General features: G+C 72.7%; 100 protein-coding genes, 1 tRNA gene and 1 pseudogene (1 of these 102 running past the window's edge). 65 read left to right on the forward strand and 37 right to left on the reverse strand.

Annotated features, from left to right (window positions below):
• The first annotated feature begins 10 nt into the window (after nt 1–10).
• From IF61_RS0118600 to IF61_RS0118640, 9 genes are all read left to right on the forward strand, one after another.
• Nucleotides 11–892 carry an ABC transporter ATP-binding protein gene (locus IF61_RS0118600; RefSeq protein ID WP_052392814.1) on the forward strand — a complete coding sequence of 294 codons (882 nt, stop codon included), beginning with the start codon at nt 11–13 and terminating at the stop codon, nt 890–892.
• Nucleotides 893–950: 58 nt separating this feature from the next.
• Nucleotides 951–1,952 (forward strand): ABC transporter substrate-binding protein, encoded by a 1,002-nt coding sequence (locus tag IF61_RS0118605; RefSeq protein WP_030367556.1) that lies wholly within the window; start codon nt 951–953, stop codon nt 1,950–1,952.
• Nucleotides 1,953–2,121: 169 nt separating this feature from the next.
• Nucleotides 2,122–3,375 carry an ATP-grasp domain-containing protein gene (locus IF61_RS0118610; RefSeq protein WP_030367557.1) on the forward strand — a complete coding sequence of 418 codons (1,254 nt, stop codon included), beginning with the start codon at nt 2,122–2,124 and terminating at the stop codon, nt 3,373–3,375.
• Nucleotides 3,372–5,120: an IucA/IucC family protein gene (locus IF61_RS0118615; RefSeq protein WP_030367558.1), complete on the forward strand. Its 1,749-nt coding sequence runs from the start codon at nt 3,372–3,374 to the stop codon at nt 5,118–5,120. The genes IF61_RS0118610 and IF61_RS0118615 overlap by 4 nt, the downstream gene beginning before the upstream one ends.
• Nucleotides 5,117–6,316, forward strand: coding sequence for an MFS transporter (locus IF61_RS0118620; RefSeq protein WP_030367559.1), 1,200 nt, complete (start codon nt 5,117–5,119; stop codon nt 6,314–6,316). Before IF61_RS0118615 ends, IF61_RS0118620 begins: the two co-directional genes overlap by 4 nt.
• The gene (locus IF61_RS0118625; RefSeq protein ID WP_052392801.1) at nt 6,317–8,032 is read left to right on the forward strand and encodes an IucA/IucC family protein; all 1,716 of its coding nucleotides are present in this window, start codon (nt 6,317–6,319) and stop codon (nt 8,030–8,032) included.
• Nucleotides 8,029–9,216: a type III PLP-dependent enzyme gene (locus tag IF61_RS0118630; protein WP_030367561.1), complete on the forward strand. Its 1,188-nt coding sequence runs from the start codon at nt 8,029–8,031 to the stop codon at nt 9,214–9,216. The genes IF61_RS0118625 and IF61_RS0118630 overlap by 4 nt, the downstream gene beginning before the upstream one ends.
• Before the next feature lie 268 nt (nt 9,217–9,484).
• A complete protein-coding gene (gene asnB / locus IF61_RS0118635; RefSeq protein WP_030367562.1) occupies nt 9,485–11,350 on the forward strand; it encodes an asparagine synthase (glutamine-hydrolyzing) in 1,866 nt (621 codons plus the stop codon).
• Between the two features lie 18 nt (nt 11,351–11,368).
• Entirely contained in the window at nt 11,369–11,740 is a 372-nt protein-coding gene (locus tag IF61_RS0118640; protein ID WP_030367563.1) for a GntR family transcriptional regulator, read from the forward strand.
• A gap of 275 nt (nt 11,741–12,015) precedes the next feature.
• Here the strand turns inward: IF61_RS0118640 and IF61_RS0118645 are convergent, their stop codons facing one another.
• Entirely contained in the window at nt 12,016–13,164 is a 1,149-nt protein-coding gene (locus tag IF61_RS0118645) for a DUF5925 domain-containing protein (protein ID WP_078660322.1), read from the reverse strand.
• A 166-nt stretch (nt 13,165–13,330) separates the two neighbouring features.
• On the opposite strand from IF61_RS0118645, the gene IF61_RS0118650 reads away from it, so the two are divergent.
• On the forward strand, nt 13,331–14,710 hold the full coding sequence (locus IF61_RS0118650) for a hypothetical protein (protein ID WP_030367565.1): 1,380 nt from the start codon (nt 13,331–13,333) through the stop codon (nt 14,708–14,710).
• A 30-nt stretch (nt 14,711–14,740) separates the two neighbouring features.
• Here IF61_RS0118650 and IF61_RS0118655 read toward each other — a convergent pair whose 3' ends face one another.
• The 6 genes from IF61_RS0118655 to IF61_RS35335 all read right to left on the reverse strand — a co-directional run bounded on the left by IF61_RS0118655 (nt 14,741) and on the right by IF61_RS35335 (nt 23,028).
• Nucleotides 14,741–18,493, reverse strand: coding sequence for a lipopolysaccharide biosynthesis protein (locus IF61_RS0118655; RefSeq protein WP_030367566.1), 3,753 nt, complete (start codon nt 18,491–18,493; stop codon nt 14,741–14,743).
• Nucleotides 18,486–19,286: a polysaccharide deacetylase family protein gene (locus IF61_RS0118660; RefSeq protein ID WP_030367567.1), complete on the reverse strand. Its 801-nt coding sequence runs from the start codon at nt 19,284–19,286 to the stop codon at nt 18,486–18,488. The genes IF61_RS0118655 and IF61_RS0118660 overlap by 8 nt, the downstream gene beginning before the upstream one ends.
• Nucleotides 19,283–20,287, reverse strand: a complete 1,005-nt coding sequence (locus tag IF61_RS0118665; protein WP_052392815.1) for a glycosyltransferase family 2 protein — start codon at nt 20,285–20,287, stop codon at nt 19,283–19,285. The genes IF61_RS0118660 and IF61_RS0118665 overlap by 4 nt, the downstream gene beginning before the upstream one ends.
• Nucleotides 20,288–20,364: 77 nt before the next feature.
• Nucleotides 20,365–21,177: a glycosyltransferase family 2 protein gene (locus IF61_RS0118670; protein WP_030367569.1), complete on the reverse strand. Its 813-nt coding sequence runs from the start codon at nt 21,175–21,177 to the stop codon at nt 20,365–20,367.
• A gap of 410 nt (nt 21,178–21,587) precedes the next feature.
• Nucleotides 21,588–22,682: a GNAT family N-acetyltransferase gene (locus tag IF61_RS0118675; protein ID WP_030367570.1), complete on the reverse strand. Its 1,095-nt coding sequence runs from the start codon at nt 22,680–22,682 to the stop codon at nt 21,588–21,590.
• 1 nt (nt 22,683) lies between these two features.
• Nucleotides 22,684–23,028 (reverse strand): hypothetical protein, encoded by a 345-nt coding sequence (locus IF61_RS35335; protein ID WP_043189728.1) that lies wholly within the window; start codon nt 23,026–23,028, stop codon nt 22,684–22,686.
• A gap of 504 nt (nt 23,029–23,532) precedes the next feature.
• Between IF61_RS35335 and IF61_RS0118685 the strand changes: the two genes are divergently transcribed.
• Nucleotides 23,533–24,336, forward strand: a complete 804-nt coding sequence (locus IF61_RS0118685; protein ID WP_030367572.1) for an SGNH/GDSL hydrolase family protein — start codon at nt 23,533–23,535, stop codon at nt 24,334–24,336.
• On the opposite strand, the gene IF61_RS0118690 is transcribed toward IF61_RS0118685, so the two are convergent.
• Nucleotides 24,325–25,995, reverse strand: a complete 1,671-nt coding sequence (locus tag IF61_RS0118690; protein ID WP_245684554.1) for a serine/threonine-protein kinase — start codon at nt 25,993–25,995, stop codon at nt 24,325–24,327. The two genes, IF61_RS0118685 and IF61_RS0118690, sit on opposite strands and share 12 nt — an antisense overlap.
• Before the next feature lie 240 nt (nt 25,996–26,235).
• Between IF61_RS0118690 and IF61_RS0118695 the strand changes: the two genes are divergently transcribed.
• The gene (locus IF61_RS0118695) at nt 26,236–26,499 is read left to right on the forward strand and encodes a hypothetical protein (RefSeq protein WP_043189731.1); all 264 of its coding nucleotides are present in this window, start codon (nt 26,236–26,238) and stop codon (nt 26,497–26,499) included.
• A 117-nt stretch (nt 26,500–26,616) separates the two neighbouring features.
• On the opposite strand, the gene IF61_RS0118700 is transcribed toward IF61_RS0118695, so the two are convergent.
• Together IF61_RS0118700 and IF61_RS0118705 are read right to left on the reverse strand one after the other, a co-directional pair.
• The gene (locus IF61_RS0118700) at nt 26,617–27,405 is read right to left on the reverse strand and encodes an ABC transporter permease (RefSeq protein WP_030367575.1); all 789 of its coding nucleotides are present in this window, start codon (nt 27,403–27,405) and stop codon (nt 26,617–26,619) included.
• A complete protein-coding gene (locus IF61_RS0118705) occupies nt 27,402–28,370 on the reverse strand; it encodes a daunorubicin resistance protein DrrA family ABC transporter ATP-binding protein (RefSeq protein WP_030367576.1) in 969 nt (322 codons plus the stop codon). Before IF61_RS0118705 ends, IF61_RS0118700 begins: the two co-directional genes overlap by 4 nt.
• A gap of 64 nt (nt 28,371–28,434) precedes the next feature.
• Between IF61_RS0118705 and IF61_RS0118710 the strand changes: the two genes are divergently transcribed.
• Nucleotides 28,435–29,199, forward strand: a complete 765-nt coding sequence (locus tag IF61_RS0118710) for a TetR/AcrR family transcriptional regulator C-terminal domain-containing protein (protein WP_052392803.1) — start codon at nt 28,435–28,437, stop codon at nt 29,197–29,199.
• Here IF61_RS0118710 and IF61_RS0118715 read toward each other — a convergent pair.
• From IF61_RS0118715 to IF61_RS0118735, 5 genes are all read right to left on the reverse strand, one after another.
• Nucleotides 29,156–29,929: a GntR family transcriptional regulator gene (locus IF61_RS0118715; protein WP_030367578.1), complete on the reverse strand. Its 774-nt coding sequence runs from the start codon at nt 29,927–29,929 to the stop codon at nt 29,156–29,158. The genes IF61_RS0118710 and IF61_RS0118715 overlap by 44 nt on opposite strands.
• 17 nt (nt 29,930–29,946) lie before the next feature.
• Entirely contained in the window at nt 29,947–31,290 is a 1,344-nt protein-coding gene (hmgA, locus tag IF61_RS0118720; RefSeq protein WP_030367579.1) for a homogentisate 1,2-dioxygenase, read from the reverse strand.
• 89 nt (nt 31,291–31,379) lie between these two features.
• On the reverse strand, nt 31,380–31,997 hold the full coding sequence (locus tag IF61_RS0118725; protein WP_030367580.1) for a TetR/AcrR family transcriptional regulator: 618 nt from the start codon (nt 31,995–31,997) through the stop codon (nt 31,380–31,382).
• Between the two features lie 144 nt (nt 31,998–32,141).
• A complete protein-coding gene (locus tag IF61_RS0118730; protein ID WP_030367581.1) occupies nt 32,142–32,750 on the reverse strand; it encodes a TetR/AcrR family transcriptional regulator in 609 nt (202 codons plus the stop codon).
• Nucleotides 32,751–32,938: 188 nt separating this feature from the next.
• Nucleotides 32,939–33,700: an SDR family NAD(P)-dependent oxidoreductase gene (locus IF61_RS0118735; RefSeq protein ID WP_030367582.1), complete on the reverse strand. Its 762-nt coding sequence runs from the start codon at nt 33,698–33,700 to the stop codon at nt 32,939–32,941.
• A 139-nt stretch (nt 33,701–33,839) separates the two neighbouring features.
• Between IF61_RS0118735 and IF61_RS0118740 the strand changes: the two genes are divergently transcribed.
• From IF61_RS0118740 to IF61_RS0118760, 5 genes are all read left to right on the forward strand, one after another.
• Nucleotides 33,840–35,126: an exo-beta-N-acetylmuramidase NamZ family protein gene (locus IF61_RS0118740; RefSeq protein ID WP_052392816.1), complete on the forward strand. Its 1,287-nt coding sequence runs from the start codon at nt 33,840–33,842 to the stop codon at nt 35,124–35,126.
• A gap of 126 nt (nt 35,127–35,252) precedes the next feature.
• Nucleotides 35,253–36,614: an erythromycin esterase family protein gene (locus IF61_RS0118745; protein WP_052392804.1), complete on the forward strand. Its 1,362-nt coding sequence runs from the start codon at nt 35,253–35,255 to the stop codon at nt 36,612–36,614.
• 136 nt (nt 36,615–36,750) lie between these two features.
• Nucleotides 36,751–38,040: a serine-threonine protein kinase gene (locus IF61_RS0118750; protein ID WP_245684555.1), complete on the forward strand. Its 1,290-nt coding sequence runs from the start codon at nt 36,751–36,753 to the stop codon at nt 38,038–38,040.
• A 205-nt stretch (nt 38,041–38,245) separates the two neighbouring features.
• Nucleotides 38,246–38,857: a hypothetical protein gene (locus IF61_RS0118755; RefSeq protein WP_030367586.1), complete on the forward strand. Its 612-nt coding sequence runs from the start codon at nt 38,246–38,248 to the stop codon at nt 38,855–38,857.
• Between the two features lie 116 nt (nt 38,858–38,973).
• Entirely contained in the window at nt 38,974–40,416 is a 1,443-nt protein-coding gene (locus IF61_RS0118760; protein WP_030367587.1) for an amidase, read from the forward strand.
• A gap of 51 nt (nt 40,417–40,467) precedes the next feature.
• Here the strand turns inward: IF61_RS0118760 and soxR are convergent, their stop codons facing one another.
• Nucleotides 40,468–40,923, reverse strand: a complete 456-nt coding sequence (gene soxR / locus IF61_RS0118765) for a redox-sensitive transcriptional activator SoxR (protein ID WP_030367588.1) — start codon at nt 40,921–40,923, stop codon at nt 40,468–40,470.
• 205 nt (nt 40,924–41,128) lie between these two features.
• Here soxR and IF61_RS0118770 point away from each other — a divergent pair, with 205 nt between their 5' ends.
• Together IF61_RS0118770 and IF61_RS0118775 are read left to right on the forward strand one after the other, a co-directional pair.
• Complete coding sequence (locus tag IF61_RS0118770) at nt 41,129–42,547, forward strand: aldehyde dehydrogenase family protein (protein ID WP_107043067.1); 1,419 nt, start codon at nt 41,129–41,131, stop codon at nt 42,545–42,547.
• A gap of 45 nt (nt 42,548–42,592) precedes the next feature.
• On the forward strand, nt 42,593–43,684 hold the full coding sequence (locus tag IF61_RS0118775) for a zinc-binding dehydrogenase (protein WP_030367590.1): 1,092 nt from the start codon (nt 42,593–42,595) through the stop codon (nt 43,682–43,684).
• A 23-nt stretch (nt 43,685–43,707) separates the two neighbouring features.
• Here the strand turns inward: IF61_RS0118775 and IF61_RS0118780 are convergent, their stop codons facing one another.
• The 6 genes from IF61_RS0118780 to IF61_RS0118805 form a co-directional block, all read right to left on the reverse strand.
• On the reverse strand, nt 43,708–44,262 hold the full coding sequence (locus tag IF61_RS0118780) for a DUF2165 domain-containing protein (protein WP_052392805.1): 555 nt from the start codon (nt 44,260–44,262) through the stop codon (nt 43,708–43,710).
• A gap of 115 nt (nt 44,263–44,377) precedes the next feature.
• Entirely contained in the window at nt 44,378–45,610 is a 1,233-nt protein-coding gene (locus IF61_RS0118785) for an acyl-CoA dehydrogenase family protein (RefSeq protein ID WP_030367592.1), read from the reverse strand.
• A gap of 6 nt (nt 45,611–45,616) precedes the next feature.
• Nucleotides 45,617–46,639, reverse strand: a complete 1,023-nt coding sequence (locus IF61_RS0118790) for a phosphotransferase family protein (RefSeq protein ID WP_030367593.1) — start codon at nt 46,637–46,639, stop codon at nt 45,617–45,619.
• Nucleotides 46,640–46,684: 45 nt separating this feature from the next.
• Nucleotides 46,685–47,854: a Shedu anti-phage system protein SduA domain-containing protein gene (locus IF61_RS0118795; RefSeq protein ID WP_245684556.1), complete on the reverse strand. Its 1,170-nt coding sequence runs from the start codon at nt 47,852–47,854 to the stop codon at nt 46,685–46,687.
• Nucleotides 47,855–47,970: 116 nt separating this feature from the next.
• On the reverse strand, nt 47,971–48,912 hold the full coding sequence (locus IF61_RS0118800; protein WP_030367595.1) for an MBL fold metallo-hydrolase: 942 nt from the start codon (nt 48,910–48,912) through the stop codon (nt 47,971–47,973).
• An 86-nt stretch (nt 48,913–48,998) separates the two neighbouring features.
• Entirely contained in the window at nt 48,999–49,439 is a 441-nt protein-coding gene (locus tag IF61_RS0118805; RefSeq protein ID WP_030367596.1) for a MarR family winged helix-turn-helix transcriptional regulator, read from the reverse strand.
• Nucleotides 49,440–49,571: 132 nt separating this feature from the next.
• Between IF61_RS0118805 and IF61_RS0118810 the strand changes: the two genes are divergently transcribed.
• Together IF61_RS0118810 and IF61_RS0118815 are read left to right on the forward strand one after the other, a co-directional pair.
• Nucleotides 49,572–51,053: an MFS transporter gene (locus tag IF61_RS0118810; RefSeq protein WP_030367597.1), complete on the forward strand. Its 1,482-nt coding sequence runs from the start codon at nt 49,572–49,574 to the stop codon at nt 51,051–51,053.
• Nucleotides 51,054–51,085: 32 nt separating this feature from the next.
• Entirely contained in the window at nt 51,086–52,012 is a 927-nt protein-coding gene (locus IF61_RS0118815) for an NADP-dependent oxidoreductase (RefSeq protein ID WP_030367598.1), read from the forward strand.
• Nucleotides 52,013–52,398: 386 nt separating this feature from the next.
• On the opposite strand, the gene IF61_RS0118820 is transcribed toward IF61_RS0118815, so the two are convergent.
• A complete protein-coding gene (locus IF61_RS0118820) occupies nt 52,399–52,914 on the reverse strand; it encodes an NUDIX hydrolase (protein WP_030367599.1) in 516 nt (171 codons plus the stop codon).
• Between the two features lie 74 nt (nt 52,915–52,988).
• Nucleotides 52,989–53,873 (reverse strand): DMT family transporter, encoded by an 885-nt coding sequence (locus IF61_RS0118825; protein ID WP_030367600.1) that lies wholly within the window; start codon nt 53,871–53,873, stop codon nt 52,989–52,991.
• A 384-nt stretch (nt 53,874–54,257) separates the two neighbouring features.
• Here IF61_RS0118825 and IF61_RS0118830 point away from each other — a divergent pair, with 384 nt between their 5' ends.
• Nucleotides 54,258–55,259 carry a hypothetical protein gene (locus IF61_RS0118830; protein WP_030367601.1) on the forward strand — a complete coding sequence of 334 codons (1,002 nt, stop codon included), beginning with the start codon at nt 54,258–54,260 and terminating at the stop codon, nt 55,257–55,259.
• A gap of 72 nt (nt 55,260–55,331) precedes the next feature.
• Nucleotides 55,332–56,858: an APC family permease gene (locus tag IF61_RS0118835; RefSeq protein ID WP_030367602.1), complete on the forward strand. Its 1,527-nt coding sequence runs from the start codon at nt 55,332–55,334 to the stop codon at nt 56,856–56,858.
• Between the two features lie 46 nt (nt 56,859–56,904).
• On the opposite strand, the gene IF61_RS0118840 is transcribed toward IF61_RS0118835, so the two are convergent.
• Together IF61_RS0118840 and IF61_RS0118845 are read right to left on the reverse strand one after the other, a co-directional pair.
• On the reverse strand, nt 56,905–57,315 hold the full coding sequence (locus tag IF61_RS0118840; RefSeq protein ID WP_030367603.1) for a hypothetical protein: 411 nt from the start codon (nt 57,313–57,315) through the stop codon (nt 56,905–56,907).
• 140 nt (nt 57,316–57,455) lie between these two features.
• Nucleotides 57,456–57,540, reverse strand: a tRNA-Leu gene (locus IF61_RS0118845).
• A gap of 231 nt (nt 57,541–57,771) precedes the next feature.
• On the opposite strand from IF61_RS0118845, the gene IF61_RS0118850 reads away from it, so the two are divergent.
• From IF61_RS0118850 to IF61_RS0118860, 3 genes are all read left to right on the forward strand, one after another.
• Nucleotides 57,772–59,109, forward strand: coding sequence for a M20/M25/M40 family metallo-hydrolase (locus tag IF61_RS0118850; protein ID WP_030367604.1), 1,338 nt, complete (start codon nt 57,772–57,774; stop codon nt 59,107–59,109).
• A gap of 141 nt (nt 59,110–59,250) precedes the next feature.
• A complete protein-coding gene (locus tag IF61_RS0118855; RefSeq protein ID WP_030367605.1) occupies nt 59,251–59,484 on the forward strand; it encodes a chaplin in 234 nt (77 codons plus the stop codon).
• Between the two features lie 155 nt (nt 59,485–59,639).
• A complete protein-coding gene (locus tag IF61_RS0118860) occupies nt 59,640–60,539 on the forward strand; it encodes a chaplin (RefSeq protein WP_030367606.1) in 900 nt (299 codons plus the stop codon).
• 72 nt (nt 60,540–60,611) lie between these two features.
• Here IF61_RS0118860 and IF61_RS34325 read toward each other — a convergent pair whose 3' ends face one another.
• Nucleotides 60,612–60,800, reverse strand: a complete 189-nt coding sequence (locus IF61_RS34325) for a DUF5703 family protein (RefSeq protein WP_058045136.1) — start codon at nt 60,798–60,800, stop codon at nt 60,612–60,614.
• Nucleotides 60,801–60,847: 47 nt separating this feature from the next.
• On the opposite strand from IF61_RS34325, the gene IF61_RS0118865 reads away from it, so the two are divergent.
• Nucleotides 60,848–61,618, forward strand: coding sequence for a hypothetical protein (locus IF61_RS0118865; RefSeq protein WP_052392807.1), 771 nt, complete (start codon nt 60,848–60,850; stop codon nt 61,616–61,618).
• A gap of 40 nt (nt 61,619–61,658) precedes the next feature.
• Here the strand turns inward: IF61_RS0118865 and IF61_RS0118870 are convergent, their stop codons facing one another.
• On the reverse strand, nt 61,659–63,950 hold the full coding sequence (locus tag IF61_RS0118870; protein WP_052392808.1) for a helix-hairpin-helix domain-containing protein: 2,292 nt from the start codon (nt 63,948–63,950) through the stop codon (nt 61,659–61,661).
• A complete protein-coding gene (locus tag IF61_RS0118875; protein WP_043189738.1) occupies nt 63,947–64,930 on the reverse strand; it encodes an aldo/keto reductase in 984 nt (327 codons plus the stop codon). The genes IF61_RS0118870 and IF61_RS0118875 overlap by 4 nt, the downstream gene beginning before the upstream one ends.
• Nucleotides 64,931–65,079: 149 nt before the next feature.
• Between IF61_RS0118875 and IF61_RS0118880 the strand changes: the two genes are divergently transcribed.
• Together IF61_RS0118880 and IF61_RS0118885 are read left to right on the forward strand one after the other, a co-directional pair.
• Complete coding sequence (locus tag IF61_RS0118880; RefSeq protein ID WP_030367610.1) at nt 65,080–66,129, forward strand: LLM class F420-dependent oxidoreductase; 1,050 nt, start codon at nt 65,080–65,082, stop codon at nt 66,127–66,129.
• Between the two features lie 256 nt (nt 66,130–66,385).
• Nucleotides 66,386–67,174: a ferritin-like domain-containing protein gene (locus IF61_RS0118885; protein ID WP_030367611.1), complete on the forward strand. Its 789-nt coding sequence runs from the start codon at nt 66,386–66,388 to the stop codon at nt 67,172–67,174.
• A gap of 39 nt (nt 67,175–67,213) precedes the next feature.
• On the opposite strand, the gene IF61_RS0118890 is transcribed toward IF61_RS0118885, so the two are convergent.
• Nucleotides 67,214–68,206: a magnesium and cobalt transport protein CorA gene (locus IF61_RS0118890; RefSeq protein WP_030367612.1), complete on the reverse strand. Its 993-nt coding sequence runs from the start codon at nt 68,204–68,206 to the stop codon at nt 67,214–67,216.
• Between the two features lie 97 nt (nt 68,207–68,303).
• On the opposite strand from IF61_RS0118890, the gene IF61_RS0118895 reads away from it, so the two are divergent.
• The 4 genes from IF61_RS0118895 to mshC all read left to right on the forward strand — a co-directional run bounded on the left by IF61_RS0118895 (nt 68,304) and on the right by mshC (nt 71,901).
• Nucleotides 68,304–69,008: a histidine phosphatase family protein gene (locus IF61_RS0118895; RefSeq protein WP_030367613.1), complete on the forward strand. Its 705-nt coding sequence runs from the start codon at nt 68,304–68,306 to the stop codon at nt 69,006–69,008.
• A gap of 128 nt (nt 69,009–69,136) precedes the next feature.
• Nucleotides 69,137–69,727 carry a DUF3090 domain-containing protein gene (locus tag IF61_RS0118900; RefSeq protein ID WP_030367614.1) on the forward strand — a complete coding sequence of 197 codons (591 nt, stop codon included), beginning with the start codon at nt 69,137–69,139 and terminating at the stop codon, nt 69,725–69,727.
• A complete protein-coding gene (locus tag IF61_RS0118905; protein ID WP_030367615.1) occupies nt 69,691–70,512 on the forward strand; it encodes an SCO1664 family protein in 822 nt (273 codons plus the stop codon). Before IF61_RS0118900 ends, IF61_RS0118905 begins: the two co-directional genes overlap by 37 nt.
• Before the next feature lie 159 nt (nt 70,513–70,671).
• Nucleotides 70,672–71,901, forward strand: a complete 1,230-nt coding sequence (gene mshC, locus IF61_RS0118910; RefSeq protein ID WP_030367616.1) for a cysteine--1-D-myo-inosityl 2-amino-2-deoxy-alpha-D-glucopyranoside ligase — start codon at nt 70,672–70,674, stop codon at nt 71,899–71,901.
• Nucleotides 71,902–72,041: 140 nt separating this feature from the next.
• Here the strand turns inward: mshC and metH are convergent, their stop codons facing one another.
• Entirely contained in the window at nt 72,042–75,551 is a 3,510-nt protein-coding gene (metH, locus tag IF61_RS0118915; protein WP_030367617.1) for a methionine synthase, read from the reverse strand.
• A gap of 263 nt (nt 75,552–75,814) precedes the next feature.
• On the opposite strand from metH, the gene IF61_RS0118920 reads away from it, so the two are divergent.
• The 9 genes from IF61_RS0118920 (at nt 75,815) to IF61_RS0118960 (ending at nt 87,778) form a co-directional block, all read left to right on the forward strand.
• Entirely contained in the window at nt 75,815–76,579 is a 765-nt protein-coding gene (locus IF61_RS0118920; protein ID WP_030367618.1) for an IclR family transcriptional regulator, read from the forward strand.
• Nucleotides 76,580–76,880: 301 nt separating this feature from the next.
• Nucleotides 76,881–77,663 carry an MIP/aquaporin family protein gene (locus IF61_RS0118925; RefSeq protein ID WP_030367619.1) on the forward strand — a complete coding sequence of 261 codons (783 nt, stop codon included), beginning with the start codon at nt 76,881–76,883 and terminating at the stop codon, nt 77,661–77,663.
• Nucleotides 77,664–77,704: 41 nt separating this feature from the next.
• Nucleotides 77,705–79,231: a glycerol kinase GlpK gene (gene glpK / locus IF61_RS0118930; protein ID WP_030367620.1), complete on the forward strand. Its 1,527-nt coding sequence runs from the start codon at nt 77,705–77,707 to the stop codon at nt 79,229–79,231.
• A gap of 2 nt (nt 79,232–79,233) precedes the next feature.
• Nucleotides 79,234–80,841: a glycerol-3-phosphate dehydrogenase/oxidase gene (locus IF61_RS0118935; RefSeq protein ID WP_030367621.1), complete on the forward strand. Its 1,608-nt coding sequence runs from the start codon at nt 79,234–79,236 to the stop codon at nt 80,839–80,841.
• Between the two features lie 130 nt (nt 80,842–80,971).
• Entirely contained in the window at nt 80,972–82,036 is a 1,065-nt protein-coding gene (locus IF61_RS0118940) for a glycoside hydrolase family 18 protein (RefSeq protein WP_030367622.1), read from the forward strand.
• 138 nt (nt 82,037–82,174) lie between these two features.
• Complete coding sequence (locus tag IF61_RS0118945; protein ID WP_030367623.1) at nt 82,175–83,146, forward strand: PAC2 family protein; 972 nt, start codon at nt 82,175–82,177, stop codon at nt 83,144–83,146.
• 231 nt (nt 83,147–83,377) lie between these two features.
• Nucleotides 83,378–84,091 (forward strand): HAD family hydrolase, encoded by a 714-nt coding sequence (locus tag IF61_RS0118950; protein WP_030367624.1) that lies wholly within the window; start codon nt 83,378–83,380, stop codon nt 84,089–84,091.
• 413 nt (nt 84,092–84,504) lie between these two features.
• Complete coding sequence (locus tag IF61_RS0118955; protein WP_030367625.1) at nt 84,505–86,103, forward strand: ABC transporter substrate-binding protein; 1,599 nt, start codon at nt 84,505–84,507, stop codon at nt 86,101–86,103.
• A gap of 85 nt (nt 86,104–86,188) precedes the next feature.
• The gene (locus IF61_RS0118960) at nt 86,189–87,778 is read left to right on the forward strand and encodes an ABC transporter substrate-binding protein (protein WP_030367626.1); all 1,590 of its coding nucleotides are present in this window, start codon (nt 86,189–86,191) and stop codon (nt 87,776–87,778) included.
• 73 nt (nt 87,779–87,851) lie between these two features.
• Here IF61_RS0118960 and IF61_RS0118965 read toward each other — a convergent pair whose 3' ends face one another.
• A complete protein-coding gene (locus IF61_RS0118965; RefSeq protein ID WP_030367627.1) occupies nt 87,852–88,523 on the reverse strand; it encodes a response regulator in 672 nt (223 codons plus the stop codon).
• 13 nt (nt 88,524–88,536) lie between these two features.
• Nucleotides 88,537–89,484 (reverse strand): RecB family exonuclease, encoded by a 948-nt coding sequence (locus IF61_RS0118970; protein ID WP_078660325.1) that lies wholly within the window; start codon nt 89,482–89,484, stop codon nt 88,537–88,539.
• Between IF61_RS0118970 and IF61_RS0118975 the strand changes: the two genes are divergently transcribed.
• The 3 genes from IF61_RS0118975 (at nt 89,366) to IF61_RS0118985 (ending at nt 92,779) form a co-directional block, all read left to right on the forward strand.
• Nucleotides 89,366–90,856 (forward strand): site-2 protease family protein, encoded by a 1,491-nt coding sequence (locus IF61_RS0118975; RefSeq protein ID WP_425428227.1) that lies wholly within the window; start codon nt 89,366–89,368, stop codon nt 90,854–90,856. The genes IF61_RS0118970 and IF61_RS0118975 overlap by 119 nt on opposite strands.
• A gap of 173 nt (nt 90,857–91,029) precedes the next feature.
• Nucleotides 91,030–91,917, forward strand: coding sequence for a tRNA (adenine-N1)-methyltransferase (locus IF61_RS0118980; RefSeq protein ID WP_030367630.1), 888 nt, complete (start codon nt 91,030–91,032; stop codon nt 91,915–91,917).
• 247 nt (nt 91,918–92,164) lie between these two features.
• The gene (locus IF61_RS0118985) at nt 92,165–92,779 is read left to right on the forward strand and encodes a hypothetical protein (protein WP_245684557.1); all 615 of its coding nucleotides are present in this window, start codon (nt 92,165–92,167) and stop codon (nt 92,777–92,779) included.
• A gap of 4 nt (nt 92,780–92,783) precedes the next feature.
• On the opposite strand, the gene IF61_RS0118990 is transcribed toward IF61_RS0118985, so the two are convergent.
• Nucleotides 92,784–93,122, reverse strand: coding sequence for a ferredoxin (locus tag IF61_RS0118990; protein ID WP_030367632.1), 339 nt, complete (start codon nt 93,120–93,122; stop codon nt 92,784–92,786).
• Nucleotides 93,123–93,365: 243 nt separating this feature from the next.
• Between IF61_RS0118990 and arc the strand changes: the two genes are divergently transcribed.
• The 6 genes and pseudogenes from arc (at nt 93,366) to prcA (ending at nt 99,209) form a co-directional block, all read left to right on the forward strand.
• Nucleotides 93,366–95,132, forward strand: coding sequence for a proteasome ATPase (arc, locus tag IF61_RS0118995; RefSeq protein WP_030367633.1), 1,767 nt, complete (start codon nt 93,366–93,368; stop codon nt 95,130–95,132).
• A 354-nt stretch (nt 95,133–95,486) separates the two neighbouring features.
• Nucleotides 95,487–96,998, forward strand: coding sequence for a depupylase/deamidase Dop (dop, locus tag IF61_RS0119000; protein ID WP_211264905.1), 1,512 nt, complete (start codon nt 95,487–95,489; stop codon nt 96,996–96,998).
• A gap of 174 nt (nt 96,999–97,172) precedes the next feature.
• The gene (locus IF61_RS0119005) at nt 97,173–97,391 is read left to right on the forward strand and encodes a ubiquitin-like protein Pup (protein WP_030367635.1); all 219 of its coding nucleotides are present in this window, start codon (nt 97,173–97,175) and stop codon (nt 97,389–97,391) included.
• A gap of 19 nt (nt 97,392–97,410) precedes the next feature.
• Nucleotides 97,411–97,585, forward strand: a pseudogene (locus tag IF61_RS34330) (endonuclease domain-containing protein); the annotation flags it as partial.
• A complete protein-coding gene (gene prcB, locus IF61_RS0119010; RefSeq protein WP_030367636.1) occupies nt 97,537–98,382 on the forward strand; it encodes a proteasome subunit beta in 846 nt (281 codons plus the stop codon). The pseudogene IF61_RS34330 and the gene prcB, both read left to right, overlap by 49 nt.
• Before the next feature lie 47 nt (nt 98,383–98,429).
• Nucleotides 98,430–99,209, forward strand: a complete 780-nt coding sequence (gene prcA, locus IF61_RS0119015; RefSeq protein WP_030367637.1) for a proteasome subunit alpha — start codon at nt 98,430–98,432, stop codon at nt 99,207–99,209.
• A gap of 98 nt (nt 99,210–99,307) precedes the next feature.
• On the opposite strand, the gene IF61_RS0119020 is transcribed toward prcA, so the two are convergent.
• Nucleotides 99,308–100,378: a LacI family DNA-binding transcriptional regulator gene (locus IF61_RS0119020; protein WP_043189750.1), complete on the reverse strand. Its 1,071-nt coding sequence runs from the start codon at nt 100,376–100,378 to the stop codon at nt 99,308–99,310.
• Nucleotides 100,379–100,500: 122 nt separating this feature from the next.
• Here IF61_RS0119020 and IF61_RS0119025 point away from each other — a divergent pair, with 122 nt between their 5' ends.
• The 12 genes from IF61_RS0119025 (at nt 100,501) to IF61_RS0119080 (ending at nt 112,855) form a co-directional block, all read left to right on the forward strand.
• Complete coding sequence (locus tag IF61_RS0119025) at nt 100,501–101,787, forward strand: MFS transporter (RefSeq protein WP_030367639.1); 1,287 nt, start codon at nt 100,501–100,503, stop codon at nt 101,785–101,787.
• A 9-nt stretch (nt 101,788–101,796) separates the two neighbouring features.
• Complete coding sequence (gene pafA, locus IF61_RS0119030; RefSeq protein WP_030367640.1) at nt 101,797–103,158, forward strand: Pup--protein ligase; 1,362 nt, start codon at nt 101,797–101,799, stop codon at nt 103,156–103,158.
• Between the two features lie 138 nt (nt 103,159–103,296).
• Complete coding sequence (locus IF61_RS0119035; protein ID WP_030367641.1) at nt 103,297–104,280, forward strand: FKBP-type peptidyl-prolyl cis-trans isomerase; 984 nt, start codon at nt 103,297–103,299, stop codon at nt 104,278–104,280.
• Nucleotides 104,281–104,344: 64 nt separating this feature from the next.
• Complete coding sequence (locus IF61_RS0119040) at nt 104,345–104,719, forward strand: FKBP-type peptidyl-prolyl cis-trans isomerase (protein WP_030367642.1); 375 nt, start codon at nt 104,345–104,347, stop codon at nt 104,717–104,719.
• A 119-nt stretch (nt 104,720–104,838) separates the two neighbouring features.
• Nucleotides 104,839–105,852 carry a helix-turn-helix transcriptional regulator gene (locus tag IF61_RS0119045; protein WP_030367643.1) on the forward strand — a complete coding sequence of 338 codons (1,014 nt, stop codon included), beginning with the start codon at nt 104,839–104,841 and terminating at the stop codon, nt 105,850–105,852.
• A gap of 77 nt (nt 105,853–105,929) precedes the next feature.
• Nucleotides 105,930–106,892, forward strand: a complete 963-nt coding sequence (locus IF61_RS0119050; protein ID WP_030367644.1) for a helix-turn-helix transcriptional regulator — start codon at nt 105,930–105,932, stop codon at nt 106,890–106,892.
• An 11-nt stretch (nt 106,893–106,903) separates the two neighbouring features.
• On the forward strand, nt 106,904–107,140 hold the full coding sequence (locus IF61_RS0119055; protein WP_030367645.1) for a CpXC domain-containing protein: 237 nt from the start codon (nt 106,904–106,906) through the stop codon (nt 107,138–107,140).
• 78 nt (nt 107,141–107,218) lie between these two features.
• Nucleotides 107,219–107,434: a hypothetical protein gene (locus tag IF61_RS0119060; RefSeq protein WP_030367646.1), complete on the forward strand. Its 216-nt coding sequence runs from the start codon at nt 107,219–107,221 to the stop codon at nt 107,432–107,434.
• Nucleotides 107,435–107,662: 228 nt separating this feature from the next.
• Complete coding sequence (tatA, locus tag IF61_RS0119065) at nt 107,663–107,944, forward strand: Sec-independent protein translocase subunit TatA (protein WP_030367647.1); 282 nt, start codon at nt 107,663–107,665, stop codon at nt 107,942–107,944.
• Nucleotides 107,945–108,102: 158 nt separating this feature from the next.
• The gene (tatC, locus tag IF61_RS0119070) at nt 108,103–108,993 is read left to right on the forward strand and encodes a twin-arginine translocase subunit TatC (RefSeq protein ID WP_052392809.1); all 891 of its coding nucleotides are present in this window, start codon (nt 108,103–108,105) and stop codon (nt 108,991–108,993) included.
• Nucleotides 108,994–109,011: 18 nt separating this feature from the next.
• Nucleotides 109,012–109,923 carry a diacylglycerol kinase gene (locus IF61_RS0119075; RefSeq protein ID WP_030367649.1) on the forward strand — a complete coding sequence of 304 codons (912 nt, stop codon included), beginning with the start codon at nt 109,012–109,014 and terminating at the stop codon, nt 109,921–109,923.
• 103 nt (nt 109,924–110,026) lie between these two features.
• On the forward strand, nt 110,027–112,855 hold the full coding sequence (locus IF61_RS0119080) for a DEAD/DEAH box helicase (RefSeq protein WP_030367650.1): 2,829 nt from the start codon (nt 110,027–110,029) through the stop codon (nt 112,853–112,855).
• A 220-nt stretch (nt 112,856–113,075) separates the two neighbouring features.
• On the opposite strand, the gene IF61_RS0119085 is transcribed toward IF61_RS0119080, so the two are convergent.
• The gene (locus IF61_RS0119085; protein WP_030367651.1) at nt 113,076–113,924 is read right to left on the reverse strand and encodes a siderophore-interacting protein; all 849 of its coding nucleotides are present in this window, start codon (nt 113,922–113,924) and stop codon (nt 113,076–113,078) included.
• A gap of 80 nt (nt 113,925–114,004) precedes the next feature.
• Nucleotides 114,005–114,910, reverse strand: a complete 906-nt coding sequence (locus tag IF61_RS0119090) for a 5'-3' exonuclease (protein WP_030367652.1) — start codon at nt 114,908–114,910, stop codon at nt 114,005–114,007.
• Between the two features lie 248 nt (nt 114,911–115,158).
• On the opposite strand from IF61_RS0119090, the gene IF61_RS0119095 reads away from it, so the two are divergent.
• Nucleotides 115,159–115,343, forward strand: the 5' end (the start) of a protein-coding gene (locus IF61_RS0119095; protein WP_211264906.1) for a quaternary amine ABC transporter ATP-binding protein. 970 nt of this gene lie beyond the right edge of the window; only the first 185 of its 1,155 coding nucleotides appear in the window; the start codon lies at nt 115,159–115,161; its stop codon lies beyond the right edge, outside the window.

Below are 115,343 nucleotides of genomic sequence, written 5' to 3' on the forward strand. Positions count from 1 at the left end.
GTCCACCCTCCTGCGCGGGGTCGCCCCCCCCCTCGCCCCCCCCGCCCGCGCCCCCACCCTCCACCGCGCCCGCACCCCCCCCAACACCCTCGCCGCCCACCGCCTCAGCCTCGGCTACGCCGGCCGTACCGTCGTCGACGGTGTCGACCTCGCCGTCCCCGCCGGTGCCGTCACCGCCGTCGTCGGCCCCAACGCCTGCGGCAAGTCCACCCTCCTGCGCGGGCTCGCCCGCCTGCTCGCGCCCAGCGCCGGCACCGTCACCCTCGACGGCGCCGACATCCACCGCATGCCCGCCCGCGCCCTCGCCCGGCGGCTCGGGCTGCTGCCGCAGCAGGCCGTCGCGCCCGAAGGCGTCACCGTCGAAGGGCTCGTGCGCCTCGGCCGCTACCCGCACCAGCGCATGCTCGCCCCCTGGTCCAAGGCCGACCAGGCCGCCGTCGAAGAGGCCCTCGCCCGCACCGGCACCGACGCCCTGCGCGACCGCCCCGTCGACCAGCTCTCCGGCGGGCAGCGGCAGCGCGCCTGGATCGCGCTCGCCCTCGCCCAGGACACGCCCCTGCTGCTCCTGGACGAGCCCACCACCTTCCTCGACCTGCGCCACCAGCTCGACGTGCTCGACCTGGTCGACGAGCTCAACGCCGAGGCCGGCCGCACCGTCGTGATGGTCCTGCACGACCTGGGCCAGGCCGCGCGCTACGCCGATCACCTCGTCGTCATGTGCGACGGCAGGCCGGCCGCCGCCGGCCCCCCGGCCGACGTCCTCACGGCCGAACTCGTCGAGAAGGTCTTCCAGGTGGAGTGCCGGGTCGTGCCCGATCCGGAGACCGGCACGCCCCTGGTCGTCCCGCGCGCCCGCCCCGGCGGCCGCCGCGCCGGCCGGCGACCCCACTGACCCCACCCCCCGCACCCGCCACCCCCCGCTCCCCACACCGCTCAGACAGGAGTCCGCCGTGACCCACCTCCGACCACCCCTGTACCGGCTGCGCAGAGTGCCGGCGACACTCCTCGCCGTGATCATCGGCACCGCCGTGCTCGCCGCGTGCGGCGGCGGCGACAAGACGAAGGACGAGGACAAGGCCGGCGCCGGCACCGGCTTCCCGCGCACGGTCACCCACGCCATGGGCACCGCCGAGATCAAGCACAAGCCGCAGCGCGTCGTCGTCCTCGACACCGGCGAACTCGACGACGTCACCATGCTCGGCATCGAACCCGTCGGCGCGGTCTCCCCCCACATGAAGACCGAGGGCGGCTTCCCGCAGTACCTCTCGGCGAAGACGAAGGACACCAAGGACGTCGGCCCCATGACCGAGCCGAACATCGAGCGGATCATCTCCCTCAAGCCCGACCTGATCCTGTCCTCCAAGGTCCGCCACGCCAAGGTCTACGACCGGCTCAAGGGCATCGCCCCCACCGTCTTCACCGAGACCACCGGCGCGCCCTGGAAGGAGAACCTCAAGGTGCACGCCCAGGCCCTCGGCCTGGAGAAGGAGGCGCAGGCGGCCATGGCCGCGTACGAGAAGCGCGCCAAGGCCGTCGGAGAGGAGATCAGGAAGAAGAACGGCGGCACGATGCCCACCGCGTCCGTCGTCCGCTTCGTCGCCGGCCCCACCCGGCTCTACCAGAAGGCCTCGTTCAGCGGCATCGTCCTCTCCGACGCCGGCCTGCGCCGCCCCGCTTCGCAGGACGTCGACGCCGCGATGACCGACGTCTCGCCGGAGCAGATCGACAAGGCCGACGCCGACCTCGTCTTCGTCACCGTCGCCGACGACCCGAAGAAGACCCAGCAGGGCGCCGTCCAGGCCAACCCGCTGTGGAAGGGCCTCGGCGCCGTCAAGAACGACAAGGTCGTGCAGGTGCCGGACGAGACGTGGATGTCCGGCATCGGCATCCAGGCCGCGAACCACGTCGTGGACGACATCGCCAAGGCCGCGGGCGTCGACGCCCCCAAGTAGGCCGTCACCGCCCGACGTTCCAGTAGATCCCGTTCCCCGGACCCGCCGCCGGGCCGACACCCCTCCTCCTCACCGGCCCGGCGGCGCCCCCCACAAGCACCCCCGCGCACCCCGCGCACCTCCCCCCACGGCACCACCGTCCCCCCGCAGCCTGCCGAAAGGCGCTCCCGTGCGGCTCCATCTCCTCGCCCTGAACCCGACCGACTCCGTCACCCTCGGCTTCCTGCCCGCGGCCGCCCGCCTCGGACTCGACGTCACCCTCCTCACCGACCAGCCCGTGGCCCACCGCCGCGCGTACGAACAGAGCGTCGCCGACGGCGGCAAACTGCCCGGACTCTCCGTCCTGGGCTGCGACGTCACCGACTTCCGCGAGGTCATCGCGCGCATCTCCGCGCTCGGCCCGGAGGCCCGTCCCGACGCCGTCCTCACCAACAGCGACCACCTCCAGCCCCAGGCCGCCCTGGCCGCCGCCTACTTCGGCCTGCCCGGCAAGGACTGGCGCGCCGCCCTCGACAGCAAGAACAAGGCCCTGCTGCGCCGCCGCCTCGCCGAGGCCGGAGCGGAGGCCGGCGCCGACCCCGTACGCTCCGCCGAACTCGGCCCCGCCGACGAGCCGGAGGGCCTCCCGGCGCTGCTCAAGGAAGCGGACCTGCCCTACCCCTGCGTCGTCAAGCCGCGCGAGGGCGTGGCCAGCGAGGACGTCACCCTCGCCGAGGACGCGGCCGCCCTCGTCCGGCACTGCCACGACATCCGCGCCCGCAGGCCCGGCGCCTCCCTCGTCGTCGAGGAGTACCTGGACGGCGAGCTGCACACCCTGGAGACCCTCGGCGACGGCAGCACCCTGCACGTCCTCGGCTCCTTCCGCACCCGGCTGTCCCCGCTGCCGCACTTCATCGAGGAGCGCCTCGACCTGCTGCCGGAACCGCCGCGGCCGCACACGGAACAGGTGCTCGCCCAGCTGCGCGCCCTCGGCGTCGGCTTCGGCGCCTGCCACACCGAGTACGTGGCCCAGGGCGACCGCGCCCGCCTCATCGAGGTCAACTACCGCGCCATAGGCGACCAGTGCGACATCGCCCTCGCCGACGTCCTCGGCGTCCCCCTCTTCGAGCACATCCTCCGCACTCACCTGGGAGAGCCGCTGCCCGCGGACCTCGGCGCCCGACCTGACGGCAGGCTGCGCGTGGAGTATGTCTGCGCGGACCGCGGGGGTACGCTCGAAAAAGCCCCCCCGGCGAGCGACACCGAGCGTGACGGCGTACGGCTGGTTTACCGGCCGCTGCGCGGCACCGGCGAAACGCACCCGCTCCACGGCACCAACCGCGACTACCTCGGCGTCATCAGGGCGACCGGCACCGACCAGGGCCGGATCGACCAGGCCGTCGAGGCCTTCCTGGCCGCACAGCGCTGGGAGATCATGTCATGAGCCTGACCAGTACGGACGTGGCGGAGGACGACCTCCTGCAGCGCGTCCTGAGCACCCTGCTCCGCGAGGACGCCTACGGCCTGCGCGGCCGCGCCCTCACCGAGCACCGCCCCGACGGGGACTGGCTCCACCTGCGCACCGCCGGCGGGACCGTCCTGCTGCCCGTGGCCCCCGAGGGCTTCCAGTGCGAGATCCAGGCGCGCGAACCCCTCGTCGAGACGGCCGCCGGCACCCTCACCGGCCTGCGCCCCGTCCTCACCCGGCTGCGCACCGCCGTGCCCGCCGAGGACCGGCCCGGCTACGACGCCTTCCTCGCCGAGTGCGAGGAGGCACTGGCCGCCGCGCGCCTGCACGACCGCGTCCGCGACGACGTCACCGCGCACCTCACGGACACCTACGGCCGGCACACCGGCGGCTGGACGGGCCTCGGCGGCTCCCTCGCCTACGACACCCTCGCCGCCTACCGCGACCACCCCGTCTACCCGACCGGCCGCTCCCGCGCCGGCCTCAGCGAGGACGAAATACGCGCGTACGCACCCGAGTTCCACCCGTCCTTCGCCCTGCACTGGCTCGCCCTCCCGCACGGCGCCGTGCGCGGCGACCGCACCCGCCTGCCCGCCTGGTGGCCCACCCCGGCCGCCCTCGGCCTGCGCGGCCTCGACGCCACCCACGTCGCCCTGCCCGTCCACCCGCTCACCGCGGCCGGCCCCCTCGCCGCGGCCCTGCGCGCGGCCGGCCTCGGCGGCACCGCCCGCTACGCCGAGAAGCCCTGGCTGGAGGTGCTGCCCACCCTCTCCACCCGCACCGTCGCCGTCGCCGCCGACCCCGCCACCCACCTCAAACTGCCCCTCGCCACCGCCACCCTGGGCCTGCGCAACAGGCGCACCATCAAGCCCGGCACCCTCCTCGACGGCGAGGTGGGCCAGCGCCTCCTCGACGAGGTGATCGCCCACGAGCCGCGCTTCGCCGGCCGCGTCCTCCTCGCCGACGAACGCACCCACCTGCAGTCCGACCACGAACTCCTCGCCGTCCTCGCCCGCCGCTACCCCGCCGGCCTCCACGACGCCCACGTCCTGCCCGTCGCCGCGCTCCTCGCCCGCACCCCCGGCGGCGCCCTCGTCGCCGACGAACTCGCCGACCGCTACTACGGCGGCTCGCTCGCCGCCCTCCTCGACGCCTACCTCACCCTCCTCCTCGACTGGCACACCACCCTCTTCTCGTACGGCATCGCCCTCGAATCCCACCAGCAGAACACCTCCCTCGTCCTGGACGCCCCCGGCGGGAAGCCCCGGATGCGGCTGCTGCTGAAGGACAACGACGGGCCGCGCGTGTACGCCGTGCGCCTGGCCGCCCGGCTCGGCGGGTCGGCCGCCGACCTCCTCGGCTTCGACGACCGGCGCATCCTCGTCGCCGGCGACGGCCCCGTGGCCGACGTCTTCGCCACCATCACCGTCCACCTGTGCGCCGCCGCCCCCGTCTTCGAGCTCGCCCGGCTCGGCCGCGGCGACCTCGGCGGGCTCCTCGCCCGCCTCCGCGACCGGCTCGCCGAGGCCGTCGAGCGCGTCGCCGGCACCTCGCCCGGCGCCGCCGCCGTCCTGCGCGCCCGCGTCCTCGACGCCGACCGGCTGCCCGTCAAGGCCATGGTCACCGCCGGCACCCTGCTCTCCAAGGAGCGCTCCGGCGCCGCCGACATCAACAAGCACTACGTCCAGGGCCCCAACTACCTGCGGGAAGCCCGGCGATGACGGCCCTCCTCCACGACGGCCGCACCCGCGAGGAACGGCCCGTGCTGCGCAACCGGCAGGTCCACGCCGTCGCCGCCTGCTACTTCGTCGCCTCGTTCGCCGCCCTCGGCCTGCCCCCCTACCTCACCGAGATACTGCCCTCCCTCGGCGACCGCGGCGCCCGCTGGGCCGGGCTGCTCTACATCGTCCCCACCGTCTTCGGCGCCCTCGGCGCACCCCTGTGGGGCCGGCTCGCCGACCGCTTCGGCCGCAAGCGCCTCCTGCTGCGCGCCCAGCTCGGCCTCGCCCTGTCCTTCCTGCTCGCCGGCCTCGCCGACAGCCTGCCCGCCTTCACCGCCGCCCTCGTCCTCCAGGGCATCCTCGGCGGCACCTTCGCCGCCTCCAACGGCTACCTCGCCGCGGCCCTCGACGGCCGCCGGCTCTCCTGGGCGCTCACCCTGATGCAGGGCAGCGCCCGCCTCGCGCTCGTCGCCGCGCCCGTCCTCGTCGGCGGCCTCACGCCCTGGCTCTCCCCGCACCGCCAGTACGCGCTCCTCGCCGTCCTGCCCCTGGCCGCCGCCCTGATGCTGGCCGCCCTCCCCGAACCGCCGCGCACGGCAGAGCCCGCGGCCGCCGCCGCGCCCGCCGAGGCGCCGCCGCCCGGCCCCCTGCGCACGCTCTACGCCCTCGAGTTCGCGTTCGTCCTCGCCACCGTCATCTCCTACCCCTACCTGCTCACCCTGGTCGGCGAACGGCTGCCCGGCCTCGGCCCGTCCGCCGGCGGCGCCCTCTTCGCCCTCCCGCACGCCTGCTACCTGCTGCTCGCCAAGCCCGTCCACGCCGCCGTCGCCCACCGCCCGCACCTCGGCGCCGTCACCGGCTTCGCCTGCGTGGCCGCCGCCCTCGCCGGGCACTGGGGAGCCTCCACCGTCGCCTCGTTCGTGGCGCTGCGGCTGCTCCTCGGCGCCGGCATGACGCTGGGCCTGGTCAGCCTCTCCGCCCTCGCCGCCGAGGCCAGCCGGGGCCGCGGGCCCGGCCGCCTCTTCGGCTCCCTGGAGTTCATATCCAAGGCCGGAGCCGTCGTCGCCGGAGCGGCGGCCGCCGCCGCAACCGGCCTCTGGGGCCCGGCCGCACCCGTCGTCGCAGGATCCGCCGTCGCAGCCCTGACGGCCGTCGTCAGCACCACCACACTCCTCCGCACCCGCTGGAGCCGCTGAATGTCCTCCGCACCCGCCGCCGCCCTCCCCGGCGTGGCCACCGCCGACCACGTGGTCGCCCACACCCTGCTCAACTGCCTGCTCCGCGAGGTCTCCGGGCCCGAGCACCAGACCGCCGTCGCCGACGGCCACCTGCTGCTGCGCCTGCCCCGCTGCGGCGTCCTGCTGCGCGTCGGGCTGCGGCGCGCCTCCCTCATCGGCGCGCACCGCTTCACCGGCCCCGTCCGCGGCCGGCGCGACGGCGAGTGGACCGAGCTGACCTGGCAGGACCTCGCCGAGCACATCCACCGCGAACTGGAGCTGCGCACCGGCGTCCGCAACGAGGAGTTCCTCGGCCAGGTGGCCGCCAGCCACGCCGGCGTCACGGCGGCCCTCGACGCCCCGCGCGGCACGGCCGGCCCCGACCCGTACATGGACTCCGAGCAGTCCCTCCTCTTCGGCCACCGCTTCCACCCCACCCCCAAGGCCCGCACCGGCGCCGCCGCGGACTGGACCCGCTACGCCCCCGAGGCGCGCGCCCGCTTCCCGTTGCACCACCTGGCCGTGCGGCGCGAGCGCGTACGGCAGGAGACCGCGGCCGCCGGGGCCCTCGCCGCCCTCGACCGGCAGCGGCCCGTCCCCGAGGGCTACGTGCTGTTGCCCGCCCACCCCTGGCAGTACGCGATGCTGCGCGACCACCCGGTGCTGCGCGCCGCCGTCGCCCGCCGCGACGTCCTCGACCTCGGCCCCGGCGGCGCCCCCTTCGAGCCGACCGCGTCCGTGCGGACCCTCTACGACGGCCGCGACTTCCTCAAGTTCAGCCTCAACATCCGCATCACCAACTGCCTGCGCAAGAACGCCGAGTACGAGCTGGCCGGCGCCGTCGCCCTCACCCGCCTCCTCGAAGGGGCCGCCACCGACCTGGAGACCCGCTTCCCCGGCACCGGCCTGCTGCGCGAACCCGCCTACCGCACCCTGGACCTGGGCAGCCGCGACCTCGCCGAGGGCTTCGGCGTCATCGTCCGCGAGGGCCTCGGCGCCCGCCTCGCCCCCGGCGTCACCGGCCTGCTGGCCGCCGCCGTCGCCGACGAGTACCCCACCGGCGGTGCCCACCTCGGCAGCCTCCTGCGCGGCACCGGCCCCGCCGAGGCCCTCGCCTGGTGGCACGCCTACCTCGGACTGCTCGTCCCGCCCGTGCTCGCCGCCTACTTCGACCACGGCGTCGTCCTCGAACCCCACCTGCAGAACGTCGTCATCGGCGTCGGCGCCGACGGCACGCCCCGGCAGGTCCTCTTCCGCGACCTCGAAGGCACCAAGCTGCTGCCCGGCCACCACGCCGCCGCCCTCGCCGCCCTTCCCGCGGACGTGGCCCGGCCCCTGACGTACGACCGCGAACGCGGCTGGGACCGCGTCGTCTACTGCCTCGTCGTCAACCACGTCGCCGAGGTCCTCGCGGCCCTCGCCGACCGTCACCCCCACCTCGAACCCGAGCTCTGGTACGCCGTCCGCCGCACCTTCGCCGACCGCGCCGGCGCCCACGGCAACCCCCCGCTGCTGCGCGCCCTCATCGCCGGCGTGCCGCTGCCCGCCAAGGCCAACCTGCTCACCCGCTGGGAGCGCAAGGCCGACCGCGACGCCGGCTACGTACGCATCGCCTCGCCGCTGGTGCCCGACCTGCTGTCCACCGCCGGCCTCACCACGGCCCCCCGCACCGAGACCTGGAGTCCCGCACCGTGATCCCTCCCCGCGTCGCCGGCCACGCCACGGCCCTGCCCTCCGGCGACCTCCCCGCCTACGTCCACGACCTCACGGCCCTGGCCGGTGACGCCGCGGAGATCCGCGCGGCCCTGCCGCCCGAGACCGAGCTGTACTACGCGGCCAAGGCCAACCCCGCCCCCGAACTCCTCCAGGCCCTCGCCCCGTACGTCAGCGGCTACGAGGTCTCCTCCGGCGGCGAACTCGCCCACGTCCGCAAGGCCGTCCCCGGCCTGCCGCTCGCCTTCGGCGGCCCCGGCAAGACCGAACCCGAACTGCGGCTCGCCCTCGACCTCGGCGCCGAGCGCATCCACGTCGAGAGCGAGAGCGAACTGCGCCTGCTCGCCGCCCTCGCCGCGGAACGCCCCCAAGAAGCGCCCGTCGACATCCTGCTGCGCGTCAACCTGCCGGCCGGCGACGGGGAACTCGGCGGCGCCGCCCTCGCGATGGGCGGCCGCCCCAGCCCCTTCGGCCTCGACCCGCGGCGCGCCGAGGCGTGCCTGCCCCTGCTGCGCGGCACCCGGCTGCGGCTGCGCGGCATCCACGCCCACCTCGCCAGCGGGCTCGACGCCCCCGCCCTGCTCGCCGTCGCCGCCCGCATCACCGCCTGGGCGCGCGCCCTCGACGAACGGCACGGCCTCGGCCTGGACGAGGTCAACGTGGGCGGCGGCATGGCCGTCGACTACGCGCGCCCGCACGCCCGCTTCGACTGGGCCGCCTACGGGGCCGGCCTCGCCCGCCTCGCCGCCGCGCGCCCCGGCTACCGGCTGCGCATCGAACCCGGCCGCGCCCTGACCGCCCACTCCGGCTGGTACGTCACCGAGGTCCTCGACGTCAAGCACAGCCACGGCGAGGCGTTCGCCGTCGTGCGCGGCGGCACCCACCACCTGCGCACCCCCGCCGCCAAGGGCCACGACCAGCCCTTCACCGTGCTGTCCGCCGACACCTGGGAGCGCCCCTGGCCCCGCCCGGCCGCGCTGGACGAGCCGGTGACCCTCAGCGGGCAGCTGTGCACGCCGAAGGACGTCCTCGCGCGGGCGGTCCCGGTGGCCGAGCTGCGGGCGGGGGACCGGATCGCCTTCGCGATGGCGGGCGCGTACGCCTGGAACATCTCGCACCACGACTTCCTGATGCACCCGGCGCCCACGTTCCACTTCCTGTCCTGAGCACGTCCTGAGCACGTCCTGAGCACGTCCTGAGCACGTCCTGAGCACGTCCTGGGCGTGTCCCGAGCGCCTCCTGAGCACGGGAGTTGGCCGGTTCCCGACTGCTTTACCGGCGTTTCACCCCCACATGGATGGCCCATGCATCTAAATGGGCGTACGGTGATCCGTGCGGTCCCTGCCGCCCCCGAGGCGGGGACCGCACCCCACGGGGGATCAGCCACACCCGGAAACACCCGGGACCGGCCTACCGAAAGGGGAGACCGCAACGATGTGCGGGATCACCGGATGGATCTCCTACGACCAGGACCTCACCACCCCCGCGGCCGCGCGCGGAACGCTCGACGCGATGACGCGGACCATGGCCTGCCGCGGACCCGACGCCGGCGGCACCTGGTCCGGCCCCCACGCCGCCCTCGGCCACCGGCGCCTCGCCGTCATCGACATCGAAGGCGGCGCCCAGCCCATGAGCGTCGAACGCGACGGCCGCACCCTGCTCGTCACCACCTACAGCGGCGAGGTCTACAACTACCGCGAGCTGCGCGCCGAACTCGAAAGCCACGGCCACGCGTTCCGCACCCGGAGCGACACCGAGGTCGTCCTCCACGCCTACCTCCAGTGGGGCGAGGACTTCACCGAGCGCCTCAATGGCATGTACGCCTTCGCCCTGTGGGACCCGCGCACCGAGGAACTCCTCCTCGTCCGCGACCGCATGGGCATCAAGCCGCTCTACTACTTCCCCCTCCCCGACGGCGTCCTCTTCGGCTCCGAGCCGAAGGCGATCCTCGCCCACCCGGCCGTCCGCCCCGCCGTCGACGCCGAAGGCCTCGCCGAACTCGTCGCCTTCACCAAGACCCCCGGCCACGCCGCCTACAAGGGCATGTACGAACTGCCCCCCGGCCACACCGCCCGCATACGCCGCGGAGGCCTCACCCTCCGCCGCTACTGGGCCCTCGAAGCCCGCGAGCACACCGACGACCTCGACACCACCGTCCGCCACGTCCGCGACCTGCTCGACGACATCGTCGGCCGCCAGCTCATCGCCGACGTCCCCCTGTGCACCCTGCTCTCCGGCGGCCTCGACTCCTCCGCTATCACCGCCCTCGCCGCCAAGGGCCTCGGCGCCGCAGGCAGGGGACCGGTCCGCTCGTTCTCGGTCGACTTCACCGGCCACACCGAGAACTTCCGCCCCGACCCCATGCGGCCCACCCCCGACGGCCCCTACGCCCACGCCCTCGCCGCCCACGTCGCCTCCCACCACTCCGACATCGTCCTCGACGCCGCCGACCTGATGGCCAAGGCCAACCGCGACGCCGTCCTCGCCGCCCGCGACATGCCCGTCAGCGGCTTCGGCGACGGCGACGTCTCCCTCTACCTGCTCTTCAAGGCCATCCGCGAACAGTCCACCGTCGCCCTGTCCGGCGAGTCCGCCGACGAGGTCTTCGGCGGCTACCGGTGGTTCCACGACCCCGAGCACGTGCACGCCGACACCTTCCCCTGGGCCGCCGCCGGAGCCGCCGACCGCTTCGCCGGCGAACACAGCGGAGGCCGCTCCGCCCTCCTCGACCGCGGCCTCCTCGCCAAGCTCGACCTCGCCGGGCACCAGGACGCCCGCTACCGCGACGCGCTCGCCGAAGTGCCCCGCCTGCCCGGCGAGACCGGCCTCGAACGGCGCATGCGCGAGATCAGCTACCTGCACCTCACCCGCTTCGTCCAGCTCCTCCTCGACCGCAAGGACCGCGCCAGCATGGCCGTCGGCCTGGAGGTCCGCGTCCCCTTCTGCGACCACCGCCTCGTCGACTACGTCTTCAACACCCCCTGGGCCATGAAGACCTTCGACGGCCGCGAGAAATCCCTCCTGCGCGCCGCCACCCGCGACGTGCTGCCCGCGAAGGTCGCCGACCGCGTCAAGAGCCCCTACCCCAGCATCCAGGACCCCGGCTACGCCGCCGCGCTGCGCGCCGAGCTCGGCCGCGTCCTCGCCGACAAGGACGCGCCCGTACGCCCCCTGCTCGACACCGAGGCCGTCGCCGGCTGCCTCGCCGAGGACGCCGGCGAATCCTTCCGCTCCGCCACCGAACTCGTCCTCAACCTCGACACCTGGCTGCGCATGCACGACACCGCGCTGGAGCTGTAGACGCTGTAGAGTCCGAGCGTGGCCCTGAAGATCACCGTCGACCCGGACGCGGCCGAGCCGCCCTTCGAGCAGATCCGCGCCCGGATCGCCGGGCTCGCCCGCTCCGGCGAGCTCCCCGTCGGCTACAAGCTCCCCACCGTCCGCGGCTTCGCCGAAGAACTCGGCCTCGCCGCGAACACCGTCGCCAAGGCGTACCGGGCCCTGGAGGCCGACGGGGCCATCGAGACCCGGGGCCGCCACGGCTCGTTCATCGCCGCCCCGGGCGACACGGCGGCACGGGAAGCCGCGGCCGCGGCCGCGGTCTTCGCTGCGCGGGCGCACCGCTTGGGCCTGGACCACGACGCGGCCCGCGCGGCGGCGGAGGACGCCCTGCGGGCGGTGTACGGCTAGTACCGCCTGCGGCCTGCACGGCACCGCCGGTCTCGCGCGTCGTGGTTGCGCGCCGCGGCGGCGGGCATTTTCTTCCGCCGCAACGGTGGCGAGCCACGACACGGCGGTCCGGCGGTGCCGAACCGGCCCGGACCGCAGGGCGACGTCGCGGTCACGCATCGCCGTGGCGAGCACGTTCCTTCCGCCGCGGCGGTGCTCAGCCGTCACGTGGCGGTCCGGCGGTGCCGAACCGGCCCGGGCCGCAGCGCCGGAGCAGTGCCGTCAGGCCGGGCGCGTCACAGATACAACCCCGCGTCCGCCCCCTCCCGCGACGCCGGCACCGACGCCGGCCCCCCGCCGCGCCGCAAGGCGAACAGCTCCGCGAGCGTCGCGCCCTCGCGGCCCACGCCCTCCTCCGAGCCCAGCCAGCCCACCGCCTCCCCGCGGGTCAGCGGACCGACCTCGATCCGGGCCAGGCAGCGGCCCGGCCGCACGACAGCAGGGTGCAGCCGCTCCAGGTCCTCGTTGGTGGTGACGCCGACGAGGACGTTGCGGCCCTGCCCGAGCAGCCCGTCCGTGAGGTTCAGCAGCCGGGACAGGGCCTGCCCCGCCGTGTGCTTGGCCTCGCCGCGGATCAGCTCGTCGCAGTCCTCCAGGAGCAGCAGCCGCCAGCGGCCCTTGGAGCTGCCGTCGTCCTCGCCGATGGCGATGTCCATCAGATAGCCGACGTCGTTGAACAGCCGCTCGGGGTCCAGCACGCAGTCCACCTGGCACCAGTCCCGCCACGACCGCGCGAGCGTGCGCAGGGCGGACGTCTTGCCGGTGCCGGGCGGGCCGTGCAGGAGCAGCAGCCGCCCGGCGATGTCGTCCGGGGTGACCTTCATCAGCCGGTCCATGGCGTCGGCGACCCGCGCCGTGTAGTTGGGCCGGACCTCCTCCCACGTGCCGGCGGAGATCTGCCGCGTCGTCCGGTGCGGGCCGCGCCGCGGCGAGACGTACCAGAAGCCCATGGTCACGTGCTCCGGCTGCGGCTCCGGCTCGTCCTCCGCGCCCTCGACGGCCTGGCCGAGCACCTTCCTGGCCAGCTCGTCGGTGGTGGCCGTCACGGACACGTCGGCCCCCCGGTTCCAGCGGGAGACGAGCAGCGTCCAGCCGTCGCCCTCGGCGAGGGTCGCGCTGCGGTCGTCGTCCCGCGCGGAGCGCACCACGCGGCCCCCCGGCGGGAGCAGGGTGGCCCCGGACTTGACGCGGTCCACGGAGTGGCTGTGCGCGTACGGCTGCTCGCCGGTGGTGAACCGGGCCAGGAAGAGGGCGTCGATGACGTCGGACGGCGAGTCGCTGTCGTCCACGTTCAGCCGGATCGGCAGCGATTTCTCGGTCGGCGTGAAGTCCGGGTCGGTGGGCAGGGCCTGCCTCCTGGCGCTGGGTCGGCGGTCGGCACACATGCGCCCATGATCCGGCACCGGGGCCCCTTGCGCACACAGGTTTTCGCTTGATTCCCGGAGGAATCCGGGCCTCTTCACTCCGGGTCCGCGACCGGAACCACGACACCTGCCCCCGTTCGTCCGGAACGCACCCACGGAGAATCGGCCGCGGATACGCTTGCCCGTGATGGGACGACGCGGCGCAGTTCGGACGTTTCGGCGGGCAGGGCGGTGGCGGTTCGCCGTGCTGGCCGCGGCCGGCGCGCTCGTGCTGGCCGCGCTGCTCGTCCTGTGGGCGACGAGCCGGGAGACGGGCGGTGACCTCTCCGACGGTTCCGGCGGCGACCGGTCGGCGGCCGTGGAGCTCGGCTGGGGCTTCACCCACACCCAGTACAGCGCCGACCGCGGCGACGACACCGCCCGCCGGACCACGGCCGGGCTCCTCTCCGCCGCCCCCATGCCGCAGAACCAGCACATCATGGGCTGGGGCGCCGACAACCCCGAGCCCCGGCCCGGCACGTACAACTTCGGCGACCTCGACCGGCGCGTCGCCTTCATGCGCAAGACCAACGCGACGCCCGTGCTCACCCTGTGCTGCGCGCCCGACTGGATGAAGGGCGGCGGAGAGCGCACCGACTGGTCGCAGAAGTCGCTGGAGAAGGCGCCCGACCGCGCCCACTACCAGGACTTCGCCAAGCTCGCCGGCGTCATCGCCAAGCGCTATCCGGACATCCGGCACTTCATCGTCTGGAACGAGTTCAAGGGCTTCTACGACGAGCGCAAGGGCCGCTGGAACTACGAGGGCTACACGGAGCTGTACAACCTCGTCTACGCGGAGCTGAAGAAGCAGAACAGCGCCAACGTCGTCGGCGGCCCGTACATCAGCATGGACAGCAATCCGCCCGGCTCCTCCTCCAACGCCTCGTCCTTGCGCGGGCCCTGGGGCTCGGTCGACCAGCGGGCGATCGACGCCCTCACGTACTGGAACGCCCACAAGAAGGGCGCCGACTTCCTCGTGGTCGACGGCGCCGGCTACACCCGCGAGGGCAGCAAGCTCATCCCCGACGAGTTCGCCGCGACCGCCAAGTTCGCCGACGTGACCACCTGGCTGCGCAGGACCACCGGCCTGCCCGTCTGGTGGTCCGAGTGGTACGTGGAGCCCGCCGACGCCAACGACGACCGCAAGCTCTGGACCGAGCCGCACCGCCTCGCCGTGCACGCCACGGCCATGATGCAGCTCGCCAGATCGGGCGTCTCCGCCGCCTTCTACTGGAACCCCGAGGAGACCGGCGCCGACTGCCCCGGCTGCCTGTGGCGCAGCACCGAACTGAAGGGCGGCGGGGGCGGCCTGCCGATGCTGGACCTGCTGACCCGCTTCGGCAAGGCCTTCCCGCCCGGCGCGGAGCTGCGCACCCCGGACGTCACCGGCGAGAACCGCGACGCCGTCAGCGCGCTCGCCGCGGGCAGCACCGTCCTCGTCGTCAACATGCAGGACCGCCGGCTGACCGTCGAGGTCGACGGCAAGCCGGTGGACCTGGCGCCCAACGAGATCCGCTGGGCCGACTGAACCGGCCCGGCCCGGCGGCTACGGCAGCGGCTACGACATCGTCGCGAAGCGGTACACCAGCGACGCCAGCAGGACCAGCAGCAGCGGCAGCGCGAACCAGTACGAGCCCTGCAGCCGGCGCAGCTGCCGCACCCCCGGCCGGGCCATCACCCGCACCATCTCCCGCGCCGTCAGCAGCACCAGCAGCGCCACCGCCGCCAGCGCGCCGACCACCGACACCGGCGTCCACGTCACCCGCGGGCCCGCAGGGCCCGGCCTGGGCTGCGGCGCCTCCCCGGCGGGCTTCTGCTTCAGCTCGTACAGCACCGCGTCCTCGTTCCAGAACACCCGGCGCAGCTCCGCCCGGCCGTCGAGCGCCTGCCGCACCCGGCCGTCCCAGCCGGCCGCATAGCCCGCGTCGAGCTGGAGGTACACCGACTGGCCGCGGTTGACGATCAGATACGCGTTCGGGCCCGCCTTCCGGAGCGCGGTGACCAGCTCGTCCACGCGGGCCGGGTCGCGCGGGGCGAGCATCGCGTCGTACTGCACCCGCTCCATGTCCTTGGCGCCCCACGGCATGGCCGGAGTGACGTTCTTCGACGGATCGCTGCTCATCCACAGCAGCCGTACGGTCGGCTTGTCGTGCGCGTACACGAAGTCCATCGCGGCGACCTCGCCGGGCCGCACCCGCTCGAACGGCTCGTTCCCCCAGCGGGCCACCAGGAAGCCGAAGACCAGGACCAGGCCCGCCAGCAGCGCCGCCAGCGGTGCGACGAGCGGGCGGCCGGGGCCCTCGGCGGCGCGCGGGAACAGCGCGAGCGCCGCCAGGACGCACGCGCCCGGCAGCGCGAACAGGAACACCCGCAGGGCCACCTCGCCGCCGTACGACTGCATGCCGAAGGCCAGGAACGGCACGGCGGTCAGCACCAGCAGCGCCACGTCGCCGATGCCGGCGCGGCGCCGGCGCCACCAGCCGACCGCGGCGAAGGCCAGCACCCCGCCCGCGAGCAGCACCCGGGTGTAGAGCACCAGCTTGTGGACCGGGCTGCCGCCCTCGATCCGGCCCGAGACCGACGAGGAGACATTGCCGCCCAGGGACCCCAGGCCGCCGAAGAGCTCGTCGAAGTGGCCCGACCAGTACGGCTCCGCCAGGAAGCCCACCCACACCACCAGCATCACGCCACACAGCAGCGGCAGGCCGCGCAGCGTCGAGCGGCGGGTGACGACCAGGGCGGTCAGCACGCCCAGCATCACGAACGGCGTCAGCTGGTGGCTGACCACCGACGCCGCGAACAGCGCGACCACCACCGCCAGCAGCGCGCCCTGCGCCCGCCGGCCGGCCGGCAGCGGCTCCGTCTCGCCCGGGACCAGCGCGCCGCGCAGCTGCCGCGGCCAGCGGAACCACACCAGCAGCACCGCCGCGAACAGCAGGTAGAAGAAATAGTTGAGCGCCTGCGGGGAGAAATAGTCCTGCCCGACCCAGCCGCACAGCACGAACAGCCAGGCCGCCGTCCACTTCGCCCGCCACCCCGCGCGCACGGCGCGCAGCAGCAGCGCGAGAGGCGCCAGGCACAGCAGCTGGATCGCCGTCGGCCACCAGCGCAGCACCTCCGTCAGGTCGCTCACGCCGGCCACCTTCGCGGCGAACGCCATCAGGGCGAAGAACCCGGGCCAGCTCCAGCGGGCGTCCAGATCCGGCGCCGCCACGCCCGTACGGTCGATGAAGTCCAGGAAGCCCAGGTGCTGCCAGGCCGTCGCGAAGCGCGGTTGCGCCTCCAGCACCGCCGGCAGGGCGTGCAGGCACACCACCGTGAGCACCAGGACGGCCGTGAGCAGCCGGCGCCGCTGGCCGTCCAGGCACAGAGCCGCCACGAACGCGCCGATCAGCAGGGCCGCCCCGGCCAGCGTGGCCACGGGCAGCACGGAGATCAGGCCGAGCCCGCCCATCCGGTCCAGCGTCGCCTCGCCGACGCCCGCCAGCGGCGCCCAGTACAGCGCGAGGGCCGCCGCCAGCAGCAGCCAGACCGCCGCCTCCGGGCGGCGCCACCACGGCGGCGGCCCCGGGGGAGCGGTGGCCTTCTCCCGGCCGGCCTTCTCCTGGACGGCGGCCTTCTCCCGCGCGGCCGGCGTCACGGACCGGCCGGACGCGGCCGGGGAGACGGAGTGGGACACGACGACTGCCTCCGGGGTGTGCCGGAGATCAGGGCGCCTCTCCAAGTGGTCGAAGTCCAGCCGCACGCCCAGCGGCATCGTGTCCGCGTCGAGCGCGGCGCGCAGCGCCCAGCGGGTGCCGTAGCTGCCGCTGTCTCTCTCCCCGGGCCCCTCTTCGCCCTCACCCCCTAAGCCACGGGTGAGGCCGTGCCGCATCCCGCGGCGGACGCCGAGCGGCTCGGTGCGCGGGGCGTCCCGCCGGTCGCCGCGCGCCGCCAGGTCGGCCAGATCGCCGTCCGGGGCGACATCGGGAGCGTACGCGGCGGGCGCGGGCCGGGCGCCGCGCAGGATCCGGCGGAGCTTGACCGCCGAGATGGACACGATGACCGCCAGACTGCTGATCTCGGCCACCCCCGCGCCCGTGAGGCCCATGCGCGGCAGGAGCAGCAGCGTCAGCCCCAGCACCAGCACGCACAGCAGCCCCTGGAGGTAGGCCAGCCCGGCCGTCCGGCTCTGGGCCCGCAGCACCGCGAAATAGACCTCCATCACCACGCGCAGCGCCGCCCCCACCGCGAACCAGCGCAGCAGCGGCGTGGCCGCGTGGGCGTAGCCGGGGCCGAAGACGCCCAGGATGTACGGCGCGAGGAAGAACAGCAGCAGACAGACCGGCACCATGATCGTGGCCATCCGGCGCAGCGCCGCCCGGCAGTTCTCCGCGAGCCGCGCCGGGTCGTGCGAGCCCTCCACGGTCAGCGACGCGCCCATGTTGATCGCGAGCAGGTTGACCGTGCCGCCGATGGTGGTGGTGATGTAGAAGTACGCGTTGTCCTCGGAGCTGACCTGCGAGGCGATGATCACCGGCACGAGGTAGACCACGGCCAGGGAGAACAGCGAGCCCGTGTAGTCCCCGGCGAGGAAGCGGCCCATCTCGCGGTACGGGGCGGGCCGAGCCGTCGCCTCCGTCGCCGCGACGTGCGCGGGCACGAGCCGGCGGAAGACCAGCCAGCCCAGCGGCAGCACCGACACGGCGATCGAGACCACCCACGACACGAACACGCCGGAGGTGGGCAGCGTCGCCGCCAGCCCCACCAGCAGGGCCAGCTTCACCGCCGAGAAGACGGTGTTGCCCACGGGCACCCACAGCGCCCGGCGCAGACCCGTGAGCACCCCGTCCTGCAGGGTGAGCAGCGACCAGGCGACCACGGCGGCGACGAAGCCCAGGCCGTTGAGGGGGCCGTGCAGGAAGCGGTACGACGGCCCCCACGAGCCCAGGGTGAGCAGGAAGACGCCCGCCGCGAGCGCGACGACCAGTGAACTGCCCGCGTACGTACGGAAGACGAGCTTGCCCGTCGTCCGTCCGGCGACCGGGATGAACCGCGCCAGCCCCCCGGTCAGGGTCACCGCGGTGAGCCCCGCGAGGAGCTTCATCGCGGCGATGGCCGCCGAGCCCTGACCGACCGCCCCCTCCGTGTAGTACCGGGCGGCGATCAGCCAGTACCCGAGACCGAGGACGGCGCTGATGCCCGTGTTGAGCATCAGCGCGAAGGCGTTGCGGAACAGCGGGCTTCCGCCGCCCCGCCCCGGCAGCCGCAGCCTGCGGCCGGCCGGCCCCTCCGTCTCCCGCTCCTCGGTTCGGGTGGACGTGTCAGACACGGGTTTCGCTTGCCTTCCTGACGACCTGTCGGGTTCTGCGGTAGAGGGCGTACCCTTTGGTGAGCGTCCGGTCCCGGGCAAAGATCCGCCCCACCCCGCGGCCCTCGACGAGCCGCTCGAACTCGGCCATCCCCGTCGAGCGCCGCACCGTCACCCGCTCCAGGGCGTACGGCCCCTGGGGGCGGGCGGCCAGGCCGTTGCCGACGGCCAGGGAGATGCCGAAGCCCGCCGCCCGCACGATGCGCCGCACCCGCCGGCTGGAATAGCCGTAGGGATAGGCGAACGAGACCGGCGCCCGCCCCAGCTCCGTGGCCAGTATCTCGCGGCACCGCAGCACCTCGAACCACAGCTGGTCGTCCGGGAGTTGGTCGAGCTGCGGGTGGGTGTGGCTGTGCCCGCCGATCTCCACCCCCGCGGCCGCGAGCTCCCGCACCTGCCCCCAGCTCAGCATCAGGTCGAGCGCGCCCCCGGTCTCGTGCGCACCGCGGAGCCAGCCCGTGGAGGCGAACAGCGTGGCGCTGAAACGGTGCTCCACCAGCGTGGGCAGGGCGTGCCGGTGCACGCCCTCGTAGCCGTCGTCGAAGGTGATCAGGACCGGCTTCCGGGGCAGCCCGGAGCCGGCCCGCCACGCCTTCGCGAGCTCCTCGGTCGTCAGCGGGTGGAACCCGCGGTCGGCCAGGAGCCGCATCTGCCGCGCGAACGCGTGCGGCGAGACCGACAGTCCGTAGGTGGCGCGCGCGGGAGCGTGCGCCACCGCGTGATACATCAGTATCGGGACCCGGCTCGCACTCATGTGCCCGCCTCCTCTGCCGGTCTGAGTCCGGCCGGCTCCGCAGCCGCCGCCACCGCATAGCGCCCGCCGCGCCGCCGGGCCCGGAGCGTGCCCACCGCATAGCCCCCGGCCGCGGCCGTCACCCCGGCCACGATCGCCCCGGCGCGCGCCGCACCGCCGGGCCTGCCCAGCAGGGCGTCGCGCAGCCCCCGCGCGACCCCGGCGGGCAGCACCCGCGTGGTGTAGCGGCGCTCCGACGCCAGCCCCTCCTGCGCCCCCACGCTCCGCGCCACCAGGGCCTTGGACAGGCCCTCGGCGTACGAGCGGGTCCACAGATAGCCGAAGCGCTCGCGGGCCGCGGGCACCCGGTGGTGGATGACCGAACGGTCGTCGATCAGCAGGACCGCCCCGGGCACGGCCCGGGTCAGCCGGATGCACAGCTCCGTCTCCTCGCAGCCGAGCGGCAGCCGGTCGCCGTCGCGGCCGATGCCGGTGGCGAACCCGCCGGCCAGCTCGAAGGCCGACCGGCGGAAGGAGGCGTTGCCCCCGAGGACGTTGCGGACGCGGACCCTGCCGGGCGGCAGGCCCCGGTACGTGCAGCCGACGGCCCAGTCGAACTCCTCGGGGAACCAGGCGGGCCGCCGCCGGGACTCCCACACCGGCTGGGTGCGGCCGCCCACGGCCATCACCCGGGGGTCGGCGTAGGCCTCGGCGAAGTGCCGCAGCCAGTCCCGCTCGGCGACGGCGTCGTCGTCGAGGAAGGCGATGACCTCGCCGGACGAGGCCGCGATGCCGGTGTTGCGGCCCGCGGACAGGCCGCGGGGGCCCGCGTTGGCGAGCACCCGCACCCCGTCCCCGGCGCAGCCGTCGTCCCCGTACTGCTTGGCGAGCCGCCGCAGCAGGGCCGGATTGTGGTCCACGACCACCAGGGTCTCCAGAGCCGGCCGGGACTGTGCGTGGACCGAGGCCACCGAGGCGACGATGTCGTCCCAGCGGTCCTCGGTGTAGACACAGATGACCACCGAGACTTCAGGACCGCCGGCCGGGCCGGCGCCGTCCGCCGCGCCGGCCGGGGAGCCGTGGGGGGAAGCGGTGGAGGTCAAGACACTTCCCCACGGTTGGCTGCGGGCGCGATGGCCGGCCGCAGCGGGCGGCGGCGCCGGGTGCCGCGCTCCTGCAGGATCACTTTCAGCACGCGCAGCCCGTCCCGCACGGCCCGCAGATTGCTGGCGCCGTGGATGCGGACGAACTCGTGGCTGGGAATCTCCTGGACGCGAAGGCCCGCCTTGACGACTCTGATGTTCATCAGGGTCTCGACCTCGAAGCCCGCGCAGTCGAGGGCGATGTCGTCCAGGCAGTGCTTCCAGAAGGCGTTGTAGCCGTAGCACAGGTCGGTGTAGCGGGCGCCGAACTTGTGGTTGACGATCGAGCACAGCACGCGGTTGCCGAGCTTGCGGATCGGCGTCATATCGTCCGTGCCGCCGCCGTTGGCGAACCGTGAGCCCTTGGCGAAGTCCGCACCGCCGACGAGGGCGGACACATAGCTCACGATCTCGCTGCCGTCGGCGGAGCCGTCCGCGTCGACCATCACGATGATGTCGCCCGTGCAGGCGGCGAAGCCCGTGATCAGGGCGTCGCCCTTGCCCTTGCCGAGCTGCTGGACCACCTTCACGCCGGGCCACAGCTCCCGGGCGACCGCGATGGTGTCGTCCGTGGAGTTGCCGTCGACCAGGACGACCTCGTGGATCCACTCCGGAAGGGTCTTGAAGACGTACGGGAGGTTCTCCGCCTCGTTCATGGCGGGGATCACGACGCTCACCGGTGGAGCTATGGCGAAGTGCGTCGTCACCGGGCGGTAATGGGCGGCGACCAGGCCCTCCTGATCAGCCGCCGGGCGCAGGAAAGAACTCATGACTCGGATGTCCCTCTCGTCCGGTGGACCGCCCGCCCCGAGCGGTCCGGTGGCGTATCCGGTTCGAAAAGGGGGTACTCACCCCGCCCTGACGGCACTCAACGCCGCATGGGCCGGGTGAGCTGGCAACGGTTGCTGGCCACGCGGTTAACGCGACTCGGCGACTCTGATCAGCCGGACGCGGCACCCCCCACCGCGCCCCGCCCCGGGCACCATCGCGACGCTTGCCCTCCCCTTGAGCCGCTTTGCATGATGGGCCGATGCGGGTGGATGTACGACGGTATTGATGGTTGAGACTGTATGGCAAGAGCTGGTGCGGTGACTCCTCCTTTGGGTGTTTTTTGCGCCCAACTCCTGTGCTGTGTTGACGCTTTGTGCCGTTGGCGGCGCACGCGCGCCGCAGTGCGCCGTCAGTCCCCCTGGCGCAACCTGCCCACGCGCTTGAGCAGCCGGTCGGCCGGCTCGAAGAGCTCGGGCCGGGACAGCACGGTGTTGCGCAGGGCCCGCACCGGCGCACGCCGGGCCCGGTGCCCCAGGGCCACCGGGTGCCGGCGCGTGACCCACCCCTCGGACACGCAGAGCTCGCGCGTCTTGAGCGAGTTCTTGTACTCCTTCTCGCCCCGCCCGAGGTCGAGGTAGGCCAGCCCCGCGGCGGCCGCCCCCTCCGCCATCCGCAGGTGCAGCACGAGGCCCGGCGAGTACTTGGCGAACGCCGGGTCGTACGACGGGAACCAGCAGGCGAGCACCTGCCGCGAACGCAGCCCGAAGTGGGCCGCGACCGGCCGCTCCCCGGCGTACAGCACCGACAGCAGGCCCGCGAAGGACTCCGTCCTGGTGTGGAAGAGCTGCTCGACCAGGCGCGCTATCCAGGGGCGCGCGAACCGGTCGCTGCGCCCCGTTCTTCGGTACTGCGCGGACTTCCAGGAGATCAGCGTCCGCAGCGCCTCCGGGTCGCGCTCGTCGTGCACGTACCGCACCTCGCCGATGTCGCGGCCGAGCCGGCGCTCCTTGGCGAGCGTGGTGCGGGTGAACTTCGGCGACTGCTTGCGCAGGACCGCCAGATACGGCTCGAAACCCTGCTCGACATCGACCACGGGCGACCGGTAGGACCCCGAGGCACCGGCCTCGAACGGCTTCTGACCCTCCACCAGGTGGTCGAACTCCCACACCGACAGCCCGCAGGCGTGCAGCAGCTCGCGGGCGTCCCACTGGAAGCCGGGCCGGTGGATGAGCCCCTGGGCGTCCGAGACGCCGAGGCCGATCGCCCGGCCCACCCCGAGGGCGGAGCGCTGGTACGGGAAGAAGCCGGCGGGCTCGCCGTCCTCGCGCACCACCGCGATCCGTGCCCCGGCCCGGCACCGGCCGACCGCGAGGGCGAACTCGGGTGCGAGGAAAGGATTCGCAAGCTGCGGAGAGCCGTCCTCCACGGCCCTGGACTGCAGGGCAGACCAGGCCGCCCGGTCGGCTGCGGTGAGCTCGCCGGGCCGGTACACGCTGATGTTCACGTCAGGAAGCCCGACTTTTCGCCGTGCGGCCCCGGTGCCGCCGCACGTGTGCCAGCAGGAACAGGAGGAGGCTGACGGCCGCGATCACGGCGACGCCACCCCGCACCGTCCAGGCGTGGAGCGCGAGCATGGCCTGTGCGACCAGCATGTCGACGGCGACGGCCCCGCCGGCCGCCACCACGGACCTGCTGAGCGGATCGAGGCCGCGCAGCGCCGCCCCCACGGCGCAGGCCGGCGCGACGAGCAGGAAGAAGAGGGTGAACGGCGCGCGCAGTGGCGAGCCGATGTCGGCGAGGGCCAGCACGGCGCCGACCCCCGCGATCGCCGTGGCGGCCCCCGCCACCACGGGAAGGGAGTCCCCGGCCGGTGACGCGCCCGCGGCTGCCGGCCGGTCGGGTGCGGCCGCGGGCCCGGTGTGCCGGGCGGTGGTGGCCGGGCCGGGCGGGCCGGAAGAACCAGAAGAAACAGCGCTTCCGGGCGGGCCGGACGGGCTGGAAGGAATGGATGTGCCGGGTGTGCCGGACGGGCCGGTGAGACCGGTGGGATCTGTGAAGCTCTGCATTGGCGACTTTGCCCCCCGAAGCGCCGGATGCCGAGGCTTCAATGTCGCGCAATCGGCGGAGCGACGTCAAGATGTGAAGGCCGTGCAAACAGCCTCCGGTTACCGCATCGGAGCGAAACCGGAGGCTTTCGGTCAGGTGAATACTGCACGAATATGTTGACCCGTCAGATTGTCCCCCGCTGTAGGTGACCGGGCGTTCATTGGCTCACATCTTTGTCATGGACACTTCCTTGAATCGCGGACTGCTGCTACCACGGGTACGGCAGAAACCCTGGTAAAGGAGGTTCCATGAAGCTGTCCCGCCTCGCGGGTTCCCTCTCCGCGTTCGCCCTCGCCGCCGTGTTCGCCCTCACCGGAGCCGGCGCCGCCCAAGCCGCGTCCCAGGCCGCAACTCCCGGCTATGTGGCGCTCGGTGACTCCTACTCGGCCGGCCTGGGGGCCGGGAGCTACTACACGAACAGCGGGGACTGCAAGCGCAGCTCCAAGTCCTACCCCGCGCTCTGGGCGGCCGCGCACGCCCCCTCGAGCTTCGCCTTCACCGCCTGCTCGGGCGCCCGAACGGGTGATGTTCTGAGCAAGCAGCTCGGCCCGCTGAACAGCTCGACCGGCCTCGTCTCCCTCAGCATCGGAGGGAATGACGCCGGTTTCGCCGACACCATGAGCACCTGCGTGCTCAGCAGCGACAGTGCGTGTCTGGAGCGGATCAATCAGGCCCGTACGTATGTCCAGAACACGCTTCCCGGGGAACTCGACAAGGTCTATACCGCCATCAAGGGCAGAGCCCCCACCGCCCGCGTCGTCGTCCTCGGATATCCGCGCTTCTACAAACTCGGCACCATCTGCACCGGCCTCAGCGAGACCAAGAGGACGGCCATCAACAGCGCTGCTGACCTGCTCAATTCCGTGATCGCCAAACGGGTCGCCGACCACGGCTTCTCCTACGGGGACGCCGCCGCCGGCTTCACCGGTCACGAGCTCTGCTCGGGCAGCCCCTGGCTGAACAGCGTGACCTTCCCGATCGACAGCTCCTACCACCCGAACGCGGCGGGCCAGGCCGGAGGCTATCTGCCGGTCTTCTCCTCAGCCGCCTGACCCGTAGCCGTAGGTCGGGCCCGTCGAAGCGGAGGGCGACGGGCCCGGTGGCCGCGACGGCGACGCCGGGCCCGGCGATGACGGCTTGTCCGGCGGCCTGCCGGACGCGGAGTCCCGGCAGGTGACCCTGAACGACACATGGTTGGAGGTGACCTTCTGCGGATCAGTGACCTCGACGCCGATCCAGTCCTTGCCCGAGTCGCGAGGGGCCTCGAAGTGCCGCAGCATGACGGTCCTGCCGTTCGTCACGTCGACGGACTGGTCGGCGCCCACCTGCCCGCTGCCGGTGATCCAGTGATAGACGAGACGGACGGGGGAGCGGTCGACGGTGAACGTCACCCGGAACGCGGGGCCCGAGCTCACGGGCTGCGGCGGGCAGGGGCCCGTGTACGCGTCGCGCTCCGCCTCGACGGAGGCCCGCACCCCGGACGACGAGCCGCCGGCGGAACCGCCGGCGTCCGGGGACTTCCCGGAGGAGCTGCCCGCCTGCCCCGCCCCCGCGTTCTTGTCCGGGGCGGCGGGCGCCTCGCTGCCGCTGTCGCCGCTGCTCCGGGTGAAGGCCCACACCAGGCCGCCGGCCAGCAGCGCGAGCACGACGGCGGCGACCGCGAGGACCACGGCGGGGCGGCGCCGCCGCGCACCGTCACCGGCCGGCCCGGCGGGGGTGTCCCCCTCCGGCGGGCCGAAGCCGCCGCCGCGCCCCCCGGCGGGCCCTCCCGGGCTGCCGGCCGGATCGTGCGGCGGGGCGTGCGCGGCAAGCGTCGTGGCTTCGGATCCGGACGGCGTACCCGCGCCGGGCACCGTGCCGCCCCGCGACACGGCCCGCAGCATGTCCTCCGCCTCCTCGGCGCCGAGCCGCAGGGCGGGGTCCTTGCGCAGCAGCCCTGCCAGGACGGGCGCGAGCGCCCCCGCCCGGACCGGGGCCGGGAGCTGCTGGTCCACCACGGCCCGCATGGTGGAGAGAGGGGTGTCCTGGCGGAAGGGGGAGACGCCCTCCACCGCCGCGTACAGCGTCACGCCCAGCGACCAGAGGTCGGAGGCGGGGCCGGGCGGATGCCCGAGCGCCCGCTCGGGGGCGAGGAACTCGGGGGAGCCCACCAGCTCCCCGGTCCGGGTCAGCGCCGAGCTCCCCTCGACCGTTGCGATGCCGAAGTCGGTGAGCACGACACGCCCGTCGTTGGCGAGGAGGACGTTGCCCGGTTTCACGTCGCGGTGCAGCACGCCCGCCGCGTGCGCTCCCCGGAGCGCGGAGAGCACCCCGGCGCCGATGTGCGCCGCGTGCGCCGGGGGCAGCGGGCCCTCGGTCTCCAGGGCGTCGGCCAGGGAGAGGCCGCGCACCAGCTCCATCACGATCCAGGGCCGGCCCTCGTCGGAGGCCACGTCGAAGACGGTGACGACATGCGGGTGCGCGATCCGCGCGGCGGCCCTGGCCTCGCGTTCCAGCCGTACGTACAGCTGCCGGACCTCGTGGTCGAGCAGGCCCGCCGGGGCCCGCACCTCCTTGACGGCCACGTCGCGGTCGAGCACCTCGTCCCGCGCGCGCCACACCACTCCCATGCCGCCGCGGCCCAGTTGTTCCAGCAGCCGGTACCGGCCCGCCACCACCCGGCCCGGCGGCACCGCTGCCCCCTCCGGACCGCCCCCGGACATCCCGCTCATCGACGGGCCCCCTCCAGCAAGAGAGCGATTCGGGGTGAATCTACCGCAACGGAGCGTGATTGCCCCCTCTTCTGCATATCCTTGACCCGCTAACTCGCCCACAGTGACGGCAGGTTCACGCCAGCCCTGTCAACGCCCTTGACGGAGTGGTGAATCCGCCCCGCCGATGCGCGGGTGACGGAAGAGGGCGGTAGGGTTACCCTGCCTGAGCCGGGTGCCTCGTTCGGGTGGGGAGTCTCAATGGATCAGATAGCAATGCGCGGCAGGCCACGGGTGCCTGCCATCAGCTGCAACAGCGGCGCGTCCAGCGCGCGCCTCGACCGCCATCTCGCGGTGCTGGGCGGGCCTGCCGTGCCCCAGCGCGAAGTCGAGGGGGCGACCCTGCTGATGCGCGAGCTGACCACACGTGATCACGCGCGCGCCAAGCAGAGCCGGACCGCCAAGGTCTCCCTCCTCGCGCCGCTGAGACGGCTGCGTCGCTCCCTGTTCGGCAACCACGACTGAGCCCCGGCCCCGAGCGCAAGCGCCCCACCGTCGACGCCGTCGGCCCTCCACCCTCTCCCCAGGGCGCGGCCGCACGGCGCCGTGGCATGTCCGGCTCCCTTCTCCGGCACGCCGTGGTCAGGCCGTGCCGCGTGCGTACCGCCTGACCGTGAGCGGCACGAAGACCGCAAGCAGCAGCACCGCCCAGCCGGTCGCCGCGAGCAAGGGGTGGGCGACCGGCCATGACGCGTCGGCGGCGGGCCGGCCGTTGCCGAAGAGCTCCCGGCAGGCGGTGGTGAGCGCGCTGATCGGGTTCCACTCGGCCACCGTGCGCAGCCAGCCCGGCATGCCCTCGGTCGGCACGTAGGCGTTCGACAGCAGCGGCAGCATGAAGGTCGCTCCGGCCAGCTGGCCCGCGCTCTCCTCGTTGCCGATCACCAGGCCCAGGTAGTGGCCGATCCAGGCCGTGACCAGCCGGAAGAGCAGCAGCAGGGCGAAGGCGCCCGCGGCGCCGGCCGCACCGCCCTCGATCCGCCAGCCGACGGCCAGTCCGCAGAGCACGAGCGGTACGAGCCCCAGCGCCGCGAGCACCACGTCGGCCGCCGTCTGCCCGGCGGGAAGGGCGAAGCGGTTCATGGGCAGGGTGCGGAAGCGGTCCATGACGCCGCGCTGGAGATCCTGTGATGACGCCAGCATCGCCGTCATCACGCCGTTGACGGCCGTCACCGCGAACAGCCCCGGCACGAGGTACGCCCGGTAGTTCGCGCCCCCCTCCAGCGCCACTGCGCTGCCGAAGACGTAGCCGAAGAAGAGCAGCATCGTGACCGGCATGGTCAGGGTGATGACGAGCAGTCCGGGCACGCGGCGCATCCGCTGCAGGTGGCGGCCGAGCACGGCCCGGGTGTCGGACAGGGCGAGCGTGTTCATGCGGCGGCCTCCCCGGCCTCGGTGCGGGCGCCGTCGCCGGCGGTCAGGTGCAGGAAGACCTCGTCCAGCGTGGGCTGCCGCAGGGCGGCGTCGACGACGGGGACGCCCGCCGCGTCGAGCTCGCGCACGAGGTGAGGCAGCGTCAGGCCCGGGTCCGTGGTGACCGCGTTGGCCGAACGCCGCGCGGGGTCGAGGGCCGGCCGGCCGCCCGTGAGCCGGGCCAGGACGGCCGCCGCGCCCGCGAGCGCGGCCCCCTCCGCGACGACCACCTCGGCGTGGGCGCCGAGGCGGGCCTTGAGCTGCGCGGGCGTGCCCCGTACGGCCGCGCGCCCGTCGTCGACGAGCACGACCTCGTCGGCCAACTGATCGGCCTCCTCGAGGTATTGCGTGGTGAGCAGGACGGTGGTGCCGTGCTCGGTCAGTTCGCGGACCGCGTCCCAGATGGCGCCGCGGCTGGCCGGGTCGAGGCCGGTCGTCGGCTCGTCCAGGAAGAGCACGCGGGGCTTGGTCAGCACGCTCGCGGCGAGGTCGAGGCGGCGGCGCATGCCGCCGGAGTAGGTGCGGGCCGGGCGGTCCGCGGCGTCCCCGAGGCCGAAGTGGTCCAGCAGGACGTCGGCGCGGGCGCGGGCCGTGGCGCGGTCGAGCCGGTGCAGGCGGGCGAAGAGCCGCAGGTTCTCGCGGCCCGTCAGGTCGGCGTCCACGGAGGTCGACTGGCCGGTGACGCCGATGGAGCGGCGCACGTCCCGGGGTGCGCGGAGGACGTCGTGCCCGGCGACCCGCGCCGTTCCCGCGTCGGGAGCGATGAGGGTGGTCAGGAGGCGGACGGCGGTGGTCTTGCCCGCGCCGTTGCGCCCGAGGAGCCCGCAGACGGTGCCCTCGGGCACGGCGAGGTCGAGCCCGCGCAGCGCATGCACGGTGCCGAAGCGCTTCTCCAGCCCCTCACTAAGTACAGCGTACGTAGTCATGGCCGTGACCCTACCCCACTACGTACGGCGTACGTAACTAGGATGGTGGGCGAGGTGATGATCCATGGCAGCCAGCGGCCGTACGGCCCGCCCCGAGGTGATCTGGGCCCGCCCCGAGCGTGCGGCCCGCGGCCCGCGCCCCGCGCACACCCGCGCGGAGATCGCGGCGGCGGCGGTGCGCGTCGCGGACGCGGAGGGGGCCGACGGCGTCTCGATGCGCCGCGTGGCGGCCGAGATCGGCTGCGGCACGATGTCGCTCTACAACTACGTCCCGCGCAAGGAGGACCTGTACGAGCTGATGGTCGACGCCGTCAGCGCCGAGTACGACCTCTCCGCGGAGCCCTCGGGCGACTGGCGGGCGGACACCCTCGCCCTCGCCGCGCAGACCCGCGCCCTGATGCACCGCCACCCCTGGCTGCCGCGGCTGATGTCGCCCGCCCACGGGTTCAGCCCCAACGCGCTGCGGTACCTGGAGCACTTCCTGCGGGTGCTGGAGCCCCTCGACGCCGGCGGGGGCACCAAGATGGAGCTCATCTCGATGGTCAACGGCGTCGTCTCCACCTACGTGGTCAACGAGCTCTCCGAGGCGGAGCGGGCCCGCACCTCGCCCTTCCCGCCCGGCCAGGAGCACGCCGCGCGCATGGCCCACCTGGCGCGCGAGCTGTCCCGCGGCGAGCATCCCCGCCTGGCCGCCGTCATCGGCGCGGGCTTCGCCGCCGTGGACCTCGACGCGCAGTTCGCGCGCGCGCTCGGCCGGTTGCTCGACGGCTTCGACCCGGCGCGCGTCAGTCCGCCGCCGGGTCCGTCCGCTCCTCGGTCTCCAGCGTGACGGTGAAGGAGAACCGGTCGCCGCGGTAGCGGATCCGGGCCACGTCCACCGCCCGGCCCGACTCGTCGTACGTCACGCCCGTGTAGTGCAGGATCGGGCTCAGCAGCGGCACCCGCAGCAGCCGCGCCGTCTCCGGGTCGGCGAGCCGGGCCTCGACCGTGTCCGTGATCCGGCTGATCCGGACGCCCACGGCGTCCCGCAGCACCTTCGTCATCGGCCAGCGGGCCAGGTCCGCCACGTCGATGCGCCCGGCGATCTCCGGGCGGACCAGGTTCTCCGCCCAGTTCGTCGGCTCGCCCGACTCCCCGTCGCAGCGCAGCCGCCGGAAGACCACCGCCTCCGCCAGGCCGGGGAAGTGGCCGGCCAGCTCCGCCGGGACCGGGGCGGGCCCGTGGCCCAGCACGGTCGTCCGCTCGCCGGACTGCTGCGCCACGATCGCGTCGACCGAGCCGAGCAGCCGCACGGGGGAGCCGCGCCGGGCGCTCGGCTCGATGAAGGTGCCGCGCCGCCGGTGCCGGCTGATCAGCCCCTCCTCCTCCAGCTCCTTCAGCGCCTGCCGCATGGTCAGGACGCTCACGCCGTAGTGCTCGGCGAGGGCGTCCTCGGTGGGCAGGCGCAGCGGGTCGTCCGGGCAGCGTCCGAGTATCGAGGCCCGCAGCGACTGCGACACCTGGTACCAGAGCGGCAGCTTGCGATTGAGCGCGAGGGAGTCGGGAGCGAAGGTGGTCACGGGAAGCTCCGTGGGCGTCAGCGACGGAAGTGGCGCTGCAGACCCTGCCACACGCCGTCGTAGCCCGTCTGCAGGTGGTCGGCGGCGGTCGCCTGCGCGGTGAGCGTCACCGGCCAGCGCGTCTCGAACATGAAGGCCAGCCCGTCGTCCACCTTCTGCGGCTTCAGCTCGGCCGCGCTCGCCGCCTCGAAGGTGTCCCGGTCGGGCCCGTGCGCCGACATCATGTTGTGCAGCGACCCGCCGCCCGGCACGAAGCCCCCCTCGCCGGCGGTCTTCGCGTCGTACGCGCCCTCGATCAGGCCCATGTACTCGCTCATCACGTTCCGGTGGAAGTACGGCGGCCGGAAGGTGTCCTCGCCCACGAGCCAGCGCGGCGCGAAGACGACGAAGTCGACGCCCGCCAGCCCCGGGGTGTCCGACGGCGACGTGAGCACCGTGAAGATCGACGGGTCCGGGTGGTCGTAGCTGATCGAGCCGATGACGTTGAAGCGGCGCAGGTCGTAGACGTACGGGACGAGGTTGCCGTGCCAGGCGACCACGTCCAGCGGCGAGTGGTCGTACGTCGCCGTCCAGAGGTTGCCGCAGAACTTGCTGACCACCTCGACGGGGCCCGCTGCGTCGCCGGAGTCTTCGTACGCCGCGACCGGCGCGAGGAAGTCCCGCGCGTTCGCCAGCCCGTTCGCGCCGATCGGCCCCAGCTCCGGGAGGACGAAGGGCTGCCCGTAGTTCTCGCAGACGTAGCCGCGGGCGGTGGCGTCGAGGAGCTCGACGCGGAAGCGCACCCCGCGCGGGATCAGCGCCACGTGCCCCGGCTCGGCGCGCAGCAGCCCGAACTCCGTCCGCAGCAGCAGCCCGCCGCGCTCGGGCACGATGAGCAGCTCGCCGTCGGCGTCGCTGAACACCCGGTCGGTCATGGAGGCGTTCGCGGCGTAGAGGTGGACGGCCATGCCGGTGCGCTGCGTGACGTCGCCGTTGCCGCCGAGCGTCCACAGGCCGGCGAGGAAGTCCGTGCCCGCGGGCGGCTCGGGCAGCGGGTTCCAGCGCAGCCGGTTGGGGTCGGGCACGGCGTCGGTGAACGGCGCGCTCGCCAGGTGACCGTTGCCGGTGCGGGTGAACTGCGGGTGCGCGGCGGAGGGCCGGATGCGGTAGAGCCACGACCTGCGGTTGCTGTGCCGGGGCTCGGTGAAGGCCGTGCCGCTCAGCTGCTCCGCGTACAGCCCGAGCGGGGCCCGCTGCGGGGAGTTGCGCCCGTCGGGCAGCGCCCCCGGAACGGCCTCGCTGCTGTGCTCGTTGCCGAAACCGGCCGAGTAGGCGAGCCCCTCGGCGGTCTTCCGCGCCTGCTCGTTGCCCGTACCGCTCATCGCGTGCTCCCAGAGCCGATGGATTCCTATGGGAGACCGTAGGATTCCCGGCGGGGCGCGTCAATGGATCAGCCCGCGAAACGAGCGCCCTACTTCTTCGCGTACCCCACCATGCGCAGCGCCAGGTCCGCGTACAGCTCGCCGACCTCGTCCGGCGTGCGCTTGCCCTCCGCGTTGAACCAGCGGGCGACGTCGATGCACAGGGACAGCACGGCCAGCGTCGTCCCCGGGACGTCCGGGGTGTCGAACTCGCCCGCCGCCACGCCGTCCTCCACGATCGCGCGGACGGCGGCGTCGGTGTTCCGGCGCAGGGCGACGATCTCCGCGTAGTGCTCCTCGGCGAGCGCCCCCAGCTCGTACTGCACGACGCGCGCCGTCGTGTGGTGCTCGGCGTGCCAGCGGACGAAGGCGCGCACGGCCTCGGAGAGCCGGTCGGCGGGGCCGCCCGCGGAGTCCCGCGCCCGGCGCAGGATGTCGAGGGCGAGCCGGTGACCGACGATGCTGATGCGGTAGAGCAGCTCTTCCTTCGTCTTGTAGTGGATGTAGAGCGCGGCGGGGCTCATGCCGGCGCGGCCCGCGATGTCACGGGTGGTGGTGGCGTGGTAGCCGCGCTCGGCGAAGGCCTCGACGGCGGCGGTCACCAGCCGCCGCGCGGCATCGGGCGTGACGTCGGCCCACTGCCCGCTCTGCTGCCCCTCCGCACCCATCCCACGCCCCGCTCTCCCGGTCCGCCCCGGGCCCTGCGCCCGCGGAACGAACACCATACCCCGGGGTGAGCGGGCGCTTAGGAAGCCGTGGAAGGGCCCCGGCCACCGGTTCCGGCCACGGTTCCGGGCGCCGGTCCCGCGCCGCTACGGCCGCAGCGCCCGCATCAGCAGATCGGCCAGGTGACCGGCCACCTGCTGCGCGCTCAGCCTGCCCTCCGCGCGGTACCAGGCGCCCAGGTGGTGGACCGAGCCGAAGTGGTAGTCGACCACCAGGTCCGCCGGGGTGGCCGCGGTGAACACGCCGCTGCGCTGGCCCTCCTCGACCAGGGCCCGGAAGCGCTCGTGGTAGCGGCGCCGCTCCGCCCGGACCTGCGCGAGCTTCTCGGGGCCCAGGTGGTGCATGGAGCGGAAGAAGATCGTCGTGTCGTCGAGGTTCTCGATGGTGGTGACCACGACGTCGGCCGCGGCCTCGCGCAACCGCTTCTCGACGGGCGCCGGCGAGTCCGCGAAGGCGTCCAGCCGCTCCTGCTGCAGCCGCAGCACCCGCCCGTAGACCTCGTGCAGCAGGTCGTCCTTCGAGCCGAAGTAGTGGTAGAGGGCGCCCTTCGTGACGCCCGCGGCCTCCACGATCTCCTGGACGGACGTGCGGTCGTAGCCCCGGTCGGCGAAGAGCCGGGTGGCGGCGGCGAGCAGCCGCTGCGGTACGGGTTCGCCCTCCGGCGCGGTACACCGTGTTCCTTCGCCCTCCCCCAGTGCCCGAACGGCCGGGGAGGCGCCCCCGTCTCCGCCCGCGCGGCGCGGAGGTGCGGGTGTCGTGTCCGGCTGCGGCCCGGCGGCCGCGCGTGCGTCGCGCTGTGTTTTCCGGTTCGCTTCTCCGCCCGCGCGGCGCGGAGGTGCGGGTGTCGTGTCCGGCTGCGGTCCGGCGGCCGCGCGTGCGTCGCTCACAGGCCCCCTTCCAGCTTGCGCTGGAGGTGGTTCATGCCGCGCAGCCAGCGGTCGGGGTCGGTCGCGCGGGCCGCGTAGTAGTCCGCGACCTCCGGGTGCGGCAGGATCAGGAAGCGGCCCGCGGCCATCCCGTCGAAGAGTGCGTCCGCCACCTGCGCGGGCTCGATCGCCGTCGGCACGAGGATCAGGTCCCCGGCCGGGCCCGTCCCGCGCAGCATGTCCGTCCGCACGCCCTGCGGGCAGATCGCGTGGACGTCGATGCCGCAGTGGCGGTAGGTGAGCGAGAGCCACTCGGCGAAGGCCAGGGCCGCGTGCTTGGAGACGCTGTACGGGGCCGAGCCGAGCATCGTGAGCAGCCCGGCCGCGGAGACCGTGGAAACGAACCGGCCGCTGCCGCGGTCGAGCCACTCGGGCAGCAGCTTGCGCGCCGCGCGCACGTGGGCCATCACGTTGACGTCCCAGGCGGTCTCCCAGAGGTCCTCCTCGGCCTCGGGACCGCCGGCGGGGGCGACCCCGGCGTTGGCGCAGTAGACGTCGACGCGGCCGCCGAGCGCCTCGCGGGCGGCCGGCACGATGCCGGAGGCGTCGCCGGGCACGGCCGTCGCGCCGATCTCCGCCGCGACCGCCTCGGCCTTGGCGGCGTCGAGGTCGTTGACCACGACCCGCGCCCCCTCGGCGGCGAACCGGCGGGCGAGCGCGGCCCCGATGCCGCCTCCCGCTCCGGTGACGACGACTCCCGCGTCCCGCACGATGCCCACGCTCGGTCTCCCTCGGCTCGGCTGCACCGCGCAGACTAACCAGTCGGTATGTGCCGGGGGAAGAGGCCGGGAACGCACCCGGAGGCACGCCCTCCGGCATTCTCCCCGCCGGGCCGCCGGAGCGTTAGCGTGCATGACCATGCGGCACTCTTCCGGGGGACGCCCCCCGAACGCACGGCATGTGACGCGACGCCAGGTGCTGGGCACGGCGGCCGCGGGCGCCCTCGCCGGCCCGGCCGCGGCGCCGGCGCGGGCCGCGGCCGCTCCGCGCGTCCGCACCGGCTTCGACCGGCTGGCGGAGAGCGGTTACGCCCTGCTCGCCGGGGACCGCGTCGGCCTCGTCACCAACCCCACGGGCGTCACCGCCGGCCTCCGGCACGTCGTGGACGTCCTGCACGAGGACCGGCGCGTGGACCTCCGCGCGGTCTTCGGTCCCGAGCACGGCTTCCGCGGCACGGCACAGGCCGGCGGCTCGGAGCCCACGAGCACGGACCCGGCGACCGGCCTCCCGGTCCACGACATCCACGGCAAGCGCGGCCGTGAGCTCGCGGACCTGTTCGGCCGCGCCGGCGTGGACACCGTCGTGTTCGACATCCAGGACGCCGGCGCACGCTTCTACACGTACGTGTGGACGCTGTACGACTGCCTGATCGCCACAGCGCTCGCGGGCCTGCGGACCGTGGTCCTGGACCGGCCCGACCCCCTCACGGGCCGCGGCGCTCACGGCCCGGTCCTGGAGCGCTCCCTGGCCTCCGGCGTGGGCCGCGAGCCGATCGCGCAGGCGCACGGCATGACCGTGGCCGAGCTGGCCCTGCTGTTCAACGCGGCGTACGTGCCGGCCGTGGCCGGGCGGTCCGCGCGGCTGGACACCGTGCCCATGAGCGGCTGGCGGCGCGGCGACCTCTTCGGCGACACCGGGCTGCCGTGGGTCCCGCCCAGCCCCAACATGCCCACGCCCGGCACCGCCCTCGTGTACCCGGGCACCTGCCTGCTGGAAGGCACGAACCTCTCCGAGGGCCGCGGCACCACCCTCCCGTTCGAACTCGTGGGCGCCGAGGGCATCGACCACCGCTGGGCGGACGCCCTGAACGCCCTGGACCTGCCCGGCGTGCGCTTCCGGGAGGCGTACGCGGTGCCCGCCTTCTCCAAGTTCCAGGGGCGCACCATCGGAGGCGTACAGCTGCACGTGCACGACCCCCGGGCCTTCCAGCCCGTACGGACGGGCATCGCGCTGCTCGTGACGGCCGGACAGGTGTGGCCGGGCTTCGCGTGGCGCCCGGACCGGTGGATCGACCGGCTCGCGGGGACCGCGGCCGTCCGCACCATGACCGACGCGGGCGCGTCCGTGGACGACATCGTGGCGGCCTGGCAGCCCGGGCTGGAGGACTTCCGGGCCCTGCGCGAGGAGCACCTGCTCTACGGCTGACCGCCGCGGCCGCCGGGGGCTGTCCCCACCCCGCCCCGGGGGCCCGTCGGATGGTGCCGGAACGGCGCGCCGGGAATCGTGGACCGGGCCACCGTCGAACGGTCCAGAGCCCGAGGAGCGACCCGAATGACATCCCAGCGCCGCCGCCGGCGCACCGGCCTGCCCGCCGCCCTGCTGCTCACCCTGATCCTGTGCGCCCTCTCCTGGACGCCCGCCCTCGTGCAGCAGGCGCGGGCCCGCACCGCCGGCCCCGTCGCGGCCCTCGCCGCCGCTGCCCACCCCCTGCGCACCACCGAGCCGGGCGGCAGCGTCGCGGACCTGCGCCCGCTCGGCGCCATGGTCGGCGACGCCACGGTGGTCGGCGTCGGGGAGGCCACGCACAGCTCGCACGAGTTCTTCACCAACAAGCACCGCATCTTCCGCTACCTCGTGGAAGAGAAGGGCTTCACCGCCTTCGCCCTGGAGGCGAACTGGAGCGCGGGCCTGCGGATCAACGACTACGTGCTGCACGGCAAGGGCGACGTGCGGCAGATCATGAAGGAGGAGTTCCAGGACGCGTACCGCCTGTGGAACACCCGTGAGTACCTCGACCTGTTCACGTGGATGCGCGACTACAACGCCCACCACGCGCGCAAGGTGCAGTTCGTGGGCAACGACGCCGCCTACGCCGGACCGGAGCTGTTCGACCGGGTGACCGGCTACGCCCGCGCGCACCACCCCGCGCTCCTGCCCCGCCTCGCCGAGCTCTACCGCGGGCAGCGCCCCGAGCCCGGCACCAGTGTCAGGGACACCATGCAGGCGGTGCTGAAGAAGCCGCTCGCCGAGCGCCGCGCCAACGCCGACCGCGCCGAGCAGGCCCTCGGCCTGCTGGCCGGGCAGCACCCCGGCGGCGACCGCCGCGCCTTCGACCGCGCGGTGCAGGACGCGCGCGCCGTCGCCCAGGTCGCCGGGATGTACACCTTCGACCTCGACGACCCCAAGTCCGTCGCCGACTGCATGCGCTACCGCGACAAGGTCATGGCCGACAACACCGTCTGGTGGCAGCGGCACACCGGGCAGAAGATCCTCCTGTCCGCGCACAACGCCCACGTCTCCTACGTGAGCGACAATCCGGCGCAGTACCCGAAGATGCAGGGAGCGTTCCTGCGCGACCGGCTCGGCGCCGCGTACGTCAACGTCCGGCTCACCTTCTCCGAGGGCTCCTTCAACACCCTCGACGACGAGGGGCGCACCAAGCCCGTCACGCTCGGCCCCGCCGCGCCCGGCAGCAACGAGCACACCCTCGACCAGGTCTCCCACGGCCCGGCCTGGCTGCTGGACATGCGCAACGCGCCCCGCGCCGCGAAGGACTGGCTGTCCGCCGCCCGGCCGACCCGCAACATCGGCACCGCCTACCCGGAGCCCGAGTACATGACCGCGCTCGGCCGCTCGTACGACCTCCTCATCCACGTCCACCGCATCCGGGCAGCCGGACTCCTGGCCCCCTGACGATGCCCTGATCCGCGGTACGCACGGTTCCCTGACCCGGAAGCGTGAACAGCGTGACGCGAGTCTGGACAGTCCCCCTCGGCAGCGGGACGATGCGCCGGCATCGGGCTGCTCGAGGGGGAATGCCATGTCCGGCATGAGTGCGGAACCTTACTGGGAGCTCATGTTCGACGCCGACGGGGACGCCGACGCGGGCGAGCGCGACGCCCTGGTACGCGGTGCCGTGAGCGAGGGCCTCACCGACCTCGTGGTGTTCGCGCACGGGTGGAACAACGACAGGCCGATGGCCACGGCCCTCTGCTCCCGCTTCTACGCACCCTTCCCCGGCCTGGTCGCCCGCGCGCCCGGCGTCCGCATGGGCTACGCGGGCGTGATCTGGCCGTCGATGCGTTTCCCGGGCGAGGCCGTCCCCGACTTCCCGTCGGCCGCCCCCGAGGGGCCGCCCGCCCCGCCCGTCCTCGACGCCGCCACCCGCGAGGCCCTGGTCAGGACCCTGCCGTGCGAGCGGGCCGTGATGGACCGGCTCGCGGAGCTGGCCGCGGAGCAGTCCGAGGACCCCGCGCGCCTGGAGGAGTTCGTCTCCCTCGTCCGCGGCCTCGCCCCCGCGCCGCCGCAGGGGCCCGTGGCCGCGGACGCCGGCGAGGACGACGCCTCGTACCTGCTGACGGGCGATGCCCGGCAGGTGTGCGAGAGCTTCGCCGCCGCCCTGGACCGCATGGGCGCACTGCCGCCCGCCTTCCTCGGCGGAGCACTGAAGCGGCTGTGGGGCGGCGCCCTCGAAGTGCTCCGGCAGATGTCGTACTACACGATGAAGCGGCGTGCGGGCGTCGTCGGCGAGAAGGGCCTCGGGCCCGCGCTCGCCCTGCTCGCCGAGTCTGCCACCGGGCTGCGCGTCCACCTGGCCGGGCACAGCTTCGGTGCCCGCCTCGTGTCCTTCGCGCTGCGCGGGCTGCCCGACGACGGCACCGCCCTGGGCAGCGTGACCCTCCTCCAGGGCGCCTTCTCGCACTACGCCTTCTCGTCCCGCCTGCCGTTCGACAGCGGCCGCGGCGGGGCGCTCGACGGGCTGTACCGGCGGATCCGCGGGCCGCTGGTGGCCTGCCACTCGCGCCACGACTCGGCGCTGGGCACCCTCTATCCCCTCGCGTCCATGATGTCCCGCGAGGACGACGGCATTCTCGGCCTCGACGACGGCCGCTGGGGCGCCGTCGGCCACGACGGCATCCGGGACGTGGACCCCTGCGCCCGGATCGCCCTGGACGAGGCGCTGCGCGGCGCCCTGCCCACCGAGGGGTGCGTGAGCGTGGACGCCTCGTCGGTCATCGCCCGCGGCGGCCCCCCGTCGGGCGCCCACAGCGACATCTGCCACGAGGAACTGGCCCGCGTCGTCCTCCACGCCGGCCGGGTCCTGCCGGCCGGGCCGTGAGCCGTGCCCCCGGACCGGGCCGAATGAGCCGGGGGCGATGAACCGGGCCGATCGAACCGGCCGAATGAACCGGGTTCCACATCCCGGCGCGACTTCGGGGTAGCAGAGCGGAGTCGGCCGCGCACCGCGGCCGAGGGATCCGAATGGCGATGAGTTACGTCCCTTCCATGTCGATCCGAGTCCGCGCTGTCGGAGGTGGGATGCAGTGGCAGGTTTCAGAGCACTCGCACGAGAGGTGCGCAATCCACGGAACACCATCGCCTTGCGGCGGACCTCCCTGCGCAAGTGCCTCGAGCGCTTCGCCCCGTACGGGCACCGGGCGACCTGGCACCACCTGTGCGACCTGGCCGGGATCGCCCCGGCCGACCGGGCCCCCGACCCGGCCCGGCTGGCCGTCGCACTGACCGAGCTGGAGGAGGCCCGCGCGGTCTGGCTCGCCTACGAGGCGTCCTTCGCCGACCGCCGCAAGCGTGAGAAGCACGACGGCATCCGGCAGCCCGCCGCCGTCGACGCGTGGCACCGCAACACCTGGGGCGGCTGCGACATAGTGCCCTGCGTGAGCCCCGGCATCTACCCGGCCGCCCGGCTCTCCGACGTGCTGCGCCTGGTGATCGCCGCCATGGAGGCCGAGCCCGGGGACGTCTGCCCCGTCTGCTCGCAGGACCACCTGGAGTGGCGCCCCGACCTGGACCGCTGCCCCGCGCAGGGCCCCGTCTGCGCGGACTGCGGCATCGTGGTGCCCGCGCCCGTACTCACCCCGGGGGCGCTGGCCGCGGCCCGCCGCCGGGTGCTGGAGGACCGTTACGCGGCGGTGTGAGCGTCGCCGCGGCCGCAGGGAGGGGACAGGCAGGAGACCGGAAGGGGGTGTCCGCCGTCCGCCGGTGGTGCGAGGATGCAGCACGGCCCACCGGTGTGCGAGAAGAGGCGGACGGCATGGCGCAGTTGCACGATCTGACCGCGTTGGAGCAGGGGGCGGCGGTGCGGGCGGGGGAGGTCTCGCCCGTCGAGCTGACCGAGCACTACCTGGAGCGCATCGGACGGCTGGACGCCACCGTCGGGGCGTTCGTCACCGTCACCCCCGAGACGGCGCGCAAGCAGGCGGCCGACGCCGAGAGCGCGGCCTCGGCCGCCCGGCGCGAGGGCCGCGCGCTGCCGCCGCTGCACGGCGTTCCCGTGCCGGTCAAGGACCTCAGCCAGGTCGCCGGCGTGCGCTGCACGATGGGCTCGGCCGCGTACGCGGGCAACGTCGCCACGATGGACGACCACGTCGTGGTGCGGCTGCGGGAGGCGGGCACGATCCTGCTGGGCAAGACCAGCACGCCCGAGTTCGGCCTGTCCTCGCACACCGAGAACGCCCTCGTGCCGCCCGCCCGCACCCCCTGGGACCTCGGCCGGTCGGCCGGCGGGTCGAGCGGCGGGGCGGCGGCCGCGGTCGCCGCGGGGCTCGCGCCGCTCGCGCACGGCAGCGACGGGGGCGGCTCCATCCGCATCCCGGCGTCCGCGTGCGGCCTGTTCGGCATCAAGCCCAGCCGCGGCCGGGTGAGCCCCGGCCCGGTCCTGCACGACGTGACCGGCCTGGTGACGCACGGGCCCCTGGCCCGTACGGTCGCGGACGCCGCCGCGCTCCTCGACGTCCTCGCGGGGCCGATGCCCGGCGACCCCTACGCCGCGCCCTCGCTCCCGCCCGGCGGGACCTTCGCGGAGCACGCGCGGCGCGCCCCGGGCCGGCTGCGCGTCGCCCACATCACGGAGGCGCCCATCCCGGGGGTGGAGGTGCACCCCGAGTGCCGGCGCGCCGCGCAGGAGGCGGCGGACCTGCTGCGGGAACTCGGCCACGACGTGGAGGAACTGACGCTCCCGGGCGACGAGTCCCTGCCCCGCGCCTTCGTCACCGTCTGGGAGGTGCTGTCGACGGTCATGCCCGTGCCGCCGGGCGGGCAGGACCTGCTGCTGCCGCTGACCCGTCACCTGCGCGAGCGCGGCGCCCGCACCACCGGCACGGAGTTCGCCGCGGCCCTCCAGCGGATGCGCGGGATCGCCCAGCTCGTCGACGACGTCCTGCAGGCGCCCGGCACCGGCTACGACGTGCTCCTGTCGCCCACCCTCGCCCGGCCCCCGCTGCCCGTCGGCGGGCTGCGCAACGACGACGACCCGGAGCAGGAGTTCGCGGACGTGGCCGCCTTCACGCCGTACTGCCCGCTCTACAACGCGACCGGCCGGCCCGCCGTGAGCGTGCCGCTGCACTGGACGCCCGAGGGCCTGCCCGTCGGGATCATGCTCGGCGGCCGCTACGGCGACGAGGCCGGCCTCATCTCGCTCTCCGCCCAGCTGGAGGAGGCCCGGCCGTGGGCCGGGCGGCGGCCCGCCCTGTGGTGAGGCCGCGGACCCGGGGCGCGCCGTCCGCCACTGCGCGGCGCGCGCCGTCGGTCAGCGCTCGACCAGCAGGCGCGAGCCCGCACCCCGCAGGCCGTTGCGGTCGTCGGGGTTGGACAGGGCGCAGGTCTCCAGCGACAGGCAGCCGCAGCCGATGCAGTCGTCCAGGTGGTCCCGCAGCCGGGTCAGCTGCTTGATGCGCTGCTCCAGCTCCCCGCGCCACGTCTCGGACAGCCGGGCCCAGTCCTCGTGGTTCGGGGTGCGCTCGTCGGGCAGCTCCGAGAGCGCCTCCCGGATCGTGGCCAGCGGGATGCCGACCCGCTGTGCGGCCCGGATGAAGGCGACGCGGCGCAGGGCGTCACGGTCGTAGCGGCGCTGGTTGCCGGAGGTGCGGCGGCTGCTGATCAGGCCCTTGGTCTCGTAGAAGTGCAGCGCCGAGACGGCCGCGCCGCTGCGCGCGGACAGCTGGCCTACGGTCAGTTCCTGGATCGTGTACGAAATCTGCGGCACGGTTCAGACCTTACGTGACCGGCGGCTCCCGGCATTGAGACGACGGCCACACCGCCGCGGGGGGCGCACTCTGGTACGGGCGGTGCGCCCGGCGCTAGCGTGGGTGAGGAGGCCCGCAGCCAGGGCCTTCGCGCAGCTTTCCGAAGCTCGCCGAGCTGTCTGAAACGCTTTGTGATCCCGTTCCGCTTTCGCGAGGAGACGACCCGTGAACCCGCACGACGGCATGTACATCGACGGAGCCTGGCGACCCGCCGCGGGAGCGGGGACGATCGAGGTCGTGAACCCGGCCGACGAGCAGGTCATCGGCACCGTCCCGGCCGGTGACGCCCGGGACGTCGACGCGGCCGTCCGGGCGGCCCGCGCGGCCCTGCCCGGCTGGGCTGCCACGCCGCCCGCGCGGCGCGGGGAGCACATCGCCGCCCTGCGCGACGCGCTGGCCGCCCGTCAGGAAGAGATCGCCGCCACGGTCACGGCCGAGCTCGGCTCGCCCAAGGGCTTCGCACAGCGGGTCCACACCGGGCTGCCGATCGCCGTGGCCGGTTCGTACGCCGAGCTCGCGGCGAGCCACCCCTTCGAGGAGCGGATCGGCAATTCGACCGTCCTCCACGAACCGGTCGGTGTCGTCGCCGCGATCACACCCTGGAACTACCCGCTCCACCAGGTCGTGTCCAAGGTCGCCCCGGCGCTGGCCGCGGGCTGCACGATCGTCCTCAAGCCCGCCGAGGACACCCCGCTGACCGCGCAGCTCTTCGCCGAGTGCGTGGACGCGGCCGGGCTCCCCGCGGGCGTCTTCAACCTCGTCACCGGGCTCGGGCCGGTGGCCGGCCAGGCCCTCGCCGAGCACCCCGGGGTCGACCTCGTCTCCTTCACCGGCTCCACGGCCGTGGGCAAGCGGATCGGCGCGGCGGCCGGTGCGGCCGTCAAGCGCGTCGCCCTGGAGCTGGGCGGCAAGTCCGCCAACGTCATCCTGCCCGGCGCCGACCTCGCCAAGGCCGTCGCCGCGAACGTCGCCGACGTGTGCCGCAACACCGGCCAGTCCTGCAACGCCCTCACCCGTACGCTCGTCCACGCCGACGTGTACGAGGAGGCGGTCTCCCTCGCCGCCGCCGCGGTCGCGGACTTCGCGCCCGGCGATCCCGCGCAGGACGGGGTCCGGGTCGGCCCGCTCGTCAACGCCAAGCAGCACGCGCGCGTGCGCGGCTACATCGGCAAGGGCGTCGAGGAGGGCGCGCGCCTCGTCGCCGGCGGCGCGGCGGCCCCCGAGGGCCACGACAAGGGCTACTTCGTCACCCCGACCGTCTTCGCCGACGTCACGCCGGAGATGACCATCGCCCAGGAGGAGATCTTCGGCCCCGTCCTCTCCTTCATCAAGTACGAGGACGAGGACGAGGCCGCCCGGATCGCCAACGGCACGGCCTACGGCCTCGCCGCCGCGGTCTGGGCCGCCGACAAGGAGCAGGCCGCCGCCTTCGCACGGCGCCTGGACGTCGGCCAGGTGGAGATCAACGGCGGCGGGTTCAACATCCTGGCGCCCTTCGGCGGCTACAAGGAGTCGGGCGTCGGGCGCGAGCTGGGCGTCCACGGGCTGGGGGAGTACCTACAGACCAAGTCCCTCCAGTTCTGACGCCGGGTTCCTGCTTCCCCCGCCACCACCGTCGAGAGGAATGGCATGGTCCGCGCCGCCGTACTGCCCGCCGTGGGCGCTCCGCTGCAGATGGCCGAGATCGACCTGCCCGCGCCCGGCCCCGGGCAGGTGCGGATCCGCCTCGCCGCCGCCGGGGTGTGCCACTCCGACCTCTCCCTGTCCAACGGGACGCTCCGCCAGCCCGTGCCCGCCGTCCTCGGGCACGAGGGCGCGGGCCGGGTCACCGCGGTCGGTGAGGGAGTGACGCACGTGGTGCCGGGCGACCTGGTCGTCCTCAACTGGGCGCCCTCCTGCGGCGGCTGCCACTTCTGCGGGCTCGGCGAACCCTGGCTGTGCGCGGGCGCGGCCGCTGCCGCCGCCGTTCCGTACGCGCGCCTCGCCGCCGACGGCAGCGCGCTCTACCCGGGCCTCGGCACGGCCGTGTTCGCCGAGGAGACCGTCGTCCGGGCGGATGCGGCCATTCCGCTCCCCGGGGGGATACCGCCGGTCGAGGCGGCCCTGCTGGGCTGCGCCGTGCTCACCGGCTACGGAGCGGTCCACCACTCCGCGAAGGTGCGCGCGGGCGAGTCCGTCGCGGTCTACGGCGTCGGCGGCGTCGGGCTCGCCACCCTGCAGTCCGCGCGGATCGCCGGCGCGGGCACGATCGTGGCCGTGGACGTCTCCCCGGAGAAGGAGGAGCTGGCCCGGGCCGCCGGCGCCACCGAGTTCGTCGTCGCGGGCCCCGACACGGCCAAGGCCGTCCGCAAGCTCACCGGCGGCTGGGGCGCGGACGTCGCCATCGAGTGCGCGGGGCGGGCGGACGCGATCCGCACGGCCTGGTCGTCGACGCGCAAGGGCGGCAGGACGACCGTCGTCGGCATCGGCGGCCTGGACCAGCAAGTCACCTTCTCCGCGCTGGAGCTCTTCCACTTCGGGCGCACGCTCTCGGGCTGCGTCTACGGCAACAGCGACCCGGCGAAGGACCTGCCCGTGATCGCCGGGCACGTGCGCGCGGGCCGCTTCGACCTGTCCGCCCTGGTGACGGCGCGGATCGGCCTCGACGGCATCGCGGGCGCCTTCGAGGCGATGCTCGCGGGGCGGGGCGGGCGGTCGCTCGTGGTGTTCTCCGACGCGTAGGGGGGCGCGGCCGGGCGGGCCGCTCAGCCCTCGGGGGAGTGCCACTGCGGAGAGGGCAGCTGGATCAGCACGAGCACGAACCCGGCCAGCAGGAAGTTCCGCCCGGCGGCCTGCAGGCCGTTCCACTTCTGGGACTGCCACATCGCGAACCACTCGCCGCCGATCGCGATGAACCCCGCGCCGAACAGCAGCATGACCATCACCAGCCCCAGCGTGCTGAGCCGCCGCGCCCGCCGGAAGCCCGCGCCGCGGCTCGTGAGCCCGCGCACCCACAGGACCGTCGCGGCCACGAGCACGACCGCGGCCAGCGTCTCCCAGACGATGATCGCGAGGTAGGCGATGTCCTGCAGCGTGCGGTCCGTGACGGCCCGCCACATCAGGTCGTCGTCCTGGAACGTCGTGTCCATCGCCAGGACGTGCCGGACGAACTCCTGGTTCGTCCCGAAGTCGGTGATGTTGCCGAAGGCGACGAGCGCGATGTAGAGCGCGACGGTGCCGGTGAGCGCCGCCGCCGCGAACGGCAGCCCTCCGAGCCGCGCGGCTTCGCGCGGCCCCCGCACCTTCCAGTTAGCGGCCATGCGACCTCCCCCTCCGGCCTTGCCCGTAGTAGATATTCCTGCCCGCCGGGCGAGGCCGGTACGCGACGGAGCGGCCCGCACGGCTACCGGCATGCGTAGGTACCGGCATGCCCGGTTACCGGTACTGCCGCAACTCCCGCCGGGCCAGCGACCGCTGGTGCACCTCGTCAGGCCCGTCGGCCAGGCGCAGCGTCCGCGCCGCGGCCCATAGCTCCGCCAGCGGGAAGTCCTGGCTCACGCCGCCCGCCCCGTGCAGCTGCACGGCCTTGTCGAGGATGTCCACGACCGTTCGCGGAGTGGCGATCTTGATGGCCTGGATCTCGGTGTGCGCGCCGCGGTTGCCCACGGTGTCCATCAGCCACGCCGTCTTGAGCACCAGCAGCCGGAGCTGCTCCACCGCCACCCGCGAGTCGGCGATCCACTGCTGCACGACGCCCTGCCCGGCCAGCGGTTTGCCGAAGGCCGTACGGTCCAGGGCGCGCCTGCACATGAGCTCGATCGCCCGCTCGGCCATTCCGATCAGCCGCATGCAGTGGTGGATGCGGCCCGGGCCGAGGCGCGCCTGGGCGATCGCGAAGCCACCGCCCTCCTCGCCCACGAGGTTGCCCACCGGCACCCGTACGCGGTCGAAGACGATCTCGGCGTGGCCGCCGTGGTAGTGGTCCTCGTAGCCGTAGACCCGCATCGCGCGCCGCACCTGCAGACCGGGCGCGTCCCGCGGGACCAGCACCATCGACTGCTGGCGCCGCGGGTCGTCCCCGTCCGGATCGGTCTTCCCCATCACGACGAAGACCTCGCAAGCGGGGTTCATGGCACCGGAGATGTACCACTTGCGGCCGGTGATGACGTACGCGTCGCCGTCGCGCTCGATGCGGGTCCCGATGTTCGTCGCGTCGGAGGAGGCGACGCCGGGCTCGGTCATCGCGAACGCCGACCGGATCCGGCCGTCGAGCAGCGGCTCCAGCCAGCGCTTGCGCTGCTCCTCGCTGCCGAACTGGGCGAGCAGCTCCATGTTCCCGGTGTCGGGGGCGGCGCAGTTGAGGGCGGTGGGGGCCAGCTGCGGGCTGCGGCCGGTGATCTCGGCGAGCGGGGCGTACTGGAGGTTGGTGAGCCCGGCGCCGTACTCCGCATCCAGGAGGCTGTGCTCGTTGGTGAAAAAGAGGTTCCACAACCCCTGCCGCCGCGCCTCCGCCTGAAGCTCGGCGACGACTGGCGGCGCGGTCCACGGGTCGGCGAGCGACGCCCGCTGCTCCTCGGCCACGGCTTCTGCCGGGTACACGTGCTCGTCCATGAACGCGAGCAGTCGCCCGCGCAGTTCCTCGGTGCGGGTGTCGAATGCGAAGTCCATGGCCGGTCAGCCCTTCCGGAGGGTGGTGAGTCCGTTGCCGATGAAGAGCGGGACGAGCTGCCCGATGCAGTCGAAGCCCGCGCCGACGGTCTGCCCGAGGGTGTAGCGGTAGTGGATGCCCTCCAGGATCACGGCGAGCTTGAAGTAGGCGAACGCCGTGTACCAGGGGAGCGCGGAGACGTCGCGGCCGGACGCGGCGGCGTAGCGCTCCACGATCTCGGCGGGGGCTGGGTGCCCCGGGGCCTCGCGCGTCGTGCTGATGGGCGAGCCCGGGACGGGCTCCTGCTCGCTGTACATCACCAGCAGGCCGAGGTCGGTGAGCGGGTCGCCGAGCGTGGACATCTCCCAGTCCAGGACGGCGGCGACCGTGTCGTCCGCGCCGATCAGGACGTTGTCGAGCCGGTAGTCGCCGTGCACGACCGTGGCGGCGGGGGAGGCGGGCAGCGCCGCGGCGAGGCCGGAGTGCAGCGCGTCGATGCCCGGCAGCTCCCGGTTGCGGGACGCCTCCAGCTGCTTGCCCCAGCGCCGCAACTGCCGCTCCAGGAAGCCCTCCGGCCGCCCGAAGTCCGCGAGCCCGGCCGCTTCCGGATCGACGGCGTGCAGCCGCACGAGCGTGTCGGCGAGCCCCAGGACAACCTGCCGGGTGCGGTCCGGCCCGATCGCGGCGAGCTGCCCGGCCGTCCGGTACGGCGTGCCGTCCACGAACTCCATCACGTAGAACGGCGCCCCGAGCACGCTCTCGTCCTCGCACAGCAGCAGCGCCCCGGGCACCGGCACCGCCGTCCGGTGCAGCGCACTGATCACCCGGTGCTCGCGCCGCATGTCGTGCGCGGTGGCGAGCACGTGCCCGAGCGGCGGCCGGCGCACCACCCACCGGCCCGTGCCGTCGCTGACGGCGTACGTGAGGTTGGACCGTCCCCCCTCGATCAGCCGGGCCGTCAGAGGCCCCCGCACGAGCCCCGGAAGCTCCCGCTCCAGATGGGCCCGCAGCCGTTCCGGATCGAGTCCGGGAGGGTTGCCCTTGCTCATTGCACGCTCCTCGTCAGGGGAGTTGGCCGGTATGTCCGCGGGCCATCATGCCGACCGGTCGGTATGCCGTCCAGTGGGTGCCGCGGCCTCATGCCCCAGGGACCGCTCGGCGTTGTCGATGAGCTCCTTGTACGTCAGCACTTCGACCCGGTTCCGGTGGGTGTTGTGCACGCGAAGCGTTTCGTTCAGTACGTCTTCCGGTATCTCCGGATGAGCGCCGGGGTGTCCGATGAGGACGACACCGGTGGCGCGGCGGGTCTCGTATCCGAACTCCTCCCGGATCCGCTCACGGTGCTCGTCCAGACCGACTAGATAGTGGACGACCTGTCCCACCGCGTCGTTGACCTCGGAGGAGGGGACCCAGCCGTTGCGGTGCCGTTTGACGAGCCCGGCCTTGAGCCGGGAGGCCTGCTTCAGCTCGACGACGTGCAAGGCACCGTCACCGCGGATGAGGGGGATGTCGACCTCGTTGCCGGGTACGAGGCGACGGTGTACGGCCTCGCCGATGAAACGGCCGCCGAAGATCCAGTGCTGCCCCTGCAGCGCTCGCTGGAGGTCGTGCTCGGTGGCGGTGGGGTCCTCGGCGACCTTCCGCAGGCGGGCGAGAGCCTCGGAGCGGCGTTGCAATTCGGCGGCCCGGAGAACGATCCGCCCGCCCTCATCGTTGGCCAGGACGGCCAGCGCCCGAGGTGAGGAGGCGATGCGGCGGGCCGCTTCCTTTGCGTCGACCTCCACCCGGCGCTGCAAGACACGCTCCATCCAGAGCGCCAGCTCAGCGCGTCCGCGGGGGATGCGATATTGCGCAGGCTCTTCGGCGGGCGCCTCCAGGAACGGCACGTCCAAGCTTTGTGCCTGGACGTGCGCAAGAAGCTCTGCAGCCGATGCCTCCGGATGGTCGTCCACGAAGGTACGACCCACTTCCATCCAGAACGTGCAACTGGCCTGGAGGGTCTTCGAAAGCCAGTTCCGGGCATGGTCGTTGCGCGGTCCCTGCTGGAAGAGGCGGTACTTCTCCTCGTAGTCGGGTCGGAGCAACCGCCCCTGGGCGTAGTACAGGCAGTCCTGAAGCACCCGTACCGTCTCCCATTCCTCGGCCGCGGCCGAGGTCCGGCGTGCCTCGGCGAGGAGATCCAGCAGCCGCTGCCCTCCCCGGTATTTTCTTCCCGGGCCCCCGTTCATGTGGCCGCGCACGGCATCGATGCCGTCGGCCACCACGCCGGGCGGAGCGTCACCGTACGCTTTGCCGAGAGCCTGCTCCAGCGCCCAATCCGATCTCACGTCCATGCGTCGCATTGTGCGCCCGGGGTCTGACAACGCCCGCCCGCCAAGGGTTACGCGTGGCAGCTCATCGGCCGGCCGCCGTTCATCGTCATCATGTCGCCGACGACGGCCGGCAGGTCGAGCGGCTCCCCCAGGGGCCGGCCCTCCAGTTCGGCGTAGGCGCGGTGCAGGTTGGCGACCACGCGTTCGCTCTCGTGCAGGGCCGCGAACTCGCCGAGGTCGGCGGCGCGGGCGGCCTCCAGGGGGGTGCGGCCGGCGGCGTGTTCGGTGCGGGCCAGGTCCTGGAGCCAGTGGAAGTAGCGTTCGAGGACGTCGTACGCGCCGGGGTCGGTGACCGGGCCGTGGCCGGGCACGACCGTCTCGGCGTCCAGTTCGCGCAGGACCTTCAGGGAGTGGAGCGAGCCCGCGAGGGAGCCCATCAGGAGGAAGGGGGTGCCGCCGTTGAAGACGAGGTCGCCGGTGAAGACGACGCGCTGCTCCGGCAGCCAGGCGATGGTGTCGCCCGTGGTGTGCGCCGGGCCCGGGTGGATCAGCCGGATCTCGGTGTCGCCCACGTGCAGGGCGAGGGTGTCGGTGTAGGTGACCTCGGCGGGCGTGATCCGGACGTCGCCGTACTCGACCCAGGGCCAGATGCCGTGCAGTTGCAGGCCCGCGTCGAGGGTCTGGCGGCGGCACTCCTCGTGACCGACGACGGTCGCCTTGGGGAAGACGCAGTTGCCGTAGGTGTGGTCGCCGTGGTGGTGCGTGTTGACGATCGTGGTGGGCAGGGGCGCACCGGCGTCCGTGACGGCGTCGCGCAGCAGCTGCGCCCGGCGGACGGTGGCCGTGGTGTCGATCAGTGCTGTCCGGCCGCCGCCCGTCACGATCCCCGCGTTGTTCAGGCACCAGCCGCCGTCGGGCTGGACGAAGGCAGTGACCCCGGGGGCGAGGCGGACGGTGTAGGGATCGGCCGGCTCCGCTCCGACGGGCGCGACCGGGCTCGTGCTGCACATGGAAGACCTCCCCTTGCCTCCGCGCGGGGTGCGCGGAACGGACTGCCCGTCAGAATACGGGCGCCGGGGAGACGGCGCGGAGGGTGTCAGCCGCGGTGCTCCAGGCCGGGGCGCAGCCGCTCCAGGAGCCCGTACAGCGTGGTGCGCTCCTCCTCGTCGAGGGTGTCGAGCGCGCTGTGCGTGGCCTGCATCTCGGCGCGGACGCGGCGGATGGTCTCGTGGCCCTCGTCGGTGGCGACCACGTTCTTCACGCGGCGGTCGGCGGGGTCGGGCTCGCGGCGCACCAGGCCGCGGGCCTCCAGGCGGTCCACGATCCCCGTGACGTTGGAGGCGTCGCACACCAGCAGGGTCGCGAGCCCCCGCATGGGGACGGGCCCCTTGAGCTGGGAGAGGAGCTTGGCCTGGACGGACGTGAGGCCGTGCCGGGCGGCGGCGGCGGCGAAGTCCTGCCACTGGGCGGTGCCGAGTGCCGCCACGAGCTCCAGGAGCTGGGCCTTGGTCGGGGTCCGGGGTGCGGTGGCGGTCATGGTTCGAGTGTACTCAAGAGGTTGAGGTAATAAAACATTAACTTGACTACCTGAAGTATTCGGGCCTACGGTGGGCCGGGTTGCTTGACGATCTCAAGCATCAATGTCGTGAAGTAACAGAAGGATTTCCCCTTGACCTCCTCACCGGCCTCTCCGCGCAACGAGACGGTCATCGTCTTCGCCCTGAGCCTCGCCGCCATGGTCGTGTCGATGATGCAGACCCTGGTCGTCCCGATCCTCGGCCTCATCCAGAGCGACCTGGAGACCAGCTCCGCCAACGTCAGCTGGGTCACCACCGCGACCCTGCTCTCCGCCGCCGTCTTCACCCCGCTCCTCGGCCGCTTCGGCGACCAGCACGGCAAGAAGAAGACCCTGGTCGGCGTGCTGATCGTCATGGTCGCCGGCTCCGTCCTCGCCGCCGTCACCCACTCCCTGCTGTGGCTGATCGTCGGCCGGGTGCTCCAGGGCGCCGCCACCGCGATCTTCCCGCTCGCGCTCTCCGTGCTGCGCGAGGAGGTCCGCCCCGCGAAGCTGCCCGGCGCCATGGCCATGGTCAGCGGCACCCTCGCCTTCGGCAGCGGCCTCGCCCTCGTCGCCACCGGCCTGCTCACCTCCGGCGACAACCCGGACTACCGCAGCGCTTTCTGGCTGGCCACCGGCCTCGCCGCGCTCGCGCTCCTCGCCGTCGTCTTCCTGGTCCCCGCCACCCGCGAGACCACCGGCGGCCGCACCGACGTCCTCGGCGCGCTCACCCTGGCCGCCACCCTCGTCCTGCTCCTGCTGCCCATCACCCAGGGCCACGAGTGGGGCTGGTCCTCCGGCCGCACCATCGGCTGCTTCGCCGGCGCCGTCGTGATGGCCGCGCTCTGGACGCTGGTCGAGCGCAAGGTGCGCGAGCCGCTGGTCGACATGAAGATGTTCGCCCACCGCCCGGTGCTCTTCGCCAACATCTCCGGCCTCCTCGTCGGCTTCGGCTCCTTCGCCCTCTTCATCGGCGTGTCCTACCTCGTCCAGATGCCGGAGAAGATCGCCGGATACGGCTTCTCCGCCAGCGTGTTGCGCGCCTCCGTCGAGTACCTGCTGCCCAGCACCATCGTGTCGCTGCTCGCCGCCCCGGTCGGCGGCCAGCTCGTCCGCCACAAGGGCCCCCGCCTGGTCCTGCTGCTCGCCTCCCTCATCGGCACCGCCGGCTTCGTGTGGATCGCGCTCGACCACGAGCACACGGTCTCCGTGATCGCCGCCGGCATGTTCGTCGGCGCCGCCATCAGCTTCGGCTACGCCGCCATGCCCGCCGTGATCGTCGCCAGCGTCCCGCCCCGGCAGACCGGCATCGCCAACGGCATCAACTCCATCTCCCGCTCCACGGGCAGCGCCATCGGCAGCGCCATGATCACCACGGTGCTGGCCTCCAAGAGCCTGGAACACCTGCCGCCGGGCGCGCCCAAGCTGCCCGCCGAGAGCCAGTTCGCGCTGACCTTCGTCATCGCCGGCGCGGCGTTCCTGCTCGTCGCCCTCGTCGCCGGGCTCGGCCTGCGGAAGATCCACGCCCGGCACACCGAAGTGGCGGCCCCCGCCACCGCGGCGGACGCTGAGACCGCACCCGCCGGCGCCTGACGCGCCCGACACCCCCGCGAGGAGCACCACCCATGAAGGCCATCAGCTACCGGACCTACGGAGGACCCGAGGTCCTCGAATTCGGCGAGCGGCCGAACCCCAAGGTCGGCCCCGACTCCGTCCTGGTCAAGGTCAAAGCCGCCGCGGTCAACCCCGTCGACTGGAAGGCCCGCTCCGGCTACCTCGACCCCGCCCTCGACGCGGTCTTCCCCGTCATCCCCGGCTGGGACGTCGCGGGCGTCGTCGTCCGGCCCGGCGCCGACGTCACCGAGTTCGCCGAGGGCGACGAGGTCATCGGCTACGTCCGCGAGGACTTCCTCTCCCGCGGCACCTTCGCCGAATACGTCGCCGCCCCCGTACGGACCCTCGCGCGCAAGCCGAAGAACCTCACCTTCGAACAGGCCGCGGGCCTGCCGCTGGCCGGGCTCACCGCCTACCAGGCCCTGGTCAAGGCGCTCCGGCTGTGGGAGGGCGAGACCGTGCTGATCCACGCCGCGTCCGGCGGCGTCGGCACCATGGCCGTCCAGATCGCCCGGCACTTCGGCGCGCGCGTCATCGGCACGGCGAGCGAGCGCAACCACGACTACCTGCGCTCCCTCGGCGCGGAGCCCGTCCTGTACGGGGACGGGCTCGCCGAGCGGGTGCGGGCGCTGGCCCCGGAGGGCGTCGACTCCGTCCTCGACCTCGCCGGCGGCGACGCGCTCACGGTCTCGCCCGGGCTGCTCACCCACGGCGGCCGGCTCGCCTCCGTCGCCGACCCGGCCGTCCTCGGCCTCGGCGGCCGCTACGTCTTCGTCCGCCCGGACCGGTCCGACCTCACGGCCCTCACCGACCTGGCCGAGAACGGCAAGCTCACGGTCGAGGTGGCGAAGGTCTTCCCCCTGGAACGCACGGCGGAAGCCCACCGCCTCAGCGAGGAGGGCCACACCCGCGGCAAGATCGTGGTAACGGTCGACTGACGCCCGCGCCGGTCAGCTGACCGAGCGCACTTCTCCTCCGCCGCGACGGCGATCAACCCCTACGGCGGATTCCGGCGGTGCCGTCCCGGGCGTGGCCGGGTTCGGCGCCGCCGGGCTGGTGTGCGGTGGTTGCTCGCCGCGGCGGCGGAGGGGACGTGTTGGCCCCGGTCGGCCCCCCGGGGTGCCGGTGCCGACTCGGCCGAGCGCACTTCTCCTCCGCCGCGACGGCGATCAACCCCTACGGCGGATTCCGGCGGTGCCGTCCCGCCCCGGCCGGGTTCGGCGCCGGTTGCTCGCCGCGGCGGAGGGGATGCGCCGACCGTGGCCGGCATCCACCCCCGGTGGCGCCGTTCCCCCGGAACCCCCGCCCGGCAGGGCACCCCGCCTCAGTCGGAGCGAAGCCGCCGGTACGCCTCGAAGCCGTCCGGCACCCAGTCCCACTCTCCGAGCCGGGCCTCCAGCTCCTCCTCGGAGAGGAACCCGTGCCAGGCGACCTCCGAGACCTGCGGGCTCACCGCCAGGTCACACCGCACCTCGTACACCGCCGACCACCACGATCCCCCCGGCCCCTCGTAGAGGAACCGGAACAGCGGCGTCGGCGCCGGCAGCCCGGAGACGCCGAGCTCCTCCTCGGCCTCCCGCAGCGCCGCCTCGTCGTACGACTCGCCCGCCCCGACGACCCCGCCCACGAACATGTCGTAGCGCGAGGGGAAGACCAGCTTCCCCGGGGTGCGCCGGTGGACGAAGATCCGCCCGTCGCCGTCCCGGGCGAGGACGAATACACAGCGGTGACGGAGCCCGCGGGCGTACGCCTCCCCGCGCGGGGCCTGCCCGACCACCCGGTCCTGCTCGTCGACGATGTCCAGCACCTCATCCGCGGGCTGCGGCGTCTGATCGCTCATGCGCCCATGAAAGCAGCGCGGCCGGCGCCCCCGCAGCGCGGGCACCGCAACCGCAGCGCCTGCACCGCAACCGCTCAGTGCGGCTGAAGATCGCGCGCCCGGTCCACCTCCGCCGTCCCCGACGGCATCGCCGGATGCCGCCCGATCAGCACGATGCCGATCACGATGGCCACCAGCCCGGCCGCCTCCCAGGCCAGCGCCCCGGGCGAGGTGTCCAGCCGGTCGCCGAGGAACCCCACCCCGCAGGCGATCCCCGCGAGCGGCTGCGCCGCGGTCAGCGCGGGCAGGGACATCCGCAGCGGGGCCGTCTCGAAGGCGCTCTGTACGAAGACAAGCGCTGTCAGGCCGAGCACGAGCACCCCGTACGGCTGCCAGGTCAGGAAGAACGCCGTCAATCCGTCCTCGGACAGCCGTTTGCCGCTGACGCGCGTGAGGGCGTCCTGCAGTCCGTAGAGCAGCCCGGCGGCCACCGCCAGCATCGGCGCCTCGACGCTCATCCGCGCCCGTTTGGAGGCCGCCGCCAGCGCGAGCGCGCCGCCCACCATGATCCCGATGATCAGCCAGTGCCGCAGCGGATCGGTGACGGTGGCCCCGCCGTGCGGCTGACCTGCGACGATGAAGGCGGCGACGCCACTGGCGAGCAGCCACAGCCCGCCCCACCCCGAACGGCCCAGCGGCTGGCGGGTCTGCCAGCGGGAGAGGGCCATCGCGAACAGCAGGTTCGTCGCGAGGAGGGGCTCGACCAGCGACACCTCGCCCTGCCCCAGCGCGATCGCGCCGAGCACCATGCCGCACACCATCATCCCGATGCCGGCCAGCCAGCGCGGCATCCGGACGAGGTCGAGCAGCAGCCGGACGGAGAGAAAGTCGCTCATCGGGGCCCGCTGCGCGGCGTTCTGCTGGAGGACGAAGCCGATGCCCAGGCAGCACGCCGCACTCACGGCGAAGGCGAAGACCATCACGTCGCGCACCTCAAGACCATTCGGCCGTCGGGGACTTGACAGAAAAACGATAGCCGCCTTGTGGGCGGTGTGACGGCCGAGTACCCCTCTTTCGGGCGGTCATCCCCTCCAACGGTCGACACCGTCCGGGGGTGCCCCGCCATTCGTCGAACTGCTGTCCGTGGGGTGAGTGTGCGAGTCGCGTGCGGCGGTGCGCGGCGCGGGGGAGTGAACCGCGGTAACCGGAACTGACCTCTTGTGAGTTGATGAGCTGTCAGCCTCAAGATCGGGTCTTGACTCGGAGTAGTGACTACCGCTTTGCTGTGCGTGACTGACGTGGATGCATGCGGACGCCCCGACCAGGCGGCCGGAGGGGACGTACGCCGTGGAGGAAGCCCGCAGATGACGCCCCCGCGCCCCCTAGGGAAAGCGGCCCGGGCTGCCCGTTCCCGGAACAAGGACGGAGTGGCCTTCGACTCCGCCCTCGACGACGGCGCACTCGCCACCGTCCGTGACGCACTCGCCCGCGGCCGCTGGACCGAGGCCCGCCGGCTGCTCGCCGAGACCGGTGACGACTGGGACCGCCGCGGCCACCGCCTCGTCGTCCTCGCCGAAGGGCCCTCCAGCCTCGCCTGGGCCCGCGAGTGGCAGCTCGCCGAGCCCGACAGCCCGGACGCCGCGGCCCTCCTCGCCTGCGCCACCGTCTTCCGCGCCGTGAGCGGCAAGGACAGCCCCGAGACGGCCCGCTCCGCGTGCCTGGTGGCGGCCAGGATGGCTCCCACGGACCCGTCCCCCTGGCTCGCCGTCCTCATCCTCGCCCGCCGCACCGGCACGGACGACGAGCGCGTGCGCGCCTTCGACCAGGTCCGCGCCCGGCACCGGGACCACCACCACGCCCACCACCTCATGGCCGCCTGCCTCGCCGAGCACCAGGACGGCGACCGCGACGACCCCCTGCACGAGGTCTACGACTTCGCCTCCTGGGCCGCCGAACAGGCGCCCGCCGACTCGCCCTTGGCCGTCCTGCCCGTCGTCGCCCACGCCGAGCGCTACCGCGTCCTCGCCCGCGCCGGCCTCGAACCCGGCGACCCCGCCCGCTCCGGCCACTGGACCAGCCGCCGCGCCCGCCAGGTGATGAAGGCCGCCTTCGACTGGTGGCTCGAATGGGACATAGACGAGAACGACGAGCACACCGGCGCCTGCACCGGCAGCGCCCACCCCCGGCGCAAGGTCGACCTCAACTACCTCGCCCACGCCAAGCTCCACGAAGGCCGGCTCGCCGAGGCGGCGGCCCTGCTCACCCGCATAGGACCGCACGCCACCCGCGAGCCCTGGTCGTATCCCGACCAGGACGCGGGCCGGGCCTTCCAGGACGCGCGCCGCGCCGCCCTCGGCTCCGCCTGACCCACGCCCGGCAGCCCGCGCCACCCCCTGCACCACTGCCCCCGCTCTCCCCACGGGAAGGACCACCCCGCCATGACGACGGGCACGACGAGCGAGATCAGCACGTTCAAGGGCCAGGAGAGACGCCTGCGCGCCGACCGCATAGGGCTCGCCGGCCTGCTCCTGTCCGTGGTCGCCGCCAGCGCGCCGCTCATGGTGACGGCCGGCGTCATGCCCACCACGTACGGCACGATGGCCATCGTCGGGCAGCCCCTGCTCTTCGTCATCCTCGGCGTGGTGCTGACGCTCTTCAGCTTCGGCTACGCCGAAATGAGCCGCCACGTCCACAACGCCGGCGCCTTCTACGCCTACATCGCCCGCGGCCTCGGCGGCACCGTCGGCGCGGCCGCCTCCGTCGTCGCCCTCGTGGCCTACAGCCCCATGCAGTTCGGCATCTACGGCATCTTCGGCTACGAACTCTCCGGCCTGCTCGATGCGCACCTCGGCATCGCCGTCGCCTGGTGGGTCCCCGCCCTGGCCGCCGTCCTCGTCGTCGGCGTCCTCGGCTGGCTGAAGATAGACCTCAGCGCCAAGGTCCTCGGCGTGCTGCTGCTCATCGAGTGCGTGATGGTCGTCGCGTTCGACGTCGCGGGCGTCGCGAGCCCCGGCCCGGAGGGCGTCTCGTTCCAGGCCTTCGACCCCGCCACCCTCGGCGGCGGCGGGCTCGGCACCGCCCTCTGCTTCACCATCGCCGCCTTCGTCGGCTTCGAACAGGCCGCCGTCTACGCGGAGGAGACCAGCCGCCCGAACGTCGTCGTCGCCCGCGTCACCTTCCTCGCCGTCGGCTTCGTCGCCCTCTTCTTCGCCCTCAGCTCGTGGGCCCTCAGCGTCGCCGCGGGGCCCGGGCACATCGTCGGCCTCGCCCAGGAACAGGGACCTAACCTCCTCTTCGGCCTCACCGAGGACCGGCTCGGCGGCACCTTCACCGACGTCATGCACGTCTTCTACGTGACCGGCATGTTCGCCGCCATGCTCAGCTTCCACAACGTCGTCGCCCGCTACGCCTTCGCCATGGGCCGCGAGGGCCTGCTGCCCGCCGCCGTCGGCCGCACCTCCCGGGCGAGCGGCGCCCCGGCCTACGGGTCCCTGCTGCAGAGCGGCGTGTCGCTCCTCGCGGTGCTCCTCTTCGCGGTAACCGACGGCCGCCCGAACGGCGACCCCACCGCGCCCGTCCTGCGCCTGTTCACCTGGAGCGGCAACGTCGGCGCCCTCGGCGTCATCGTGCTGATGGCCGCCGCGTCCGCCGCCGTCATCGCCTTCTTCGTACGGCGCGGTGCCGCGCGGGCCCAGGCGCCCCGCCTCGTCGCCTCCGGCGTCGCCGGCGCCGCCCTCCTCGTCATCGCCGGGTACGCGGTCAAGGACTTCGACGTCCTCCTCGGCGCCGACCCCGGGTCGCCCCTGCGCTGGATCCTGCCCGGCACCATCGGCGTGGCCGTCGTCGCCGGCATCGGTTACGGCATCGTCCTCAAGTACCTGCGGCCAGGCGTGCACGGCAGCATCGGCCTGGGGAACGAGGCGTTCCAGCTGGAGAAGGCGGCCGCGGCGGCCGAGCGCGGCTAGCCGTGGTGGACCTTATCCCTCCCAGGGCCGGAGGGAAGGCCGCGGACTACCCCTCCACGGCCTTCCCCACCCGCCGCGACACCGTGAACGCGTACAGGTCCAGCACCCCCGGCGGCTCCGCCAGCCCGGGCCCGCCGGCCCGGACCCAGGCGGCTATGTCCGCGAGCGCGTCGTCGTCGTTGACCAGCCCGAGCCACACGGGCCGGCCCCCGGCCGCCCGCCCCGCCGCCGACGGCTGGACGACCACCACGTTCGCCTGGTCGCACACGTCCAGGCACTCGGACGCCCGCACCTGCGCGGCATCGCCCAACGCGGCCCGCAGCCGTGGGATCTGCCCCGCGTGATCGACCCCCGGCACCTTCCGCGCGTCCCCGCAGCAGCAGCCGCGGCAGACGGTGATCCGGCAGGGGGCGGAGGAGACCGCCGGCGCCGTGCGCCGGGACTGGTTCGTGATCATCCGCCAGATGATACGCACGGGCCGCCCGGGCCCGGCTGCCGTCACGCACGGGAACAGCCCGGGAAACAGCCTGGGAAGCAGTCCGGGAAACAGCCTGGGAAAACAAAGAAGCCCCAGCATGTGCTGGGGCTTCTCGCCGGTGTCCGAGGGGGGACTTGAACCCCCACGCCCGATAAAGGGCACTAGCACCTCAAGCTAGCGCGTCTGCCATTCCGCCACCCGGACCAGGTGTTTTGTCTTCCGGGCCGCTGCCCTTCCGACGAGGAAAACAATACCAAAGATCCGGGGGTGCTCGATCACGTGCCCGGTGGGAGCGGCGCGGGGGAGTGTGAAGGGCGGATGTCGGGCGCATTGCGGCCTTGGGCCGGGGCGGACGGAGAGAGAGGATGGCCGAGGACCCACGCCGCGGACCGCCCCAGCCGGGCGGGCCGCGGCAGCGAACCAGGAGGAGGCAGCGTGAGCGAGTCGAAGCCGGCCGGGGCGGGCAGCGGCGGCAGGGGCGGCGAGGACGAGGTCGTCGACCTCTGCCGTGATCTGATCCGGATCGACACCAGCAACTACGGCGACCACTCCGGGCCCGGCGAGCGCGCCGCCGCCGAGTACGTGGCGGAGAAGCTCGCCGAGGTCGGGCTCGAACCGCAGATCTTCGAGTCCCACAAGGGCCGCGCGTCCACCGTGGCGCGGATCGAGGGCGAGGACCCCTCCCGGCCGGCCCTGCTCATCCACGGCCACACCGACGTCGTGCCGGCGAACGCCGCCGACTGGACCCACCACCCCTTCGCGGGCGAGATCACGGACGGGTGCCTGTGGGGCCGCGGCGCCGTGGACATGAAGGACATGGACGCGATGACCCTCGCGGTCGTCCGCGACCGCATGCGCACGGGCCGCAAGCCCCCGCGCGACGTGGTGCTCGCCTTCCTGGCCGACGAGGAGGCCGGCGGCGTCTACGGCGCGCGCCACCTGGTCGACAAGCACCCCGGGCTCTTCGAGGGCGTGACGGAGGCGATCGGCGAGGTCGGCGGCTTCTCCTTCACAGTCAACGAGAACCTGCGGCTCTATCTGATCGAGACCGCCCAGAAGGGCATGCACTGGATGCGGCTCACGGTCGACGGCACCGCGGGCCACGGTTCGATGACCAATAAGGACAACGCGATCACCGAGCTGTGCGAGGCGGTCGGCCGGCTCGGGCGGCACGAGTTCCCGGTCCGGATGACCAAGACCGTGCGGTCCTTCCTCGACGAGCTCTCCGACGCGCTCGGCACCCCGCTCGACCCCGAGGACATGGAGGCGACGCTCGCCAAGCTCGGCGGCATCGCCCGGATGATCGGCACCACGCTGCGCAACACCGCGGCCCCGACGATGCTCGGCGCCGGGTACAAGGTCAACGTGATCCCGGGGCAGGCCACGGCGCACGTGGACGGAAGGTTCCTGCCGGGCTACGAGGAGGAGTTCCTCGCCGACCTCGACCGCATCCTCGGCCCGCGGGTCAAGCGCGAGGACGTGCACGCGGACAAGGCGCTGGAGACGAGCTTCGACGGCAAGCTGGTCGACGCGATGCAGTCGGCGCTGAAGGCGGAGGACCCGATCGCGCGCGCCGTCCCGTACATGCTCTCGGGCGGTACGGACGCGAAGTCGTTCGACGACCTGGGCATCCGGTGCTTCGGGTTCGCGCCGCTGCAGCTGCCGCCGGAGCTGGACTTCGCGGGCATGTTCCACGGCGTTGACGAACGAGTGCCCCTGGAAGGGCTGAAGTTCGGCGCACGGGTTCTCGACCGCTTCCTCGATCAGTGCTGAACCAGACGTTAAACTCCGTAAGTTTGTGCCGAGTTAACCGTAACGAGTGAATGATTCTAGGGTTGCGTAGCCCGATTACCTCCTCGTCGTTACAGGTGTGCGGTCCGCGGCTGGGACCGCATTGCCAACAAGGAGGAATCCATGATCAAGAAGGTCGTCGCTTCCGCGGCCGTTACCGGTGGTCTCGTGCTCGCGGGTGCTGGCCTTGCCGCTGCGGACGGTGAGGCCCAGGGGGCTGCCGTCAACTCGCCCGGCGTGGTCTCCGGCAACGTCATCCAGGTTCCGGTCCACGTGCCGGTCAACGCCTGCGGCAACTCGATCAACATCGTCGGGCTGCTCAACCCCACCTTCGGCAACACCTGCGTCAACGACTGACGTCGTGCCTCAACCCGTAAGGGGCTGACATGGGCGGCTCCGGAGTGACATGTGTGCACTCCGGAGCCGCCCGGGCTTTCGATGCGCGAGCAGTGGGCACTTTGTCCCTATTGCTGGCGCATATCCGTATAGCGCAAGCAGAGAGGCAGGACTTCATGCGACAGGTCACCAAGAAGGGCCTGATCACAGCAGCGGCGGCGAGCGGCGTGCTCGCGGCCGTGACCGGCAGCTACGCCCAGGCGTCCTCGGGCGCCTCGGGCCACTCGGTCAACTCGCCCGGTGTGGCCTCCGGCAACACCGTCCAGGCTCCGGTGCACGTGCCGGTCAACGCCTGCGGCAACACGGTGAACGTCGTCGGGCTGCTCAACCCCGCGTCGGGCAACCACTGTGTCAACGGCGGCGGTCACCACGGCGGCGGCCACGGCGGTGGCAACTACGGGCACGGCGGATCCAGCGCCCACGGCGCTGCCACCGACTCGCCCGGCGTGGCCTCTGGCAACACCGTCCAGGTGCCGGTCGACGTGCCGGTCAACGCCTGCGGCAACAGCGTCGACGTCGTCGGCGTGGGCAACCACACCACCGGCAACGAGTGCGCCAACGTGAGCGAGGGCGGGCACGAATGGTCCGGCCACCACGGTCACAAGCCCCCGCACCAGCCCGGTGACCACGACGGGGCCCACAAGCCGCCGTCGCGTCCGGGCCACCCCGGCGGGCACGACTGCGACCACAAGCCGCCGGCCAAGGACGACGACAAGCCGGCCGGCCACAAGCCGGGCAGCCACACCCCGGGCCAGGACGAGCCCGGCGACCACGCCCCTGCCGGGCAGAAGCCCGCGCAGACGGCCGCCGCGCACATCCCCGCCCCCGCGGTGAAGGACGCCCACAAGGGCGCCCCGATGGCGGCCCCGGCCAAGGTCGCGGCCACTCCGGCCGCCAAGGCCGTTGAGCTCGCGCACACCGGCGCGGGCCAGCTGGGCATGGCCGGCGCCGCCAGCGCCGGTCTGCTGCTCGGCGGCGCGGTCATCTACCGCCGCGCGCGTGCCGGACAGAACTGACCCGGCCGCACGCAGCAACGCCTGACGGCACGGAGCGGGCCCCGCCACGCGGGGCCCGCTCCGTCTGCACGCTCACCAGGTGGCGCGCACCTGGCGGATGATCCTGCGGCGCAGCCGCACCTTGCGACTGCCGTCGGGGTAGAGGCGAAGTCGGTCCAACTCCCAGTGTCCGTACTCGGCGTGATCGGTCAGCAGGCGTGTGGCGGCACCTCGGGAGACCCCCCGTGGCACATACACATCACAGAATTCGTATTCCGGCATCGCATCTATTGTGCGGGAACGGGCCCGGTGCGGATAGCGTCTGCACTATGTCTGATGCTGCGCAGCCATCCGCTGCCGAGGTACGCGCCGCCGCCGAGGCGGTCAAAGCCGCTCTGGACCGCCACCTCGACGCCGTCGAACGCCGGTCGGGCGAGGACGACCCGGCCGTCTACGCCGCGTTCAACGAGCTGGCCGCGACAGCCGAGGCCTACGACGAGCTGCTCTACGACACCTACGACGAGGTCACGCCCTTCGAGATCCCCGGCGACGACACCCTGCCCGCCTATGCCGGGCCGGAGGAGCCGAACGCGCTCAGCGTCCTGATCCGCAGGGACTACGCCGTGGTCGAGCCGCAGCGGCTGCTGGCTCAGGCCCAGCGCGTCGCCGATCTCGACCCCGACCTCGACACGCCGCCCGGGACGGCCGGCGCCGCCGTGGGCAACGTGGGTGGCAGCGTGCACGCCGCGCTCGGGGTGATCTTCGGTGAGTACGAGCCGGACGAGATCGCCTCGCGGCACAAGGAATTCGGCCTGGAGGAAGGCGACTCCACGCTCTGGGTCACCGCGGCGGAGGATGCCGCCGAGCCGGGGGAGTGGCTGTCGGCCCCCTTCGACCAGGCCGACCCGCAGCGGGTGATCTGCCGTTTCGATGTCAGTGCGGTCTTCGACGAGGAGCGGGACCTGGACGACGACGGCGATGACGACGGGGACGACGTCGACGACGGGGATGACGTCCTGGACGTCGATGCCGACGACGACGCGGACGCCGCCCCGGAGAGAGGGAGCGGCGGCGCGCCGGCCTCGTCGCCCGGGCGCTGACCCGCCCCGGGCCCGGGCGCGCACCCGGGCCCGGACCCGCTCATCCGGCCTGCTGCACCTGGGCCCGCAGCAGGCCCCGCAGCCGGGTCGTCCGCTCCTTCGCCGGGACCTCCGCGATCGCGCGGGGCAGCGCCTGGTCCACGCCGTGCACGACGGAAAGGTGCCGCTCGGCCCGGCCGAAGGCCGTGTAGACCCACGAGCGCGTGAGCGTACGGGCCGCGTCGCCCGGCAGGACGACCACGGCCGCCGGCCAGCGGATGCCGGCCGCCTGGTGAGCGGTGACGGCCCAGCCGTGGCGGACCGCCTCGGCCACCCGCTCCCGCGGGACGAGCACGGAGGAGCCGCCGCAGTCCAGCCGGAGCCCCTCGGGCTCCGCGGCGGCCACGGTGCCGGGGATCATGCGGCCCGGCGCCGGCACGTACGCCACGCGGTCGCCCGGGTCGAAGCCGCCGAAGCGGCCGGGGCCGGGGTTCAGCCGCTCCTTCAGCGCGGCGTTGAGCGCGCGGGTGCCCGCGGGGCCGCCGTGGCCCGGGGTGATCACCTGGGTCTGCCCGGCGGGCACGCCGATCGCCCGCGGGATGGAATCCGCGACCAGCTGCACCGTCCGGTGCACGGCCTCGCCCGGATCCCGCACCGGGACGATCACGACCTCCTTGCCGGGGGCCGCCGGCTGCGTCAGCTCGCCGACGCCGATCCCCGACACCAGCTCGCCGACCGGGCCCTCGTCGGGCGTACGGGAGACGACCGCCGGGCAGGCGCGGGCCGCCACCACGTCCGCGAACACGCGGCCCGGGCCGGCGGACCACAGCACGCCCGGGTCGCCGCTGAGCACCAGGCGGGTGCCGTCGGCGAGCGACTCCACCAGCACGGCCGCCGTCTCGACGTCGAGCTGCGGGGCGTCCAGGACGGCCAGCACGTCGAGGGCGAGGGCGCCGTCCTCGTCCCGGCCGGGGCCCTCGGCGCCGGACAGCAGGCCCGCCACCGTCACCGCTTCCGGGTCGCCCGACTCCGCCAGGCGCCGGCGGCCGTCCTCGGTGTGCGCGGCGGCGCAGGCGCGCAGGCCCAGGGAGCGGGCCGCGGCGATCAGGGCGGCCGGCTCGGCGCGGGCCGCCTCGCCGCCGCTGTGCGTGACGAGGCCCGCGCCCGCCGCGGCGCGGACCAGCTCCGCGGCGGAGGGCGTGGGCGCGGCGGCCGCCGCCCCCTCCCACTCGCCGTCGCCGGCCGTGAACGTGCTGATCAGCCGGGCCAGGCCGTCGGCGAGGCTCTCCTCGGCCATGGCGTAGCGGTCGAGGCCCAGGAGCAGGCGCACCGGGACCTCCTCGTCCTCGCCCTGGGGCGCGGCGGAGCCGGGCGCGGGCTCCACGGCCTCCTGGAACACCAGGACCGTGCCCTCGGCGATGGCGGACTGCAGGGCCTCGTCCGGATCCGGGACGGCGTGCCCGGCGAGGGCCGCGGTCAGGGCCGGCGCCTCCAGGACCGTGTGGCCTTCGAGCGCGGCGCGCTCCAGCAGCCAGGCGGTCAGGGCCTGGGCCCGGCGCTCGTCCCCGGGGCCGGCCTCCGGGCCCAGCAGGGCCCGCGCGAAGCCGTCCGCCTGCTCGGGCCGTACGCCCGGGACGGCCAGCAGCCGCCAGGGGTCCTCCTGGAGGGCCTCGGCGGCCTGCTCGCCCAGGGTCTCGGCGACGGGGACCGCGAGCTGCTCGGGGGCGCCGCCCGCGGCGAGGACCTGCCGCACGCCGGCGAGGCCCTCGGCGTCGACGCGGGGGGCCGCGGCGGGGACGGGCGCGGGGGCCGCCTGGCGGGGCGGCCGTGCGGGCGCGGCCTTGCGCGCGGGCGCGGGCCGCGGGGCCTCGGTGAAGAACGACGCCGCGGGCCGCTCCCCGCTCTCCACGGCCCGGACGGCCGCGGCGAGCGCCTCGGCGACGGCGCTCTTGGGCGCACCCTGCGCGGCGGCGGGCTCCGCTCCGGGGGCGGCACCGGCGCCTTCGGGCGAGGGCGAGCCCGGCGCGCGGGGTGCCTCCGGCGCCTCGGGACGGTCGGCACCCGAGCCCGCCGGACTCTGCGCGGCCTGCGGTTCGCCGGGGTGCCCGGCGCTGCCGGGCTCGCCGTCCGGAGCGGGCGTGCCGCCGGGCGCGGGAGCCGCCGGCTCCGCCCCGGAAGCGGTGCCGGCGGGCCCGGCCTGTGCGCTGCCGTCCGAGGCCGAGCCCGGCGCCGCCTGCGCGGCCTGCTGCGCGTCGGAGTGCTCGGCGCTGCCGCTCGAAGGGACGGCGGGGTCTCCGTCAGGGGTCCGGGTGCCGCTCGGCGCGGGGTCGCCGGCGCGGCGATCGGTGTTCACAGGGTGCTCCAGTCCTGATCGGGATAGCGGTGCACGGGCGCCGAGACATCGTCCAGCGCCCGGCAGATCTCGTCCGGAAGCGTAAGGCTCTCCACTGACAACGCGGACCTGAGCTGCTGCGCCGTGCGCGCGCCGATGACCGGGGCGACGACGCCGGGGCGGTCCCGGACCCAGGCGAGGGCGACCTTCAGGGCCGTCGTGGCGAGGCCGTCCGCCGCGGTGGCGACGGCGTCGACCACGCGGCCCGCCGTCTCGTCCAGATAGGGGGCGACGAAGGGCGCCAGGTGCTCGGAGGCGCCGCGGGAGTCGGCGGGCGTGGCGTGGCGGTACTTGCCGGTGAGGACGCCGCGGCCGAGCGGCGAGGAAGGCAGCACCCCGATGCCGAGGTCGAGCGCGGCCGGCAGCACCTCGCGCTCGATCCCGCGCTGCAGCAGCGAGTACTCCATCTGGGTGCTGGCGAGCCGGGTGCGGACGCCGGGCGCGGCGAGCTGCCAGGTGGCGGCGCGGGCGAGCTGCCAGCCGCAGAAGTTGGAGACGCCGGCGTAGCGGGCGCGGCCGCTGGTGACGGCGAGGTCCACGGCCTGGAGGGTCTCCTCGACGGGCGTGTGCGGATCGAAGGCGTGGATCTGCCAGAGATCCACGTGGTCCGTGCCGAGGCGCTCCAGGGAGGCGTCGAGCGCGGCGAGCAGGTGGCCGCGCGAGCCGTCGAAGCGCCGGTCGGGGTCGGGGACGCTGCCGGACTTGGTCGCGATGACCAGGTCGCGGCGCGGCACCAGATCCTCCATCAGCTGCCCGAGCAGATACTCGGCGGCGCCGTCCCCGTACACGTCGGCCGTGTCGATCAGGGTGCCGCCGGCCTCCCAGAACGTCTTCAGCTGCTCCGCGGCGTCGCCCTCGTCGGTGTCCCGGCCCCAGGTGAGCGTGCCGAGCCCGATCCGGGACACTCGCAGGCCCGTACGGCCGAGATGCCTCAGTTCCATGAGCGCTGAGATTACTGGCCGCGGCCCGCGCCGTGGCCGCCTGTGGACAACGGTCCCGCCGGCCGACCGGTGACGTACCCCGTACCGGCGCGCTACAGTCCCCGCAACGACGACGTTACTGATCGGTAAGGGGAGCCCGCATGAGTGGCATGAAGCTCGGCATCAACCTCGGCTACTGGGGCGCGGGGATGGACGCCGACAACCTCGCCGTCGCCCGCGAGGCCGACCGGCTGGGCTACTCGGTCTGCTGGGCCGCCGAGGCGTACGGCTCCGACGCCGCCACCGTCCTGTCCTGGGTCGCCGCGCAGACCGAGCGCATCGACGTCGGCTCGGGCATCTTCCAGATCCCTGCCCGCACGCCCAGCATGACGGCGATGACCGCCGCCACCCTCGACTCGCTCTCCGGCGGCCGCTTCCGGCTCGGCCTCGGCGTCTCCGGTCCGCAGGTGTCCGAGGGCTGGTACGGCGTGCGGTTCGACAAGCCCCTCGCCCGCACCCGCGAGTACGTGGAGATCATCCGCAAGGCCATGTCCCGCGAGCGCCTCACGCACGAGGGCGCGCACTGGACCCTGCCGCTCCCCGACGGCCCCGGCAAGCCCATCAAGCTCACCGTCCACCCCGTCCGCGAGCACATCCCGCTGTACATCGCCGCCATCGGCCCGAAGAACCTGGAGCAGACCGGCGAGATCGCCGACGGCGCACTGCTGGTCTTCTTCGCCCCCGAGCACGCCGAGGAGACCACGCTCGGCGCGCTCCGCGCGGGCCGCGCGAAGGCCGGCAAGGACCTCGGCGGCTTCGACATCGTCCCGACCGTCCCCATGGCCGTCGGCGACGACATCGACGGCCTGGCCGACCTCTTCCGCCCGTACACCGCCCTCTACGTCGGCGGCATGGGCAGCGCGAAGCAGAACTTCTACAACAAGCTGGCGCAGCGCATGGGCTACGGGAAGGCCGCCGCCGAGATCCAGGAGAAGTACCTGGCCGGGGACAAGGCGGGCGCCGCCGCGGCCGTCCCCCGCGACCTGATCGACTCCACCACGCTCATCGGCTCCGTCGACCGCATCGCCGACCGTATGCAGGCCTACGCCGCGGCCGGCGTGACCACGCTGTCCCTCGCCCCGGCCGGCTTCACGCTGGACGAGCGGATCGCGAGCCTGCGGGCGGGCGTCGAGGCCCTGGAGCGCGCCGGCCTGGCGTAACGCGGAAGAAGCGGCACGAGCCGGGGGAGAAGAGCGGACCGGCGGCCGTGGTGGGGGCTCGGGGGCCTTCCCCGCCACGGCCGGTACAGAAGACAACGCCCGTACCGGCGCCGGGTTACGCGCCCGGCACCGCCTCCGGCGTCGCGCATTCGGCCGAGTGGGCGCCGCCCCCGATTGCCGCGCCGCACGCAGGGGACTTGACTCGGGTTTCACGGGACATTACGCGCAATGTGCCGTGAACGGAGGTGTGTCCGGCATGCTCTCGGCCAGAAGCCTGTTCCAGGAGATCCTCGACGACGACGAGGCGTACCGGCTCTTCTGCTCCATCGCCGCCGGCGGCGAGGAGCAGGGCGGCTGGGAGAACGGCCGGATCGCCGCCCTCGTCCCGGAGGAACAGCGCGCCCTCGCCCCGAAGATCGCCCGGCACGGCGCCGACGAGGACAAGCACGGCCGCATCTTCCGGGCCCTGCTGCGCAGGCGCGGCCTCGACCCCGTCCCGGTGCCGCCCGGCACCGACTACGCGGTGCTCCTCGAACGCCGCGGCATCGGCCTGCCCCACACGCTCCTGCACGGCGAGAAGCCGCTGACCGAGGCGGATGTCGTCACCTACCTCGCGCACAGCCGCGTCACCGAGCAGCGCGCCGCCGACCAGATGGAGATGCTCACCACGCACTTCGGCGACCACCCCGAGGTCGGCAGGGCGATCCGGATGATCGCCCACGACGAGGCCAACCACCTCTCGTACTGCCACGAGGAACTGCTGCGCCTGGCGCGCGAGGGCCACGGCCGGACCATCCGCGCGGCCCTGCGGGAGTGCGCCCGCGCGGAGATCCGCGTCTACCGGGACGTGAGCCTGGCCGTCATGGAGCGCATGGGGGAGATCCTGCGCTGGCCCCGGCCGAAGGCGCTCGCGCTGTCCCTCGGCATCCGGGCCGTGTACGGCTACGAGCGGCTGGCCGGCTGGCGGCGGCTGGTCACCCTGCGCATGCCGGAGCACCGCGACGCACTGGGCGGAACCCCGGCCTCCGAGCCCGAGTTCGCCTGACGGGCGGCCGGCCGCCGCGGGCCGGGGCCGCCCGCCGCCTCACAGCCACCCGCGCCGCTTGAACAGCCGGTGCAGCCAGAACACCAGCCCCGCCATCACCAGCACGGCCGTCGGATAGCCCCACGGCTGACGCAGCTCCCACATGTGCGTGAAGTTCATCCCGTAGATCCCGGCGATCATTGTCGGGACGGCCGCCATCGCCGCCCACGCCGAGATCTTGCGCATGTCGTCGTTCTGCTGGACGCCCATCTGCGCGAGGTGCGCGGACAGTATGTCCGACAGCAGCCGGTCCAGGCCCTCGACGGACTCGTTCGCCCGCGTCAGGTGGTCGCCGACGTCCCGGAAGAACGGCTGCGACCGCTCCGGCACGAACGGCACGCCCACCCCCGCCAGCCGCGTCATCGGCTCGGCCAGCGGCGCCGAAGCCCGCCGGAACTCCAGCACCTGGCGCTTGAAGGAATAGATCCGCGACGCGATGGTCCGGTTGTCGCCGCCCATCGGGGCGAACACCTCCGCCTCCAGCTCCTCCAGGTCCAGCTGCAGCTCCGTCGCCACCTCGGTGTACTGGTCCACGACCTCGTCGCACACCGCGTACAGCACCGACGCCGGCCCGTGCCGCAGCACCTCCGGCTCGTGCTCCAGCCGCTGCCGCAGCCGCGCGAGCGGGCTGCCCTCGCCGTGCCGCACCGTCACGACGAACGAGTCGCCGACGAACAGCATCAGCTCGCCCGTCGTGACCGTGTCCGCGTCGTCGTCGTACGTGACCGGCTTGAGCACGACGAACAGCGAGCCGTTGTAGAGCTCCAGCTTCGGCCGCTGATGCGCCTTCAGCGCGTCCTCCACCGCCAGCGGGTGCAGGTTGAACTCGCTCGTGATGAGGGCGAACTCCTCCTCCGTCGGCTCGTGCAGCCCGACCCACAAGAAGGAGTCCCCCGCCGCCCGCGCCTCGTCCAGGGCGTCGGAGAAGTCGGCGGGGCCCTCGGTGCGGCGTCCGTTGCGGTAAATGGCACAGTCCACGATCACGCAGGGCATTTTGCCGCCGATCGGCCGCGTACACACGGCACCGGACACCAACGGCACGGAAAATGCTCACGGCGGCCCCGGCCGGCCCGGGACTAGGCTGACCGTCATGCCCACGCTGATCCTGGTCCGGCACGGCCGGTCCACCGCCAACACCGGCGGAGTGCTCGCGGGACGGACCCCCGGCATCGCCCTGGACGAGCGCGGCACCGCCCAGGCGGCCGCCCTCCCGGCCCGGCTCGCGCGGGTGCCGCTCGCGGCCGCCGTCACCAGCCCCCTCCAGCGCTGCCGCGAGACCCTGGCGCCCCTCCTCGCCGCCCGCCCCGGGCTGCCCCTGCACACCGACGAGCGCGTCGGCGAGTGCGACTACGGAGACTGGTCCGGCCGCAAGATCGCCGAGCTCGCGGCCGAGCCGCTCTGGGAGGTCGTCCAGCGCCACCCGTCCTCCGCCGCCTTCCCCGGCGGCGAGTCCGTACGGGCCATGCAGGCCCGCGCCGTCGACGCCGTACGGGACTGGAACGCCCGCATGGAGGCCGGGCACGGCCACGACGCCTGCTACCTGGTGTGCACGCACGGAGACATCATCAAGGCGCTCGTCGCCGACGCCCTGGGCCTGCACCTCGACCTCTTCCAGCGCATCGCCGTCGACCCCTGCTCGGTCACCGCCGTCCGCTACACCCGGCTGCGCCCCTTCCTGGTGCGCCTCGGCGACACCGGCGACCTGCGCGGCCTCGCGCCGCACGAGGAGACGCCCGGGCAGGCGCGGCGCCCGGAGGAGGACGGCGTCGTGGGGGGCGGGGCGGGGGCACCGTGATCGTGCCGCGCAGTAGGGTGGTGACGCGGCAGAGTCCGCCCGTCACCCCGTGACCGGCGCCGGACCCACCGAGCACGATCGCCCGCACCACGATCGCCCGAACCGCCCGAACCAAATGGAGCAGGACGTTGTCCCGTCAGGTGTTCCTCTACGATCCGCCGGACCGTTTCATCGCCGGTACGGTCGGGCTGCCTGGCCGCCGCACCTTCTTCCTGCAGGCCACCGCGGCCGGCCGCACCACCACCGTCGCCCTGGAGAAGGCCCAGGTCGAGGCGCTCGCCGAGCGCATCGACGAGCTGCTGGACGAGGTCGTCCGGCGCACCGGCGGCAGCGCCCCCGTGCCCGCGGTCGCCCCGGCCGAGCTCGCCGACACGGCTCCGCTCCAGACCCCCGTCGAGGAGGAGTTCCGCGTCGGCACCATGGCCCTGGCCTGGGACGGCGAGCACCAGCGCATGATCGTCGAGGCCCAGGCCCTCGTCGAGCTGGACGCCGCCACCGACGAGGACCTCGCCGAGGCCGAGGAGCGCCTCCTGCAGGACGAGACGAACGGACCGCCGATGCTGCGCGTCCGCATCACCGGCACCATGGCCCGCGCCTTCGCCAAGCGCGCCCTGGAGGTCGTGAACGCCGGCCGCCCGCCGTGCCCGCTGTGCAGTCTGCCGCTCGATCCGGAGGGACACGTATGTCCGCGCCAGAACGGATACCGCCGCGGCGCGTGAGTCCGCAGGAGCTGCTGGCCGAGGGCGAGCTGACGGTCCGTGGCCGGATCTCCGGGGCGTCCAACGCCGTGCTGTACTGCACGGTCGAGCACGAGGGCGTGAGCGCCGCCTGCGTCTACAAGCCCGTCGCGGGGGAGCGGCCCCTGTGGGACTTCCCCGACGGCACCCTCGCCCAGCGCGAGGTCGCCGCGTACGAGCTCTCCGAGGCCATGGGGTGGGGCCTGATCCCGCCCACGGTGCTGCGCGACGGCCCCTACGGCGAGGGCATGTGCCAGCTGTGGATCGAGGCCTCCGCCGAGGACTCCGCGCTGCTCGCGCTCGTCGACGGCGAGGAGCCGGAACCGGGCTGGAAGGCCGTGGGCCTCGCGGACGTGGGGGAGGAGCGCACGGCGCTGCTCGTGCACGCCGACGACGAGCGGCTGCGCCGGCTGGCCGTGCTGGACGCCGTGATCAACAACGGGGACCGCAAGGGCGGCCACCTGCTCCCGGCCGCGGACGGCCGGCTCTATGCGATTGATCACGGAGTGACCTTCAACGCCGACGACAAGCTGCGCACGCTGCTGTGGGGCTGGGCGGGCGAGCCGCTCACGGACGAGGCCATGGAGGCGCTGCGGCGGCTTTCGGCCAATCTGGCCGACGAGGGCCCATTGGCGGGGCGGCTCGCCGAGCTCTTGACGGCCGCGGAGATCGATGCGCTGCGGGGCCGGGTGGCGGAGCTGCTCCGGACGGGACGGCACCGCGAGCCCAGTGGGCAGTGGCCCGCGATTCCGTGGCCGCCGGTGTGAGTGTCGGCCCCCGCCGCGCCCCGGAGAGCCTCGCCCCCGAACGCCGGCCGGGCTTGATCTATTCCCCTGCACACCCCGGGAACTTCCACAAGAGCGCCTGTTCGGCCAAGAGCCGGATCCGGTTCGTATCCGGAACATGCGTCCGGTTACGCTCGTGACATGCATGCCTGGCCCGCTTCTGAGGTTCCCGCCCTGCCCGGCAGTGGCCGCGACCTCCGGATCCACGACACCGCGACCGGCGGACGGGTGACCCTCGTCCCCGGCCCCGTCGCCCGTATCTACGTCTGCGGCATCACGCCGTACGACGCCACCCACATGGGACACGCGGCGACCTACAACGCGTTCGACCTCGTTCAGCGCGTGTGGCTCGACACCAAGCGGCAGGTTCACTACGTCCAGAACGTCACCGACATCGACGACCCGCTGCTGGAGCGGGCCGTCGCCAACGGCGACGACTGGACCGAGCTCGCCGAGCGGGAGACCGCCCTCTTCCGCGAGGACATGACCGCCCTGCGGATGCTCCCGCCCCGGCACTACATCGGCGCCGTCGAGTCGATACCGAAGATCGTCCCCCTGGTGGAGCGCCTGCGCGACGCCGGCGCCGCCTACGAGCTCGACGGCGACGTCTACTTCTCCGTCGAGTCCGACACCCGCTTCGGCGAGGTCTCCGGCCTCGACGCCGAGGCCATGCGCCTGCTCTCCGCGGAGCGCGGCGGCGACCCGGACCGCCCGGGCAAGAAGAACCCGCTGGACCCCATGCTGTGGATGGCCGCCCGCCCGGGCGAGCCCAGCTGGGACGGCGCCTCGCTCGGCCCCGGCCGCCCCGGCTGGCACATCGAGTGCGTCGCCATCGCCCTGGAGCACTTCGGCATGGGCTTCGACGTCCAGGGCGGCGGCTCCGACCTCGTCTTCCCGCACCACGAGATGGGCGCCTCGCACGCCCAGGTCCTCACCGGCGAGCACCCCTACGCCAAGACCTACGTCCACGCCGGCATGGTCGCGCTCCACGGCGAGAAGATGTCCAAATCCAAGGGCAACCTCGTCTTCGTCTCGGCCCTGCGCCGCGACGGTGTCGACCCGGCCGCGATCCGGCTCGCGCTCCTCGCGCACCACTACCGCGCCGACTGGGAGTGGACCGACGCCGTCCTGCACGAGGCCGTCGAGCGCCTCGGCCGCTGGCGCGCCGCCGTCTCGCGCCCCGACGGCCCGTCCGCCGACGCGCTGGTGGAGGAGATCCGCGAGGCCCTCGCGGACGACCTCGACTCGCCCCGCGCCCTCGCGGCGATCGACCGCTGGGCGGCCGCCCAGGCCGCTGACGGCGGCACGGAGGAGGGCGCGCCCGGCGTCGTCTCCCGGGCCGTCGACGCCCTGCTCGGCGTGGCGCTGTGACGCGCTGAACCGCACGACAGCAAAGGGGGCGCTCCCGGCCGGGAGCGCCCCCTTCTCTTGTGCGGAGAGGCGTCCCGGGCAAGCGGAAGGGCCGGGTGCGCACCGCTCTGCGGTGCGCACCCGGCCCTCGGGCGTTCTGCTCAGCGCGCGTTGAAGTACTTCGCCTCCGGGTGGTGGATGACGATCGCGTCGGTGGACTGCTCCGGGTGCAGCTGGAACTCCTCGGAGAGGTGGACTCCGATGCGCTCCGGCTGCAGCAGGTCCGCGATCTTGGCGCGGTCCTCCAGGTTCGGGCAGGCGCCGTAGCCCAGGGAGAAGCGGGCGCCGCGGTACTTCAGGGCGAACATGTCCTCGACGTCCGCCGGGTCCTCGCCGGCGAAGCCGAGCTCGGCGCGCACGCGGGCGTGCCAGTACTCGGCCATGGCCTCGGCCAGCTGGACGGACAGGCCGTGGAGTTCGAGGTAGTCGCGGTAGGCGTCGGCGGCGAACAGCTCGGCCGTGGCCTCCCCGATCCGGGAGCCGACCGTGACCACCTGCAGGCCCACCACGTCCGTCTCGCCGGACTCCTCCGGGCGGAAGTAGTCCGCGAGGCACAGCCGGCGCCCGCGCCGCTGCCGGGGGAAGGTGAAGCGCGTGCGCTCCGTGCCGTCCTCGTTCAGGAGGATGAGGTCGTCGCCCTTGGAGTAGCAGGGGAAGTAGCCGTAGACGACGGCCGCTTCGAGCAGGTTCTCGGTGTGGAGCTTGTCCAGCCAGCCGCGCAGCCGCGGGCGGCCCTCGGTCTCCACCAGCTCCTCGTAGGTGGGGCCGCCGGCGCGGGCCTGCTTCAGGCCCCACTGGCCCTTGAACAGCGCGCCCTCGTCCAGCCAGGACGCGTAGTCCTTCAGCGGGATGCCCTTGACGACGCGCGTGCCCCGGAACGGCGGCTCCGGCACGCGGTTGTCGACGGCGACGTCGGAGCGGACGGAGCCCTCGGGCTCCTCCACCTCCAGAACGGCCGTCGCCGCCTTCTTCGCCACCCGCCGCTGCTTGAGCTCCGGCAGGGACGCGCCCGGCACACCCCGCTTGACGGCGATCAGCGCGTCCATCAGGCGCAGGCCCTCGAAGGCGTCGCGGGCGTAGCGCACCTCGCCGTCGTAGATCTCGTGCAGGTCCTGCTCGACGTAGGCCCGGGTGAGGGCCGCACCGCCGAGGATCACCGGGTAGGTGGCCGCCAGCTTGCGCTGGTTGAGCTCCTCCAGGTTCTCCTTCATGATCACGGTGGACTTCACCAGGAGGCCGGACATGCCGATGACGTCCGCCCGGTGCTCCTCGGCGGCCTCCAGGATCGCCGAGACCGGCTGCTTGATGCCCAGGTTGACGACGTTGTAGCCGTTGTTGGACAGGATGATGTCGACCAGGTTCTTGCCGATGTCGTGGACGTCGCCGCGGACGGTGGCCAGCACGATCGTGCCCTTGCCCTCCGCGTCCGACTTCTCCATGTGCGGCTCCAGATAAGCCACCGCCGTCTTCATCACCTCGGCCGACTGGAGCACGAACGGCAGCTGCATCTGGCCCGAGCCGAACAGCTCGCCGACGACCTTCATGCCCTCCAGCAGCGTGTCGTTGACGATGGCCAGCGCCGGGCGCTCGGCGAGCGCCGCGTCGAGGTCCGCGTCCAGGCCGTTCTTCTCGCCGTCGATGATCCGGCGCCGCAGCCGCTCCTCCAGCGGCAGCGCGGCCAGCTCCTCGGCCTTGCCCGCCTTCATGGACTTGGTGTCCACGCCGTCGAAGAGCTCCAGCAGGCGCTGGAGCGGGTCGTAGCCCTCGCTGCGGCGGTCGTAGATCAGGTCGCCGGCGACCTTGACCTGCTCCTCGTCCAGGCGCGCGATGGGCAGGATCTTCGAGGCGTGGACGATGGCGGAGTCCAGGCCGGCCTTGACGCACTCGTCCAGGAAGACGGAGTTGAGGACCATGCGGGCGGCCGGGTTGAGGCCGAAGGAGATGTTTGACAGGCCCAGCGTCGTCTGCACGTCGGGGTGGCGGCGCTTGAGCTCGCGGATCGCCTCGATGGTGGCGATGCCGTCCTTGCGGGACTCCTCCTGCCCGGTGCAGATGGTGAAGGTGAGGCAGTCGATGAGGATGTCCGACTCCAGCACCCCCCAGTTGCCCGTCAGGTCGGCGATCAGCCGCTCCGCGATCTCGACCTTCTTCTCGACGGTGCGGGCCTGGCCCTCCTCGTCGATGGTGAGCGCGATCAGCGCGGCGCCGTGCTCGGCCGCCAGCCGGGTGATCCGCGCGAACCGCGACTCCGGGCCGTCGCCGTCCTCGTAGTTGACGGAGTTGATGACGGCCCGGCCGCCCAGCTTCTCCAGGCCCGCCTGGATGACGGCCGGTTCGGTGGAGTCCAGCACGATGGGCAGCGTCGAGGCGGTGGCGAAGCGGCCGGCGATCTCGGCCATGTCCGCCACGCCGTCCCGGCCCACGTAGTCCACGCACAGGTCGAGCAGGTGGGCGCCCTCGCGGATCTGATCGCGGGCCATCTCCACGCAGTCGTCCCAGCGGCCGTCCAGCATGGCCTCGCGGAACTTCTTCGAGCCGTTGGCGTTCGTCCGCTCACCGATGGCCAGGTACGCGGTGTCCTGGCGGAAGGGGACCGTCTGGTAGAGCGAGGCGGCGCCCGGCTCGGGGCGCGGCTCCCGCTCGGTGGGCCGCAGCCCGCGCACGCGCTCGACCACCTGGCGCAGGTGCTCCGGGGTCGTGCCGCAGCAGCCGCCGACCAGGGACAGCCCGTACTCCCGGACGAAGGTCTCGTGGGCGTCCGCGAGCTCCGCCGGGCTGAGCGGGTAGTGCGCGCCGTCCTTGCCCAGGACCGGCAGGCCGGCGTTGGGCATGGCCGAGACGCGGGTACGGGCGTGCCGCGAGAGATAGCGCAGGTGTTCGCTCATCTCGGCCGGCCCGGTGGCGCAGTTGAGGCCGATCATGTCGATGCCCAGCGGCTCCAGGGCGGTCAGCGCCGCGCCGATCTCGGAGCCCAGGAGCATCGTGCCGGTGGTCTCGACGGTCACCTGGACGAGCAGCGGAAGGTCCGCGCCCAGGGACTCCATGGCGCGGCGGGCGCCGATGACCGAGGCCTTGGTCTGCAGCAGGTCCTGGGTGGTCTCCACCAGGACCGCGTCGACGCCGCCGGCCACCAGGCCCTCGACGTTCTGCTGGTAGGCGTCGCGCAGGCTGGTGTACGGGGCGTGGCCGAGCGTCGGCAGCTTGGTGCCCGGCCCCACCGAGCCCAGCACCCAGCGGGTCCGCCCGTCGCGGGCGGTGAAGTCGTCGGCGGCCTCGCGGGCGACGCGGGCGCCGGCCTCGGAGAGCTCGAAGATGCGGTGCGCCACGTCGTACTCGCCGAGGGCGGCGAGGTTGGCGCCGAAGGTGTTGGTCTCCACGCAGTCCACGCCCACGGCGAAGTACGCCTCGTGGACAGAGCGGACGATGTCGGGGCGGGTGACGTTCAGGATCTCGTTGCAGCCTTCGAGCTGCTCGAAGTCCTCCATGCTCGGGTCCTGCGCCTGCAGCATCGTGCCCATGGCCCCGTCGGCCACCACGACCCGGGAGGCGAGTGCCTCCCGCAGTTCGGAGGCTCGGGCGGTGCTTGCGGTCGATGGCGTGAACGAGGCCATGGAAGTGCTCCCGGGGTTGCGACGGCTGTCGGCTTTGCGCCCTCGCGGAAGAAGGCGCACGCCGTCAGCGTAACTGCCGGAACCGGAATTCGGGCGGGTGTCCCACGCTTCGGATACGGGACGGATACGCGGCGGACGGGGCCGTGCGCGGCGCCCGCAGCATCTCGGCGATCATGGTTCCGCCGCCGGTCAGCTATCTCCTGGTCGGCATCGGCCGATAGTGTTCAGCAATGCCGAACGGGCATTTCGGAGGAGGTTGAGCGATGGCACGGACCATCCAGTCGCTCGAACGGGCGGCAGCGATGCTACGGCTGCTCGCGGGGGGCGAACGACGGCTGGGACTGTCCGATGTGGCCTCCGCACTCGGGCTGGCCAAGGGCACCGCCCACGGCATCCTGCGCACCCTGCAGCAGGAGGGCTTCGTCGAGCAGGACCCCGCCTCGGGGCGCTACCAGCTCGGCGCCGAGCTGCTGCGCCTGGGCAACAGCTACTTGGACGTACACGAACTGCGGGCCCGCGCCCTGCTGTGGGCGGACGACCTGGCCCGTTCCAGCGGCGAGAGCGTCTACCTGGGCGTCCTGCACCAGCAGGGGGTGCTCATCGTCCACCACGTCTTCCGGCCGGACGACAGCCGCCAGGTGCTGGAGGTGGGCGCCATGCAGCCGCTGCACAGCACGGCCCTCGGCAAGGTGCTGTGCGCCTACGACCCGGTGGCGCACAGCCAGCTGCTGGAGGCCGAGCGCGAGGCGTTCACCGGGCAGACGGTCACCGCGCTGCCCGACCTGGAGGGAGTGCTGGACCTGACCCGCGCCCGCGGCTGGGCCGCGGACGTCGAGGAGACCTGGGAGGGCGTGGCCTCGGTGGCCGCCCCCATCCACGACCGGCACCGGATGCCCGTGGGGGCCGTCGGCATCACGGGCGCGGTGGAGCGGGTCTGCGAGGACGGCGAGCTGCGGGCGCAGCTGGTCGCCGCCGTCCGGGACTGCGCGCGCGCCGTCTCCCGCGACCTGGGCGCGGGCCGCTTCTGACACCGGGGACTTTGTTGTGCCCGGTGGTGACTACCGGGTACTACTGGTCGGTAACCGATCGTGTCCAGTACGGCAGTTTTCGGCCACTCCTGCCGAGAGTTTTCGGTCACAGGACTCTTGACGAGCCCTTAACCGTGCAGAAAACTGCCGTGCATCGGTCGGCATTGTCGAACACCTAACGACAATATTCGCTATGGTGGACACTGCCGCGGGCCGATCGAAGCTCTCCATCGGAGAGCTGCGGACCACCGGAGGGACCCGGGGTCCGCCTTCCCCTGGACGAAGGACAAAGGAGTCGCGGGTGTCCAGCTCCGACATCTTCACCGGTGAGCTCATCGGTACCGCAGTGTTGATCCTGCTCGGCGGCGGCGTCTGCGCCGCCGTCACCCTGAAGCGTTCGAAGGCGCAGAACGCGGGCTGGCTCGCCATCACGTTCGGCTGGGGCTTCGCCGTCCTGACCGGTGCCTACATCGGCGCCAAGTCCGGCGCGCACCTCAACCCCGCCGTCACCCTCGGCCTCGCCATCGACGGCGCCGTCAAGTGGAGCGACGTGCCGCTCTACATCGGCTCCCAGCTGCTGGGCGCGATGATCGGTGCCGGGCTGGTGTGGCTCGCCTACTACGGCCAGTTCAAGGCCCACCTGACGGACCCGGAGCTGGTCTCGACCCTGAACCCCGCCGAGGGCATGGTCGACCAGACCGCGACCCCGCAGGCCGGCCCGGTGCTGGGCATCTTCTCCACCGGCCCCGAGATCCGCAACGTGGTGCAGAACCTCGTCACCGAGATCATCGGCACCGCCGCCCTGGTGCTGTTCATCCTCACCATGGGTCTGACCAAGGGACTGGCCACCAGCGGCACGGGCACCCTCATGGTCGCCCTCGTCGTCGTCGGCATCGGCCTCTCGCTCGGCGGCCCGACCGGATACGCCATCAACCCCGCCCGGGACCTGGGCCCGCGCATCGTGCACGCGCTGCTGCCGCTGCCGAACAAGGGCGGCTCCGACTGGGGCTACGCGTGGATCCCGGTGGCCGGCCCGCTCATCGGCGCCGCCCTGGCCGCAGGCATCCACAAGATCGCGTTCTGATCACCCGCCGAGACCCTTCCGACCTCAGGAGCAGACACACCATGACCGACGCGCACAACCAGGGCCCGTTCATCGCGGCGATCGACCAGGGCACCACCTCCTCCCGCTGCATCGTCTTCGACCGCGACGGACGCATCGTCTCCGTCGACCAGAAGGAGCACGAGCAGATCTTCCCGAAGCCGGGCTGGGTCGAGCACGACGCCAAGGAGATCTGGACCAACGTCCAGGAGGTCGTCGCCGGCGCCGTGGAGAAGGCGGGCATCACCGCCGCCGACGTCAAGGCCATCGGCATCACCAACCAGCGCGAGACCACGCTGCTGTGGGACAAGAACACGGGCGAGCCGGTCTACAACGCCATCGTCTGGCAGGACACCCGCACCGACGCGCTCTGCAAGGAGCTCGGCCGCAACGTCGGCCAGGACCGCTTCCGCCGTGAGACCGGCCTGCCGCTGGCCTCCTACTTCTCCGGCCCGAAGGTCCGCTGGCTGCTGGACAACGTCGAGGGCCTGCGCGAGCGCGCCGAGGCCGGCGACATCCTCTTCGGCACCATGGACTCCTGGGTCATCTGGAACCTCACCGGCGGTGCCGAGGGCGGCGTCCACGTGACCGACGTCACCAACGCCTCCCGCACGATGCTGATGAACCTCCGCAGCCTCGACTGGGACGAGCGCATCCTGGAGTCGATGGAGATCCCGGCCGCCGTGCTGCCGGAGATCCGCTCCTCCGCCGAGGTCTACGGCACCGCCAAGGGCGGCGCCCTCGCCGGCGTGCCCGTCGCCTCCGCGCTCGGCGACCAGCAGGCGGCCCTCTTCGGCCAGACCTGCTTCTCCGAGGGCGAGGCCAAGTCGACCTACGGCACCGGCACGTTCATGCTGATGAACACCGGCGACGAGCCCGTCAACTCCTACAACGGCCTGCTGACCACCGTCGGCTACCGCATCGGCGACCAGAAGCCCGTCTACGCCCTCGAGGGCTCCATCGCCGTCACCGGCTCCCTCGTGCAGTGGATGCGCGACCAGATGGGCCTGATCAAGAGCGCCGCCGAGATCGAGACGCTCGCCAGCTCCGTCGAGGACAACGGCGGCGCCTACTTCGTGCCGGCCTTCTCCGGCCTGTTCGCCCCCTACTGGCGCTCCGACGCGCGCGGCGTGATCGCGGGCCTGACCCGCTACGTCACCAAGGCGCACATCGCCCGCGCCGTGCTTGAGGCCACCGCCTGGCAGACCCGCGAGATCACCGACGCCATGACCAAGGACTCCGGCGTCGAGCTGACCGCACTCAAGGTCGACGGCGGCATGACCTCCAACAACTTGCTGATGCAGACCCTCTCGGACTTCCTGGACGCACCCGTCGTGCGCCCGATGGTCGCCGAGACGACCTGCCTCGGCGCTGCCTACGCCGCCGGCCTGGCCGTCGGCTTCTGGCCGGACACCGACGCGCTGCGCGCCAACTGGCGCCGGGCCGCCGAGTGGACCCCCCGCATGGACGCGGACACGCGTGACCGCGAGTACAAGAGCTGGCTCAAGGCCGTCGAGCGGACCATGGGCTGGATCGAGGACGAGGAGTAATCATGACAACCCCGCAGAGCGTTCCGACCCTGGGAACGCACCCGGCTGCCGGCGCCAACCCGGGCCGCGCCGAGACCCGGGAACGGCTGTCCAAGGCGACGTACGACCTCCTGGTGATCGGTGGCGGCATCCTGGGCACCTCGGTGGCCTGGCACGCCGCGCAGTCCGGCCTGCGGGTCGCGATGGTGGACGCCGGCGACTTCGCCGGCGCCACCTCCTCCGCCTCCTCCAAGCTGGTCCACGGCGGTCTGCGCTACCTGCAGACCGGCGCGGTCAAGCTGGTCGCGGAGAACCACCACGAGCGGCGGGTGCTGGCCAAGGACGTGGCCCCGCACCTGGTCAACCCGCTCACCTTCTACCTGCCCGTGTACAAGGGCGGCCCGGTCGGCGCGGCCAAGCTCGGCGCCGGTGTCTTCGCCTACTCGGCGCTGTCCGCCTTCGGCGACGGCGTGGGCAAGGTGATCTCCCCGGCGAAGGCCAAGGCCGACAACCCCGGTCTGCGCACGGACAACCTGAAGGCCGTCGCGGTCTACTACGACCACCAGATGAACGACTCCCGCGTGGCCGTCATGACGGTCCGTGCGGCGGTCGAGTCCGGTGCCGTGGTGCTCAACCACGCCGAGGTGACCGGCCTGCGCTTCACGCACGGCAAGGTCACCGGCGCCGAGCTCAAGGACCGCCTGGACGGCACCGAGTTCGGCATCGACGCGCGCGTCGTCCTCAACGCCACCGGCCCGTGGGTGGACCACCTGCGCAAGCTGGAAGACAAGGGCGCCGCGCCGTCGATCCGCCTCTCCAAGGGCGCGCACATCGTGATGAAGCGCAAGTCGCCGTGGAAGGCCGCCATGGCCACCCCGATCGACAAGTACCGCATCACCTTCGCCCTGCCGTGGGAGGACCAGCTGCTGCTGGGCACCACGGACACCCAGTACGAGGGCGACCCGGCGGACGTGCGCGCCACCGAGGCGGACATCCAGCAGATCCTCGACGAGGCGGCGTTCTCCATCCAGGACGCGGACCTCGACCGCGACCTCATGACGTACGCCTTCGCCGGCCTGCGCGTGCTGCCCGGCGGTCCGGGCGACGTCTCCCAGGCCAAGCGCGAGACGGTCGTCTCCGAGGGCAAGGGCGGCATGCTCTCCGTCGCCGGCGGCAAGTGGACGACCTACCGCCACATCGGCCGCACGGTCATGAAGAAGCTCGCCCAGGTGCCCGGCAGCCCGCTGACCGAGGACATGGAGCCCATCTCCAGCCTCGTCCGCCGCACCCCGCTGCCCGGCGTCGCCAACCCCAACGCGGTCGCCCACCGCCTGCTCGTCGACCGCGAGCCCGGCACCCGCATGGACCCGCTGACCGCCCGCCACCTCGCCTCGCACTACGGCTCGCTGTCCTTCGACATCGCGCGCCTGGTCAACGAGAACCCCGAGCTCGGCGAGCGCATCCACCCCGACGGCCCGGAGATCTGGGCCCAGGTCGTCTACGCCCGCGACCACGAGTGGGCCGAGACCGTCGACGACGTCCTGCGCCGCCGCACGACCCTGACCATCCGCGGCCTGGACGACGAAAACGTCCGTGCCCGGGTCAAGGACATGCTGGCCGACCAGGGCTGATCCGCCGGTACCTGCCGCGGCCCCGGGGGCGGGACACCCTGCGTGTCCCGCCCCCGGGGCGTCCCCTTTTCGCCACAGGGCAACTGACCTGCTCTTTTTGTCGTCCCTAAGAGAAAACGAGGGGGACGAGATGAAGAAGCAGGCCGGCCGGGCCCTGGCGGCCAGACTGCGCGCATGGCGCCCGCGCAGGAAGACGGCGATACGGGTCGTACTGGCCCTCGTCCTGGTCGTGCTGGCACCCGTCGTCGCGGCGGGCAGCGTGCTGCGAGCCTCGTACGCCGGAACGCCCGCCGCCGACGCCGTCACCCGCGGCCGCGACGCCGTATGGCTCGGCCACGCGTGGCTCGACGGACGGCGCGGGCCCGCGGACATCGCCGCGCTCAAACGCAACCTCGCCGGCACCGGCATGCGCGACCTGTACATCCACGCGGGCCCGCTGGAGCACGACGGCACCCTGCCCGCCACCGCCTACCCGGACGCCCGCCGGATGATCGGCGTCCTGCACCGCGAACTGCCCGGCGTCCGCATCCAGGCCTGGCTGGGCGACAAGCTGGTGCGCCCCGGCGAGGGCTCGGGCGGCCTGCGCCTGGACGACCCGCGGGCCCGCGCCGCCGTCGTCGAGAGCGCGCGGCAGGTGATGCGGGCCGGCTTCGAGGGCGTCCACCTCGACGTCGAACCCGTCCGCACCGGCGACCGCGGCTTCCTCGCCCTGCTGGGCGCCCTGCACCCGGCGGTGCGGGGCGCCGGGGGAGTGCTGTCGGTCGCCGCCCAGCAGATCGACCCGGTGCCCGCGATGCACGCCGCCGCCCGCCTGGCCGGCAGCCCCAAGTGGTGGACGCAGCGCTACTTCGCCCAGGTCGCGCGCCGCACCGACCAGATCGCGGTCATGTCGTACGACACGGCCCTGCCCGTCGAGAGCCTCTACGGCGGCTACGTCGCCCGGCAGACGGAGCTCGCCCTGCAGGTCACGCCCGCCGGCACCGACCTGCTGATGGGCCTGCCCTTCTACCACACGGACGATCTCGGCCACCACGGTCACGCCGAGACGGCCGCGGCGGCCGTCCGCGGAGCGCGGCTCGGCCTGTCCCGCGAGGACCACGGCCGCACGCACTTCGGACTGGCGCTCTACGTGGACTTCGCCGCCACCGAGGACGACTGGCGCGCCTATCGGAACGGTTGGGGCGCAAGGGGCTGAGGAAGAGCCCGTACAGGGGCTGCGACCGGGCCGCGGGGAGGTCGTAGTCTTGGGGTCGCACAACAGAGCAGCAGAAGAATCCGCAAGGAACAGCAACCGGAGCCACCGTGCGGGGGCCCGGTCGGAAGGAGGCGCTGGGTGATCGAGCTTGAGGGGGTACCCGAGCTGATCGACCCGGTCATGATCTGTGCCTTCGAGGGCTGGAACGACGCGGGGGACGCTGCTTCCAGCGCGGTCGCGCACCTGGAGCGGGAGTGGAAGGGCGAGGTGTTCGGCGCGCTCGACGCCGAGGACTACTACGACTTCCAGGTCAACCGCCCCACGGTCTGGCTCGACGGCGGGGTCCGCAAGGTCACGTGGCCGACGACCAGGCTGTCCGTCGTGCGCACCGGCGGCGACGGCAAGGGGGCACCGCGCGACCTCGTGCTGGTGCGCGGCATCGAGCCCAGCATGCGCTGGCGCTCGTTCTGCAACGAGATCCTGGGCTTCGCCCACGAGCTCGGCGTGGAGCTGGTGGTCGTCCTGGGCTCGCTGCTCGGGGACACCCCGCACACGCGGCCCGTGCCGGTCAGCGGCGTCACCTCCGACCCCGACCTCGCGCGGACCATGGACCTGGAGGAGTCCCGCTACGAGGGCCCGACCGGGATCGTCGGCATCCTCCAGGAGGCCTGCACCCACGCCGGAGTCCCGGCGGTGAGCCTGTGGGCGGCCGTCCCGCACTACGTCTCGCAGCCGCCGAACCCGAAGGCCACCCTGGCGCTCCTGAACCGCCTGGAGGACCTGATCGACCTGCGCATCCCGCTCGGCGAGCTGCCGGAGGACGCGCGGGCCTGGCAGCTGGGCGTCGACCAGCTGGCGGCCGAGGACAGCGAGGTCGCCGAGTACGTGCAGTCCCTGGAGGAGGCGCGCGACACGGCCGACCTGCCGGAGGCCTCCGGAGAGGCCATCGCACGCGAGTTCGAGCGCTATCTGCGCCGCCGCGACCCGCAGTCCGGCGACGGCTCGTACCTGCGCGACACCACCAGCGGGCGCACGCGCCCGCAGCGGTCGCCGAAGGACGAGGGGACGGTGCCCGAGGAGGAGACCGAGAGCCCCGAGGACGAGGCCTGAGGCGGCTCAGGCGGCTGAGGCGGTGACCTGAGGCGCCCGGGCCGCGGCCCGGGGCCCGGGGCCGCCGTGGCGGGGGGTCCGAGGGGCCCCCGATGTGACGAACCTCCGATATTGAAGAGACGTCCGCAACCGTCCGCCGTACACTTGTCGGTCCGGTGAAGGCCGGTTCGCACAGCCCCGCCGTGGGCCGCGCGAGCCGGCCTTCTCGTCCCCTCAGGAGGTGTGCCCCGGATGACCAGCAGCATCCCCGTTGCCCCGCCCCGTGCGGCCGCGGGATCCGCCCTGCAGGCGGTCCTGCTCGACATGGACGGCACCCTCGTCGACACGGAGGGCTTCTGGTGGGAGGTGGAGGTCGCCGTCTTCGCCGAGCTGGGCCACCAGCTGCTGGAGGAGTACCGCGAGGTCGTCGTCGGCGGCCCGATGGCGCGCAGCGCCTCCTTCCTCATCCAGGCCACGGGCGCGAAGATCGCCCTGACGGAGCTCACCGTCCTGCTCAACGCGCGCTTCTCCGAGATGATCGGGCGCGGGGTGCCGCTGATGCCGGGCGCCCGGCGGCTGCTCGCCGAGCTCGCCGCCCACAAGATCCCCGCCGCCCTGGTCTCGGCCTCGCACCGGGAGATCATCGACCGCGTGCTGCTCACCCTGGGCCCGGAGAACTTCGCGCTGACCGTCGCGGGCGACGAGACCGAGCGCACCAAGCCGTACCCCGACCCGTATCTGCTGGCGGCCGCCCGGCTCGGGGCCGAGCCCGGGCGGTGCGCGGTCGTGGAGGACACCCTGACCGGGGTGACGGCCGCGGAGGCGGCCGGCTGCCGGGTGGTGGCGGTGCCGTCCGTGGCGCCCATCCCGCCCGCCTCCGGGCGGACCGTCGTCGGCTCTCTCGAGGAAGTGGATCTCGGGTTTCTCCGCGGTCTGATCACGGGAATGCACCGGCCCGTGCACTGAGCGTGCCACGCAGAAAGTTCAAGGAACTCTGGGCGCCGGAACGAGTGTTTTCCGTGACGAATGCGGTGACTTAATTCCCGCAGCCGCGGGAAAGTCGCCCGAGTGACCTTCGTCACCGCATGCGACGGCGGTGTGTACGGAAACGATCACCCGGTGGTGTCTTCCCGGAGGTTGAAGCGCACCCTTGTGTCCCGATTGGTGATCGAGTGCGTGAATCGTTCCGGCATCCGGATATCGGTGAAACCCGCCGCTGTTATCGCCGCGTGATATCGCGTCAACTTCTCCGTGTTCCGGTGGCACCGGCCCCCGGCACTAATCTTTTCGCGAGAACTTCACGGCTTGCCCGTGGGCCCGCCCACCAGTCCTCGGTAGGGTCCCGGGAACCGAACGCATCACAGGGAGAACCCCACACAATGAACCGCAAGACGTTGGTGCTGCCGACCGTGGCAGCCCTGCTGGCCCCCGTGCTCGTCGCCTGCGGCGGGAGCGACGGAGCCGGCAAGGGCGGCGGCGCCATCGTCGTCGGCACCACCGACCGGTTCGAGGAGACCACGGACGCCCCCGCGCCGTTCGACCCGGCCGCCGCGTACGACATCGGCGTCTGGAACGTTCTCCACAGCACTTTCCAGACCCTGCTGCGGCTGCCCCGCTCCGGCACCACCCCGGTCCCCGACGCCGCGTCCAAGTGCTCCTGGGGCGACCGCAAGAACGAGCAGTTCCGCTGCACCCTGCGCAGCGGCCTGAAGTTCTCCAACGGGCACGCGCTCACGGCCGAGGACGTCAAGTTCTCCATCGACCGCGCCCGCGCCATCAACTTCGAGAACGGCCCGGTCTCGCTGCTCAGCAACATCGACCGGGTGGAGACGCCGGGCGAGCTGGAGGTCGTCTTCCAGCTGAAGACGCCCGACGCGACCTTCCCGCAGAAGATCGCCACCCCGGCCGCCGCCATCGTCGACGCCGAGTCCTACGACAAGAACAAGCTCGACAACGGCTTCAAGGTCGTCGGCTCCGGCCCGTACACGCTGCAGACCGAGGAGAAGGACGGCCGCGTCGTCAAGGCCGTGCTCAACCGCAACAAGGACTACCAGGGCGCCGTCCAGCCGCAGAACGACAAGGTCGAGATGCGCTTCTACGACGACTCCCGGTCGATGGAGAAGGCCCTCAAGTCGGGCGACATCGACATCATGAACCGCACCCTGTCCCCGGACCAGGTCAGCCGCCTGCGCGGGGACGCGAGCAAGGACGTCAAGCTGCTCGAGGCCCCCGGCCAGGAGATCAGCTACCTCGCCTTCAACACCGACGACCCGACGGTGAAGAACAAGGCCGTCCGCCAGGCCATGGCCCAGGTCGTCGACCGCGCGGCGCTGGCCCGCGACTCCTACGACCGCACCAACGACCCGCTGTACTCTCTCGTGCCCATGGGCATCACCGGTCACCAGAACTCGTTCTCCAACAAGTACGGCGACCCCAGCGCGGAGAAGGCCCGCGGCATCCTGCGCTCCGGCAACGTCAGCACCCCCGTGCCGCTCACCCTCACCTACACCACCGACCACTACGGTGAGGCCACCGAGAAGTCCTTCAAGACCCTGCAGAAGCAGCTGAACGACAGCGGTCTGTTCAGCGTCAAGCTCCAGGGCAAGGAGTGGTCCGAGTTCCGTCCCGAGGCCGCCGCCGGCAAGTACGCCGTCTACGGCATGGGCTGGTTCCCCGACTTCCCGGACGCCGACAACTTCGTCGCCCCGTTCATCGGCAAGGACAACTTCCTCCGCTCGCCGTACCGGAACAACAAGATCAGCAACGAGCTGATCCCGGACTCCCGCGAGGCCGCGCAGCGCGAGTCGGCGGCCAAGTACTTCCAGCAGGCTCAGGACATCGTCGCCGAGGAGGTGCCGGTGCTGCCGCTGTGGCAGGGCAAGCAGTACGTGGCGGCCCGGGAGAACATCACCGGTGCCGAGTGGGCGCTCAACTCCGCCTCCGAGATGCAGCCGTGGGAACTCGCCCGCGGCGTGTGAGGCACCCAGCCGTCAGACCGGTTCTGCCGACGACCTGTTCACGATTTGTTCAGAGACGAACAAGGAAACTGTGAGGAACGTGCACGTGAGGAAACGTGACCAGTGGCTTGCCGCCCCGCTCGGTGCGGGGCTCGCCGCCGCCCTGCTCACCGGGTGCGGTTCGGAAGACGGCAATGCCGGCGGCACCGGTGAGTCGGTGGTCATGGGGATGTCCGACGAGGTCGTGTCCACCGACCCGGCATCCGGTTACGACCCGGGCTCCTGGATTGTGTTCAACAACATCTTCCAGTCGCTGATGAGCTTCCCCAAGGGGAGCACCATCCCCCAGCCCGACGCCGCCGACAAGTGCAGCTTCAAGGACGAGAGCAGCACCGTCTACCAGTGCACCCTCAAGGAGGGGCTCAAGTTCAGCAACGGCCACGACCTCACCTCCGAGGACGTCGCCTACTCCTTCAACCGCACCCTGAAGATCAATGACAAGAAGGGTCCCGCCTCGGCCCTGCTGTCCTCGATCAAGAACATCAGGACGCCGGACAAGCTGAACGTCGTCTTCGAGCTCAAGCGCTCCGACGCCACCTTCCCGCAGAAGATCGCCTCGGGCGCCGGCTCGATCGTGGACCACCAGGAGTACCCCGCGGACAAGCTCCGCACGGACGGCAAGGCTGTCGGCTCCGGTGTCTACAAGCTGGACTCGTACGACGAGAAGCAGGCCAAGTTCTCGGTCAACAAGGACTACAAGGGCAGTGCGGTCGTCCAGAACCGCGGCGTGACGATGAAGCTCTTCCACGGCGAGCAGGCCGCGCTGAAGGACGCCGTCCAGAAGGGCGACATCGACCTCGCCTACCGTGGTCTCGCCATGAAGGACATCGCCGACCTCGACGCCGCGGCCGGCAAGCACAACCTCAAGGTCGTCGAGGGCACCAGCGCCGAGGTCCAGCACCTGGTGTTCAACACCAAGGACCCGGTCGTCGGCAAGACCGGCGTCCGCAAGGCCATCGCCTACCTGATCGACCGCAGCGCCCTCGTCCGCGACGTCTACAAGCGCACCGCCGAGCCGCTGTACTCGATCGTCCCCAGCGGCATCACCGGTCACAAGACCTCGTTCTACGACGCCTACGGCGACCGGCCGCAGCAGGACAAGGCCGCCGCCGCCCTGAGCTCCGCCGGCATCAAGGACAAGGTCAAGCTCACCCTGTGGGCCACCCCGGTCCGCTACGGCCCCGGCACCGTCCCGGAGTTCCAGGAGATCGCCAAGCAGCTCAACAAGAGCGGCCTCTTCGAGGCGGACGTGAAGTCCGTCCCGCTGGAGGAGTACGAGCAGGGCATCGCCGCCGGCAAGTACGGCGTCTACGTGAAGGGCTGGGTCCCCGACTACCCGGACCCGGACAACTTCACGGCGCCCTTCTTCGGCGAGGACAACGTGGTCTCCAACAACTACGATTCCAAGGAGATCACCAGCCGCATCCTGGCCACCGCCGCCAACGGCAGCCGGCCCTCCACCGTCGGCGACTTCGCCAAGGTGCAGAACACCGTCGCCCAGGACGTGCCGCTCCTCCCGCTCTGGCAGGGCAAGCAGTACGCCGTGGCCGGCGAGCGCATCTCCGGTCTCCAGTGGACCCTCGACGCCTCGACCGTCTTCCGATTCTGGGAGATCGGCAAGGCCTCGAAGGGCTGACCGGCCCCCACGCGAAAGTGCCCTCCCCCGGGACATCCGGGGGAGGGCACCGTGCTTTCAGGGGCCGGGGCGGCTACTGCGCGCCCGGCCGCACCAGCCCGCTCTCGTACGCGTAGACCGCCGCCTGCACGCGGTCCCGCAGCCCGAGCTTCGTCAGGACGTGCCCCACGTGCGTCTTCACCGTGGTCTCGCTGACGAACAGATCCGCCGCGATCTCCGCGTTCGACAGGCCGCGCGCCACCAGCTTCAGCACCTCGACCTCGCGGTCCGTCAGCGTGTGCAGCGTGTCCGGCAGCGGCTCCTCGCCCGACGGAAGATGGCCCGCGTACTTGTCCAGCAGCCGGCGCGTGATGCTCGGCGCGAGCATCGCCTCGCCGCCCGCCACCACCCGGATCGCCTGCACCAGCTCATTGGCCGGCGCGTCCTTCAGCAGGAAGCCGCTCGCACCCGCGCGCAGCGCCTCCACCACGTACTCGTCGAGATCGAAGGTGGTCAGCACCAGCACCTTCGCCGGGCCGTTCCGGTCCGGACCGGTGATCTGGCGCGTCGCCTCGACGCCGTCCATCCGGGGCATCCGGATGTCCATCAGGACCACATCCGGCTGCAGGGCCCGCACCTGATCCAGCGCCTGCAGGCCGTCCCCCGCCTCGCCCACCACCGCGAGGTCCTGTTCCGCTTCGAGAATCATCCGGAAGCCGGTGCGCAGCAGCGGCTGGTCGTCGACCAGTAGGACGCGGATCGCCACAGGAACTCCTTCGTTAGACCGTGCCCATTCTGCCCTGCGCGCTCTCCTGCGGGGCCACCCGGCCGTCGCGCTGCGCCACGACCGGCAGCGGGTACGGCGGGGGAGTGCCGCCGAACTCCGGGCACACCGCCTGGTGGTCGCACCAGCCGCACAGCTTCGTCGGCCGCGGCCGCCACTCGCCGGTCTCCGTGGCCAGCACGATCGCGTCCCACAGCGCCCGCAGCTTGCGCTCGACCGCCAGCAGCTCGGCCTCCACCGGGTCGTACGTCAGTACGTCCCCGCTGCCCAGGTAGACCAGCTGGAGCCGGCGCGGCACCCGGCCCTTCAGCTTCCACAGCACCAACGCGTAGAACGTCATCTGGAACAGCGCCTCGGAGCGGAACCGCGGGGCCGGCGCCTTGCCCGTCTTGTAGTCCACGATGCGCACGTCGCCCGTCGGCGCCACGTCCACCCGGTCGATGAAACCGCGCAGCAGCGGGCCCGACTCCAGCGCCGTCTCCACGTACAGCTCGCGCTCCGCGGGCTCCAGCCGCGTCGGGTCCTCCAGCGTGAACCAGCGCTCGACCAGCCGCTCCGCCTCGCCCAGCCACTTCGCCAGCAGCGCCGGGTCGTGCGCGCCGTCCCCGTCGTGGAACAACTCGGCCAGCTCCGGGCGGGAGGCCAGCAGCCGCTCCCACTCGCCGGGCACCAGCCCCCGGGCCCGCTCCGTCGTCCGCTCCGCCGCGGGAGCGTCGAAGAGCCGCTCCAGCACCGCGTGCACCACCGTGCCGCGGGTGGCCGCCGCGCTCGGCTTCTCCGGCAGCCGGTCGATCACCCGGAACCGGTACAACAGCGGGCACTGCATGAAATCGCCCGCCCGCGACGGCGAGAGCGCCTTCGGCCGCCCCGGCCCCGTACCCGTCTCCGCAGGCCCGCGCCCCACGACCGCCCCGTCCTGCCCGGCAGGGGCCCCACTGTCCATACCCATGACAGAAAACCCTAAGGCCCGCCACCGACAGCCGGCGTCATACCATCGACCACAGACCCCTTCGCACTGCATGATCGGAGCAGCACCGGTCACCTGCGAGGGCCGCATCCGACGAGGGGACACCGTGGAGAACAGCGGGCAGAGCAGGTCCGGCGGCGGGGGCGCCGGTGACCACGAGCCCGGGAAGCGCACGCCGGAACGCCCCCGCGAGAGCGGCGGCGGCATCCTCATGGGCCGCCCCTTCGGCGTACCGGTCTACGTGGCCCCCAGCTGGTTCCTCGTCGCCGCCCTCATCACCTGGGTCTTCGGCGGCCAGCTCGACCGCGTGCTCCCCGAGCTCGGCCGCGCCCGCTACCTCGTCTCCCTCTTCTTCGCCGTCGCCTTCTACGCCTCGGTCCTCGTCCACGAGCTCGCCCACACCGTTGCCGCGCTCCGCTTCAAGCTCCCCGTGCGCCGCATCCAGCTCCAGTTCTTCGGCGGCGTCTCCGAGATCGAGAAGGAGACCGAGACCCCCGGCCGCGAGTTCGTCCTCGCCTTCGTCGGCCCCCTGCTCTCCCTCGTCCTCGCCGGCGTCTTCTACCTCGGCGTGCTCGCCGTCGAGCCCGGCACCGTCCCCGGCGTCCTGCTCGCCGGCCTGATGGTCTCCAACCTGCTCGTTGCCGCCTTCAACCTGCTCCCCGGCCTCCCGCTGGACGGCGGCCGCATGCTCCGCGCCGTCGTCTGGAAGCTCAGCGGCAACCCCATGACCGGCACCGTCGCCGCCGCCTGGATCGGCCGCGCCCTCGCCGTCGCCGTCCTCGTCGGCCTGCCCCTGCTCACCCGCGCCGGCGGCGGCCTCGGCGAGTCCGGGGCGAACCTCGGCGGCCTCGACTCCCTCACCGACGCCCTCCTCGCGGCGATCCTGGCCGCCATCATCTGGACCGGCGCCGGCAACAGCCTCCGCATGGCCCGCCTGCGCGAGCGCCTCCCCGCCCTCTCGGCCCGCGCCCTCACCCGCCGCGCCGTCCCCGTCCCCGCCGCCACCCCCCTCTCCGAGGCCCTGCGCCGCGCCGGGGAGGCCGGCGCCCGCGCCCTCGTCGTCGTCGACGGCCAGGGCAGCCCCACCGCCCTCGTCCGCGAGGCCGCCATCGTCGGCGTCCCCGAGCACCGCCGCCCCTGGGTCGCCGTCAGCGCCCTCGCCCAGGACCTCCGGGACGGCATGCGCGTCCCCGCCGACCTCGCCGGAGAAGAGCTCCTGGACGTGCTGCGGGCCACACCCGCGACGGAATACCTCGTGACCGAGGAAGGCGGGGAGGTCTACGGCGTGCTGTCCGCGGCGGACGTAGAGCGCGCCTTCGTCGCGGCGATGGCCCGGCCGGCGCCGTAGCGGAGCGTATCCGGCCCGCCCGGCGTGAGGCCCCCGCGCGCAGCGCGGTCCGGGGGTCCGACGGGCGAAGCCGCTTCGGAAACGGAGCAGCGGCGGGACCGCGGCCGGGAAGCCCGCGGGGACCCGCCCCACAGGTGGTCGGCGGCCCGCAGGGCACCCGGTACGCTGGTCACATGTCCGAACCGACCGGTGCCGCCCGCCGTCGCGGGCCCTTCCAGGTCGGGGACCAGGTCCAGCTCACCGACCCCAAGGGACGCCACTACACCTTCACGCTCGAAGCCGGGAAGCAGTTCCACACCCACAAGGGTGCCTTCCCCCACGACGAGCTGATCGGTGCCCCCGAAGGCAGTGTTGTCCGTACCACGGGAAACGTCGCCTACCTCGCGCTGCGCCCCCTGCTCCCCGACTACGTCCTGTCCATGCCCCGCGGCGCCGCCGTGGTCTACCCCAAGGACGCGGGGCAGATCCTGGCCTTCGCCGACATCTTCGCCGGCGCGCGCGTCGTCGAGGCCGGGGTGGGCTCCGGCTCGCTCAGCGCCTTCCTGCTGCGCGCCATCGGTGACCAGGGCATGCTGCACTCCTACGAGCGCCGCGCGGACTTCGCCGAGATCGCCCAGGGGAACGTCGAGCGCTACTTCGGCGGCCCGCACCCCGCCTGGCAGCTGACCGTCGGCGACCTCCAGGACAACCTGTCCGACACGGACGTCGACCGCGTCATCCTCGACATGCTCGCCCCCTGGGAGTGCCTGGAGGCCGTCTCCAAGGCGCTCGTCCCCGGCGGCATCCTCTGCTGCTACGTGGCGACGACCACCCAGCTCGCCCGGACCGTCGAGTCCATCCGCGAGATCGGCTGCTTCGCCGAGCCGCAGCCGTGGGAGTCGATGATCCGCAACTGGCACGTCGAGGGCCTGGCCGTCCGGCCGGACCACCGCATGATCGGCCACACCGGCTTCCTGGTCACCGCCCGCCGCCTCGCGGACGGCGTCGAGCCGCCCATGCGCCGCCGCCGCCCCGCCAAGGGCGCCTACGGCGAGGACTACGAAGGCCCCAACAAGGGCTGACCCCGAACGCCGCGTGCCCGGCACGCACGGCGCCGCCCCCGAGTCCCCCGCACCGCGGGGAACTCGGGGGCGGCGCCTCTTCGTTAGGCTCACCCGCCCGGCTCGCGCCCGCGCCCCGGCCCGCACATTCCGGCGGCCCTCCACCGGCGTGCCCGCTGTTCACCGGTACGCGGTGATGTGGCACGATGCTGATCAATTCAGCGTCCCTCCGCATCCCCCGCAGTCACCGCCACAGGAGTCAGCGCGCGTGCAGCCACCGGCCGGCAGTCTTCGTCCAGACCGTGCTCATCCCGACCCCGAGCCCGCCGAGCCCCTCCCGCACACCCGCCCCGGGCCCGTGCACTGGCTGGTCACCGCCGTGGCCCTGGCCGCCGTGATCGCCGCGGCCTGCGTCACCGGCCCCCGCGAGGACCCGGCCCCGGCCCGGGCCGTCGCCCCCGCCGCGGCCACGCGGGCCCCCGACGCGCTCGCCGCCCGCTATCCGCTGCAGTGCGGCCCCGGCGGCGGACCCGACGTCGTCCAGCAGGTCACCTCGGACCTCGACCACGACGGCAGGCTGGAGACCGTGGCCGTCGTGCGCTGCCGCGCCGGCGGCGGCACCCCGCCCAGCGGCGTCTACCTCCTCGCCGAGCCCCGCACGTACGGCGAGCCGCCGCGCGTGCTCGCCACGCTCGTGGACCCCAAGGAGAAGATGACCGTCACCGGTCTCACCGTCACCGAGGGCACCGTTTCGGCCACTCTGCTCGGCTACTCCGCCCCGAGCGTGCCGCGTTGCTGCCCGGACATGCAGCGGACCGTCGAATGGCACTGGAAGAACGGGAAGTTCGTCCTCCGGCCGCGCCCGGTCGCGGGGAGTGTGTGATCCGTCACTCGGCGTCGGGGCCGTAGATCTCCACCCTGTCCGAGATGCGGCGCACATGAATGCAGTCGCCCGGGCACTCCTTCGCGGAGTCCCGGACGTCGGTGAGCAGGGTCAGCGGCACCGGAGTCGTCGCGCCCGGCTCCTGCAGCAGCTCGTCGTCGGCGCTCTTCACGTAGGCCAGGCCGTCGATGTCCAGCTCGAAGACCTCGGGCGCATACTGGGCGCAGATCCCGTCCCCTGTGCACAGGTCCTGGTCGATCCAGACCTCCAGAGCCTCGTCCGTAGCATCCCGGCCCACCGGAGCCCCGGCCGTGTCTGCGCGGTCGTCGTTCTGCACGGTCATCTCGCCCTGCCGTTCGCTACGTCTGTGAATCAATTGGAGCCAGCCCTGACGGGTGTTGACCGACTCGACGATACAACCGCCCGCTTTCCGATGTTGATGGGTGGGTATTCCCCTGCTGTGGGGACGTGCGCAAGGGTGAAGATCGGACACACTCCGACCGGGTTTGTGATCTAGGGGTTTCAACCTGCACCGGCCCAGGTAGGGTCAGGAAGCGTCCAGCTCCCCTTGGAGGAGGTGAGGACCGTGGCAGCCCACGACGACGACATGAACCGCGGCATCCGGCCGGGACGAGCGTCCGACGACCTCGCGAGCCAGGTTGCCTATTACGAGCAGGAGATCGCCGTCCTGCGACGCAAGCTCGCCGACTCTCCGCGTCACACGAGGATTCTCGAAGAGCGGATCGTCGAGCTCCAGACCAACCTGGCCGGCGTGTCCGCTCAGAACGAGCGGCTCGCCAACACCCTCCGCGAGGCACGCGACCAGATCGTCGCCCTCAAGGAGGAGGTCGACCGGCTCGCACAGCCACCGGCCGGCTTCGGGGTCTTCCTCAAAGCCAACGACGACGGCACGGCCGACATCTTCACCGGGGGCCGCAAGCTCCGGGTGAACGTCAGCCCCAGCGTCGAGGTGGAGGACCTCCGGCGCGGCCAGGAGGTCATGCTCAACGAAGCGCTCAACGTGGTCGAGGCCATGGAGTTCGAGCGGGCCGGGGACATCGTCACCCTCAAGGAGATCCTCGAGGACGGCGAGCGCGCCCTGGTCATCGGGCACACCGACGAGGAGCGGGTGGTGAGGCTCGCCGAGCCGCTGCTGGACACCACCATCCGCCCCGGCGACGCCCTGCTCCTGGAGCCCCGTTCCGGCTACGTCTACGAGATCATCCCGAAGAGCGAGGTCGAGGAGCTCGTCCTCGAAGAGGTCCCGGACATCGACTACACCAAGATCGGCGGTCTGGGGAACCAGATCGAGCTGATCCGCGATGCGGTCGAGCTCCCCTACCTCTACCCCGACCTCTTCAAGGAGCACGAACTGCGGCCGCCCAAGGGCGTGCTGCTGTACGGCCCGCCCGGCTGCGGCAAGACGCTCATCGCCAAGGCCGTCGCCAACTCCCTTGCCAAGAAGGTCGCCGAGGTCACCGGCAAGCCCGCGGGGAAGAGCTTCTTCCTCAACATCAAGGGCCCCGAGCTCCTCAACAAGTACGTCGGGGAGACCGAGCGGCACATCCGGCTGATCTTCCAGCGCGCCAGGGAGAAGGCCAGCGAGGGCACCCCGGTCATCGTCTTCTTCGACGAGATGGACTCCCTCTTCCGCACCCGCGGCTCCGGAGTCAGCTCGGACGTCGAGAACACCATCGTCCCCCAGCTCCTCTCCGAGATCGACGGCGTCGAGGGCCTGGAGAACGTGATCGTGATCGGCGCCTCCAACCGGGAGGACATGATCGACCCGGCCATCCTGCGCCCCGGCCGCCTCGACGTGAAGATCAAGATCGAGCGCCCGGACGCCGAGGCCGCCAAGGACATCTTCTCGAAGTACCTCACCCAGACCCTGCCCATCCACGCGGACGACCTCACCGAGCACGGCGGGGACGCCAAGGCCGCCGTGGCCGGCATGATCCAGTCGGTCGTCGAGCAGATGTACGCGGAATCCGAGGAAAACCGCTTCCTCGAGGTCACCTACGCCAATGGCGACAAGGAAGTCCTCTATTTCAAGGACTTCAACTCCGGCGCCATGATCCAGAACATTGTGGACCGGGCGAAGAAGATGGCGATCAAGGCCTTCCTCGACCACAACCAGAAGGGTCTGCGCGTCTCCCACCTGCTCGCCGCCTGCGTCGACGAGTTCAAGGAGAACGAGGACCTGCCCAACACCACCAACCCGGACGACTGGGCCCGGATCTCCGGCAAGAAGGGCGAGCGGATCGTCTTCATCCGCACCCTGGTCACCGGAAAGCAGGGCGCCGACACCGGCCGCTCCATCGACACGGTGGCGAATACCGGCCAGTACCTGTAGGACCGCCGTCCGGCTGCGGATGTCCCGCCCCCGCCCTGGCGGGGGCACACCCCGGGACAACCGCGGCCGGACGCGTTTTTCCCGGGGTGTGCGCGTTCTCCGGGTTTGCCGCAGGTCTCTGGGTTTTCCGCAGGATTCCCGCCAGGATCGCGCCACGGGGAGCGCCCATGGCCCGGGTACGCCACGAACCGGAGCAATGACTGTAATGATCTCCCCACCGCCGCAAAGCCGTTCTAGGCTCTTCGATACCGCCGCAGCGCGCGCCGGGGGACCGAGGGCCGGACACGGACCGGATGCGCAGCGGTACTTGAGCGCCGACCCCACCAGGGGGCGCCGCCGGGCAAGGAGGGCCGCATGACCGTACGGCGAGTAATGGGCATCGAGACGGAGTACGGGATCTCCGTCCCCGGTCACCCGAACGCCAATGCCATGCTCACCTCGTCCCAGATCGTCAACGCCTACGCCGCGGCGATGCACCGGGCGCGACGCGCCCGCTGGGACTTCGAGGAGGAGAACCCGCTGCGGGACGCCCGGGGCTTCGACCTCGCCCGCGAAGCCGCGGACTCCAGCCAGCTCACCGACGAGGACATCGGCCTCGCCAACGTCATCCTGACCAACGGCGCGCGACTCTACGTCGACCACGCCCACCCCGAGTACAGCTCCCCGGAGATCACCAACCCCCGCGACGCCGTCCTGTGGGACAAGGCCGGGGAGCGGATCATGGCCGAGGCCGCCGAGCGTGCCGCCCAGCTGCCCGGAGCCCAGCCGATCCACCTCTACAAGAACAACACCGACAACAAGGGCGCGTCCTACGGCACCCACGAGAACTACCTGATGAAGCGGGAGACCCCCTTCTCGGACATCGTGCGCCACCTGACGCCCTTCTTCGTCTCCCGCCAGGTCGTCACCGGCGCCGGCCGCGTCGGCATCGGCCAGGACGGCCACGAGCACGGCTTCCAGCTCAGCCAGCGCGCGGACTACTTCGAGGTCGAGGTGGGCCTGGAGACCACCCTCAAGCGGCCGATCATCAACACCCGCGACGAGCCGCACGCCGACGCCGAGAAGTACCGCCGGCTCCACGTGATCATCGGCGACGCCAACCTCTCGGAGATCTCCACCTACCTCAAGCTGGGCACCACCGCGCTGGTCCTGTCCATGATCGAGGACGGCTTCATCGTCTCCGACCTGGCCGTCGACCAGCCCGTCCGCACGCTCCACCAGGTCAGCCACGACCCCACCCTGCAACGGCTGATCACGCTCCGCAGCGGCCGCACGCTCACCGCCGTACAGCTCCAGATGGAGTACTGCGAGCTGGCCCGCAAGTACGTCGAGAACCGCTTCGGGGCCGACGCCGACGAGCAGACCAAGGACGTCCTCGGCCGCTGGGAGGACGTGCTGAACCGGCTGGAGCACGATCCGATGAGCCTGGCCGGCGAGCTGGACTGGGTGGCCAAGCGGGAGCTCCTGGAGGGCTACCGCCGCCGCGACGGCCTGGGCTGGGACGCGGCCCGGCTGCACCTGGTGGACCTGCAGTACGCGGACGTGCGGCCCGAGAAGGGGCTGTACAACCGTCTCGCGGCCCGCGGCAGGATGAAGCGGCTGCTGGACGAGACCGAGGTGGAGCGCGCCCGTACGGTCCCGCCCGAGGACACCCGGGCCTACTTCCGCGGCCGCTGCCTGGAGCAGTACGCGGACGACGTGGCCGCGGCCTCCTGGGACTCGGTGATCTTCGACCTCCCGGGCCGTGACTCCCTGCAACGGGTGCCCACCCTGGAGCCACTGCGCGGCACGCGCAACCACGTCAAGGAGCTCCTGGACCGCTGCCGCACCGCGGAAGAGCTGGTCCGGGTCCTCTCCGGGGGCTGAGCAGGTCTGAGAGGAGGGCGTTCAGGGAATCATCACGGTGGTTCCGGGACGTTGTAGCAAGTGCAGGGCCGATGTCGGACCCGGGTTATAGGGTCTGATCATGCAGGGCCGGGAACGGCTGAGTACGACTGTGCACGTCCGATCCAGTACGTCGAACCGAGCGGGGTGAGGGATATGGCGACCAAGGACACCGGCGGCGGTCAGCAGAAGGCCACGCGATCCACCGAGGACGTCGAGGAACAGGCGCAGGACGCGCAGGTCTCGGAGGACCTCAAGGAGCGGCAGGAGAAGCTGTCGGACGACGTCGACTCCGTGCTGGACGAAATCGATGATGTGCTCGAGGAGAACGCCGAGGACTTCGTGCGCTCCTTCGTCCAGAAGGGCGGCCAGTAGGCCCCTGCCGCCGCCTGCGGATCACGATCATGGGACCGGTAAGGTCCCTGGCGTACTGTGCCCCAGCTCCGACGCGGCCCTGGGGCGGTTCTAAGGATCGAGCGGACGTCATGGGGCGGGCCGCTGCATACCTGGAAGGAAACGTGTGGAAGCCAACACTCGTAGCACCGGGCGTCTGCCGGCTGCCTTCCTGACCCCCGGCTCCTCGTCGTTCATGGACTTCCTCTCGGCGCACTCGCCGCAGCTGCTCCCGGGCAACCGGGCGCTGCCCCCGGTGCAGGGCGCGATCGAGATTCCCCATGGGACGACCATCGTCGCGGCCTCGTTCCCCGGCGGTGTGGTGCTGGCCGGTGACCGCCGGGCGACGATGGGCAACGTCATCGCCCAGCGCGACATCGAGAAGGTCTTCCCCGCCGACGAGTATTCGGCGGTGGGCATCGCCGGCACGGCCGGGCTGGCCGTGGAGATGGTCAAGCTCTTCCAGCTGGAGCTGGAGCACTTCGAGAAGGTCGAGGGGGTCCAGCTCTCGCTGGAGGGCAAGGCGAACCGGCTGTCGACGATGATCCGCGGCAACCTCGGCATGGCCATGCAGGGCCTGGCCGTGGTGCCGCTGTTCGCCGGCTGGGACGTGGACCGCCAGAAGGGCCGGATCTTCTCCTACGACGTGACCGGCGGGCGCTCGGAGGAGCACGGCTTCGCCGCCACCGGCTCGGGCTCGGTCTTCGCCCGGGGGGCGCTGAAAAAGCTCTTCCGGGAGGACCTGACGGAGGGCCAGGCCCTCACGCTCGTCGTCCAGGCGCTCTACGACGCCGCCGACGACGACTCCGCGACCGGCGGACCGGATCTTGCACGGCGCATCTATCCGATCGTCACCGTCATCACCGACGAGGGGTTCCGGAAGCTCACCGAGGCACAGTGCTCCGAGATCGTCCGGGCCGTCCACGACCGGCGGCTGGAAGAGCCGGACGGCCCGCGGGCCGCCCTCCTCTGAGGGACACGGTTGTGAACTCGTCAATGACAGAAAGGGACGGATAACCGGTGTCGACGCCGTTCTACGTATCACCTCAGCAGGCCATGGCCGACCGTGCCGAGTACGCCCGCAAGGGCATCGCGCGCGGCCGCAGCGTCGTGGTGCTCCAGTACACCGATGGCGTTGTCTTCGTTGCCGAGAACCCGTCCCGGGCCTTGCACAAGGTCAGCGAAATCTATGACCGGATCGCGTTCGCCGCGGTCGGTAAGTACAACGAATTCGAAAACCTGCGGATCGGCGGCGTGCGCTATGCCGATCTCCGTGGCTACACCTACGACCGGGACGATGTCACGGCCCGTGGCCTGGCCAATGTCTACGCCCAGACGCTGGGCGGGATCTTCTCCAGCGCGGCCGAGAAGCCCTACGAGGTCGAGCTGATCGTCGCCGAGGTCGGTGCGGGCCCCGAGGACGACCAGATTTACCGGCTGCCGCATGACGGCTCGATCGTGGACGAGCACGGTTCGGTCGCCATCGGTGGCAATGCCGATCAGATCAGCAATTACCTCGATCAGCGGCACCGCGACGGTATGACGCTCTCCGAGGCGCTGAAGCTCGCCGTGGAGTCCCTCACCCGGGACAACAACGGCGGTGAGCGGACGCTGACCGCGGAGCAGCTGGAGGTCGCGGTTCTGGACCGCACGCGGCCGCAGCAGCGAAAGTTCAAGCGGCTGCTGGGCCGTCAGCTGTCGCGGTTGCTGGAGGAGGGCACGCCCGCTGCCGGCGCCGAGCCGGGCACGGAGCCGGAGACGGCTCCGGAAGAGGGCGGAGAGGCCTCCGACGAGAGCTGACTCCTGCTGATTTCGCATGTGCGCCGTGTGCCCCGCCGGGTTCTCCCGCCGGGGCGCACGGCGTTTTCCGCTCCGGTGTTCTCGCTCCGGCGGCGCCGCTAGGTGCGGGCGTGTGCCGTGGTGCCGCGGGTGACCAGGCGGACCGGGAGGGCCTCGGGGGCCGGGGCCCGGCCGTCGAGGACGGCCACGAGGGCGCGCATCCCGGCCTCGCCGACCGCCTCGGCCGGCAGCTGGACGGTGGTGAGCTCGGGCTCGACGGCCGTGGCGAGGGCCAGGTCGGTGAAGCCGGTGACGGAGAGGTCGGCGGGCACGTGCAGGCCCAGCCGGCGGGCGGCCTTGCACGCGCCCGCGGCGAGGACGTCGTCGTCGCAGATGATCGCGGTCGGGCGGTGGCCGGGCTCGGCGAGGGCCTTCTCGGTGGCGCGCAGCCCGTCGGCGACGGTGAGGGGCGCCCGCTCCGTGCGCACCGTGACGCCGGCCGTGCCGCGCAGGGCGTCGGCGAGGGCGTGGGCGCGGACCCGGAAGGTCCAGGTGTCGATGTCCGAGGCGAGGTGCAGGAAGCGCCGGTGGCCGAGGCCCAGCAGGTGCCCGGCGACCTGGCGCATGCCGTCGGCGATGTCGGGGTTGACGGTGGCGGAGGCCCCCTCGTGGCCGGGGTCGCTGTCGAGCATGACGAGCGGGAGGCCGCCGCCCCGGATGGCGCCGAGGGCCTCGGCGGCCATCGAGGAGGCGAGGACGCCGTCGAGGGTGGCGCTGGCGGAGGCGAAGGGGCCGCGGGCCGGGCCGGTGCCCCCGGGGGAGAGGTAGAGGACGACGCCGAGGCCGTGCTCCTGGGCGACGCGGACGACTCCGGTGTGCACCCGGGCGAAGAACTCGTTGGTGAGCGCGGGGACGACCAGCAGGACCGTACGGGTGCGGCCGAGGCGGAGGTCGCGGGCGGCGAGGTTGGGGCGGTAGCCCAGGCTGCGGGCGGCGGAGCGGACGGCCTCGGCGGTGCGCTCGGAGACGCGGCCGCGCCACTTCTCGCCCATGACGAGGGAGACCGTGGCCTGGGAGACGCCGGCGGCGCGGGCGACGTCGCGGCTGGTGGCGCGGGCCCCGGCGCGGGGGCCGCGGGCCGTGGGCCACCGCTCGTCGCGGCGTTGCGGGTTGTCTTCGCCGCTGGTCACTGTCGGTGCCTCCCCTGACTGCCGCAGCCTGCGGCGTTGGACCCGCGGGCTGCGGCCATGATACGTATGACGCTTCTAGTTATACGTAAAACCCGAGGCTCGGGGAAGAGAGGAAGTCACCGATGGCGGCCGGCTACGGCGAGATGCTCCGAACGCGGCATGCCGCGCGCCTGCTCACAGGCACGCTGGTCGGCCGTCTGCCGAATGCCACGGCCGCGCTCGCGATCGTCCTCTTCGTCCGTGCCGAGGGGGGCAGCCTCGCGCTCGCCTCGGCGCTCTCCGCCGTCTACGGCGTGGCGAACGCGGTGGGCCAGCCGCTGCTGGGCCGGGCCGTCGACCTCTACGGCCAGCCGCGCGTCATGCTGCCGTCGGCCCTGCTGGCCGCGCTCGGCATGACGGTCTTCGCCGCCGTCGGTCTGGAGCCCGTCGCCCTAGCTTACGCGGCCATGGTGGTGGCCGGATTCTTCACGCCGCCGCTGGAGGGCGGGCTGCGGGCCCTGTGGCCCTCGGTCCTCAAGAGCGAGGAGCGCATCCACGCCGCGTACTCCCTCGACGCCATCGCCCAGGAAGTGATGTACGTCGTCGGCCCGCTGATCATCACCGGGCTCGTCTCCCTGTGGTCCCCGGCCGGCTCGCTGTTCGTGATCAACGCCCTGGGTGCCCTCGGCGCGCTCGCCGTCGTCACCTCGCCGCCCTCCCGCGAGTGGCGCTCCGCGCCCCGTGAGGCGCACTGGCTGGGCGCCCTGCGCTCGCGCGGGCTGCTCGTGCTGCTCGGGACGTTCTTCTTCATCGGATCCGCGCTCGGCTCGATCGCGGTCTCCTCGGTGGCCTACGGCGAGGCCCACCACGACGGCAACGTGGCCGGCTACCTGCTCTCCGCGGTCGGCGTCGGCGCCTTCATCGGCGGCACCGTCTACGGCCACCGCCAGTGGCCCGGCACCCCGGAGCAGCGGCTGCGGCTGCTCGTGACCGGCCTCGCGGTGTGCTACCTGCCGCTGCTGCTGGTCCCGGGCCCGGTCCTGATGACGGTCTTCGCCGGTGTCGCCGGCGTCTTCCTGGCCCCCTGTCTGGCCTGCGCCTTCGTGGTCGTGGACCGGCACGCGCTGCGCGGCACCGTCACCGAGGCGTTCTCGTGGCTGGTGACGTCCTTCGGCGTGGGCGCGGCCATCGGCACGGCCTTCGCCGGTCCCGCGCTCCAGGGCGTCAGCCTCCGCGCCGGCTTCGCGGTCGCCGTGGGCTGCGGCGTGGCCGCCCTGCTCGTCATGCTGCTGGCGCGGCGTGCGCTGCAGGCTCCCGCGGGTCCCTCGCCCATCGTGGCGCGGTCGGAGGACGGGCCCGTCGTGGCGCGGTCGGAAAATGATCGGAACGGTGCGGTCGAACCCGGTTTCAGCGCAGGGCATCAGGCGTAATGTTCAGGCATGGACCGCCGCATTTTCGGGCTGGAGAACGAGTACGGCGTCACGTGCACCTTCAGGGGACAGCGCCGGCTGTCGCCTGACGAAGTGGCGCGCTACCTCTTCCGCCGTGTCGTTTCCTGGGGCCGCAGCAGCAATGTCTTCCTGCGCAACGGAGCGCGTCTCTACCTGGATGTGGGCTCGCACCCGGAATACGCAACGCCGGAGTGCGACAGCGTGATCGAGCTGGTCACCCACGACAAGGCGGGCGAGCGCATTCTCGAGGGCCTGCTGGTCGATGCCGAACGGCGCCTGCACGAGGAGGGCATCGCGGGCGACGTCTACCTCTTCAAGAACAACACCGACTCCGCCGGGAACTCCTACGGCTGCCACGAGAACTATCTCGTCGCGCGGCACGGGGAGTTCTCGCGTCTCGCGGACATTCTCATCCCGTTCCTGGTGACGCGGCAGCTGCTGTGCGGGGCCGGGAAGGTCCTGCAGACGCCGCGGGGCGCGGTCTACTGCGTCAGCCAGCGCGCGGAGCACATCTGGGAGGGCGTCAGCTCGGCGACCACCCGCTCCCGCCCGATCATCAACACGCGGGACGAGCCGCACGCCGACGCCGAGCGCTATCGCCGGCTGCACGTCATCGTCGGGGACTCCAACATGTCCGAGACGACGATGCTGCTGAAGGTCGGTGCGACCGACCTGGTGCTGCGCATGATCGAGGCGGGCACGGTCATGCGCGACCTGACGCTGGAGAATCCGATCCGGGCCATCCGCGAGGTCAGCCACGACATCACGGGCCGGCGGAAGGTCCGGCTCGCGAGCGGGCGCGAGGCCTCGGCCCTGGAGGTCCAGCAGGAGTACTACGAGAAGGCCGTGGACTTCTGCGAGCGCCGCGGCATCCGCACGGGCACGGTGGAGCGGGTCCTGGAGCTGTGGGGCCGCACCCTGGAGGCCGTCCGGGACGAGGACCTGGACCGCATCTCCACGGAGATCGACTGGGTGATGAAGTACCAGCTCATCGAGCGCTACCGCGCGAAGAACAACATCACGATGTCGCACCCGAGGGTGGCGCAGATAGACCTCGCGTACCACGACATCCACCGCCGCCGCGGGCTGTACTACCTGCTGGAGAAGCGCGGTCAGGCGGCCCGGGTGTGCAACGACCTCAAGATCTTCGAGGGCAAGTCGGTGCCGCCGCAGACGACCCGGGCCCGGCTCCGGGGCGACTTCATCCGCCGTGCGCAGGAGCAGCGGCGCGACTTCACGGTCGACTGGGTGCACCTGAAGCTCAATGACCAGGCGCAGCGGACGGTGCTGTGCAAGGACCCCTTCCGGTCGGTGGACGACCGGGTGGAGAAGCTGATCGCCGGGATGTGAGCCGGCGGCGCGGGCGACGGGGTGCACCGGGCGGTTCGGGCCCGGTGCACCCCCGTGTCGGGCGGGGTTGATCGCACAGGTTGAGCCCGTAGAGTGGCGGGCACTTGCTCAGTCACCCCCCTAGCCCGAGTTGGACTGATGAACCTCACGAAGAACACGCGTCGCCTGGCCGCGGCGCTGGCCGTGCCTGCCCTGCTGTTCTCCGCCGCCGCGTGCGGTGGTGACGACAAGGGCACGTCCGAGGCGAACGTCTCGGTGAAGGGCGACTTCGGCCAGAAGCCCGAGATCTCCGTGGAGAAGGGGTCGAAGGCGGGCGACGAGCTCACCGTCAAGACGCTCTCCGAGGGCAAGGGCGACAAGGTCGAGAAGGGCACGTTCGTGCGCCTCGACTTCGCCGTGCAGAGCATGAAGGACGACAAGCCGCTGGGCGGTTCGTGGTCGAGCCAGGGGCAGATCCCGGGCAACAAGGACGTGCGCCGCCAGGACGTCTTCGCGGCGGGCCAGCCGGGGCAGCAGGTGCCCGCGAAGGTGGCGGACGCCGTGATCGGCCAGCGGGCCGGCAGCCGGGTCGAGGTCGTGGGCACGGTGAAGGAGACCATCGGCGAGCAGGTCAACCCGCAGCTCGGCCTGGCCCCGGAGGACGGCCTGGTCTGGGTCGTGGACGTGGTCGGCGGCCAGAAGGTCGACCCGAAGAGCGAGGTCAAGGGCGACCAGGCGAAGCCGGACGAGGGCATGCCCGAGGTGAAGGTGGTCCCGCAGAAGGCTGCGGAGATCACCATTCCCAAGGACGCCAAGGCGCCGTCGGACCTCAAGGAGCAGGTGCTGATCAAGGGCTCGGGCCCGGAGATCAAGGCCGGCGAGGGGCTGATCGCCCAGTACACCGGCGTGAAGTGGGAGGACGGCAAGAAGTTCGACTCCTCCTGGGACCACTCGGGGGCGACGAGCTTCCAGATCGGCACCGGCTCGGTCGTCCAGGGCTGGGACAAGGGCCTGGTCGGCAAGCACGTCGGCGACCGCGTCGAGCTCGTGATCCCGCCGAAGCTGGGCTACGAGGGCCAGGCCGGCAGCGGCCTGGACAAGAACACCCTGGTATTCGTCGTGGACATCGTGGGCAAGGTCTGATCTTCGACCGGTATCTGACAGACTTGCACGGTTGTCTACAAGATTCGTTCGTAGGAGCACTTTCGTGAGCATCGACAAGCCCGAGATTGATTTCCCCGAGGGCCCGGCGCCCACTGACCTGGAGATCACCGAGGTCTGGGAGGGCGACGGCGCGGAGGCCAAGGCCGGCGACTTCGTCAAGGTCCACTACGTGGGCGTGGCCTTCTCCACCGGTGAGGAGTTCGACGCGAGCTGGAACCGTGGCAACCCGCTGGAGTTCAAGCTGGGCGCCGGCCAGGTCATCGAGGGCTGGGACAAGGGCATCCAGGGCATGAAGGTCGGTGGCCGCCGCAAGCTGGTCATCCCGCCGCACATGGCTTACGGCGAGCGTGGCGCCGGCGGCGGCCGCATCGCCCCGGGCGAGTCGCTGATCTTCGTCTGCGACCTGATCGCGGTCTGACGCCGTCTGCCGACGGGCCGAGGGTCCATGCTCCTTCAGGGGCATGGACCCTCGGCTTTTGCGCAGGAAGACCGGAGCGGTACGGTCAGCGGTTGAGAGCACAAGTAGAGAGGGCGTCGATGGCGATTGCCAAGGCCGAGCGGCTGATGAACCTGGCGCTGTGCCTGCTGGGGACCCGCCGCCCGCTGAGCAAGCGGGAGCTTCGCGGGTCCATCGAGGCCTACCTCGAGGCCTTCGGGCCGGGGCACGGCACGGCCTCGGGCGCCGAGTCCGGCGCCGCGGACAACGCCACGGGCAGTGATGACGCCTTCAACCGCATGTTCGAGCGCGACAAGGACGATCTGCGCGAGCTCGGCCTGATCATCGAGACGGTGGAGAGCGTCGACGGCGAGACCGGCTACCTGGCCCGCCGCGACAGCAACCGCCTGCCCCCCATCACGCTGGACGTCGAGGAGGCCGCCGCCCTGGGCCTGGCGGCCAGCGTCTGGCAGCAGGCCCGGCTGGCCGCCGCGGCCAGCGGGGCGCTGCAGAAGCTGCGGGCCGCCGGGATGCCGCTGGCGGAAGAGGTCTACGGCAGCCACAGCGCGCTGGAGACGCGGATCCCGGTGCACGAGGCGGCCTTCGAGCCGCTGATGCTCGCCGCGCGCGACCGGCGCCCGGTGGTCTTCGACTACCGCAAGGCGAACTCGGCCCGCCCCGAGCAGCGGCACGTCGAGCCGTGGACGCTGGAGTGCTGGCGCGGCCACTGGTACCTGGCGGGCTGGGACCGCGACCGCAAGGCGGAGCGGGTCTTCCGGCTCTCCCGGATCACCGGCAAGGTCCGTTCGCGAGGCATCCCCTTCACGGCGCCGGTGCCCGACCACGTGACGGTCCGCGAGACCGTCGAGCGGTGGGCGGGCGAGACGGCGACGGGCACGGCCCGGATCAAGGTGCGGGCGGACCACGGCTATCCGCTGCGGGCCCGGGCCACGAGCACGCGCGAGCTGGGCGACGGCTGGGACGAGCTGGAGATCCCCTACGGGCACGGGCTGGACGCGTGGCTGGTGGAGTTCGGCCCGGACGTGGTCGTGCTGGAGCCGGCCGAGCTGCGGGAGGCGGTCCTGGACCGGCTGCGTGCCGTGGCCAAGGGCTGAGACAGGCTGATACGGGGACAGGCGGACGACGGGCCTTAAGGGTCCGGCGAGGGCTGAGAGGAACGGACCGACTTCTGATGGCCGGAAACGCCATTGACCAGACGCGGCGCATGCTGTCGCTGGTCACCTATCTGCGGGAGCGCCCCGGCGCCCGGGTCACGGACGTGGCACGGGCCTTCGGGATCACCGAGGACGAGCTCATCGGCGACCTCGACGTGCTGCCCATGTGCGGCACCAGCTTCCGCGGCGGTGACCTGCTCGACATCGACACCGACGGCGACCGCATCTGGTGGCACAACCCGGACGCCTCGGGCAGCAGCACCGGTGAGCCGCTGCGGCTCGCCGCCGACGAGGCCACGGCCCTGCTGGTGGCCGCGCGCGCCGTGGCCACGCTGCCGGGCCTGCGCGAGAGCGGCCGGCAGGCGCTGGTGCGGGCCACGGCGAAGATCGAGGCCGCCGCGGGCGAGGCCGCCGGGGCCAGCTCCCGGCTGTCGGTGACCTTCGAGTCCGAGGGCGGCGTCTTCGCGGACGTCGACCGGGCGATCGCCGAGCGCCGCCGCGTGTGGATCACGTACTACTCGCCCGCGCGCGACGAGCTCACCGAGCGCGAGGTCGACCCGGTCCGGCTGTTCGTCGTCGGCCACACGTACATGGAGGCGTGGTGCCGCCTGTCGGAGGCCCGCCGCACCTTCCGGCTGGACCGGGTGGCCGAAATCAGGCTGCTGGACGAGCCGTCCGACCCGCCGCCGGTCGAGCTGCGGGACCTCTCCGAGGGGCTGGTGCAGCCGGCCGCCGAGGACCCCGAGGTCGTGATCGAGGTCGGCCCCGGCGGCCGCTGGGTCGCCGAGTACTACCCCCACGACAGCGCCGAGGAGCTGCCGGACGGGGGCCTGCGGATCACGCTGCGCACCCCGGACCCGGCCTCGCTGCGCCGGCTCGCCCTGCGCCTCGGCGGCGACGGCCGGATCGTCTCGCCCGCCGCGCTGGCGGACAGCGCCCGGGACGCGGCCCGCGAGGCCCTTGCGGCGTACGGGGAGTGAGGGTGGACGCGATGGACGGGGTGCCGGGCGCCGCGATGTTCAAGGCGGCCTGCCCGGACTGCCGCGGCAGCTTCGAGCTGGCGGCGAGCGCGCTGCGGCTGGCGATCGGCGGCAGCCGGCGCACCACCTTCTACTCCTTCACGTGTCCGGACTGCGGTACCGCGGTCCGCAAGCCGGCGGGGGAGCGGATCGTGGAGCTGCTGACCGGCGGCGGGGTGCGGACGCTGCGGCTGCACTCGACGGTCTGAGCGCGCCGCTCGGACAAACGGCCGTTTTGAGTCATTCCGATGTTTTGAGTCACCCCGACGTCCCGATAGGTTCGCTCCATGTTCTGGCCCATGCTCGCCGTCGCCCTCGCCTTCCTGGGCATCGCCGTCCTCGGGGTGCTGGCCGCCCGGGTGCTGGCCGAGGTGCGGCGGCTGGCCCGCCAGGTCTCCGAGAGCTCGGTGCGGATCAGCCGGGCCGCGGAGGACCTGGAGCGCGCCGCGGCGCCGCTCGCCGCCGCGAGCGCGCAGGCGGTGCAGACTTTGCGCCAGGAATGAGCGGTTCTGACAACGTCGCTCCCGCTCTCTGCTGGGGCCGCTGACCGGGCGGTACGCTGTTTCGGTGGCCCCGGCGACGAGGCGGGGGGCCGCTTCCGGGAGTACGCACGGGGATTGCCCGGCGTTCACCCCTGCGCGTTACGATCGCTGCCGTACGTCTGATGGACAAATGTCCGATCAGTCGGGCAGTACCCACCCCATGCCGCCTCGGTGAGAAGGTAAACGCAAATGTTCGGTAGGCTCGGCGCCCCCGAGATCATCCTCATTCTCGTCGTCATCGTCCTGCTGTTCGGTGCGAAGAAGCTCCCGGACATGGCGCGTTCCCTCGGCAAGTCCGCCCGCATCCTCAAGAGCGAGGCCAAGGCCATGAAGTCGGAGGGCCAGGACAACGCCTCCGCCCCGGCCGACCCGCCCGCCGACCAGGCCCCGCGTACGATCAAGGCGGCTCCCGGCGACGTCGCCGGCGCCCGGCCGGTCACCGAGCCGAGCGACCGCACGACGCAGCACTGAGCGCTGCTCCTCCAGGACTGAGCGCTGCTCCTCCAGGTTTTCCAGCTTTTCCAGGGACGATCGAGGCGGCCGCCCCCGCGGCGTCCGTCTGCCGCACGAGATAGGGACGTGGGTTGCCCAAGTCTGCCCGCAAGAAGGAGAAGGACCCCGAGGGGCGGATGCCGCTCGCGGAGCACCTCCGTGAGCTGCGCAACCGGCTGGCCAAGGCGGTCCTCGCGATCGTCGTGGTCGCGATCGTCGCGGCCTTCTACCAGAAGCAGCTCACGGACTTCCTCTCGAGCCCCGTTCCCAAGTGCGCGGGGCGCGATCTCGCCCAGAGCCACGGCGGCAACTGCGCGGTCGTGGTGTTCAACAGCCTGTCGTCGCCGTTCACCACGATCGTCAAGATCTGCCTCCTGGCGGGCGTGACGGTCTCCGCGCCGATCTGGCTCTACCAGCTGTGGGCGTTCCTCGCCCCCGGCCTGCACAAGAACGAGAAGAAGTACACGGTCGCCTTCGTGGCGACGGCGGCCCCGCTCTTCGTCGCGGGCGCCTGGCTGGCCTACTCGATCATGCCGATGAGTATGCGTGTCCTGCTGCAGATCACGCCCGAGTCCGCGGCCAACACCCTCAACCTCGACGACATCCTCGACTTCACCGTCCGGATGATCCTCGTCTTCGGCCTCGCCTTCGAGCTGCCCCTGCTCCTGGTGATGATGAACATCGCCGGCATGGTCACCGGAAAGACCATGGTCAAGTGGTGGCGCGGCGTCGTCATGGGCACCTTCGTCTTCGGTGCCGTCGCCACGCCCAGCACCGACCCGTTCGGCATGTGCATCCTGGCCGTCCCGATCATCATCCTGTACTTCGGTGCGGTCGGGTTCTCGATGCTCAACGACAAGCGCCGGGCGCGGCGCAACCCCGACCGGATGCTGTCGGACGACGAGGCCGCACCGCTGGATCTGACCCCGCAGTCCCTCGGCGACTCCGAGCCGATGCCGGCCCTGCACGACCGGTCCGAGGACGGCCGTCAGCACGCCGCCCGCAACGGCTACGACGACGTGACCTGATCCGATGGGTTCCGCCGGGTGACCAGCGACATCACGCTCTTCGTCAACCCGGCGGCGGGCCGCGGGCGCGGGGCGGGCGCCGCCCAGCCCGCCGCCCGGGCGCTGCGCGCCGCCGGGTTCTCCGTCCGCACCGTCCTCGGTGCGGACGCCGCCGACGCCCTGCGCCGGGCCCGGGAGGCCGTGGCGGGCGGCACCGGTGCCCTGATAGCCGTCGGCGGGGACGGCATGACCTCGCTCGCCCTCCAGGCCGTCGCCGGCACCCCCGTCCCGCTCGGCGTCGTCGCCGTCGGCACCGGCAACGACTTCGCCCGCGCCGCCGGGCTGCCCGTCCGGGACCCCGTCGCGGCCGGCCGGCTCATCGCCGCCTCCCTCAAGGGCGACGGCGGCCGGCCGGTGGACCTCGGCCTGGCCGACGGGACGTACTTCGCGACCGTCCTCGCCTCCGGCTTCGACTCGCGCGTCAACGACCGCGGCAACCGGCTGCGCTTTCCCACCGGCCGGCTGCGCTACGACATGGCCCTCCTGGCCGAGCTCGCCGCGCTGCGCCCCATCCCGTACCGGATCCGGCTGGACGACGGCCCTGAGCTGGAGACCGAGGCCACCCTCGTCGCCGTCGGCAACAGCTCCTCGTACGGCGGAGGCATGCGGATCTGCGCGGAGGCCCGCACGGACGACGGGCTTTTCGACGTCACCGTCGTCGGCCCCTGCAGCCGCGCGACCCTCCTGAAGGTCTTCCCGAAGGTCTACCGCGGCACCCACCTCGGCCACCCCGCCGTCACGGTGCACCGCGTCGCGAAGATCGCGCTGAGCGCCCCGGGGATCACCGCCTACGCGGACGGCGAGCCGCTCGGCCCGCTCCCGCTGACCGCCGAGACCGTACCGGGGGCCGTGCGGCTGCTCGGCGCCGCACAGCCGGCCGGAGCCGCATAACAACCGCCCGGAGCTGCATAAAGGGAGTCCCATGCCGGACTAAGGAGCAGCTCCAATAAAGATCAGGTGACTGTCAGAGGTCACCGGTAGGCTCGTACACAAGATGACCGACGACATGTCCCCTGCTGAGCGCTACGCCCTTTCGCGGGTCCGCGCCGCCGAGCAGGCCACCGCGCTCGCACCGTTCCGCGAGATGTACGACTTCGAGCTGGACCCGTTCCAGATAGAGGCATGCAAGGCCCTGGAGGCCGGGAAGGGCGTGCTGGTCGCCGCGCCGACCGGCTCGGGCAAGACCATCGTGGGCGAGTTCGCCGTCCACCTGGCTCTCACCCAGGGCCGCAAGTGCTTCTACACGACACCCATCAAGGCCCTGTCGAACCAGAAGTACAGCGATCTCGTCCGGCGCTACGGCGCCGCCAAGGTCGGCCTGCTGACCGGCGACAACAGCGTCAACGCCGACGCCCCGGTGCTCGTGATGACCACCGAGGTCCTGCGCAACATGCTCTACGCGGGCTCCCAGGCGCTGATCGGCCTGGGCTACGTGGTCATGGACGAGGTGCACTACCTCTCCGACCGCTTCCGCGGCGCCGTCTGGGAGGAGGTCATCATCCACCTCCCGGATTCGGTGACCCTCGTCTCCCTCTCGGCCACCGTCTCCAACGCCGAGGAGTTCGGCGACTGGCTGGACACAGTCCGCGGCGACACCGAGGTGATCGTCTCCGAGGAGCGCCCCGTCCCGCTCTGGCAGCACGTGCTGGCCGGCCGGCGGATCTACGACCTCTTCGAGGAGGAGACCGACCACGGCGGCCGCGGCGCCGCGCGCCGCGAGGTCAACCCCGACCTCCTGCGCATGGCCCGCATGGAGAACAGCCGCACGTACAACCCGCGGGAGCGGCGCCGCGGCAAGATGGTGCGCGAGGCCGACCGCGAGCGCGAGCGCCGTCAGCGCAGCCGGATCTGGACGCCCGGCCGCCCCGAGGTCATCGAGCGCCTCGACGCCGAGGGCCTGCTGCCCGCCATCACCTTCATCTTCAGCCGCGCCGGCTGCGAGGCCGCCGTCCAGCAGTGCCTCTACGCCGGCCTGCGGCTCAACGACGACGCGGCCCGCGCCAGGGTGCGGGAGGTCGTCGAGGAGCGCTGCGCCTCCATCCCCGACGAGGACCTGCACGTCCTCGGCTACTTCGAGTGGCTGGAGGGCCTGGAGCGCGGCATCGCCGCCCACCACGCCGGCATGCTGCCGACCTTCAAGGAGGTCGTCGAGGAGCTCTTCGTCAAGGGCCTGGTCAAGGCCGTCTTCGCGACCGAGACGCTCGCCCTCGGCATCAACATGCCGGCTCGCACGGTGGTGCTGGAGAAGCTCGTCAAGTGGAACGGCGAGACCCACGCCGACATCACGCCCGGCGAGTACACCCAGCTCACGGGCCGGGCCGGACGACGCGGCATCGACGTCGAGGGGCACGCCGTCGTGCTGTGGCAGCGCGCCATGGACCCGGCCGCGCTCGCCGGCCTCGCCGGCACCCGCACCTATCCGCTGCGCTCCAGCTTCAAGCCCTCGTACAACATGGCGGTCAACCTCGTCTCGCAGTTCGGGCGGCACCGCTCCCGCGAGCTGCTGGAGACGTCGTTCGCCCAGTTCCAGGCCGACAAGTCGGTCGTCGGCATCTCCCGGCAGGTGCAGAAGAACGAGGAGGGCCTGGCGGGCTACCGCGAGGCCATCACCTGCCACCTCGGCGACTTCGACGAGTACGCCCGGCTCCGCCGCGAGCTGAAGGACCGCGAGAACGAGCTGGCCAAGCAGGGCGCGGTGCAGCGGCGCGCCGCGGCGGCCACGGCCCTGGAGCGGCTCAAGCCCGGTGACGTCATCCACGTCCCGACCGGGAAGTACGCGGGCCTGGCCCTCGTGCTCGACCCCGGCGTGCCGCCCGCCCGTGCGGACCGGCACCGCGGCTTCGACCCCTACGACGGGCCGCGCCCCCTGGTGCTCACCGCGGAACGGCAGGTCAAGCGGCTCGCCCCGATCGACTTCCCGGTGCCGGTGGAGCCCCTGGATCGGATGCGGATCCCCAAGTCCTTCAACCCGCGCTCCCCGCAGTCGCGCCGCGACCTCGCCTCCGCGCTGCGCACCAAGGCCGGGCACATCGTGCCCGACCGGCACCGCAAGTCCCGCTCCGCCGCCACGGACGACACCGAGATCGCCCGGCTGCGCGCGGCCATCCGCGCGCACCCCTGCCACGGCTGCGACGAGCGCGAGGACCACGCCCGCTGGGCCGAGCGCTACCACCGGCTGCAGCGGGACACCCGCCAGCTGGAGCGGCGCATCGAGGGGCGGACGAACACCATCGCCCGCACCTTCGACCGGATCTGCGCGCTCCTGACCGACCTGGACTACCTGCACGGCAGCGAGGTCACCGAGCACGGCAAGCGGCTCGCCCGGCTCTACGGCGAGCTCGACCTGCTGGCCTCGGAGTGCCTGCGCGACGGCGTGTGGGAGGGCCTGAAGCCGGCCGAGCTGGCGGCGTGCGCCTCCGCGCTGGTCTTCGAGGCCCGTACGGCCGACGACGCGGCGCCGCCGAAGCTGCCCGCGGGCCCCGCCAAGGAGGCCCTCGGCGAGATGGTCCGCATCTGGGGCCGGCTGGATGCCCTGGAGGAACAGCACAAGATCAACCAGGCGGAGGGCGTCGGCCAGCGCGAGCCGGACCTGGGCTTCGCCTGGGCCGCGTACCGCTGGGCGTCCGGGCACAGCCTGGACGAGGTGCTGCGGGAGGTCGAGATGCCGGCGGGCGACTTCGTCCGGTGGTGCAAGCAGCTGATCGACGTGCTCGGCCAGATCGCGGCGGCGGCGCCGCAGGAGGGCAGCGCGGTCGCGCGGAACGCGCGCCGCGCGGTCGATGGGCTGTTGCGGGGAGTTGTGGCTTACTCGTCGGTGGGCTGAGGCCGCTTCGGCACCGCCGGTCACCTCCGGTGGGGGCCGGGCGCCGTCGCGGCGGGGGGATTTCCCCTGACCCGCCCCTTCCCGTTTCCTGGGGGCAAGCCCCCCAGCCCCCCGCAGGGGTTTCGGGAAGGGGCGGGTCAGGGGAAGATCCCTCCGCCGCAGCGGTGATCAGCCCATGGCTGCGGGTCCGGCGGTGCCGGACCCGCACGCCGCGTCGCGGTTACGCCGCCGCCGCGCCCTCCTGCTCCACCTCGACCTGCTGGTTCCAGTCGCGCTTGGACGCCTGCCAGCCGTCCTCGTCGTGGCCCCGGCGCCAGTAGCCCGACACGGACAGGCGCTCGCGCGGCACCTCGCGCTCGACGCGCAGGTAGCGGCGCAGCTCCTTCACGAAGCCCGCTTCGCCGTGCACGAAGGCCTGGACGTCGCCGGCGGGGAAGTCGAGCCCGCGGACGGCCGCGACCAGCGCCTCGCCGACGGGCGCACCGCCGCGGTGCAGCCACGTGACCTCGACGCCCTCGGCCAGCTCCAGCTTCTGCTCCTCCTCCGGGCCCGCGACCTCGACGAAGGCGTGGACGCGCGCGCCCGCGGGGATCCGCTCCAGGGACGCGGCGATCGCCGGCAGCGCGCTCTCGTCGCCCGCCAGCAGGTGCCAGCCGGCGGCCGGGTCGGGGGAGTAGGCGCCGCCGGGGCCGCGGAAGAGCACCTCGGCGCCGGGCTCCACGGAGGCCGCCCACGGGCCGGCCAGGCCCTCGTCGCCGTGGACGACGAAGTCGATGGCGAGCTCGCGCGCCTCGCGGTCGAAGGAGCGCACCGTGTACGTGCGGGTCTTCGGCCAGTGCTCGTGGGGCAGCTCGCGGCGGATGACCTCCATGTCGAACGACTCGGGGTAGGCGACGCCGGGCACGGGGAAGACGATCTTCACGTAGTGGTCGGTGTGCTCACCGGCGCCGAAGTCCGCGAGCCCCTCGCCGCCGAGGATCACGCGCACCATGTGCGGCGTCAGCCGCTCGGTGCGGAGCACGTGCGCGCGGTTGAGCTTGGGCTGCTTCCGGACGGGACGGTCTGCCATGGCTGTCTCCCCTGATCCCCTGATCCTGAAAAGTTAGGTCCGCCTAACTTAACAAAGTTAGGCGGACCCGGCCCAGCGACTCACGCGCCGAGGACGCCCAGCAGCCGCTGCAGCGACCCGCCCAGCCCCCACCGCTCCGCCAGTGCCTCCAGCACCTCCGGGTCCCGCGGCTCGGCCGGCAGCGCTGCGTCGAACGGCGCCAGCGGGACGTCGGACGCGACCCGTACGACCTTCGGCGCCACCGCCAGATACGGCTTGGCCTCGGCCAGGCGCTTGCGCTGCGCCGGGGTCAGCTTCGCCGCCGGGTCGTCCACGGCTGCCAGGATCCCCGCCAGGTCGCCGAAGGAGGCCAGCAGCTTCGCGGCCGTCTTCTCGCCGACGCCCGGCACGCCCGGCAGGCCGTCGCTGGGGTCGCCGCGCAGCAACGCCAGGTCCGCGTAGCCGGAGCCGTCCACCCCGTACTTCTCGCGCAGCAGGGACTCGTCGACCGGCTGCAGCGTGCCGACGCCCTTGACCGGATAGAGCACGCGCACCCCGCGCCGGTCGTCCACCAGCTGGTACAGATCGCGGTCGCCCGTGACGATGTCGACCGGGCCCGCGGCGCGGCCCGCGAGCGTGCCGATCACGTCGTCGGCCTCGTAGCCCACGGCGCCCACCCGGGCGATGCCGATCGCGTCGAGCACCGCCTCGATGACCGGGACCTGCGGGGAGAGGGTGTCCGGCACCTCCTCCTCGTCCGGGCCGGCCGCCGTCTCCTCGGCGACCCGGTGGGCCTTGTACGAGGGGATGAGCTCGACCCTCCAGTGCGGCCGCCAGTCGAAGTCCATGCAGGCCACCAGCTCGTCCGGGTGGTGGTCCTGGACGAGGCGGGCGATGAAGTCGAGCAGGCCGCGCACGGCATTCACCGGGGTGCCGTCGGGGGCGCGGACGGAGTCCGGCACGCCGAAATAGGCGCGGAAGTACAGGGAAGCGGTGTCGAGGAGCATCAGGCGTCGCGTCACGCTCCGATCATGCCGCAGACCACTGACACGGCCCCGGCAGCCCCACCCCGCCGATGTGAACCGGGTCACTGTTCCGTTTGCCCTGATTGATCGGGGGCAGGCGCGGCACCGGAGCGGACCCGGTCCTCGGCACGTGTGCCTGGAAGCGGGCGCGCGGACCGATGCCGCACCGCTCCACGGCCCTGCCACCCGGGGGAGGCAGGGCCGTCGTGAGTTCGACCCGAGAGGTGTATGTGTCCAGGCTCCAGGCCGAGCATCTGTACAAGGTGTTCGGCAGACGACCCGAAGCCGCCGTCCAACGGCTCGAAAGCGGCACCGACCGCGACGAGCTGCGCGCCGACGGCACCACCGCAGCCGTCATCGACGCCTCGTTCGAGGTCGAGGCCGGCCAGATCTTCGTGGTGATGGGTCTGTCCGG

The sequence above is a fragment of the Streptomyces roseoverticillatus genome (genome assembly GCF_000719265.1).
Lineage (GTDB): Bacteria > Actinomycetota > Actinomycetes > Streptomycetales > Streptomycetaceae > Streptomyces > Streptomyces roseoverticillatus.

Coding starts and splice junctions, on each gene's coding strand:
- IF61_RS0118615 (WP_030367558.1), top strand. CDS start 3,372: ATGAGCCTGACCAGTACGGACGTGGCGGAGGACGACCTCCTGCAGCGC.
- IF61_RS0118620 (WP_030367559.1), top strand. CDS start 5,117: ATGACGGCCCTCCTCCACGACGGCCGCACCCGCGAGGAACGGCCCGTG.
- IF61_RS0118625 (WP_052392801.1), top strand. CDS start 6,317: ATGTCCTCCGCACCCGCCGCCGCCCTCCCCGGCGTGGCCACCGCCGAC.
- asnB (WP_030367562.1), top strand. CDS start 9,485: ATGTGCGGGATCACCGGATGGATCTCCTACGACCAGGACCTCACCACC.
- IF61_RS0118645 (WP_078660322.1), bottom strand. CDS start 13,164: ATGTGTGCCGACCGCCGACCCAGCGCCAGGAGGCAGGCCCTGCCCACC.
- IF61_RS0118650 (WP_030367565.1), top strand. CDS start 13,331: ATGGGACGACGCGGCGCAGTTCGGACGTTTCGGCGGGCAGGGCGGTGG.
- IF61_RS0118660 (WP_030367567.1), bottom strand. CDS start 19,286: ATGAGTGCGAGCCGGGTCCCGATACTGATGTATCACGCGGTGGCGCAC.
- IF61_RS0118670 (WP_030367569.1), bottom strand. CDS start 21,177: ATGAGTTCTTTCCTGCGCCCGGCGGCTGATCAGGAGGGCCTGGTCGCC.
- IF61_RS0118685 (WP_030367572.1), top strand. CDS start 23,533: ATGAAGCTGTCCCGCCTCGCGGGTTCCCTCTCCGCGTTCGCCCTCGCC.
- IF61_RS0118690 (WP_245684554.1), bottom strand. CDS start 25,995: ATGAGCGGGATGTCCGGGGGCGGTCCGGAGGGGGCAGCGGTGCCGCCG.
- IF61_RS0118695 (WP_043189731.1), top strand. CDS start 26,236: ATGGATCAGATAGCAATGCGCGGCAGGCCACGGGTGCCTGCCATCAGC.
- IF61_RS0118700 (WP_030367575.1), bottom strand. CDS start 27,405: ATGAACACGCTCGCCCTGTCCGACACCCGGGCCGTGCTCGGCCGCCAC.
- IF61_RS0118705 (WP_030367576.1), bottom strand. CDS start 28,370: ATGACTACGTACGCTGTACTTAGTGAGGGGCTGGAGAAGCGCTTCGGC.
- IF61_RS0118710 (WP_052392803.1), top strand. CDS start 28,435: ATGGCAGCCAGCGGCCGTACGGCCCGCCCCGAGGTGATCTGGGCCCGC.
- hmgA (WP_030367579.1), bottom strand. CDS start 31,290: ATGAGCGGTACGGGCAACGAGCAGGCGCGGAAGACCGCCGAGGGGCTC.
- IF61_RS0118725 (WP_030367580.1), bottom strand. CDS start 31,997: ATGGGTGCGGAGGGGCAGCAGAGCGGGCAGTGGGCCGACGTCACGCCC.
- IF61_RS0118740 (WP_052392816.1), top strand. CDS start 33,840: ATGCGGCACTCTTCCGGGGGACGCCCCCCGAACGCACGGCATGTGACG.
- IF61_RS0118745 (WP_052392804.1), top strand. CDS start 35,253: ATGACATCCCAGCGCCGCCGCCGGCGCACCGGCCTGCCCGCCGCCCTG.
- IF61_RS0118750 (WP_245684555.1), top strand. CDS start 36,751: ATGAGTGCGGAACCTTACTGGGAGCTCATGTTCGACGCCGACGGGGAC.
- IF61_RS0118760 (WP_030367587.1), top strand. CDS start 38,974: ATGGCGCAGTTGCACGATCTGACCGCGTTGGAGCAGGGGGCGGCGGTG.
- IF61_RS0118775 (WP_030367590.1), top strand. CDS start 42,593: ATGGTCCGCGCCGCCGTACTGCCCGCCGTGGGCGCTCCGCTGCAGATG.
- IF61_RS0118780 (WP_052392805.1), bottom strand. CDS start 44,262: ATGGCCGCTAACTGGAAGGTGCGGGGGCCGCGCGAAGCCGCGCGGCTC.
- IF61_RS0118785 (WP_030367592.1), bottom strand. CDS start 45,610: ATGGACTTCGCATTCGACACCCGCACCGAGGAACTGCGCGGGCGACTG.
- IF61_RS0118790 (WP_030367593.1), bottom strand. CDS start 46,639: ATGAGCAAGGGCAACCCTCCCGGACTCGATCCGGAACGGCTGCGGGCC.
- IF61_RS0118800 (WP_030367595.1), bottom strand. CDS start 48,912: ATGTGCAGCACGAGCCCGGTCGCGCCCGTCGGAGCGGAGCCGGCCGAT.
- IF61_RS0118805 (WP_030367596.1), bottom strand. CDS start 49,439: ATGACCGCCACCGCACCCCGGACCCCGACCAAGGCCCAGCTCCTGGAG.
- IF61_RS0118815 (WP_030367598.1), top strand. CDS start 51,086: ATGAAGGCCATCAGCTACCGGACCTACGGAGGACCCGAGGTCCTCGAA.
- IF61_RS0118820 (WP_030367599.1), bottom strand. CDS start 52,914: ATGAGCGATCAGACGCCGCAGCCCGCGGATGAGGTGCTGGACATCGTC.
- IF61_RS0118825 (WP_030367600.1), bottom strand. CDS start 53,873: ATGGTCTTCGCCTTCGCCGTGAGTGCGGCGTGCTGCCTGGGCATCGGC.
- IF61_RS0118830 (WP_030367601.1), top strand. CDS start 54,258: ATGACGCCCCCGCGCCCCCTAGGGAAAGCGGCCCGGGCTGCCCGTTCC.
- IF61_RS0118835 (WP_030367602.1), top strand. CDS start 55,332: ATGACGACGGGCACGACGAGCGAGATCAGCACGTTCAAGGGCCAGGAG.
- IF61_RS0118840 (WP_030367603.1), bottom strand. CDS start 57,315: ATGATCACGAACCAGTCCCGGCGCACGGCGCCGGCGGTCTCCTCCGCC.
- IF61_RS0118855 (WP_030367605.1), top strand. CDS start 59,251: ATGATCAAGAAGGTCGTCGCTTCCGCGGCCGTTACCGGTGGTCTCGTG.
- IF61_RS0118860 (WP_030367606.1), top strand. CDS start 59,640: ATGCGACAGGTCACCAAGAAGGGCCTGATCACAGCAGCGGCGGCGAGC.
- IF61_RS34325 (WP_058045136.1), bottom strand. CDS start 60,800: ATGCCGGAATACGAATTCTGTGATGTGTATGTGCCACGGGGGGTCTCC.
- IF61_RS0118865 (WP_052392807.1), top strand. CDS start 60,848: ATGTCTGATGCTGCGCAGCCATCCGCTGCCGAGGTACGCGCCGCCGCC.
- IF61_RS0118875 (WP_043189738.1), bottom strand. CDS start 64,930: ATGGAACTGAGGCATCTCGGCCGTACGGGCCTGCGAGTGTCCCGGATC.
- IF61_RS0118880 (WP_030367610.1), top strand. CDS start 65,080: ATGAAGCTCGGCATCAACCTCGGCTACTGGGGCGCGGGGATGGACGCC.
- IF61_RS0118885 (WP_030367611.1), top strand. CDS start 66,386: ATGCTCTCGGCCAGAAGCCTGTTCCAGGAGATCCTCGACGACGACGAG.
- IF61_RS0118890 (WP_030367612.1), bottom strand. CDS start 68,206: ATGCCCTGCGTGATCGTGGACTGTGCCATTTACCGCAACGGACGCCGC.
- IF61_RS0118895 (WP_030367613.1), top strand. CDS start 68,304: ATGCCCACGCTGATCCTGGTCCGGCACGGCCGGTCCACCGCCAACACC.
- IF61_RS0118905 (WP_030367615.1), top strand. CDS start 69,691: ATGTCCGCGCCAGAACGGATACCGCCGCGGCGCGTGAGTCCGCAGGAG.
- mshC (WP_030367616.1), top strand. CDS start 70,672: ATGCATGCCTGGCCCGCTTCTGAGGTTCCCGCCCTGCCCGGCAGTGGC.
- metH (WP_030367617.1), bottom strand. CDS start 75,551: ATGGCCTCGTTCACGCCATCGACCGCAAGCACCGCCCGAGCCTCCGAA.
- IF61_RS0118920 (WP_030367618.1), top strand. CDS start 75,815: ATGGCACGGACCATCCAGTCGCTCGAACGGGCGGCAGCGATGCTACGG.
- glpK (WP_030367620.1), top strand. CDS start 77,705: ATGACCGACGCGCACAACCAGGGCCCGTTCATCGCGGCGATCGACCAG.
- IF61_RS0118935 (WP_030367621.1), top strand. CDS start 79,234: ATGACAACCCCGCAGAGCGTTCCGACCCTGGGAACGCACCCGGCTGCC.
- IF61_RS0118940 (WP_030367622.1), top strand. CDS start 80,972: ATGAAGAAGCAGGCCGGCCGGGCCCTGGCGGCCAGACTGCGCGCATGG.
- IF61_RS0118950 (WP_030367624.1), top strand. CDS start 83,378: ATGACCAGCAGCATCCCCGTTGCCCCGCCCCGTGCGGCCGCGGGATCC.
- IF61_RS0118955 (WP_030367625.1), top strand. CDS start 84,505: ATGAACCGCAAGACGTTGGTGCTGCCGACCGTGGCAGCCCTGCTGGCC.
- IF61_RS0118975 (WP_425428227.1), top strand. CDS start 89,366: ATGAAATCGCCCGCCCGCGACGGCGAGAGCGCCTTCGGCCGCCCCGGC.
- IF61_RS0118970 (WP_078660325.1), bottom strand. CDS start 89,484: ATGGACAGTGGGGCCCCTGCCGGGCAGGACGGGGCGGTCGTGGGGCGC.
- IF61_RS0118980 (WP_030367630.1), top strand. CDS start 91,030: ATGTCCGAACCGACCGGTGCCGCCCGCCGTCGCGGGCCCTTCCAGGTC.
- IF61_RS0118990 (WP_030367632.1), bottom strand. CDS start 93,122: ATGACCGTGCAGAACGACGACCGCGCAGACACGGCCGGGGCTCCGGTG.
- dop (WP_211264905.1), top strand. CDS start 95,487: ATGACCGTACGGCGAGTAATGGGCATCGAGACGGAGTACGGGATCTCC.
- IF61_RS0119005 (WP_030367635.1), top strand. CDS start 97,173: ATGGCGACCAAGGACACCGGCGGCGGTCAGCAGAAGGCCACGCGATCC.
- IF61_RS0119025 (WP_030367639.1), top strand. CDS start 100,501: ATGGCGGCCGGCTACGGCGAGATGCTCCGAACGCGGCATGCCGCGCGC.
- pafA (WP_030367640.1), top strand. CDS start 101,797: ATGGACCGCCGCATTTTCGGGCTGGAGAACGAGTACGGCGTCACGTGC.
- IF61_RS0119035 (WP_030367641.1), top strand. CDS start 103,297: ATGAACCTCACGAAGAACACGCGTCGCCTGGCCGCGGCGCTGGCCGTG.
- IF61_RS0119045 (WP_030367643.1), top strand. CDS start 104,839: ATGGCGATTGCCAAGGCCGAGCGGCTGATGAACCTGGCGCTGTGCCTG.
- IF61_RS0119050 (WP_030367644.1), top strand. CDS start 105,930: ATGGCCGGAAACGCCATTGACCAGACGCGGCGCATGCTGTCGCTGGTC.
- IF61_RS0119055 (WP_030367645.1), top strand. CDS start 106,904: ATGGACGGGGTGCCGGGCGCCGCGATGTTCAAGGCGGCCTGCCCGGAC.
- IF61_RS0119060 (WP_030367646.1), top strand. CDS start 107,219: ATGTTCTGGCCCATGCTCGCCGTCGCCCTCGCCTTCCTGGGCATCGCC.
- tatA (WP_030367647.1), top strand. CDS start 107,663: ATGTTCGGTAGGCTCGGCGCCCCCGAGATCATCCTCATTCTCGTCGTC.
- tatC (WP_052392809.1), top strand. CDS start 108,103: ATGCCGCTCGCGGAGCACCTCCGTGAGCTGCGCAACCGGCTGGCCAAG.
- IF61_RS0119080 (WP_030367650.1), top strand. CDS start 110,027: ATGACCGACGACATGTCCCCTGCTGAGCGCTACGCCCTTTCGCGGGTC.
- IF61_RS0119085 (WP_030367651.1), bottom strand. CDS start 113,924: ATGGCAGACCGTCCCGTCCGGAAGCAGCCCAAGCTCAACCGCGCGCAC.
- IF61_RS0119090 (WP_030367652.1), bottom strand. CDS start 114,910: ATGCTCCTCGACACCGCTTCCCTGTACTTCCGCGCCTATTTCGGCGTG.